This window comes from Candidatus Desulfosporosinus nitrosoreducens (assembly GCF_030954495.1).
GTDB lineage: Bacteria > Bacillota > Desulfitobacteriia > Desulfitobacteriales > Desulfitobacteriaceae > Desulfosporosinus > Desulfosporosinus nitrosoreducens.
Map to the genome: position 1 here is coordinate 1 of NZ_JAVHUW010000035.1, position 115343 is coordinate 115343.

The 115343-nt window shown below is 45.7% G+C and carries 106 protein-coding genes and 1 riboswitch (1 of these 107 running past the window's edge); of the genes, 84 read left to right on the forward strand and 22 right to left on the reverse strand.

Going from position 1 to position 115343, the window contains the following annotated elements; all coding sequences use genetic code 11:
- The first annotated feature begins 366 nt into the window (after positions 1 to 366).
- Entirely contained in the window at positions 367 to 1119 is a 753-nt protein-coding gene (locus tag REC12_RS05740) for an HD domain-containing protein (protein WP_308892860.1), read from the forward strand.
- A gap of 193 nt (positions 1120 to 1312) precedes the next feature.
- On the opposite strand, the gene REC12_RS05745 is transcribed toward REC12_RS05740, so the two are convergent.
- Positions 1313 to 1639 carry a DUF190 domain-containing protein gene (locus tag REC12_RS05745; protein WP_308892861.1) on the reverse strand — a complete coding sequence of 109 codons (327 nt, stop codon included), beginning with the start codon at positions 1637 to 1639 and terminating at the stop codon, positions 1313 to 1315.
- Between the two features lie 87 nt (positions 1640 to 1726).
- Positions 1727 to 2101, reverse strand: coding sequence for a fluoride efflux transporter CrcB (gene crcB, locus REC12_RS05750; RefSeq protein ID WP_308892862.1), 375 nt, complete (start codon positions 2099 to 2101; stop codon positions 1727 to 1729).
- 335 nt (positions 2102 to 2436) lie between these two features.
- Between crcB and REC12_RS05755 the strand changes: the two genes are divergently transcribed.
- The 6 genes from REC12_RS05755 (at position 2437) to mnmL (ending at position 6861) form a co-directional block, all read left to right on the forward strand.
- Positions 2437 to 2580, forward strand: a complete 144-nt coding sequence (locus REC12_RS05755) for a hypothetical protein (RefSeq protein WP_308892863.1) — start codon at positions 2437 to 2439, stop codon at positions 2578 to 2580.
- A gap of 36 nt (positions 2581 to 2616) precedes the next feature.
- Entirely contained in the window at positions 2617 to 3453 is an 837-nt protein-coding gene (locus REC12_RS05760) for an SPL family radical SAM protein (RefSeq protein ID WP_308892864.1), read from the forward strand.
- A gap of 140 nt (positions 3454 to 3593) precedes the next feature.
- Positions 3594 to 3839: a hypothetical protein gene (locus tag REC12_RS05765; RefSeq protein ID WP_308892865.1), complete on the forward strand. Its 246-nt coding sequence runs from the start codon at positions 3594 to 3596 to the stop codon at positions 3837 to 3839.
- Positions 3840 to 4059: 220 nt separating this feature from the next.
- Positions 4060 to 5256: a DVU0298 family protein gene (locus REC12_RS05770; protein WP_308892866.1), complete on the forward strand. Its 1197-nt coding sequence runs from the start codon at positions 4060 to 4062 to the stop codon at positions 5254 to 5256.
- A gap of 73 nt (positions 5257 to 5329) precedes the next feature.
- Positions 5330 to 5710, forward strand: coding sequence for a VOC family protein (locus tag REC12_RS05775; RefSeq protein WP_308892867.1), 381 nt, complete (start codon positions 5330 to 5332; stop codon positions 5708 to 5710).
- A gap of 236 nt (positions 5711 to 5946) precedes the next feature.
- Positions 5947 to 6861, forward strand: a complete 915-nt coding sequence (gene mnmL, locus REC12_RS05780) for a tRNA modification radical SAM protein MnmL/YtqA (protein WP_308892868.1) — start codon at positions 5947 to 5949, stop codon at positions 6859 to 6861.
- Between the two features lie 78 nt (positions 6862 to 6939).
- On the opposite strand, the gene REC12_RS05785 is transcribed toward mnmL, so the two are convergent.
- Both REC12_RS05785 and eam read right to left on the reverse strand, forming a co-directional pair.
- On the reverse strand, positions 6940 to 7125 hold the full coding sequence (locus REC12_RS05785) for a hypothetical protein (RefSeq protein ID WP_308892869.1): 186 nt from the start codon (positions 7123 to 7125) through the stop codon (positions 6940 to 6942).
- A gap of 64 nt (positions 7126 to 7189) precedes the next feature.
- A complete protein-coding gene (gene eam / locus REC12_RS05790; protein WP_308892870.1) occupies positions 7190 to 8440 on the reverse strand; it encodes a glutamate 2,3-aminomutase in 1251 nt (416 codons plus the stop codon).
- A 159-nt stretch (positions 8441 to 8599) separates the two neighbouring features.
- On the opposite strand from eam, the gene REC12_RS05795 reads away from it, so the two are divergent.
- The 17 genes from REC12_RS05795 to REC12_RS05875 all read left to right on the forward strand — a co-directional run bounded on the left by REC12_RS05795 (position 8600) and on the right by REC12_RS05875 (position 28549).
- On the forward strand, positions 8600 to 9202 hold the full coding sequence (locus REC12_RS05795; RefSeq protein WP_308892871.1) for a GntR family transcriptional regulator: 603 nt from the start codon (positions 8600 to 8602) through the stop codon (positions 9200 to 9202).
- Positions 9203 to 9216: 14 nt separating this feature from the next.
- Positions 9217 to 9573: a holo-ACP synthase gene (locus REC12_RS05800; RefSeq protein ID WP_308892872.1), complete on the forward strand. Its 357-nt coding sequence runs from the start codon at positions 9217 to 9219 to the stop codon at positions 9571 to 9573.
- 26 nt (positions 9574 to 9599) lie between these two features.
- Positions 9600 to 11171, forward strand: coding sequence for an NAD(P)H-hydrate dehydratase (locus REC12_RS05805; RefSeq protein WP_308892873.1), 1572 nt, complete (start codon positions 9600 to 9602; stop codon positions 11169 to 11171).
- A 23-nt stretch (positions 11172 to 11194) separates the two neighbouring features.
- Positions 11195 to 12316 carry an alanine racemase gene (alr, locus tag REC12_RS05810; RefSeq protein ID WP_308892874.1) on the forward strand — a complete coding sequence of 374 codons (1122 nt, stop codon included), beginning with the start codon at positions 11195 to 11197 and terminating at the stop codon, positions 12314 to 12316.
- A gap of 41 nt (positions 12317 to 12357) precedes the next feature.
- A complete protein-coding gene (gene clcA / locus REC12_RS05815) occupies positions 12358 to 13947 on the forward strand; it encodes a H(+)/Cl(-) exchange transporter ClcA (RefSeq protein WP_308892875.1) in 1590 nt (529 codons plus the stop codon).
- Between the two features lie 518 nt (positions 13948 to 14465).
- Positions 14466 to 19028, forward strand: coding sequence for a glutamate synthase large subunit (gene gltB, locus REC12_RS05820; RefSeq protein ID WP_308892876.1), 4563 nt, complete (start codon positions 14466 to 14468; stop codon positions 19026 to 19028).
- A gap of 29 nt (positions 19029 to 19057) precedes the next feature.
- Complete coding sequence (locus REC12_RS05825) at positions 19058 to 20539, forward strand: glutamate synthase subunit beta (RefSeq protein ID WP_308892877.1); 1482 nt, start codon at positions 19058 to 19060, stop codon at positions 20537 to 20539.
- 194 nt (positions 20540 to 20733) lie between these two features.
- Complete coding sequence (locus tag REC12_RS05830) at positions 20734 to 21969, forward strand: NAD(P)/FAD-dependent oxidoreductase (RefSeq protein ID WP_308892969.1); 1236 nt, start codon at positions 20734 to 20736, stop codon at positions 21967 to 21969.
- A 102-nt stretch (positions 21970 to 22071) separates the two neighbouring features.
- The gene (locus tag REC12_RS05835; protein WP_308892878.1) at positions 22072 to 22329 is read left to right on the forward strand and encodes a hypothetical protein; all 258 of its coding nucleotides are present in this window, start codon (positions 22072 to 22074) and stop codon (positions 22327 to 22329) included.
- Between the two features lie 270 nt (positions 22330 to 22599).
- On the forward strand, positions 22600 to 23424 hold the full coding sequence (locus REC12_RS05840) for a nitroreductase family protein (RefSeq protein WP_308892879.1): 825 nt from the start codon (positions 22600 to 22602) through the stop codon (positions 23422 to 23424).
- 106 nt (positions 23425 to 23530) lie between these two features.
- A complete protein-coding gene (locus REC12_RS05845) occupies positions 23531 to 24934 on the forward strand; it encodes a MurT ligase domain-containing protein (protein WP_308892880.1) in 1404 nt (467 codons plus the stop codon).
- Entirely contained in the window at positions 24931 to 25710 is a 780-nt protein-coding gene (locus REC12_RS05850; RefSeq protein WP_308892881.1) for a type 1 glutamine amidotransferase, read from the forward strand. The genes REC12_RS05845 and REC12_RS05850 overlap by 4 nt, the downstream gene beginning before the upstream one ends.
- 249 nt (positions 25711 to 25959) lie before the next feature.
- A complete protein-coding gene (locus REC12_RS05855) occupies positions 25960 to 26238 on the forward strand; it encodes a CopG family ribbon-helix-helix protein (RefSeq protein WP_009619218.1) in 279 nt (92 codons plus the stop codon).
- On the forward strand, positions 26235 to 26585 hold the full coding sequence (locus REC12_RS05860) for a type II toxin-antitoxin system PemK/MazF family toxin (RefSeq protein WP_014825820.1): 351 nt from the start codon (positions 26235 to 26237) through the stop codon (positions 26583 to 26585). Before REC12_RS05855 ends, REC12_RS05860 begins: the two co-directional genes overlap by 4 nt.
- 81 nt (positions 26586 to 26666) lie before the next feature.
- Positions 26667 to 27386, forward strand: coding sequence for a gamma-glutamyl-gamma-aminobutyrate hydrolase family protein (locus tag REC12_RS05865; RefSeq protein ID WP_308892882.1), 720 nt, complete (start codon positions 26667 to 26669; stop codon positions 27384 to 27386).
- Positions 27387 to 27979: 593 nt separating this feature from the next.
- Positions 27980 to 28204: an SHOCT domain-containing protein gene (locus REC12_RS05870; protein ID WP_308892883.1), complete on the forward strand. Its 225-nt coding sequence runs from the start codon at positions 27980 to 27982 to the stop codon at positions 28202 to 28204.
- A 69-nt stretch (positions 28205 to 28273) separates the two neighbouring features.
- On the forward strand, positions 28274 to 28549 hold the full coding sequence (locus REC12_RS05875) for an SHOCT domain-containing protein (RefSeq protein WP_308892884.1): 276 nt from the start codon (positions 28274 to 28276) through the stop codon (positions 28547 to 28549).
- 121 nt (positions 28550 to 28670) lie between these two features.
- Here the strand turns inward: REC12_RS05875 and cobK are convergent, their stop codons facing one another.
- Complete coding sequence (cobK, locus tag REC12_RS05880) at positions 28671 to 29414, reverse strand: precorrin-6A reductase (protein ID WP_308892885.1); 744 nt, start codon at positions 29412 to 29414, stop codon at positions 28671 to 28673.
- Positions 29415 to 30181: 767 nt separating this feature from the next.
- On the opposite strand from cobK, the gene REC12_RS05885 reads away from it, so the two are divergent.
- Both REC12_RS05885 and REC12_RS05890 read left to right on the forward strand, forming a co-directional pair.
- Positions 30182 to 30364 (forward strand): hypothetical protein, encoded by a 183-nt coding sequence (locus REC12_RS05885; RefSeq protein ID WP_308892886.1) that lies wholly within the window; start codon positions 30182 to 30184, stop codon positions 30362 to 30364.
- Positions 30365 to 30379: 15 nt separating this feature from the next.
- A complete protein-coding gene (locus tag REC12_RS05890) occupies positions 30380 to 31300 on the forward strand; it encodes a cytochrome c biogenesis protein CcdA (RefSeq protein ID WP_308892887.1) in 921 nt (306 codons plus the stop codon).
- Here REC12_RS05890 and REC12_RS05895 read toward each other — a convergent pair.
- From REC12_RS05895 to REC12_RS05910, 4 genes are all read right to left on the reverse strand, one after another.
- Positions 31257 to 32393 (reverse strand): ABC transporter permease, encoded by a 1137-nt coding sequence (locus tag REC12_RS05895; RefSeq protein WP_308892888.1) that lies wholly within the window; start codon positions 32391 to 32393, stop codon positions 31257 to 31259. The genes REC12_RS05890 and REC12_RS05895 overlap by 44 nt on opposite strands.
- A 20-nt stretch (positions 32394 to 32413) precedes the next feature.
- Complete coding sequence (locus REC12_RS05900; protein ID WP_308892889.1) at positions 32414 to 33577, reverse strand: ABC transporter permease; 1164 nt, start codon at positions 33575 to 33577, stop codon at positions 32414 to 32416.
- Positions 33578 to 33590: 13 nt separating this feature from the next.
- Entirely contained in the window at positions 33591 to 34274 is a 684-nt protein-coding gene (locus REC12_RS05905; RefSeq protein ID WP_308892890.1) for an ABC transporter ATP-binding protein, read from the reverse strand.
- A gap of 100 nt (positions 34275 to 34374) precedes the next feature.
- Complete coding sequence (locus REC12_RS05910; RefSeq protein WP_308892891.1) at positions 34375 to 34956, reverse strand: DUF2318 domain-containing protein; 582 nt, start codon at positions 34954 to 34956, stop codon at positions 34375 to 34377.
- A gap of 505 nt (positions 34957 to 35461) precedes the next feature.
- On the opposite strand from REC12_RS05910, the gene REC12_RS05915 reads away from it, so the two are divergent.
- The 11 genes from REC12_RS05915 to REC12_RS05965 all read left to right on the forward strand — a co-directional run bounded on the left by REC12_RS05915 (position 35462) and on the right by REC12_RS05965 (position 47298).
- Complete coding sequence (locus REC12_RS05915) at positions 35462 to 36820, forward strand: sigma-54-dependent transcriptional regulator (RefSeq protein WP_308892892.1); 1359 nt, start codon at positions 35462 to 35464, stop codon at positions 36818 to 36820.
- 3 nt (positions 36821 to 36823) lie between these two features.
- Positions 36824 to 37951, forward strand: coding sequence for an ATP-binding protein (locus tag REC12_RS05920; protein WP_308892970.1), 1128 nt, complete (start codon positions 36824 to 36826; stop codon positions 37949 to 37951).
- Positions 37952 to 38306: 355 nt separating this feature from the next.
- Positions 38307 to 39308, forward strand: a complete 1002-nt coding sequence (locus REC12_RS05925) for a LacI family DNA-binding transcriptional regulator (RefSeq protein WP_374214181.1) — start codon at positions 38307 to 38309, stop codon at positions 39306 to 39308.
- On the forward strand, positions 39309 to 40232 hold the full coding sequence (gene rbsK / locus REC12_RS05930; RefSeq protein WP_308892894.1) for a ribokinase: 924 nt from the start codon (positions 39309 to 39311) through the stop codon (positions 40230 to 40232).
- Positions 40232 to 40627 carry a D-ribose pyranase gene (gene rbsD / locus REC12_RS05935; RefSeq protein ID WP_308892895.1) on the forward strand — a complete coding sequence of 132 codons (396 nt, stop codon included), beginning with the start codon at positions 40232 to 40234 and terminating at the stop codon, positions 40625 to 40627. Before rbsK ends, rbsD begins: the two co-directional genes overlap by 1 nt.
- Before the next feature lie 21 nt (positions 40628 to 40648).
- Positions 40649 to 42148, forward strand: coding sequence for a sugar ABC transporter ATP-binding protein (locus REC12_RS05940; protein ID WP_308892896.1), 1500 nt, complete (start codon positions 40649 to 40651; stop codon positions 42146 to 42148).
- On the forward strand, positions 42141 to 43079 hold the full coding sequence (locus REC12_RS05945) for an ABC transporter permease subunit (RefSeq protein WP_308892897.1): 939 nt from the start codon (positions 42141 to 42143) through the stop codon (positions 43077 to 43079). The genes REC12_RS05940 and REC12_RS05945 overlap by 8 nt, the downstream gene beginning before the upstream one ends.
- 262 nt (positions 43080 to 43341) lie before the next feature.
- Positions 43342 to 44277, forward strand: coding sequence for a ribose ABC transporter substrate-binding protein RbsB (gene rbsB / locus REC12_RS05950; protein WP_308892898.1), 936 nt, complete (start codon positions 43342 to 43344; stop codon positions 44275 to 44277).
- A 257-nt stretch (positions 44278 to 44534) separates the two neighbouring features.
- The gene (locus tag REC12_RS05955) at positions 44535 to 45446 is read left to right on the forward strand and encodes an efflux RND transporter periplasmic adaptor subunit (protein ID WP_308892899.1); all 912 of its coding nucleotides are present in this window, start codon (positions 44535 to 44537) and stop codon (positions 45444 to 45446) included.
- Positions 45443 to 46132 (forward strand): ABC transporter ATP-binding protein, encoded by a 690-nt coding sequence (locus REC12_RS05960; protein WP_308892900.1) that lies wholly within the window; start codon positions 45443 to 45445, stop codon positions 46130 to 46132. Before REC12_RS05955 ends, REC12_RS05960 begins: the two co-directional genes overlap by 4 nt.
- Positions 46126 to 47298 carry an ABC transporter permease gene (locus REC12_RS05965; protein ID WP_308892901.1) on the forward strand — a complete coding sequence of 391 codons (1173 nt, stop codon included), beginning with the start codon at positions 46126 to 46128 and terminating at the stop codon, positions 47296 to 47298. The genes REC12_RS05960 and REC12_RS05965 overlap by 7 nt, the downstream gene beginning before the upstream one ends.
- 63 nt (positions 47299 to 47361) lie before the next feature.
- Here the strand turns inward: REC12_RS05965 and REC12_RS05970 are convergent, their stop codons facing one another.
- Positions 47362 to 47595 carry a 4Fe-4S dicluster domain-containing protein gene (locus REC12_RS05970; protein ID WP_308892902.1) on the reverse strand — a complete coding sequence of 78 codons (234 nt, stop codon included), beginning with the start codon at positions 47593 to 47595 and terminating at the stop codon, positions 47362 to 47364.
- 422 nt (positions 47596 to 48017) lie between these two features.
- Here REC12_RS05970 and REC12_RS05975 point away from each other — a divergent pair, with 422 nt between their 5' ends.
- Complete coding sequence (locus REC12_RS05975) at positions 48018 to 49175, forward strand: metallophosphoesterase (RefSeq protein ID WP_308892903.1); 1158 nt, start codon at positions 48018 to 48020, stop codon at positions 49173 to 49175.
- A gap of 157 nt (positions 49176 to 49332) precedes the next feature.
- Here the strand turns inward: REC12_RS05975 and REC12_RS05980 are convergent, their stop codons facing one another.
- Together REC12_RS05980 and REC12_RS05985 are read right to left on the reverse strand one after the other, a co-directional pair.
- Positions 49333 to 50529 carry an anaerobic nitric oxide reductase flavorubredoxin gene (locus tag REC12_RS05980; RefSeq protein ID WP_308892904.1) on the reverse strand — a complete coding sequence of 399 codons (1197 nt, stop codon included), beginning with the start codon at positions 50527 to 50529 and terminating at the stop codon, positions 49333 to 49335.
- Positions 50530 to 50596: 67 nt separating this feature from the next.
- Complete coding sequence (locus tag REC12_RS05985) at positions 50597 to 51808, reverse strand: GGDEF domain-containing protein (RefSeq protein WP_308892905.1); 1212 nt, start codon at positions 51806 to 51808, stop codon at positions 50597 to 50599.
- A gap of 278 nt (positions 51809 to 52086) precedes the next feature.
- Here REC12_RS05985 and REC12_RS05990 point away from each other — a divergent pair, with 278 nt between their 5' ends.
- From REC12_RS05990 to mobA, 25 genes are all read left to right on the forward strand, one after another.
- A complete protein-coding gene (locus REC12_RS05990; protein ID WP_308892906.1) occupies positions 52087 to 52773 on the forward strand; it encodes a FadR/GntR family transcriptional regulator in 687 nt (228 codons plus the stop codon).
- Between the two features lie 180 nt (positions 52774 to 52953).
- Positions 52954 to 54612, forward strand: a complete 1659-nt coding sequence (ilvD, locus tag REC12_RS05995; protein ID WP_308892907.1) for a dihydroxy-acid dehydratase — start codon at positions 52954 to 52956, stop codon at positions 54610 to 54612.
- 256 nt (positions 54613 to 54868) lie between these two features.
- Positions 54869 to 56602, forward strand: a complete 1734-nt coding sequence (locus REC12_RS06000; RefSeq protein WP_308892908.1) for a sigma 54-interacting transcriptional regulator — start codon at positions 54869 to 54871, stop codon at positions 56600 to 56602.
- A 387-nt stretch (positions 56603 to 56989) separates the two neighbouring features.
- Positions 56990 to 58570, forward strand: coding sequence for an acyl CoA:acetate/3-ketoacid CoA transferase (locus REC12_RS06005; RefSeq protein WP_308892909.1), 1581 nt, complete (start codon positions 56990 to 56992; stop codon positions 58568 to 58570).
- Entirely contained in the window at positions 58567 to 59313 is a 747-nt protein-coding gene (locus REC12_RS06010; protein WP_308892910.1) for an SDR family NAD(P)-dependent oxidoreductase, read from the forward strand. The genes REC12_RS06005 and REC12_RS06010 overlap by 4 nt, the downstream gene beginning before the upstream one ends.
- 170 nt (positions 59314 to 59483) lie before the next feature.
- A complete protein-coding gene (locus REC12_RS06015; protein WP_308892911.1) occupies positions 59484 to 60878 on the forward strand; it encodes a GntP family permease in 1395 nt (464 codons plus the stop codon).
- Positions 60879 to 61098: 220 nt separating this feature from the next.
- Positions 61099 to 61710, forward strand: coding sequence for a TetR/AcrR family transcriptional regulator (locus REC12_RS06020; protein ID WP_308892912.1), 612 nt, complete (start codon positions 61099 to 61101; stop codon positions 61708 to 61710).
- A 73-nt stretch (positions 61711 to 61783) separates the two neighbouring features.
- Positions 61784 to 62800, forward strand: coding sequence for an HlyD family secretion protein (locus REC12_RS06025; protein WP_308892913.1), 1017 nt, complete (start codon positions 61784 to 61786; stop codon positions 62798 to 62800).
- Between the two features lie 13 nt (positions 62801 to 62813).
- The gene (locus REC12_RS06030; RefSeq protein ID WP_308892914.1) at positions 62814 to 63587 is read left to right on the forward strand and encodes an ABC transporter ATP-binding protein; all 774 of its coding nucleotides are present in this window, start codon (positions 62814 to 62816) and stop codon (positions 63585 to 63587) included.
- Positions 63587 to 64729: an ABC transporter permease gene (locus REC12_RS06035; RefSeq protein WP_308892915.1), complete on the forward strand. Its 1143-nt coding sequence runs from the start codon at positions 63587 to 63589 to the stop codon at positions 64727 to 64729. The genes REC12_RS06030 and REC12_RS06035 overlap by 1 nt, the downstream gene beginning before the upstream one ends.
- A gap of 320 nt (positions 64730 to 65049) precedes the next feature.
- A complete protein-coding gene (locus tag REC12_RS06040) occupies positions 65050 to 65550 on the forward strand; it encodes a peptidylprolyl isomerase (RefSeq protein WP_510167164.1) in 501 nt (166 codons plus the stop codon).
- 200 nt (positions 65551 to 65750) lie between these two features.
- Entirely contained in the window at positions 65751 to 66926 is a 1176-nt protein-coding gene (locus REC12_RS06045; protein WP_308892917.1) for an aminotransferase class I/II-fold pyridoxal phosphate-dependent enzyme, read from the forward strand.
- 118 nt (positions 66927 to 67044) lie between these two features.
- Complete coding sequence (locus REC12_RS06050; RefSeq protein ID WP_308892918.1) at positions 67045 to 69219, forward strand: Tex family protein; 2175 nt, start codon at positions 67045 to 67047, stop codon at positions 69217 to 69219.
- A gap of 68 nt (positions 69220 to 69287) precedes the next feature.
- Positions 69288 to 70229 (forward strand): DMT family transporter, encoded by a 942-nt coding sequence (locus REC12_RS06055; RefSeq protein ID WP_308892919.1) that lies wholly within the window; start codon positions 69288 to 69290, stop codon positions 70227 to 70229.
- Positions 70177 to 71367: an amidohydrolase gene (locus tag REC12_RS06060; protein ID WP_308892920.1), complete on the forward strand. Its 1191-nt coding sequence runs from the start codon at positions 70177 to 70179 to the stop codon at positions 71365 to 71367. The genes REC12_RS06055 and REC12_RS06060 overlap by 53 nt, the downstream gene beginning before the upstream one ends.
- Complete coding sequence (locus tag REC12_RS06065; RefSeq protein ID WP_308892921.1) at positions 71357 to 72292, forward strand: DMT family transporter; 936 nt, start codon at positions 71357 to 71359, stop codon at positions 72290 to 72292. The genes REC12_RS06060 and REC12_RS06065 overlap by 11 nt, the downstream gene beginning before the upstream one ends.
- 165 nt (positions 72293 to 72457) lie before the next feature.
- The gene (gene tsaE, locus REC12_RS06070; protein ID WP_308892922.1) at positions 72458 to 72958 is read left to right on the forward strand and encodes a tRNA (adenosine(37)-N6)-threonylcarbamoyltransferase complex ATPase subunit type 1 TsaE; all 501 of its coding nucleotides are present in this window, start codon (positions 72458 to 72460) and stop codon (positions 72956 to 72958) included.
- Positions 72955 to 73680: a tRNA (adenosine(37)-N6)-threonylcarbamoyltransferase complex dimerization subunit type 1 TsaB gene (gene tsaB, locus REC12_RS06075; RefSeq protein WP_308892923.1), complete on the forward strand. Its 726-nt coding sequence runs from the start codon at positions 72955 to 72957 to the stop codon at positions 73678 to 73680. Before tsaE ends, tsaB begins: the two co-directional genes overlap by 4 nt.
- Positions 73673 to 74128 carry a ribosomal protein S18-alanine N-acetyltransferase gene (gene rimI / locus REC12_RS06080; RefSeq protein WP_308892924.1) on the forward strand — a complete coding sequence of 152 codons (456 nt, stop codon included), beginning with the start codon at positions 73673 to 73675 and terminating at the stop codon, positions 74126 to 74128. Before tsaB ends, rimI begins: the two co-directional genes overlap by 8 nt.
- A 6-nt stretch (positions 74129 to 74134) precedes the next feature.
- Positions 74135 to 75169 carry a tRNA (adenosine(37)-N6)-threonylcarbamoyltransferase complex transferase subunit TsaD gene (gene tsaD / locus REC12_RS06085; protein ID WP_308892925.1) on the forward strand — a complete coding sequence of 345 codons (1035 nt, stop codon included), beginning with the start codon at positions 74135 to 74137 and terminating at the stop codon, positions 75167 to 75169.
- Positions 75170 to 75767: 598 nt separating this feature from the next.
- Positions 75768 to 76349, forward strand: a complete 582-nt coding sequence (locus REC12_RS06090; protein ID WP_308892926.1) for a 5-formyltetrahydrofolate cyclo-ligase — start codon at positions 75768 to 75770, stop codon at positions 76347 to 76349.
- 29 nt (positions 76350 to 76378) lie between these two features.
- Entirely contained in the window at positions 76379 to 76861 is a 483-nt protein-coding gene (nuoE, locus tag REC12_RS06095; protein ID WP_308892927.1) for an NADH-quinone oxidoreductase subunit NuoE, read from the forward strand.
- 12 nt (positions 76862 to 76873) lie between these two features.
- Positions 76874 to 78664 carry an NADH-quinone oxidoreductase subunit NuoF gene (nuoF, locus tag REC12_RS06100; protein ID WP_308892928.1) on the forward strand — a complete coding sequence of 597 codons (1791 nt, stop codon included), beginning with the start codon at positions 76874 to 76876 and terminating at the stop codon, positions 78662 to 78664.
- Positions 78665 to 78717: 53 nt separating this feature from the next.
- Positions 78718 to 81402, forward strand: coding sequence for a formate dehydrogenase subunit alpha (fdhF, locus tag REC12_RS06105; protein ID WP_308892929.1), 2685 nt, complete (start codon positions 78718 to 78720; stop codon positions 81400 to 81402).
- A gap of 216 nt (positions 81403 to 81618) precedes the next feature.
- Complete coding sequence (gene mobA / locus REC12_RS06110) at positions 81619 to 82290, forward strand: molybdenum cofactor guanylyltransferase (protein ID WP_308892930.1); 672 nt, start codon at positions 81619 to 81621, stop codon at positions 82288 to 82290.
- Here the strand turns inward: mobA and fdhD are convergent.
- Positions 82280 to 83065: a formate dehydrogenase accessory sulfurtransferase FdhD gene (gene fdhD, locus REC12_RS06115; protein ID WP_308892931.1), complete on the reverse strand. Its 786-nt coding sequence runs from the start codon at positions 83063 to 83065 to the stop codon at positions 82280 to 82282. The two genes, mobA and fdhD, sit on opposite strands and share 11 nt — an antisense overlap.
- Positions 83066 to 83259: 194 nt before the next feature.
- Positions 83260 to 83389: riboswitch (molybdenum cofactor riboswitch) on the forward strand.
- A 76-nt stretch (positions 83390 to 83465) separates the two neighbouring features.
- Here fdhD and moaA point away from each other — a divergent pair.
- From moaA to REC12_RS06180, 13 genes are all read left to right on the forward strand, one after another.
- Positions 83466 to 84437, forward strand: coding sequence for a GTP 3',8-cyclase MoaA (moaA, locus tag REC12_RS06120; protein WP_308892971.1), 972 nt, complete (start codon positions 83466 to 83468; stop codon positions 84435 to 84437).
- A 3-nt stretch (positions 84438 to 84440) separates the two neighbouring features.
- Complete coding sequence (gene moaC, locus REC12_RS06125; protein ID WP_308892932.1) at positions 84441 to 84911, forward strand: cyclic pyranopterin monophosphate synthase MoaC; 471 nt, start codon at positions 84441 to 84443, stop codon at positions 84909 to 84911.
- Positions 84912 to 85070: 159 nt separating this feature from the next.
- Positions 85071 to 85508: an MOSC domain-containing protein gene (locus REC12_RS06130; protein ID WP_308892933.1), complete on the forward strand. Its 438-nt coding sequence runs from the start codon at positions 85071 to 85073 to the stop codon at positions 85506 to 85508.
- Positions 85505 to 86008 (forward strand): MogA/MoaB family molybdenum cofactor biosynthesis protein, encoded by a 504-nt coding sequence (locus REC12_RS06135; protein ID WP_308892934.1) that lies wholly within the window; start codon positions 85505 to 85507, stop codon positions 86006 to 86008. The genes REC12_RS06130 and REC12_RS06135 overlap by 4 nt, the downstream gene beginning before the upstream one ends.
- Positions 86009 to 86156: 148 nt before the next feature.
- Complete coding sequence (locus REC12_RS06140) at positions 86157 to 86984, forward strand: NYN domain-containing protein (protein WP_308892935.1); 828 nt, start codon at positions 86157 to 86159, stop codon at positions 86982 to 86984.
- Between the two features lie 267 nt (positions 86985 to 87251).
- Positions 87252 to 87536, forward strand: coding sequence for a co-chaperone GroES (gene groES, locus REC12_RS06145; RefSeq protein ID WP_308892936.1), 285 nt, complete (start codon positions 87252 to 87254; stop codon positions 87534 to 87536).
- Positions 87537 to 87600: 64 nt separating this feature from the next.
- Entirely contained in the window at positions 87601 to 89244 is a 1644-nt protein-coding gene (gene groL / locus REC12_RS06150) for a chaperonin GroEL (RefSeq protein ID WP_308892937.1), read from the forward strand.
- 454 nt (positions 89245 to 89698) lie between these two features.
- A complete protein-coding gene (locus tag REC12_RS06155; protein WP_308892938.1) occupies positions 89699 to 90295 on the forward strand; it encodes an Ntn hydrolase family protein in 597 nt (198 codons plus the stop codon).
- Between the two features lie 111 nt (positions 90296 to 90406).
- Entirely contained in the window at positions 90407 to 91417 is a 1011-nt protein-coding gene (locus REC12_RS06160; RefSeq protein ID WP_308892939.1) for a uroporphyrinogen decarboxylase/cobalamine-independent methonine synthase family protein, read from the forward strand.
- Between the two features lie 38 nt (positions 91418 to 91455).
- Positions 91456 to 91758: a hypothetical protein gene (locus tag REC12_RS06165; RefSeq protein WP_308892940.1), complete on the forward strand. Its 303-nt coding sequence runs from the start codon at positions 91456 to 91458 to the stop codon at positions 91756 to 91758.
- 440 nt (positions 91759 to 92198) lie between these two features.
- Positions 92199 to 92744 (forward strand): RNA polymerase sigma factor, encoded by a 546-nt coding sequence (locus REC12_RS06170; protein WP_308892941.1) that lies wholly within the window; start codon positions 92199 to 92201, stop codon positions 92742 to 92744.
- Positions 92741 to 93820, forward strand: coding sequence for a zf-HC2 domain-containing protein (locus REC12_RS06175; RefSeq protein ID WP_308892942.1), 1080 nt, complete (start codon positions 92741 to 92743; stop codon positions 93818 to 93820). The genes REC12_RS06170 and REC12_RS06175 overlap by 4 nt, the downstream gene beginning before the upstream one ends.
- Positions 93817 to 94404 (forward strand): hypothetical protein, encoded by a 588-nt coding sequence (locus REC12_RS06180; RefSeq protein WP_308892943.1) that lies wholly within the window; start codon positions 93817 to 93819, stop codon positions 94402 to 94404. Before REC12_RS06175 ends, REC12_RS06180 begins: the two co-directional genes overlap by 4 nt.
- Before the next feature lie 143 nt (positions 94405 to 94547).
- Here the strand turns inward: REC12_RS06180 and REC12_RS06185 are convergent, their stop codons facing one another.
- Entirely contained in the window at positions 94548 to 95870 is a 1323-nt protein-coding gene (locus REC12_RS06185) for a hypothetical protein (protein ID WP_308892944.1), read from the reverse strand.
- A complete protein-coding gene (locus tag REC12_RS06190; protein WP_308892945.1) occupies positions 95867 to 96430 on the reverse strand; it encodes a sigma-70 family RNA polymerase sigma factor in 564 nt (187 codons plus the stop codon). Before REC12_RS06190 ends, REC12_RS06185 begins: the two co-directional genes overlap by 4 nt.
- Before the next feature lie 280 nt (positions 96431 to 96710).
- Between REC12_RS06190 and REC12_RS06195 the strand changes: the two genes are divergently transcribed.
- The 5 genes from REC12_RS06195 (at position 96711) to REC12_RS06215 (ending at position 105439) form a co-directional block, all read left to right on the forward strand.
- Entirely contained in the window at positions 96711 to 97913 is a 1203-nt protein-coding gene (locus REC12_RS06195; protein ID WP_308892946.1) for a multidrug efflux MFS transporter, read from the forward strand.
- 304 nt (positions 97914 to 98217) lie between these two features.
- Entirely contained in the window at positions 98218 to 99948 is a 1731-nt protein-coding gene (locus REC12_RS06200; protein ID WP_308892947.1) for a cell wall-binding repeat-containing protein, read from the forward strand.
- 1059 nt (positions 99949 to 101007) lie between these two features.
- The gene (locus tag REC12_RS06205) at positions 101008 to 103884 is read left to right on the forward strand and encodes an FAD-binding and (Fe-S)-binding domain-containing protein (protein WP_308892948.1); all 2877 of its coding nucleotides are present in this window, start codon (positions 101008 to 101010) and stop codon (positions 103882 to 103884) included.
- Between the two features lie 264 nt (positions 103885 to 104148).
- Positions 104149 to 104760 (forward strand): NAD(P)H:quinone oxidoreductase, encoded by a 612-nt coding sequence (gene wrbA / locus REC12_RS06210; RefSeq protein WP_308892949.1) that lies wholly within the window; start codon positions 104149 to 104151, stop codon positions 104758 to 104760.
- A 193-nt stretch (positions 104761 to 104953) separates the two neighbouring features.
- Complete coding sequence (locus tag REC12_RS06215; RefSeq protein WP_308892950.1) at positions 104954 to 105439, forward strand: ferritin-like domain-containing protein; 486 nt, start codon at positions 104954 to 104956, stop codon at positions 105437 to 105439.
- Between the two features lie 232 nt (positions 105440 to 105671).
- Here REC12_RS06215 and REC12_RS06220 read toward each other — a convergent pair whose 3' ends face one another.
- Entirely contained in the window at positions 105672 to 107279 is a 1608-nt protein-coding gene (locus REC12_RS06220; protein WP_308892951.1) for an IS1182 family transposase, read from the reverse strand.
- 674 nt (positions 107280 to 107953) lie between these two features.
- On the opposite strand from REC12_RS06220, the gene REC12_RS06225 reads away from it, so the two are divergent.
- The 3 genes from REC12_RS06225 (at position 107954) to REC12_RS06235 (ending at position 109505) form a co-directional block, all read left to right on the forward strand.
- Entirely contained in the window at positions 107954 to 108076 is a 123-nt protein-coding gene (locus tag REC12_RS06225) for a hypothetical protein (RefSeq protein WP_308892952.1), read from the forward strand.
- 29 nt (positions 108077 to 108105) lie between these two features.
- Positions 108106 to 108246: a hypothetical protein gene (locus REC12_RS06230; RefSeq protein WP_308892953.1), complete on the forward strand. Its 141-nt coding sequence runs from the start codon at positions 108106 to 108108 to the stop codon at positions 108244 to 108246.
- 830 nt (positions 108247 to 109076) lie between these two features.
- On the forward strand, positions 109077 to 109505 hold the full coding sequence (locus tag REC12_RS06235) for a nitrite reductase (RefSeq protein ID WP_308892954.1): 429 nt from the start codon (positions 109077 to 109079) through the stop codon (positions 109503 to 109505).
- Between the two features lie 128 nt (positions 109506 to 109633).
- On the opposite strand, the gene REC12_RS06240 is transcribed toward REC12_RS06235, so the two are convergent.
- From REC12_RS06240 to trpC, 6 genes are all read right to left on the reverse strand, one after another.
- Complete coding sequence (locus tag REC12_RS06240) at positions 109634 to 110110, reverse strand: hypothetical protein (protein ID WP_308892955.1); 477 nt, start codon at positions 110108 to 110110, stop codon at positions 109634 to 109636.
- Between the two features lie 294 nt (positions 110111 to 110404).
- Positions 110405 to 111667: a C40 family peptidase gene (locus tag REC12_RS06245; RefSeq protein ID WP_308892956.1), complete on the reverse strand. Its 1263-nt coding sequence runs from the start codon at positions 111665 to 111667 to the stop codon at positions 110405 to 110407.
- Between the two features lie 503 nt (positions 111668 to 112170).
- Positions 112171 to 112950 carry a tryptophan synthase subunit alpha gene (gene trpA / locus REC12_RS06250; RefSeq protein ID WP_308892957.1) on the reverse strand — a complete coding sequence of 260 codons (780 nt, stop codon included), beginning with the start codon at positions 112948 to 112950 and terminating at the stop codon, positions 112171 to 112173.
- Positions 112943 to 114127: a tryptophan synthase subunit beta gene (gene trpB, locus REC12_RS06255; RefSeq protein ID WP_308892958.1), complete on the reverse strand. Its 1185-nt coding sequence runs from the start codon at positions 114125 to 114127 to the stop codon at positions 112943 to 112945. The genes trpA and trpB overlap by 8 nt, the downstream gene beginning before the upstream one ends.
- The gene (locus tag REC12_RS06260) at positions 114120 to 114716 is read right to left on the reverse strand and encodes a phosphoribosylanthranilate isomerase (protein ID WP_308892959.1); all 597 of its coding nucleotides are present in this window, start codon (positions 114714 to 114716) and stop codon (positions 114120 to 114122) included. The genes trpB and REC12_RS06260 overlap by 8 nt, the downstream gene beginning before the upstream one ends.
- Positions 114716 to 115343: the 3' portion of an indole-3-glycerol phosphate synthase TrpC gene (gene trpC / locus REC12_RS06265; protein WP_308892960.1), read on the reverse strand. 158 nt of this gene lie beyond the right edge of the window; 628 of the gene's 786 nt are visible here — the last part of the coding sequence; its start codon lies off the right edge, out of view; it ends in the stop codon at positions 114716 to 114718. Before trpC ends, REC12_RS06260 begins: the two co-directional genes overlap by 1 nt.

A 115343-nucleotide genomic window follows, 5' to 3' on the forward strand; every position in this document is an offset into this window, starting at 1 on the left:
GCCGCTCTTAACTCACCCCTTGCCGAAGCGGGAGTCTTAGAGCGGATTAGTCAGCGGATAAAGAAGACTTGATTCAGGCGGAGTTTTACTCCAACTGAATCCTAGTCGCCCTTATCCAGGGACTTAGCCGCTCTTGACTCACCGCTTGCCAAAGCGGGAGTCTTAGAGCGGATTAGTCATCGGATAAAATTTCGAACCTTTATTTAAGTTATTATGCATAAAACAATCGTTAAATAATCCTCTGGTTTGCCGTTTGTTTGGAGGAAATTAGAAAAAACCGCAGAATAGAATAGGTATTGGTCTAATCGTATGGTTTAATTGTATGGTTTAATGTGCTGCACTGAATATTGTAGGGGAGTGAGGAAAATGAATCAATCCCGGCTTGAGCGCCTTAACTCTTGGTTCGTGCACTACTCAAACGATTTTCTTTCCGGAGATCCCAAAACAGCTGCCAGTATTCAAGCCAAAATAGATCATACCTCTCGGGTTAGGGCCAATGCCCTGAATATTGCTGTTTCCCTCGATTTAAATTCCAATGATACCTGCATGGCAGAAGCTATTGGGCTGCTTCATGATGCGGGCCGGTTTGAACAATTCATGAAATACGGTACTTATAAAGATATTGTTTCGGAGGATCACGCTGAACTAGGACTGCGGGTCTTAGCTGTCAATCAGGTATTAAAAGAATTGACTGAGGAAGAGAAGACCATAGTTGAGACAGCGATAAGATGTCACAATAAATATTTGCTGCCTCGGGTCATCTCTGACAACTGTCTTGTATTTTGCAAGCTAATTCGCGATGCAGACAAACTGGACATATTCCAGCAGTTTGTCCAGGAGACGGCGCAAAATCCTGGGGACAAGGATGGCCATTCGCCGGAAGTAATAAAGTCGATTCTTGAAGGAAACGTAGTATCTTTCAGGATAGCTAAAACTGACGATGATATTAAGCTGATGAGAATGTCTTGGGTTTTGGATATTAATTATGATTTTACCTTAAAGAAGCTTATAGAGCAGCGTTTTTTGGAACGAATGGTTGAAACTATCGAACCTGCAGAGGATATTCAAAGGGTTTATGATTTCCTTAGAATTCATTTAAAAAGCAGGCTTGTCCAATAAAGCAAACTTGATTCAGGTGGAGTTTTTAACTCCATCTGAATCTTAGTCGCACTTATCCAGAGACTTAGCCGCTCTTAACTCACCGCTTGCCTCAATTAAAACAACCACAAGAGTAAAGATTCTTGCGGTTGTTTTAATTGAGTCCGATCTCATTTTAAAGAAGTACTTTAACAAATAAGAAGTTAAAGAGAAGCTATTGCTTGCCGTGTTTATAAACATGAATATCAGCGGTAAAAACTAAACCTTTTGGGGCTATCGCACAAATTTCCGGGATTAGAGGATCGATCTTTTCCGCGAGATCAACAACTTCCAGGATCATCGGCAAATCAGATGACAGCTCTAAGAGCCGGGCTGAATGGAGAACTTTGTCCGCGCCGTATCCTTCGATTCCTCGGCTCACCGTCACGCCGCCAATCCCTTTTTCTTTGAACCAATGGACCAAATGTTGATACAGGGGCTTGTTTTTGTAACGCTCGTTTTCACCCAGATAAACTTTAAGTAGTTTTGCTTTACCTAACATTGTACACGCCTCCTCCCAAATATTTTGGACTTAACCGGTAACCTTAACAATGGTCTTTTCGTTAGGAAACTAATAATTAAAAATGCATTACAGCATGCGGGCCAGACCTACTCCCAGAGCAACCCCGGTGAAGCCGATAACTATACTCAATAAAGTGTATAATCCTGCTGTAAGCAAACTTCCACCCTCAATTAACATGATAACCTCATAGCTAAAGGTCGAAAATGTGGTGTAAGCTCCAAGAAAGCCGATTCCGATACCTAAACGCCATAATGGGCTGATTGTCAGTTTTTCTATAAACAATATATTCAGGAATCCCAGTAAAAAAGCCCCGGTTATATTTATCAAGAAAGTACCTAAAGGGAACCCTTGGTTCCATTTGCTGGATACTAAAAGGCCGAGACCGTAGCGGGACAGTGCGCCTAAAGCACCTCCTAAAGCAATAACCAGTATACTTTGCATTTTTCCCCTCCTCTTTTTTGGAAAATTAAAGGCTCCTACTGAGATAGTTTCAGTAGGAGCCATCAGCATTATGCAAAAGCGAGCCCCATCGCAAGTTGGAAAAGGTTTGAAATTTAAAAGCTAACCAACTCACTTTTTATAATAACGAAAAAAGTATTTGAAAGCAATAGCATGCATGTCATCTTATAGCCAAATTTGAAAGGCTGAAATCGGGATCGGCTACGGCAAACAGGGCTGTTGTTCACACTCCGTAAAGCATAGGAATCTGTGGGAACAAGCAATTTATAGAAATGGAAATAGAATAAACTATGAACGACGAAAAAGGAGTTGCCGCTATGAAAAAGAAATCTAAAATAACCCGCAAACCAAGAACTCAAGTTTATTTCAATACAGGGACTCGCCCTCATAAGTCGCTCAAAGACTACACGCGCAAAAATAAGCATAAGGAAATAATTTCAGAAGATGGAGAACAGTCCTGACTGGCTGAGAGCATCGAGATGAAGGGAGGAAGAAATGTGTCCCTGAAGGCTATTCCCCAAGAAAAACTATGCAAGTCAGCCCTGAACAAAACGGGAATTCCAGGTTTTGCTTATTGTATGAATCCTTATGTAGGCTGCGTTCATGGCTGTGTATATTGCTACGCTTCTTTTATGTGCCGTTTTACGGGGCATCAGGAGAAGTGGGGCGAGTTTCTGGATGTGAAGATTAATTTTCCCGCAGTGTTAGCCAAACAGTTGAGTGGGCGCCGGGTTAAACCCGAAGGTAAGGTTTTGCTGGGCTCGGTAACGGATGCTTATCAGCCGGTTGAAGCCCGTTATGAAATTACCAGATCCAGCTTAAAGATTTTAGCTGATTACCAAATGCTCAAGGTTAACATCTTAACAAAATCAGCGTTAGTAGAGAGAGATATCGCGATTTTAAGACAGATGCCTTGCGAGGTTGGATTTACCATTACTTCTTTGGATTTAAAAACTGCTCAGGTATTCGAGCCAGGCGCTTCTTCGCCGCAACGGAGAGTCGATGCGCTCCGACAATTAATTAGGGCTGGAATTCCGGTGTGGGTTTTTATTGCCCCACTGTTGCCGGGGTTAGCGGATCGCGAGGAAGCCTTGTCTCAGTTGCTGCATACTCTTCACGAAGAAGGTGTGAGCGAAATTCTGGTAGATTTTCTTAATCCCTATCCTGCGGTTGTCCATCGCTTGAAAAGTGCCTATCGGCAGTTTTTCAACCCAAGCATGCCGGACTTAGAAGAATATCTGAGCAATCCGGGAGTTTACCGGGATAAAATCAAAAGCCGATTTCAGCAGATAAGTGAGTTTGTGGGGTGCCATCCTAATTTTATCTCGCTTTAAATTAACCGGTTGCTTGTCCTTGTATAGCAGGCAGCTTAGTATTCTGTTCTTTCAAAATTATTTGTTCGTATCTTGAGAGGAAAAGAGGAATCGGCGTTGAAAGGTTCTTATGATGATAGATGAGATGGGAGTGAGTTTTTATGAGCGATATTCCTTTTGGACCTGGCCCGATGGCCTTTGCCCACGGGGTAGTGGGCGGAATTTTTTCAATGCTGCTCGTATGGATTGTGGCGCTGTTCATACTTGGCGGCGTCCTAATGTGGCTGTGGAACATAACGTTAACGCGCATCTTTAATATCAGAGAAATTACCTACTGGGAAGCCTTCCGCTTGTTAATAATCGCGGCTATTCTGTTTGGCAAGTTAGGGTTTAACATGCAGTTGTAATGCCCCTTCTGAGAAGTCTCTCTTATAGGTGATAATTAAGAAAAACATTATTTTTTGCCTTTATTTTCCTACTAATCCTCTGGATATTCCCCAATGCGGAGGAGAACGTTTTCCAGATATAAAAGTTGTGATAAGATTAATCCAAATAAGGAAGCAAAACAAGGATTCTTACCGGGTATGGACTATTTCGAAAACAAATAAATTTAAGAGAGGGTGTCCAATGCCTACTAAAAGAGATGTAGAACGTACATTGGAAAACCGGGACTGGGAGCAACTTATAACCTGGGCCAAAGAGGACAGGAATGTTGTGAGACAGCTAGTGGCGCGGATTTATGTCAAGGATGGAATCGTTTTTTGGAGAGCCGTTGAAGCTCTGGGTGTTGTAACCCATGCTCTGGAACAGGAAGAAAAAAACATAGCGGTTGAACTTGTGCGCAGATATTTTTGGATGCTTAATGAGGAGTCGGGGGGAACGGCTTGGAATTCTTCGGAAGCTATAAGCAGTATTATTGCCCATTGTCCGGAATCCTGCGGGCATTTTAACTGGATGTTGTCGGATCTGCTGCAAGATGACAGCCTAAGAGAAGGAGCATTGTGGGGGTTCTGCCAAATTGCTCAGAATGCTCCGCATTTAGTAGAACCGCTGGAAGAACGAATAAACCCTTACCTGTCATCAAAAGAGCCCTTGCTCTTGGGGTTGGCAGCTTTAATTTATACTCTGATGCAATCATCGCAAGGAGTTTTCCCTCTTTACCGTGAAACAGGGCCCAAATGGCAAGTTCCCGAAACCATCGCTGCTTCATTGCAAAACGAGCGGAGCGTCATTGAAATTTATCAAGATGGCAGGTTTAAGAAGTATCCTGTCTCAGACCTTTGGAATGCTCCAATCATTTCGTTTTGGACGGAAAAGGTCATGATTAAGGATTTAGAGGTAGAGATGACCGTCGCCTCTTCGGCAAAGGGGCTTTGTTGGCTAAGCCTGGGTCCGGCTGAGGAAACGACGCTCCGGACCTGGACGTCGCGCTGCTTCCCTAAAGCGTTTGTCCTTCGGAAGCGGGAACCTAACAGTCAGGCGCTCCAGCAGGTGCAGGAATACTTAAAGGGTAAGCGTAAGGTGTTCACGATTCCCCTTCACTCTGTGGGGACACCTTTTCAGCGCAAAGTTTGGGCAGAACTCTGCCGTATTCCTTATGGAGAAACAAGAAACTACGGTGAACTGGCTGAGAACGTGGGAAACCCCAAGGCTCAAAGAGCGGTTGGCATGGCTAACCACCGCAATCCCCTGGGGATTGTAGTACCCTGTCATCGAGTAATAGGCAAAGATGGAAGTTTAACAGGGTATGCAGGAGGTCTAAATATTAAGCAAAGGCTTTTGGAGCTGGAGGGCGTTTTGGGATCTGCCGAAAAAAATAGCTGAAATATTTGCTTGCCAAATATTGAATTCCGGGAAAAATTAATTAAACTTGTGCGCTAAAAGGGGGTGTAAATTTATGAAAACGGAATTACCGTTCACTGGGGTAGAACATATCGGGATAAAAGCTTTAAATATGGAGAAAGCCCTTGACTTTTATAGAGAAGTCCTTGGTTTTAAGTTTCTCTATCAAATTAAACCGGGAGATGTAGAACTGGCTTTTTTAGAATTAGGTGGTACTGTCGTGGAATTGGTAGAGGTTATCGATGGGCGCCGGTTTGAGGATGGGGTTATCAATCATTTGGCTCTCCGTGTAACAGATATCTTTAAGGCCATAGACTATTTACAATCCCAGCAAGTAGAGATGCCCTCCTTAGAGCCAATGTCCTTAGGTGAAGGGCGGTATAATTTCTTCTTCCATGGGCCAAGCGGGGAAAAAATTGAGTTGTATCAAGGATAGGGAAAGGCCATGTGTCAGAGACATTTTAGGTCTCTGCCGATTTAATGCCAATATAGCTTCGCTAATTATGCACCGGATGCATCCTTAGCGAAGCTTTTTAGCTTGCGCTGCAAGGAAGTGTAAACTTTGTTGAATACTTTCTTTGAATCAGAAATTGACGTTCCAGGACAGTTTTTGTTATGCTAAGATCTGGTTGGAATTATTAATTTTTTGTAAAAGAGTGAAATTATAAGGTCATGGAGAAAAAACGCTATTATACTTTTAATGAACACTTGCGAGAAAAGTTCGGAGAGAAAGTTTTTAAGGTTTCCTTGGATGCCGGTTTTACGTGTCCGAATCGAGATGGGACATTGGGATGGGGAGGGTGTGCCTATTGCAGTGAGCGGGGATCGGGAGACTTTGCAGGGGAGCATGGGTCCCCTATAGAGGACCAGTTTGCTGTTGTAACGGAACGAATGAAGAGAAAATGGCCGGCGACCAAATACCTGGCGTATTTTCAAGCCTATACAAATACCTACGCTCCTGTGGAACGCCTGCGTGAAGTGTATGAGAAGGCCTTGGCGGAGGAAAATGTGGTTGGAATTTCTATTTCCACAAGACCGGATTGCTTAGCGGAGGATGTCTTGGCTTATTTGGAAGAGCTGAACCGCAGAACTTATTTATGGGTTGAACTGGGATTGCAAAGTATCCATGACCACACGATGGAGCGGATGGGCAGGGGACACAATTATGCGCAGTTTTGCCAGGGTCTTGAGCAACTGCGTTCAAGAGGGATTCGCGTTTGTGCTCATATTATCCTTGGTCTTCCGGGTGAAGTGCGGGAGGACATGATGGAAACTGCCCGGGCGGTGGCTAAGATGCCGTTGCAGGGAATCAAAATCCACTTGCTTCATCTGTTGAGTGGGACGCCTCTGGCGGAGATTTATAAATCTCATCCTTTTGAACTGATGACAAAAGAAGATTACGTTTCTCTTGTAGTCGACATTTTAGAGCTATTGCCTGCCGAAATGATTATCCATCGTTTAACCGGGGATGGTCCGCCCGCTGATTTGATAGGTCCTCTTTGGAGTCGCAAAAAATGGGAGGTGCTCAATGCTCTCGATGCTGAATTAAGGCGCAGGGATACATGGCAAGGGAAATTTTCATTTTAAGGAGGGTGCTCTTGCGACAGCAAAAAAAGTAACCCCGAAGGGTTACCTAGTGAAAGGGAGGAGAAAACGTCAAAATACTTAAGGCCTAAGAGTTGATCTGGAAAATTTGACAGGAAGCAATAAATTTTGATAGGTTTCTTTTAAGGGCTTAGCTTCCCTTAAAATAGGTTTATAACTGGGAGCTAAATCCAAGTAACGCTGCACATCTGAATTTGTTTCAATGATCCGTCGGAAGATTTGTTCATTGTTGAGACGTTCAGTCATGGCCTGATGCTCCTCTCATAAAAATATTTGTTAATTCTCAATACTTAAAGGTTTGAGGTTCCCGCTAAGGGGTTTCATAGGGAACGAGTTTCCCTTCCCACGTTTTTAAAACAGCCTGGTTTTCATCGAGCGATACCAGATATTGGGGTAGGATAGGTGTCTTGCCTCCGCCTTTAGGGGCGTTTATGATATAAGTTGGCACTGCAAGGCCTGAAGTATACCCCCGTAAATATTGCATTACGGCAAGTCCGTCTTGAATTCTCGGTACAAAATGCCGTGTTCCTTTTACGTTTTTGGCATGGAAGATATAGTAGGGACGTACTCTGATTTTAAGAAGTTCTTGGTTGAGCTTTTTCATGACCTCAGGCTGATGATTAACACCTTTGAGCAAAACTGCCTGATTCCCTAAAACCACTCCTGCCGCAATAAGTTTGTCAGCCGCCTTTTGAGCCGTTTCGGTGACTTCTTTAGGGTGGTTGAACTGAGTGTTAATATAGATCGGTGGATATTTAGCTAAGATAGAGCACAACTCGTCAGTAATGCGCATGGGTAAAGTAACAGGTACCCGCGTTCCGATTCGTTTGATTTCAACGTGGGGAATAGAATGCAGTTCACTCAGGAGCCAATCGAGGGTTTGGTCACTTAAGAGCAAAGCGTCTCCTCCGGTTACTAAGACATCTCTGATTTCCGGGTTAGCCCGAACATACTCAAGAGCGGCTTTAAGATCCGCTATTTTGGCATGGGAATCAGTTTCTCCAATATTTCGACGACGCTGGCAGTGGCGGCAGTACATGGCACACATGTTGGTGACGTTAATAATTAAGCGGTCCGGATAACGCCGGGTAATGCAAGGCGCGGGATTAGTAAGCGCTTCTCCCATGGGGTCCTCTTCCCCGAAATCATCGTCGAGCTCGGCCAGGGTCGGCAGTCCCTGAAGACAAATAGGATCAAGGGGGTCCGTAACCTCCATCAAGCTAAGATAATAAGGAGATATAGCCCAACGAAAGGTTTTTCCTATATGTTCAATGTCTGTGCATTGTTGAGGAGATAATTGCGGGAACAGAGTTTTTAAAGCATCGGCATTCGTAATACGGTGTTTCATTTGCCAATGCCAGTCTTCCCAATCTTGAGGGGTTGCATTAAAAAAATTCAAAATATTTTCTTGACGTTTGTGAAAAATATCAGCGTTAGAAAGTCCCGTAGAAATCGTTTTGCATTTCTCAAGATAGGGAGTAATCTTCTGCCTAAGCTCAGCTGCGCGTCGCAATGAAAGCTGGCGACTAGTATCTGGTGTATGATTCAGTTGAACCGCCATCAAGATTCCTCCTTGTAGTTTATTTTAAAGGAAATAAATTGTGTACATCACAACTAACAACCTAATAATATCAATTAAGTTGTTAGTTGTCAAGAGCATGATGCCTCACGAAGTTGGCTATGTTATAATAGATTAAATGGGGTAAGGGGTTGAAAAGAGTTGGAACAAGCTCGTTATCAGGAGATAGCTATTGATATAGCTCATGCGATCATGATGGGAGAATATCATGAAGGCGAAAAAATTCATGGTCGCTCTACGTTAGCGGGACGGTATAACGTATCTCCGGAAACAATACGCAGAGCAATTGCCATTTTGCAAAATGTTGGTGTGGTTATTGTCAGCCAAGGGGTAGGAATCAAGGTAACATCAAAAGCCATGGCGGAGAAATTTGTGAAATCTTTTGATCAAAAGGGTGAAATTCAAATCTTTCTCGAGGATCTTAAGAAACTGATGGATCAAAGGCGGGAAAACGATTTAAAAATAGAGAGTCATCTCAATAAGCTGCAGGGGTATGCGGACCGCATCATGTCTCGTTGGCTGGACGTCGGAGAAATTGAAATCGGCAAGAATTCACCGGCGATTGGCAAAACTTTGAGTGATTTGAGGATTCGTGAACGCACAGGGACAACGATTATCGCCGTAGTGCGCGACGGTGTGGAGCAGTTCTCGCCCGAAGCCGGTTTTGTCCTGCGTGGTGAGGATGTCTTATTAGTAGCGGGTTCGGCGGAAGGACAAATGCGTTTGCAGCAACTAATCTCATGATAATGGAGAAAAACATGTATCCTGGTATTGATATTATAGAAATTGAACGGATGGCAAATGCTTTAGAACGGCACCCCAGACTATTTGAACGGCTTTTCACAATCCGCGAGCGGGAAAACCTGACAGGCAAAGGGATGCAAAGCTATGCGGCACGCTTCGCGGGGAAGGAAGCCGTTCTGAAAACACTGGGAACGGGTTTGTGCGGGTTATCCTGGCATGACATAGAAATTATAGCTGCGCCAAGCGGAGAGCCTCTCGTTTTCCTTAGTTCCAAAGCAATGGCCCAGGCCCAAGCCAGAGGAGGTTCCCTGGTTCGTGTCAGCCTGACTCATGATCGCACACAAGCCGTAGCCTTCGCAATTTTAAGTTAAAGTGAATGGAAAGTGGGGTGGGAAACGTGCGCGTCGTTAATGCAGAGCAAATGCGCAAGATAGAAGAAAGGGCTATTCAGCAATACGGCATCCCAAGTTTGCTTCTTATGGAAAACGCGGCTTGGGCTGTTGCCGAGGAAATTCGCCGGGGTTTTGGCCCTAAAGAGGGGAATTTAAACGGCCTTAAAGCTGTGATCCTGGTGGGCAAAGGGAATAACGGGGGAGACGGGTTAGCAGTTGCCCGTCATTTGGTTTTTCAAGGCATGGATGTTTCGGTTTTATTGTTCGCCGCTGCCGAGGAGCTTAAAGGAGATGCGGCCTTGAATCTGCGCCTGTATCAAGGTACGACAGGCAAATGCTTTGTTATTGAAGGAGAGAAACAACGGCTCCTGGCACGGTTTGCCCTGGCCCAAGCCGATGTCATTGTGGATGCTCTTTATGGAATTGGCATGCGGGGGGCTTTGCCGAGTTTGATCGAAGAATATGTCAATGAAGTAAATAATGCCTCCGCCTGGGTGGTTTCTGTTGACATTCCCAGTGGGGTAGAGGCTAATACAGGGAAGGTATATCGCACCGCGATTCGAGCTCAAACGACAGTTACCTTTGGCCTGCCAAAGTGGGGTCTTTTTCTGGGTGAAGGTCCGAATTATTGCGGGCGAGTTGCAGTAGACCCGATTTCCATTCCGGAAGAGTTTCTTGAAGACGAAAGCATTTCTACATACGTTTTAACCGACGATAGAATTAGAGACACTCTTCCGGTACGCCATTTAAAAGGGCACAAAGGAACTCACGGCAAGGGAATTCTCGTTGCCGGTTCCAAGGGAATGAGCGGTGCGGCCAGTTTAGCCGGCCGGGGAGCTTTGCGCAGCGGTATTGGTTTATTACAAATTATCACCCCTCAAGGAATTGCCCAAGATGTGGATAGGAGCGTGACGGAGGCAACGGTTTGGTCCGCGCCGGGACAAGATTATCTTAATGAAGAGGCCTGGCCGGTGATATTGAGACAAGCGGAGAAGGCCCAAGCTCTGGCGATTGGGCCGGGGCTTGCGCAGAACCCGCAATTTGCCGGTGTGCTTGAGCAAGCTCTGAGGACCTTTAGCTTTCCAATTGTTTTAGATGCGGATGCCCTTAATCTGGTAGGCCAGGAATTAAGCTTACTGGAAGCAAGAAATGGACGGGGACCGTTAATCCTTACCCCTCACCCCGGTGAGATGGCTAGACTTTGTCAATGCAGCGTTGAAGATGTTGAGAGCAATCGGCTTGATTTAGCCTTGACAAAAGCCGTTGAGTGGGAAGCAGTCGTTGTGCTCAAGGGTTCTGTGACGATTGTTGCCTCACCGGATGGCCGGGCCTTTTTTAACCCAACCGGAAATCCGGGACTCGGTACAGGCGGAACAGGTGATGTCCTTACCGGGAGTATTCTCGCCTGGCTGGCTCAGGGAGTACCGCCGCTGGAAGCCGCCTGCCTGGGAGTTTACTTACATGGAAAATCTGCCGATGATCTCGCCAAAGACCATGGCTGGTCTGGGTTCCTGGCTTCTGAGGTAGCGGACCGTCTGCCCCTGGTGCGGCGTTCTTTGGAGCTGAAGCTGGGTTAAAGAAGAAAAGAGGAGGGAGAACTATGGAACGACAAGTTTGGGCCGAGGTGAATTTACAGGCCTTAAAAGAAAATTATTACAAGCTTCAGGCTTACACTCAAAGTGAAATGATGCCTATTGTCAAGGCGGACGCTTATGGGCACGGCATAGTCCCCGTTGTGAAGACACTCCTGGAGTGCGGAGCGAAACGCTTTGGAGTTGCCTTGCTGCAAGAGGCGTTAGAGCTAAAAACTGAGTTTCCTCAAATAAACGTTATGATTATCGGAGCCAGTGAAATTGACCAGTGGGATAGTGTGGTGCGGGAAGATATTGTGCCCTCGATTTTTCAACTGTCTCAGGCTCGTGCCCTCTCGGAAGCAGCTGTAAAATTTGGCCGCACGGCAAGACTACATATAAAAATTGACACTGGCATGGGTAGAATCGGGTTTCGTGATACGGATGTTTCCGAGATTATGAAAATAACAACGCTGCCCAATTTATTTATAGAAGGAATTTTTACTCACTTTGCCACATCTGATCAAAGAGATTTGACCTTTGCCCGTCAACAGCTTAAGCGCTTTCAAGTGCTCTGTGACAAGCTCAAAAAGGCCGGGCTTAAAATCCCGATCCGGCATGCCGCCAATAGCGCTGCGATTATTCAGTTCCCGGAGTCCCACTTTGAGCTTGTTCGTCCGGGCATAGGTTTGTACGGATTGGCGCCATCACCGCAAGTGGGATGCAATATCGGTTTAGAGCCTGTTATGTCTTGGAAAGCTAAGGTTGCTCATGTCAAAAAGATTAAAACAGGAGAAACTGTCAGCTATGGCCGTACCTTTCAGGCAGCCTACCCCACGACTGTTGCCACGATTCCCTTGGGGTATGCCGATGGCTTAAGGCGGGCGCTCTCTAACTATGGTGAGATGCTGGTTCACGGACGGCGCTCCACGATCATCGGACGGATTTGTATGGATCAAACCATGCTTGAGGTGACCAAAATTCCGGGAGTCCATATCGGAGATGTGGTTACGATTCTGGGGAAGGATGGCTACGAGCAAATTACGGCTACGGAAATGGCGGAATGGCTGGGAACTATCAGTTATGAAGTTATTTGTGGGATTTCCAAACGTGTCCCGCGGATTTATCTCGCCTCTGCCAAGGATGAGTAGACAACGGTTTGGGGCTAAGTCAATAATGGGGGAAGCAACAAATGGCAAGTAACAAACATAATACTTATAATACTTTGTTTCATTGGAATAGTTTTCGACTGCAATTAGTCTTTGAAGGAATTGGGATTGGTGTTATCACAGGTTTAGTCGTGGTATTATATCGTTTTATACTTGAAGAAGCAGGACTTTTGCTGACGCGAATCTACAATGCTTTAATGACAAAGCCTGCACTCATTCCTGTCTGGCTGGTAGTACTTGTTGTCTTAGGTTATATCGTGGGCCTGATGGTTAAAAACGAACCGATGATAAGCGGCAGCGGTATTCCCCAAGTGGAAGGAGTTCTTTTAAGAAAACTGTCTATGACTTGGTGGAAGGTTATTATCGGAAAATTTATCGGCGGGGTTTTAGCAATCGGAGCAGGACTGTCGATGGGACGCGAGGGTCCGTCCGTTCAATTGGGGGCAGCCGTCGGACAGGGTTTTAGCAGTGTGCTCAAACGGATTAAAATAGAAGAAAAGTATCTTATTACCAGCGGAGCGAGCGCGGGACTTGCGGCTGCTTTTGGTGCTCCGTTAGCGGGAGTCATGTTTGCCTTAGAAGAGGTTCACAAGAACTTCTCGCCTTTGGTATTGTGTTCGGCTCTGTCCGCCGCCTTGTCGGCAGATTTTGTAACCAATGAATTTTTGGGCATGAAGCCGGTTCTGAGTTTTGCCAATTTGCATGATTTCCCTTTGCGCTATTATTTCTTTATCATTTTATTAGGAATTATCATTGGCTTTTTGGGGGTTGTCTTTAATAAAACGCTTTTAAAAAGCCAGGATTTATACGCTCGGCAGCGCTGGCTGCCCAAAAAGTATTGGGTTATCCTGCCGCTGCTGATTTCTGTCCTCTTAGGTCTTTTCTTGCCTCAAGTTTTAGGCGGTGGCCATGAATTAATCGCTGCGCTCGTGACGGAAAAGAATTTTACCTTAAAGCTGCTCTTGCTGCTCATCTTAGCCAAGTTTTTTTTCACGATGGCCTGTTATGGGTCGGGAGCGCCGGGGGGGATTTTTCTGCCGCTTTTGGCCATAGGAGCCTTAATAGGTAATATCTATGGAATTGTTGTCGTTCATATGTTTCATTTGGACAGTACTTATATCAATAATTTCATAATACTGGCCATGGCCGGTTATTTCACTGCTATTGTCAGAGCTCCCATTACCGGGACGATTCTGATTACGGAGATGACAGGTTCATTTACGCACTTTCTCTCTTTGGCCTTAATCTCAATATCAGCCTATATAGTGGCCGACCTTTTAGGCTCCAAACCTATCTATGAGTCATTGCTGGAAAAAGTTCTCCATAGACAAGGCGAAGAGTCGGCAATTGGCAGTGAGAAGACTAAATCCATCCTGGAATTCGCTGTTTGCATGGGTTCAAAGTTAGATGGCAAACTAATCAAAGAGGTTGAATGGCCTTCTCATTGCCTGCTTGTTTCAGTCAAACGCGGTGAACGAGAAATTATTCCTAAAGGCGATACAATGATTTACCCTGGTGATTATTTGATTGTGCTTACCAATGACGATAGAGTATCTAAAATTAATGATGTTTTGTCAGAAATGGTTGGAAGCTGCGAAATCGGGCTGTCTTAGAATTAAAGAAAGGTTTAAGCAAGTAAAATAAAGCCATACTCAAACCTAACGGCTTACATCATAAGGGTGTGAGCCGTTTTGCTTTTTATCATCCAGAACTGCGCCCAATCAGGGCCGGCTTGAAAAGGCAAGTGAACTTGAGCGGAGATTGAATTTGAGAAACGGCAGCTATTGGCCTGTGGAAACTGAACTTTAGAAAAAATACATAATACATTTAGTTTTTTCGGTATTTCTGACCTCCTGAATATGTTAAAATTTAAATTACACTCCTAAGAGATAGTTATGTTTCCTTGCTTGGTTATGCAAAGATGTTTGTAGGATGGGAGCATTATGGATGAAGAGATAGCATTTTGCCAAGGGAAGCCTATAAAAAAATAGTATAAAGTAAAGAAAGCTGAGGTAGGATGGTGAAAAAGCTTAAAGAATACATTATTTTTTCATAGAATGAGTTATTCATTTCAAAAATTTGTGTTACAATGCCATCATACAAAATTGAAGTCCAACAAAGGGTGGGTATTATGCAAAATTACGGATTGCCGAAAAAACAGGGTCTTTACGATCCGGCATTAGAACATGATGCATGCGGTATGGGATTTGTTGTTAATATTAAGGGAGAGAAATCCCATGCCATAATAGATGAAGCTTTAACAGTTCTAGAAAACTTAAGCCACAGAGGGGCAAGCGGTGCCGATGAAAATACGGGTGACGGTGCCGGAATCACAGTTCAGATTCCTCATGATTTTTTCAAAAGGGAATGTGAGGTACTGGGTTTTGATTTGCCTGCCAAAGGCAGCTACGGCGTAGGTATGGTGTTTGCCCATAAATATGAGGATTTCAGAAAAATTCAAATAGAAACCTTTGAAAAAATCGTTGAGGAAGAGGGTCAGAGAATCTTAGGCTGGCGGGAAGTTCCTATCGATAAGACGACCATCGGTGAGGGAGCTAAGGCCGTAATGCCGAGATTTATTCAGGTTTTTATTGCCAAAGAGGCCGGTATTTCGGATGAAATGGATTTTGAAAGAAAGCTTTACATCATCAGAAAACGAGCGGAAAAGGTTATTGCTCCAATGTGTGAGGACAAGGGTGGCACATTCTATATTTCCAGCCTTTCTGCCAAAACGATCGTCTATAAAGGTATGCTGACGGCGGAACAACTTCGGAATTTCTATCTTGACCTTGCTGACCTTGATTTTGCCTCAGCACTGGCGATGGTTCATTCCAGGTTCAGCACCAATACCTTCCCAAGTTGGGAAAGAGCACATCCTAACCGCTATCTCGTGCACAACGGTGAAATCAATACTATCCGGGGAAATGTCAACTGGATGAAAGCGAGACAGAAATGTGTTGATTCACCGCTTTTTGACGATCTCTCCAAAGTTTTTCCTATTGTTGACGAGACCGGCAGTGATTCGGCCATGTTTGACAATAGCCTGGAGTTCCTTCACCTCACAGGGAGGTCTCTCCCTCATGCTGTCATGATGATGATCCCTGAGCCTTGGGAAAAAAATGAGCTGATGTCTAAAGAGAAAAGGGATTTTTACCGCTTTAATGACTTTTTAATGGAACCTTGGGATGGACCGGCGGCCATGGCTTTCACAGACGGCGTGGTTATCGGTGGAGTGCTGGACAGAAACGGACTCCGGCCCTCCCGTTATTATGTGACAAAAGATGACAAGGTCGTTCTGGCTTCGGAAGTCGGAGTTATTGATATCAAGCCTGAAAATGTAAAATACAAAGGCCGGTTGGAACCGGGCAAAATGCTGCTTATCGATACGGCAGCCAAGAGAATTATTTCCGATGAGGAAATCAAGCAAAGTGTAGCTCGCTTGCACGCCTATGCAGAATGGAACAAGCGGCATATCGTCAATCTCAGCGACTTGCCTGTTGAGAATCTGCAAGAAGAGAATGTCCCTGCAGACCTGGTCAAGCAGCAGAAAGCCTTCGGCTATACCTTTGAGGATATCACCAAAACAATTCAGCCTATGGCCATACAGGGTGTTGACCCGGTTGGAGCCATGGGTATGGATTCGCCTCTGGCCGTTTTATCAGAGAAACCTCAAATGCTTTATCTTTATTTCAAGCAGCTCTTTGCCCAAGTTACTAATCCTCCTATCGACGGCATAAGAGAAGAAATCATCACTTCCGGCAGCATACTTCTCGGGGATACGGGAAATTTGCTCGATCCGGATCAGAGAAACTCTGCCAGTCTGTCTTTGGAGCATCCGATTTTAACGAATGAACAGCTTCATACGATTAAACATCTCAATAATGATAAGTTAAAAGCGGTCACCATATCCATACTCTATAAAGTTTCCGCAGGGCCTAAAGCCATGGAGAAGGCTTTGGACAAAGTATTCCGCAAGGCGGACCAAGCGATCAGCGAAGGCGCCAATGTCATCATCCTCTCCGACCGGGGAGTCAACAAAGAACTGGCAGCTATCCCCGCTCTCTTAGCCTCCTCAGGGCTCCATCATCATATGATTCGCAGAGAAATCAGAACTAATATCGGCATTGTCCTGGAATCAGGAGAACCCAGAGAGGTGCATCATTTCTGTGCTCTTATTGGCTACGGCGTCACGGCAATTAATCCGTATCTGGCCTATGAAACTCTCAAAGATCTTGCTGAAAGAGGATTGCTGGACGGGTTAACTTATGAAGAGGCTAAAAAGAACTTTATTAAAGCTTCCGTGAAAGGTATTCTTAAAGTACTCACTAAGATGGGAATTTCGACCATGCGCAGTTATCACGGATCTCAAATTTTTGAGGCTGTAGGACTCAGGAAAGACCTCATCGAGAAGTATTTCACCATGACGCCTTCCAGAGTGGAAGGGATTGGGCTTGAAGAAATAGCAATAGAAAATCAAATGCGCCATGAAAGTGCTTATCTCGAAAACTCGCCCTATACGGATACACTGGAAGTTGGCGGTTACTTCCAGTGTAAGGATGACGGGGAGATCCACCTCTATAATCCGGAAACCATCTATATGCTGCAGAAGGCCTGCCGGGAAGGGAACTACTCTCTTTATAGGGAGTTTTCCAAAAAGATCAACGAAGAAGCGGTCTATACGTTAAGGAACCTTCTTGATTTTAAAGTCAATGCGGGAGATACAATTCCTGTCGAAGAAGTGGAATCCATTGATTCGATTGTCAAACGGTTTAAAACCGGGGCAATGTCCTACGGTTCCATCAGCAAAGAAGCTCACGAATGCCTGGCTATTGCCATGAATAGGTTGGGCGGCAAGAGCAATACCGGTGAAGGCGGAGAGGACATCGAGCGGTTTACGGTGATGGACAACGGCGACACCAAGAACAGTGCTATCAAACAAGTGGCCTCGGGACGTTTTGGCGTGACCAGCAACTACTTGGTGAATGCCAAAGAAATCCAAATAAAAATGGCTCAAGGTGCAAAACCGGGTGAAGGCGGTCAGCTTCCGGGACGCAAAGTTTATCCGGAAATTGCTAAAGTTAGGCACTCCACGCCGGGTGTTGATCTGATTTCTCCTCCTCCGCATCATGATATTTATTCGATTGAGGATTTGGCGGAGCTGATCCATGATCTGAAGAATGCCAATAAGGATGCCCGGATCAGTGTCAAGCTTGTTTCCGAAGTTGGGGTGGGAACAATTGCCGCCGGTGTAGCCAAAGGAAAAGCGGATGTCATCCTGATCAGCGGTTATGATGGCGGAACCGGGGCGTCCCCAAGGACCAGCATTAAAAATGCCGGCCTTCCCTGGGAACTGGGGCTTGCCGAAACCCATCAAACTTTGGTTCTCAATAAATTAAGGGACAGAGTGATAGTTGAAACCGACGGGAAACTGCTTTCAGGCAGGGATGTTGTAATAGCAGCTATGCTGGGGGCTGAAGAATATGGGTTTGCCACAACTCCTCTTATCGCTATCGGATGTGTCATGATGAGGGTTTGTAACCTTAATACCTGTCCGGTGGGAATAGCGACTCAAGATCAAACTTTGAGGAAAAACTTTAAAGGGAAACCTGAGTACGTTGAAAACTTCATGCGTTTTGTAGCCCAGGAAATGCGGGAGATTATGGCTAAACTGGGATTCAGGACCGTCGACGAAATGGTTGGACGTACAGATAAACTGAAAACCAAAGAGGGGATAAAAAATTGGAAAGCCTCCAATCTTGATCTGTCCCAGATTCTTTATCAGCCCTATGCCGGTGCTGATGTTGGCCGGTTTAACGCTCAAGCACAGAACCATATGCTGGAAAAATCATTGGATATGAAAAAACTGCTCAGGATGTGCAAGCCGGCTCTGGATAACCGGAAGTCTATTCGAGCTAAGCTGAAAATCAATAATGTTGACCGGGTTGTCGGAACTATCGTAGGCAGCGAAATTTCCAAGAGATACGGTGAAAACGGACTCGCGGAAGACACCATTAAACTGACCTTTGTCGGTTCGGCCGGACAGAGTTTTGGGGCTTTTATTCCTAAGGGGATGTCACTTGAGCTTGAGGGAGATGCCAACGATTACTTGGGGAAAGGACTTTCCGGCGGTAAGATTGTCGTCTATCCCCCCAGGACTGCTGATTTTGAGCCTGAGAAAAACATTCTCATTGGAAACGTCGCTTTCTACGGCGCGACGTCGGGAGAAGCTTATATCAATGGAATTGCCGGAGAACGGTTCTGTGTGAGAAACAGCGGGGTTAAAGCGGTTGTAGAGGGCGTGGGTGACCATGGCTGTGAATATATGACAGGCGGCAAAGCGGTTATCTTAGGTAAAACAGGAAGAAATTTTGCGGCGGGAATGTCGGGCGGAGTGGCATATATTTTAGATTTTGACGAAATATACTGCAATAAATCAATGGTACTCCTGGAAAAAATCACATCCGCCGAGGAAATGAATGAAATTAAGGGTATGATTGAAAAACATGTGGAGTATACCGGCAGTCCGCAAGGCCAGAGGATTCTTGACGATTGGGCCGGTTATGCGGTGAGATTCACCAAAGTAATACCTAAAGATTATAAACGTATGCTTGAAAACATTGATAGGGCCCATAAGGCAGGGCTGAGCGGTGGAGAGGCCTTAATGGTCGCCTTTGAAGAACATTTTAAAAATTAAAGGACAATAGGATTAAGGTGGGACTAACAATGGGAAAAGCGACTGGATTTTTAGAGTATGAAAGAGTAAATCCAAAGAAACGATCTCCTGAAGATAGAATCAAAGACTGGGCGGAATTAAAGCTTCCTCAGGAACCTGAGATCATAAAAACTCAGGGCGCCAGATGCATGAACTGCGGAGTTCCCTTTTGTCAGGGCGGGGTTCTCTTAAACGGAATGGCCTCAGGCTGTCCCCTTCATAATCTTATTCCGGAATGGAATGAACTGGTTTATAAAGGACAATGGCAGGAGGCTTATAAGCGGCTGACCCGGACCAGCCCCTTCCCGGAATTCACCTCAAGGGTTTGCCCGGCGCCCTGTGAAGGCGCCTGCACGGAAGGTTATATTATGGAGCCGGTAACGGTCAATAGTCTGGAATATGAAATTATCGAAAAGGCTTTTGCCGAAGGCTGGGTCCTGCCCCAAAAGGCTAAAAAGACAGGGAAAAAGGTAGCCGTTGTCGGTTCCGGTCCTTCGGGTCTGGCGGCAGCTTACTATTTGAACGCGGTTGGGCATGATGTGACCGTGTATGAAAGGAACGACAGAGCCGGCGGATTAATGATGTACGGAATTCCCAATATGAAACTTGACAAACAGGTTGTGGCAAGACGTCTGGAACTGATGAAGGCTTCAGGAGTCCGGTTTGTGTTAAACACTGAAATAGGCAAAGACATGCCTGCCCGGGAATTGGTGGATCAATACGACGCGGTGATATTGTGTGGCGGCGCCACTAAGCCAAGGGGACTTGAGGTTGAGGGAAAGGAACTTAAAGGAGTCTGCTTTGCAGTTGATTTTTTGAAGGCCAATACGAAAAGCCTTCTCGATTCCGGTCTTAAGGATGGCAGCTTTATAAGTGCTAAGGACAAAAATGTTATTATTATCGGCGGCGGGGATACTGGAACGGACTGTGTCGCCACATCCATACGGCATGGCTGCCGGAGCGTTTATCAGCTGGAAATTATGCCTGAACCGCCTGAAAAAAGAAAAGAAGAATCTAACCCCTGGCCGGAATGGCCGGTTAAGCTTAAAGTGGACTACGGTCAGGAAGAGGCCATAAGCCTCTATGGAAAAGACCCCAGAAATTACCTTATCTCTACTAAAAAAATCGTAGGCAATGAAAACGGTGAGGTTAAAGAAGTTCATACCGTAGAAGTTACTTGGGTTAAGAATGCTTCAGGGCGAATGGTTCCTCAGGAGGTGCCGGGAAGCGAAAAAGTTTGGCAAGCAGATCTTGTGCTTCTGGCCATGGGATTTTTGGGGCCTGAGGATACGATCTTGGATGAACTTAAGCTGGAAAGGGATTCCAGAAGTAACGTGAAAGCCGAATATGAAGTTTTCGAGACTAATGTAGAGAAAGTATTTACCGCCGGTGACATGAGAAGAGGGCAAAGTCTTATCGTTTGGGCTATTCAGGAAGGAAAGCTTGCAGCTAGGGAAGTTGATAAATACCTCATGGGCAAAAGTGTAATTTAGTCTTCTTTAGCGAGAGATTTCTCTAAAATGCAATCTCTGTCTAAGCGGCAGTTAAACTATTATCCCTCAGGCGTATAGTTTGGGGGAACTTTTTTTAAATCTAATTGTTCATAAATTCACAGATTTCCAATAGTATTGAGAATTAAGATTTGATACTATATTATAGGAGGTTTTTTTGAGGAGGTAACTATGTGATGAATTATGTTGTTATAGGTAATTCAACAGCGGCGATAGGAACGGTCGAAGGGATTCGCAGCATTGATACTCAAGGAACAATTATGCTGATTTCCGATGAGCCTCACCGCACCTATTCACGGCCTCTAATTTCTTATTATTTGTCTGGAAAAATCCCGGAATCTAAAATGTATTATCGCTCAAAAGATTATTATGAACGTTTAGACATCAGTACGAGACTGGGGGAAAGAGTCAGCGTTTTGCGTCTCGCAGAAAAAGCGGTGGTGCTGGAATCAGGCGAAACTATTCCCTACGATCGTTTAATGTTGGCGACAGGTGCCAAGCCGATAGTTCCTCATATACCTGGCCGGGATTTTAAAGGTGTTCACACCTTTATTAAATGGGATGATGTCTTGAGATTGGAGAAAGTGCTCAGAGCGGGAAGCCGTGCCGTTGTTATTGGGGCGGGCATTAATGGGCTGAAAGCCGTAGAGGCTTTAGTCAAATGCGGAGTTGAAGTTACAGTTGTGGAAATCGCCAATCAGGTATTGAGCGCGATCTTAGACGAGACGGCGGCGGCTTTAGTTCAAAAAACATTAGAAAACCATGGAGTTAAGTTTTATCTGAATACGACGGTGGCGGAAATAGTCGCTGAGAAAGAAGCCGCTTCCGGAGTGCGCTTACAAGACGGAAGAATTCTGGATTGCGAGCAAGTTGTGATTACAATCGGAATAAGCCCCAATATTGATTTGGCCGAAAAAACAGACATTAAAGTAAACCGCGGGATTCTCGTGGATGAACATATGGCAACGAGCGTTCCTGATGTTTACGCGGCGGGAGATGTGGCCGAGGTATACGATTCTCTTTATCGGGAACGCCGTGTCTTGCCGGTTATCCCTAATACTTATAAACAAGGTTTTAATGCCGGGGTGAATATGGCAGGGAAAGTTCAGTCCTATGGAAGCAGTTTCGCCATGGTCTCCATTGGCTTTTTTGAGCTTCCCCTGATTACTTCAGGCATCGTTAAGCCTGAGGGAGAAGGGTTTACCGAATTGGCCGATACGGCATCTCCTCAGGATTACCGCAAAGTGATCTTACGTGAGGGGCGGATTGTGGGCTATGTTGTCTTAAATAGAGTTGATTGTGCCGGGGGTCTGGCAAGTCTGATGGAAAAGGAAGTAGACGTTCGGAGTTTTCAGCAGGATTTGTTCAAAGAAAATTTCAACTACGCCAATTTTCTGCAAAGTCCCAAATAAAAACAATAATAACAGGGTAAAAATAATGTTTTTGGAGAAGAAGAGCAACCTCGGCATAAAACTCTTGGCTGGGTCATAAGTTCTGGCAAAGGAGGGAGTGCCATGGCCTCATGGGATCTGACAGTGTGGATGAGTTACGCTTTTTTCATACTTTGCTTGATACTTGGCTGGGGAGCCGCTGGAGTCCTGGATTATGATGGAGTATTACGTCGCTCGACGTCTCGTTCCGGACGGCTGCTCTTGCGTTTTGGCGTAACTCTGGTGCTCGCTGAGGGATTTCGGCTCTTTCTTAGCTTTGCTATCGGTCCGCTCTTGGATATGTTTGTGAATCAAAGCATCAATGGCTTTAAGGCCTTTTAATTCGCAATTCACAGCAATAACGCTTTTCGAAGGGAAAAATTTTCACCTTAAGCCAATAACTGAGACTTGCCAATCTGAAACTGACCATAAAAAAGTAGAATAAGGACAGAAAAATAGCAGCCGCTCAAGGCTGCTAAATTTATTAAGTATAGCATACGCACCCAATGACCATAACTTCAGTGGCTAAGAAATATATGATAGTTTAAAAAGGATATAGAAAGAAGTTATAGAATTTATTGCTTAGGTCATTTAAGAAAGGATGATGAAAGTATGAGTTTATTTACCGTTGATCAAACAAAATGTCAGCGCGATGGCGTCTGTGCCCGTGAATGTCCGGTAGGAATTATCAAATTCTCGGATAAAAACTCATTTCCCACTCCAGTGGATAAGGCCGAGGAAAGCTGTATTCAATGCGGACACTGTATGGCAGTATGCCCTCATGGTGCCTTAACCCTCGATAAGCAAAAGATTGAAGATCTTCCTTTAATTCACAAGGATTTAATGCCGAGTTCAGAAAGCATCAAGGAATTTTTGACAGCCAGGCGTTCTATTCGCCGCTACAAACAAAATGTTGTGGGGCGCGAAACTTTAGAAGAGCTTATTAATTTAGGTTCCTATGCTCCTACAGGACACAACAAGCAGCAGGTGCACTGGTCTGTCTTTGAAGATCCCGCCAAGGTCAGGAGGCTTGCGTCTTTGGTGGTCGACTGGGCCAACTTAATGGCTCCTAAAATCCCGGATCGGGATATGGCGAAAGGCATGGAAAACTTAGTTTTGGCTTGGAATAAAGGAGAGGACCCTATCCTGCGTGGAGCACCGCATTTGATTATGGTCCATTCCCAGGCTGATTTGCCGACGGCCCATGCCGACTGTGTGATTGCCTTAACTTATCTGGAACTCTATGCCGCTTCTAAAGGCTTGGGAACCTGCTGGGCAGGCTATTTGACGGCGGCTGCTAATATATTTCCGCCGCTGCGCGCAGCTTTGGGCCTGCCGGAAGGACATCGTTGCTTTGGTGCCGTGATGCTTGGCTATCCGCAACATAAGTACTATCGCCGCCCCAAACGCAACGCTCCCTCAGTTACCTGGTGCTGAACAGAATGCGGGAAACTGCCCAAGCTCCGTTTAACTCGGTGCATTTTTGGTTGATAATACAGATGAGCGTGCTAAAATGTAAAAGATAATAATTAAAGGAGTCATTATGAAACGAACATGGCGTTTTTGGGCCGCTTTATGGGTGGGCAAGCTCATCACCCTTGGTTTACAAATCAGCGGGAAAAAAGGGACAACCTTACCGGGAAAAATAGCGCAAGGGGTTGAGCCGGAGATCCTGAAACACTTGGGCATAGCTTACACAGAAGGAATTGTGATAGTCACCGGGACGAATGGCAAGACAACGACCGCGAATCTTCTGGCGAGCATCTTGCGGGAGGCAGGGAAATCCTTCGCCTTTAACCAAGCGGGCGCCAATCTTGTAACAGGCATTTCCGGTGCCTTGATTCAGAACACACGCTGGAGCGGGTCATCCCGGACAAAGTTAGCCTTATTGGAAGTCGATGAAGCTACCGTACCGAAATTTTGTGCACAAGTAACTCCCAGTTTGGCAATTGTGACCAACTTTTTTCGCGATCAGCTGGATCGCTATGGCGAGTTGGACACTACAGTGCGTATGGTCAGAGAATCGCTTTCCTCAGATACGGTACTTATTCTCAACGCTGATGATCCTTTGGTGGCCCAATTTGGTTCAAATCATTCCCGAACCTGTTTTTACGGAGTGGAATCGACGCCTGATAGCCGCAAGGAAAGCCAGGAGACAAGGGAGGCTAAGTTTTGCCCTGTCTGTGGCCGTGAGCTTGGGTATAGTCTTTTTCATTATGGACAATTAGGGGTTTTTTACTGCGAAGGATGTGGATTTAAACGTCCGGAGCCGGAGGTTTTGGCGCAGAACGTGTTTTCCGATGAAGGGCTGCGGTTTCGGGTGGGGACGGCCACTTTTTCAACGGCTCTGCAAGGATATTATAATCTCTACAATGCTTTAGCGGCTCTGACAGCCGCCCGTCAAATCGGAGTGGCTGATCCTTTGATTGAAAAAGGCTTGAGAGAGTTTGTTCCCCAAGCCGGACGCATGGAGCGCTTCTATCTTCCGGAAGGGGAGATTACTCTAACCCTGGTTAAAAATCCAACGGGATTTAATCAAGTGATCCAAACGATGCTTAGTGTCGATAAACCGCTGCGCATTTTGATTGGCATTAATGACTTGGCTGCCGATGGACGGGATATTTCCTGGCTTTGGGATGTCAATTTTGAATGCCTTGAAGCGCAGGCGGAGCGAATTCAACAAGTGGTTTGTTCCGGTCTTCGGGCAGAGGACATGGCCTTAAGGCTTAAATATGCCGGAATTCCGGAAGAAAAACTTACTCTGGAACACACCCTGACAGCAGCGCTCAGCTTAGTGCAGAGAGATCGTCAAGGGAATGAAGCCGCTTTTATCTTGCCAACGTACACGCTGCTTTTCCCGCTGCGTGAGATTTTAGAGGAGCGCATGAAAACGGCGGGCTCGTCAAGCCTCAGGGACAACAAGCGCAGAGAGGAGGCCAGGACATGAAACTGACGATTTGTCATCTTTATCCGGATCTGCTTGACCTCTATGGAGACCGGGGGAATATCCTGACTTTGGCAGCCCGTTGCAGATGGCGGGGGATCGAACCGGTAATCCGGCAGGTGTCTTTAGGGGAAGACCTGGATTTTAAGGGAATGGATATTCTTTTCCTCGGCGGCGGTTCGGACCGTGAACAAGGTATACTTGTGCAAGATTTGATGCGCAGGGAACATGAACTTCGCCTGGCGATTGAAAATGGGCTTGTGGTTCTGGCCATTTGCGGTGGGTATCAGATGTTGGGCAGCTATTATCAAACGGCGAGCGGAGAGAAGATTCCGGGTCTGGGCATTTTAGACCTTTGGACGACTGCCGGGACAAAACGTTTAATTGGCAATGTTGTTATTGAATTGTACGGAAGTACTTTATTTGTTGGCCAGGATAAGGCGCCGTCGAGTCAACCTGAGCAAACTTTGAAAACGCTGGTCGGCTTTGAAAATCATTCGGGCAAAACTCAACTTGGTCAAGGGCTTAAACCCTTGGGTAAAGTCTTAATTGGCCACGGCAACAATGGTGAGGATCAGGCGGAGGGGGTTCGCTACCGCAATGTTTTCGGCACGTACCTGCATGGACCTCTTTTGCCTAAGAATCCACTGCTAACAGACTTGCTGCTGGAGCTGGCCCTTGTAAGGAGAGGTTTAGACAGTCGTCTGACGGAGCTTGACGATCGCTTGGAGAACCTGGCCCATGAGGCCATGGTCGCAAGGCTTTTGAAACAAGCATAAATTTAATTCGATATTCGATATTGCAGAAAAAATCAGTATATCAAGTGTGCTATACTGGCATACTATCTTTAGAATCAATAATTTTCCTTGAAAAATCGAGCAATGTCACAGGTTACCATAATTTACATGCCCAAACTCAGCTATTTTCGAGGGGATTTAGCTTATTTACTCTTCAAGTTCGTTGACACTTTTTTGTATTATTGTCTATAATAGAGTATAGCTTTGGCTAAAAGACTTGGGGGTGCTAATGTGGCAGAGAGTAAGCGGATTATGATCAGTTTGCCGGAAAGTTTGCTTGCAGAAGTGGATGGAATCGTTACCGTGGAAAAGCGCAACCGCAGCGAATTTATCCGAGAAGCACTCAACAGCATTCTTCACGAACGTCGAAAAAAAGGAATTCATGAACAAATGCGTAAAGGGTACCTCGAAATGGCCCAACTCAATTTGTCTATAGCTAGGGAGCTGTTCTCTACGGAGCAGGAAGTATTAGAGTACTACGAAGAAACGATGGTGGAGTGTCGGAGATGATCATAAAACGCGGGGAAATTTATTACGCAGAACTTAACCCCGTTGTCGGCTCAGAACAGGGAGGAACACGCCCGGTCCTCGTGATTCAAAACGACATAGGGAATCAATTCAGTCCGACCACAATCATTGCTGCGATTACATCACAAATTGCCAAGGCAAAGCTGCCAACTCATGTTGAAGTAAGAGCAAGACGCAGCGGTTTAGAGCGGGATTCCGTCATTCTTACTGAGCAAATTCGGACGATTGATAAAAGTCGCCTTAAGGAAAAAGTGACGGTTTTGGATGAAGAGGTCATGCTCAGAGTAGACCAAGCCATTGAAATTAGTCTGGGGTTGGCTGATATTTAAATAATAGATGTTTGAACACGAGGCAGCGTAGCGGCGATGACCGACGCTGTTTTTGTATTGTTGAGGGAGAGGAGCAGAGAGATGAGAAGACCGAGACCGGTGATAGGAATAACGGCAGCCCATTGTACCGAAGAATTAAAGACATTCCCCCGGACCTTTTATGTTGACAGTATCCGCAAAGTCGGGGGGATTCCGATAGTTTTGCCCCCGGTTCAAAGCCGTGATGAAGGAATAGAGGTTTTGGATCTTGTTGACGGCTTGGTACTAACAGGTGGAGGGGATATTTCTCCCGCGTACTTAAATGAAGATCCCTTGCGGGGAATCGGGGGGTGTATTCCGGAAAGGGATTTAAGCGAGCTGTTACTTAGCGAGCTTGCTTTGCAGCGAGACCTGCCCCTTTTGGGAATTTGCCGGGGGATTCAGGTCCTGGCCGTTGCTGTGGGAGGGAAAATTTATCAGGATATCCCCAGCCAGCATTCCGGAGCCTTTCAGCACAGCCAAACCGCACCGCGGCAGCATACCTGGCATAAGGTTGAGATAGTTCAGGAATCTCTGCTCTTTAGGTTGCTCGGAGAGAAGGGAATTGGTGTCAATAGCCTCCATCATCAAGCCGTCCGAGAGGTGCCGTCAGGTTTTCGGCTCAACGCGCTGGCGGCTGACGGCATTATTGAGGGGATTGAAAAATCGGACGCAAAGTTTTGCCTGGGAGTTCAGTGGCACCCGGAAAGCATGATGGAAACAGAGAAGCATAGCGGAGCCTTATTCCACGGATTTGTGGAGGCCTGCCATAAAGCAGACTAAGATTCACCCTGACTCGGATCAGGGATTGATAAGAAAATTGTAATTAGGAGCAATAAAAGAGGGAAAGCAGCGCTTTCCCTCTTTTATTTTTGAAAACAACCTGTCTAACAAGCTTATTACTAAACTTGCCGTCCATAGCAGGTGTTTTCCCATTTTTGGTTGCGTCGACGACGCAATCTCAATGTCAGCTCTTCATTAGTTTAGTCTATGGTGAAGCGCTTGTCAACGAATCGATCAAAAAGATTCTCGGCTGCATGGATCATAAACCAAGCGTTTGCTTCTTTAACCCCTTTTAACTCATTTAATAAACTATTTTCCTCAGTTCATGAGAAATTCATAAGTTATTCATGAGATTATCGTATCCGAGAGATACACTTAGGTCATGAAAAACAGCAACTAATGAAGATTCAGAGGAGGAGAGCATATGAAACAACCGGGTAGTAAACAACGGTGACCGTAAAAGCTGCAAAACTGCTAAACTCAGATCCGTTTGCAAAAGCCTAAATTGGGTAAGATAATCTTGCCTGAAAGAATTAAATTTAAGCATCGGTTCAGTGGAAGCAAAGAAAGAGAGCATATAGGAGGGATTAAAAATGATGCTGGGGTTAATCATTTTAGTTATTGTCATTTACTACGTTTTTAATTCAGCGCATTTTGGAGGAACCTGTTTCAAGGGGCATCCGGCGCACAGGCAGAGCTCTCCCCAGGATATACTGGACGAACGCTACGCGCGCGGCGAGGTTGAGCGGGAGGAATATCTGGAACGGAAACGGGAACTCTCAGGGCGGAAGCAGTCAGTGTCTCTTGAAAAGCAATAAGTTCAGTGATTGTTGAGGCTCAATTCAGAGTTTGCCCAATATTTTAAATTAAAGAAGGGGGAATTTCGCATGATGGGTGGCTGGGGACATATGATCGGCGGCTGGGGGAATGGCTATGGCTATGGGTATGGCATGAGTATGATGGGATTCATTATGCCTCTGATCTTTGGCGTGGGGATTGTCTTACTGGCAATCTACGCGTTTCGCCGCAGCGGTTCCAGGCTTCAGGCAGGAGAATTTAGCCATCGCAATGCTGCCATGGACATTCTGCGTGAACGTTATGCCCGGGGCGAGATAGATACTGCCGAATATCAGAGCCGAAAACAAGATTTAGAGGGCCGCTAAGTTATATCCGGTGGTTAAAAAGAGCAGTTGCTTTAAGGTCAGCAACTGCTCTTTAAATATTTAAGGGATTTTGGGATAGGCGGAGTTCTTAAATGACTTTATGAAGTAGAACGTCAGTCTTTCAAATTTCAGTGATGGAGCTGTCGGGAAGGTTTTGATCGATCCAGCTTAGCAGTTCCTGAATACTGGTTACTGTCAATCCGGTGTTGGCCTTGGATTTTTTTATCAGGATAACTTCCAAACCAAGCTCTAGAGCCGCGGAAATTTTGGTATCTGTTCCGCCGGCCAGACCGCTGTCTCTTGTCAGGAGAATGTCCGCTCCATAAAACTTGAAGAGAGAGCGATTAATTTCTTTGGAAAATGGCCCCTGCATAGCAACGATATCCCGGGAATGAATGCCGATTTCATGACATTTCTGCACTAGGCGGCCTTCCGGTAAAACACGCACAACCAGACGTACAGAAGAGGCAAAGGTGCTCTTCGCAATGCTCTGCAACTGGTGACTGCCGGTGGTAATGAAAAGGGTAATTGGCCGTTCCTTTAGGCCATACAGCACATTGACCCGTTGTTCAATTTGGAGCAGAGCTTCTTCCCAATTGTAAACCGGAAAAATTAAAGGGCTTGACGGCAGTTTAATTTCGGGTCTTTCTAAACGAATGTAAGGGATTCCTTGTTCTTCACAACGTTGTCGCAATGGTGTCAAAGCAAGGCTGGCAGAAGGATGGCTGGCGTCAATCACTAAGGAAAAGTTGGGCATGCCGGCCGCTTCAGTCCAGCTCTGGCTGCGGATTACTTCAAGGTCTCTGGCTTGTAATTGTGTACTGAGTTCACGTGCCGCCGCAGATTCCCCCAAAAGAATAATCATTTATTGTTGACCTCCATGTTGAATCCAGATCTGAAATAATCTACTGAAATGGCGGGCGGGCACTGAGTTTAGCCTTCACCTGACGTTTCTTCAATTTCTTCCCTGAAAGAATCGCTTATTCCCAACTATTTAGTTTATTCCAATAATATCATGAATAAAGCAGATTTGTATAGGTATTGGTGAACAAGCTGGCAAAGTTTCTAGCCTTTGGGAAGCTGAACAATGAACTCCGTTTCCTGTTTAATTTGGCTGTGATGGGGCCCCGAGACTGTCAGAGTTTTCGTTTGCCAATTTGTAAGAGGTGATGAGGACATCCCCCCATTTCCATACTGCCTTGATTGTGCATCATAGCGCTCATGGAGTTGTTTAAAGTAGCCATGAGTTTACCGCTGGAATCTGTTAAGGTGACGCTCGTGCCGACCGGGAGGGATTCTCAGCCCTCCTTCAAAGCGGCAGGGCCCCAGGTGCCTTCGCTTAGATAAAGGGCGCTGAGACGCGAAGGCAGCTGTTCCAAAGCCGTTTCATTCGCTTTAGCGAGATCATCGCTGAATTGTTGGTGAAATACAGATTTACGGAAAGCAGGCTGAAAGTCAAAGTAATAAGTACTATAATCAGAGTAGAGAAAAATAGCTTTTGGCGCATCTCATCCGGACATGTCGGGGGGCATCAAATCTAAAAATTAGCAGGTCGAAAGGGTTTTCTTTGAACATAAAATCCTTCTTGTTGAAGAAAGACTTATTTATTTTGGGGAAAGTTTGAGGTGAACTATGAAGACAAAACTTAAAGTCCTGATTTTAGTCCTGGTCAGTGCCTTGGCCCTCATGGCTTTAGTGATTCCCGGATTTGCGGGAAAGCCTGAATTCCACACCACCAATCAGCCCCAGGTGGCCCTGGCGGCTGCCAAGAAATCCGGAAAGCCTATCTTTTTGGAGTTTTACGCCAAGTGGTGACCTGCCTGCAAGAGCATGGAGCCCGTGGTGCTGGCTCTAGAGAAGGATTATGGGGAAAAAGCCAACGTTATTGTCGTCGATGTTGACAGCCAAGAGGGGCAGATTCTCGCCCAACAATTTAATATTTACTATATCCCCGCCGTTTTCATTTTTGACCAACAGGGACAGATAACCTACAAGGACACCGGACCGCAAAGCAAGGCTGTCTTAGAAAACGCTCTGAATTCAGGGAATAAAAAAGAGAGCCGGTATGCGGCTTTCTTTCAGGAAACGATCCCGGATGCTTTGGCTTCCGGGGGCTTGCCGATTTTAGTTTTCGTCTTTTTAGGAGGAGTTCTTACCAGCCTAAGTCCCTGCATCCTGTCCATGCTGCCGGTTATGTTGGGGTATATCGGCGGACTGGCTAAGCCTACAAAAACCAAGGGCTTTATCGTCTCCGGATTTTTTGTCCTGGGTTTGGCGGTTACCTTCTCCATACTGGGAATTAGCGCGGCGCTCTTAGGCAAGGTTTTTGGTCAGATCGGCCCCGCCTGGCCTTATATCATAGGTCTTTTGGCCATTGTCATGGGGCTGCAGCTAATGGGTGTTCTCAATATCGAGCTGCCCGGTTTAAAAATCATGCCGGAGAAAAGAGGGGGAGTCTTAGGACCGTTTGGAGTGGGCTTGCTGTTTGGCCTGGTTGCTTCCCCCTGCGCCACTCCGGTCTTAGCGGTTTTAATGACTTATGTAGCGGGGCAGGGTGTGCTTTGGTACGGTGCCTTATTGCTCTTCATTTATGGCTTGGGCCACGGTTTGCCTTTGCTGGTTGCAGGCACATTTACAGCTTTACTGAAGAGCCTGCCCCGCTTTATGAGGTGGAGCCGCAATTTCACATATCTGAGCGGGGGAATACTTATCCTTGTGGGGTTATACTTCCTGGCGCGAGCCGGTTGGTAAGTTTTCCGGACAGTACGGAAAGAATGCCTGCTAAGACAGAGAGGCCCAGAGCAGCCAGCGCTGTCAGCGGCTGAACCTGAAAAGCCACGTTTTTATGGAAAATTACCGGACCTAAAAGTGTGGGGAGCAATTCCCCTAAAAGGTAACCGAGAACTCCTCCGCAAAGGCTGATTAAGGTGATTTCCCGCAGGAGAAGGGAGAGAATATGGCGGCGGCGGAAGCCGATCGCCCGCAAGATGCCTATTTCCGCGCTGCGGTCATTGATGTTTCCCGTCGTTGTGACAAACACGATCAAGATACCGGTGATGCCCAGCAGCAATGAAGCGATTAAGGAGAAGTTGGCAAAGCGGTCGACACTTTCCTGAGTACCCTGAACCAATTGGGATAGCTCAGAAACCTTGGCTTGCGGTATAAGCTTACTCAAGCGGGCCGCGGCTTTGTCCGGCTGAGAGGCGTTAAGTTCAATCATGGACCAGGAATCGCTTCCCGTCAGGCTGCGAGCTGTCTTGAAGGTGGTAAATACTCCGTTGTCTTCCGAACCTCCTGTTTCCTGCATGACCCCAACTAGGGGATAGGTTTGGCCGTTAAGGCTTAAAGTGCTTCCGATGCTAAGCTGATCCCGCTGTGCCAGGCCCGCGCCGATAATAATTTCTCCGTCCTTAGGCAGTTGCCCTTGGATATGCCACCAGGGTTTCATGTTTAGTTCCGTGGGGAAATCCACGCCGATGATGAGATAATGATTCTTGAAGCCGGAGGCCGGGCCGATGATGGTGGGGGCAATTCCGGTGATCCCCAGGTCTGTGGCAGCATTGGCCAGTTTCGAGTCAAGATCCTTGTCCAGGTGTTTAAGCTCGTAATTTACCCCGGGCACAGAGAGTCCGCCATAGCTCAGTGTGAAATGTTCGGCCTGAGGAGTGATGACGATGTTGGCGCCATATTGACTTAGACTTTTTTGCAATTCATCGCGCATGGTTTTCGTCAAGGCAGTCAAGGAGACGCTTACGCTGACGATGACTATAAAGGTCAACAATAAAAAGGCAGTTTTGCTTTTGCGCCGCCGCAAATTTTGCAGAGCAATATCCGTTAAAGTCATGGCTCCTCCTATTCTGAAGATTACAGGTAGCGTAATGAGGCGCTTGGGTCAAGGTTTGCCGATCGCCAAGCCGGATAAAGGCTGGCCATAAGGCCGATCAAGAGGGAGCCGCCGAGAGCATAGATAAGCAAATTAAATTGCCAGAGTATCTGAACTTGAGTATTGCTGATCAGTGAGCCGAAATTTACAGCCGCGCCCATCCCCAAAAAGTAACCGCACAGTCCACCCAGAACACTTAGGATACCCGCCTCTGTAAGAGTAGCCTGGAGAAGGTGGCGCTTCCGGAAGCCGATAGCCCGGAAAACTCCGATTTCCCTGGTTCTCTCTTCAACAGAGGATTTCATAGTCATGGTAATGACTAAACCGCTGGCCAGGAAAAGCAGCAAAGACACGGTTCGAGCCAGTAAATTAAATTTATTGACCGTATCGTTGCGGGAGTCAATAGCAGATTTCAGAGCGGTCACTTTAGTAGCGGGCAAAACTGCTGCCAGTTGTTTACTGACTTCATCAATCGGGCAGGAATAGCAAAACGCGGCAGCTTCGATAAGGCTAATGGCGTTGGGTTTAGCCACTAGCTTTTGCAGGACGTTCAAATCAAGAAACACAGCCTGATCATTTTCCGCCGAGCCTGTAGGTTGAATGACTCCCGCCACCCGGAAGTTCTGTCCTTTAAGCACAATTGTCCGGTTAGGACTCAAACCCAGAGAACGAGCAACGTCATTTCCCAGGATAACCTCGTTGGCCGCTGGAGTCTGTTGATTGGCCAGGCCATTTATTTTCCACCATTTCTTTAGATGCAATTCCTCGGGAAACTCAACGCCCAGCAACAAAATAGACTGTCCGTTGATCGTCGTATCGGCTAGAAGTTTGGGGGCAATGGTAGCCAGAGTTTCCTTGTTTTTAATCGTCTTCATTAGAGGGATGAGGGACATGTTCAGTTCCTTGACCTGTGTCGGAGCTTCAACCGTTATGCCTCCAAAAGTCAAAGACTGATCCGTATCCGGGAGAATAAGAAGATTGGAACCAAACTGATCGAGTTTGTTGGCAACGTCTTCTTGCATAGCTTGAGTGGTTGTGTAAAGGAAAATAATCGAAGCCACCCCGATGACGACGCTGAGCACTAATAAAGCGGAGCGCAGTTTACGGCGGAGCAGGTTCTGAATTGCGATAGCGGTTAAACGCATGATTGGCTCCTCCTTAGAACTCCTGAGGCCTTAGATCAAGAACTCCGTCCCGAATATAAACTGCCCGGGTGACCCATTCCAGGTTTTCCTGGTTATGTGTAACCATGATGATGGTTAAACCGTCGCGATTAAGGGTTTGCAATAAGGCCAGCAAATCCTGGGCAGTTTTTGTATCGAGGCTGCCTGTGGGTTCATCCGCGAAAATGATGGGGGGACGATTAACGATGGCCCGGGCGATGGCCACGCGATTTTGTTCCCCGCCGGATAATTGATTGGGGAGGCGGGAAGATTTGGCGCCTAAGCCCACTTTAGCGAGGACTGACTGAGCCATCTCTCGTTGTTTCTTCCCGGAGCGGGAGGTTATAGCCAGGGGGAGCATGACATTTTCTAAGGCAGTGAGATAGGGAATCAACTGATACTGCTGAAAAACAAAGCCCACGTATTCGTGGCGGAAATCGGCTAAGCGTTCGGGTTTTAAAGCATAAACGTCAATATCGTCAATGAGGAGTTTGCCGGAAGTGGGCGGATTTAAGCCGCCGAGAATGCTTAACAAGGTGCTTTTCCCTGAGCCGGACGGTCCCATTAAGGCCAGAAATTCACCCTCCTTAATCTCCAAATCGACGTTTTTCAAAGCCTCGACCTTATTGCCGCCGCTTTTGTAAGCTTTAGAAACGGCGCAAACTTTGATTAAAGGCATGCAGGAATTCCTCCTCTATTCAGTAAGGATTGTTAGATATCGCCTAGTATGAACGCACCCGCCTAAACGAGTGCGTTATAGTTATAGTTGTTCATTTGGCTTATACTCTGGGAGACCAGGTATCCAGTACGCTTTGAGGAATTTCCAGCTTATCACCGTTTAGATTGTAGGTTAATGCTTGAGGCGGATAGGTTTGGCAGCCGCCGCTGATTCCTTGGAGTGTTTGGAGATCCCAGGCGGTGCCGCAGGTATTGCAGATTATCTGATTGCCGGAAATATGAAAGGAATCCCCTTTACAAGGCTCGCAGTAACTTACGGCCACCATCACTTTGCCGTCAGGCTGGATAAAAGCTGTCAAGGGTACTGTTTTGCCGTTAGCGCTGTATTCGGTCTTAATAAACTTCTTTGCTTTCAATTCACTCAGCGTTGTGACCTGTTCTTGAGAATTTTCTATCTTGCTTGCTACTAAGGTCTGCTCTAAATTATCGTTAGGGCTGTAAGTGATTTTCTCTCCGATATCGGCAGCCGGGCTGACAGCGGTACTCGGCTTATTGTTGTTAAAAAGGAAATAAGAACTGATCATTAGCGCGACGGCTACGATGCCAATGAGGCTGTACAGACATGCTCTGCTTTTCTTGGGCTGGGTAAATTTTTGCTTTTTCTCTTCACGATGGTCTTTCATTGAGAAATCCTCCTTATAAAAAATTGTAAACTTAAATTATTGCTTGAAAAAACATCAATAAATTTGCAGGTGTAATCTTCAAATTAAGAGTTTAAGCAAACAAAAGGCAAAGAATAGCCAGATCAGTATGATTTTTTTCTCTGATTTTCCCAGATGAAATTCCTGGTTATAAAGTTCACTAAATTCCTAAGTTGCAAGAATGATGCCAAGTTGCGCTTGGTATGGGATTATGTTCTAATAGAAAGAGGGGAAAAGGCGCTCCGGCCGGGATTGGCTTTTTGTGGATAAATTAATAACCGTGAGATTTCTTTGCTTATCCATGTCTAAATGGGCAGCGAACAGCTTTCCCAAGGGATGGATGGTCTAAGTAGGTGTGTGATAAGCCACAGTACGGTGTGTCTTATCACACACCTATCTTAAGCGGCTATACCTTGGAATTGCCGGGGACTTTTGACGAATTGAACATTTGTAGTTATAAAGAAATAAGCGCAGAGGGAGTGGCGAGGTGCGCCGGATTTTAGTGGCTGATGATGAAGCAAATATGCGTTGGGTCCTGGAGCGAGCTTTAACAAAAGCCGGTTATGACGTGGAAACCGTGGAGGATGGAGAACTTGCCGTTGCTCGTGCCCTGGCGGAGCGGCCGGATATCGTCCTTGTGGACTTGAAAATGCCCAAACTGGACGGCTTAGGTGTCTTGCGAAGGTTAAAAGAGCACTATCCGGATTTGCTGGTGGTCATGATGACCGCCCACGGGAGCACCGCTACGGCTGTCGAGGCCATGAAAGCGGGAGCCCAGGATTACCTGATGAAACCTTTCGACATCGACGAATTGCTGATAACTCTGGCTAAAGCCTTTGAAGTAGAGAGCTTGCGCGAGCAAGTCAATTATTTAAAACAAGAGGTTCGGCATGACGGCTGGCAGTTGGTGGGCAACAGTGCAGCGATGCAAACCGTCAAGCATCTTGTCGAGAGAGTTGCCTTAACGCCGGCGACAGTGCTTATTCTTGGCGAGTCGGGTACGGGGAAGGAACTGGTGGCTCATGCTATACATACCTTAAGCCCGCGCGTTGAAGGCCCTTTTATCCGGGTTAATTGTGCGGCCTTGACGGAAACCCTCTTGGAAAGTGAACTGTTTGGACACGAGAAGGGGGCTTTTACAGGTGCTCTAAACCGCAAAAGCGGACGCTTTGAACTCGCGGATAAAGGGACGATCTTCCTGGATGAGATCGGTGAGCTGTCTCTGAATGTTCAAGCTAAGCTGCTGCGCGTACTTCAAGAGCGGGCCTTCGAACGGGTTGGCGGCGAGAAAACTATTAACGTAGACGTACGGATTATTGCGGCAACCAATCGCGACTTGCTCAAAGAGGCTCAGGAAGGCCGCTTTCGAGAAGATTTATATTATAGACTTAATGTTTTCCCGGTTTCCGTGCCGCCTTTACGGGAACGGCGAGACGATATTGCCTTACTGGCAGAACACTTTTTGGAAAAACTTAAGACTTATGGCGGAAGCAAGACTTTCGCTCCGGAAGTTCTCTCTCGTCTGGCAGCTTATAGCTGGCCGGGAAATGTGCGGGAATTAGAAAATGTCGTGGAGCGGATGGTGATTATTTCTTCCGGGGCAGTGATTGGGATGGAGAGTTTACCTTATTTAGATGATCCCGCGGCTTCGGTCAAAAATTTGGGACTTTTTGAATTGCCGCCGGAGGGAGTCTCCCTTGAAGAGATTGAGAAATCTTTTTTGCAGCAGGCCATGGAACAAACCGGAGGAAACCAGAGTCAGGCGGCCAAACGCCTGGGACTTTCCAGGCACGCTTTTTTATATCGCTTGGAGAAATACGGGATAGATCCTCACTGGGGGATATAAATGATGGGGCAGCGCGAACCTGTTGATCAAAATCGGGGACGGACTATTTTCGACCTGGTCACAATAGGAATTGTCATCTCGGTTTTGACGGCTATTCACTACACAAATTATCATTACGAAATGAATTACCATATTCTTTTGCAATTTGCCTATTATCTTCCGGTGATTTATGCGGCGATGCGTTTTGGCCCGGCAGGGGGAATCTTCTCCGGTCTGGCCATTACTCTGCTCATCCTGCCCTTTATGACCCGTTTCCACGCTATGAATCCATCCGCCGTTTACACTCAATGGGTGGAAATCGGCTTGATTAATATTATCGGCTGGCTGACAGGTTTTTTAACGAGTCAGGAACGGAGAGCCAAACGCAAACATCAACTTGCCTTAACTGTGCAAAAAGAGCTGGTGGAGAAATTGAGACAAGAAGGGTTGGAGCGTGAACGCTTGGAAGAAGAGATTCGCCAAACCGAACGTTTAACGGCCCTGGGGCATATGAGCGCCGGATTGGCCCATGAAATTCGCAACCCTTTAGGGATTATGAAAGTCAGCATTCAACTCCTGGCCCAGGAAAAAGTCGAGGATAGAGTTGTTTCCGAATACTGCCGGGTGCTGCTGGAAGAGTGCGAACGCTTAAACCGTCTGGTTAATGAGTTTTTAAGCTTTGCCCGTCCTAAAGAGCCGGTACGCAAAAGGATGACTTTGAGCAAACTTTTAGAGGAAGGAGTCGCTCTGATCCAGCCCGCTCTGCGTCAGCATCATATCCAGCTGAAACAGCTGACAAACCAGCTGGATGAGCAAGAGGTTGAGGTAGACCAGGACCAGATGAAACAGGTTATCTTAAATATTTTGCTTAACGCCATTGATGCCCAGGGTGAAAGGGGAGTTATTCAGATCGAAGGCATTCGGCAGGAAGGCTTTGCGGGGGTTGCTTTTAATGATGAAGGCCCCGGCATAGCGCTTGAGATTATGCCTTACATCTATGATCCTTTCTTTACGACAAAGGAGAGGGGTACCGGCTTGGGCTTGTCCGTTGTGCACCGTATTCTTGACCAGCATGGCGGCAAAATAACGACGGCGAATCGGAGTGAGGGGGGAGTTCGGGTGGAGATATTGCTCCCTTTGCCCAAAGAATAAAATGGAGTAATGTTAAATTCTATGCGGCTAATAGATTTCAAGCGGCGGGACGGTTCTTTTGTTTTGGAAATAAGAGAGCCTTCCCGCTGTTTTTGCACTTACCTAAAAAATGGGGATTGACAGTGGATTCTGAAAAAGCTAAAATCGTACTAGAATGTAACCGTTTACATTGAAATTTTAAGCGTAAATATTAAGAAAATCGCGATTGTCAAAAAACTGAGATAATTGCTGAAGACTGTATTTTCAGCGAAGTTTACGCTTATTTATAAACAGAAAAGGTTTGCTAAGGAGTTATAGTACACAGGGTCTAAATTGAGAATGTAACCGCTTACATGGAATGAAGAGGGTGGAGTCATTGGCGACAATTCGAGATGTTGCTCGTTTAGCAGGGGTGTCGGTTGCTACGGTCTCCCGAGTAATTAACCAGAAAGATCTTGTGAACCCGGAGACTGCGGAACAAGTGCTTAAAGCGATTGAACAGCTTCAATACGTACCCAACGCGGTTGCCCGAGGTTTAGCCGGCAAGAAGATGGGGATCATAGCACTCATCCTGCCGGATATTCTGAATCCTTTTTTTCCCGCTTTGGCGCGCGGCGTCGAGGATGTGGCCCATAAACAGGGTTTGACGGTTATCTTAGGCAACTCGGATGATCTCGGTATCAAAGAGAGCTCTTATATTAAAGTACTTAAGAAGAAATACGTCGATGGCTTTATTTTTGCCTCAAATACAATTCGTGAAGAAGACGTTATGGCTTTGCGCAGAGAAGGCATTCCGATCGTCTTGCTGGATAGGGGCTTGACGACGACAGCTTGCCCGATCATCCGCTCCAATAATCGAGAGGGAGCTAAGCTGGCCGTACGGCACTTGATAGATCAAGGCTGCCGGAGAATCGCCCATATTTATGGTCCCCAGGAATTCATCACGGCCCGCGAGCGTTTGTTGGGGTATGAAGACATTGTCGGGGAATCAAAGGATTTCTCCCCCAGCTTAATTGTGCCGGGGCATTTTGATATCGAAAGCGGCCGCAGGGGTGCGGAGCAGCTCTTAGCCCGGTATCCCGATATTGACGGAATTTTTGCCGGCAATGATCTGATGGCTGTGGGGGCGCTTAAGGCTCTGCATGAACGGGGAATCCGAGTCCCGGAGGAAGTTAAAGTTTGTGGATTCGATGGTATCGGTTTAACAGAAATTACGGAACCGGAATTAACGACGGTGGCTCAACCTATCTATGAGATGGGAGGGCTGGCCACTCGAGTTTTGTTGGATGAGATTGAAAGCGGAATCAGTGAAAATACCATTATTGAACTTGATGTTACCTTAGTTACCAGAAAATCCACTCGGAGGGGGCAGAACTAAATGCAGCAAGAGCCTAAAATTGTCGTTATCGGAAGTTTAAATATGGATTTGGTGGTTAAAGCCCCGCGCGCCCCTAAACGTGGAGAAACCATTCTGGGAGAAGAAATTCACTTTATTCCCGGCGGTAAAGGCGCAAACCAAGCCATAGGGCTGGCGCGTCTGGGTGCGGAGACTACAATGATTGGGGCCGTTGGCTCGGATGCCTTTGGAGCAGAGCTCCAAGAAGCTTTGCAGAGAGACGGTGTAAACACTTCAAGCATTAAGGTTCTTGCTGCGCAGCCCACGGGGGTGGCCTCTATCCTTCTGGCCGAAGGAGATAACAGTATTGTAGTGGTTCCCGGGGCTAATGCTCAATGTTTGCCGGAAGATTTAAAACGGTTTGAAGCAAAAATTGCCGAGGCGGATCTTGTTTTGCTGCAGCTGGAAATTCCCTTGGAGACGGTTGAGTATGCGGCTGAACTGGCCCGCAGATATGGGAAGATCGTGCTGCTCAATCCGGCCCCGGCTCAAACCCTCTCGCGGGATCTGCTCAGCAACGTGGATTATTTAACGCCGAATCGTTCAGAACTGGCCCTGATAGCGGGAGTAGCTGAGGATACCCCTCTTGACCAGGGGATTGAGCGGGTTTTGGAGCTCGGAGTTTCTACTTGCATCACGACCCTGGGCGCCGAGGGAGCCGCTTACAGGGAACGAGGGGGCAGGCTGCTTCGGGTTCCGGGGCATAAAGTCCCGGTGGTGGATACTACGGGAGCAGGGGATGCCTTTAATGCCGGACTGGCCTATGCTCTTGCCCGGAGCCAAGATATCCGGGAAGCCGTTGCCTTTGCCGGTCGGGTTTCAGCCTTGGCGGTCACGAAATTCGGAGCCCAAGGCGGGATGCCCCGCTTAAACGAAGTAGCAGAGTATTTTCGGGAGGAAAGATAATGAAAAAGATTGGCATCCTAAATAGTGAAATATCCCGGGTGATCAGTGAGTTGGGGCATATGGATACTCTCGTGATTGCCGACGCGGGCTTGCCCATCCCGCCTCATGTACGAAGAATCGATCTGGCCTTAAAAGAAGGGGTGCCATCCTTTATAGAAACGGTCACAACCGTTCTCCAGGAAATGTGTGTGGAGAAGGTTTTCGTGGCTCAGGAGATGGCAGTGTCCAGTCCCGCTAAACGGGAGGAATTGATGACAGTGCTGCCCGGGGTTCCGGTTAAGGTTATCACGCATGATGAACTAAAAGCGCTTACCCAGCGGGCCAAAGCAGTAATCCGCACAGGCGAGTTTACTCCTTATGCTAATGTCATTCTTGAGGCAGGCGTAATCTTCTAATCTGCAAGGAGGATTCAAGTTATGTCAGAACTCCTGGTTATGGAGGGAATCAGTAAAAGTTTTAGCGGAGTTACGGTTTTGGATAATGTCCAGTTTTCGCTCCGGCAAGGGGAAGTTCATGCCTTGATGGGAGAGAATGGAGCGGGCAAATCGACCTTGATGAAAATCCTGGCCGGGATATACAGCAAGGATGCGGGGTCCGTTCGGATCGCAGGAAGCGAATCTGCGGCCACTTCTCCGAAAATTGCTCAACAGTTGGGGGTAGCGATTATTCATCAGGAGCTTAACATGATCCCCGACCTGTCCGTCCGCGAAAATATGTTTTTGGGCAGGGAGCTTAAATGGGGGCATACCGGCTTCTTGAATCGGACTCAGATGCGTGCCGAAGCCGAGAACTATCTGAAGCAGCTGGGAATGGATTTAAACCCGGAGGGCCTGGTGGGAGAGCTGTCCGTCGGGCAGCAGCAAATGGTGGAGATTGCCAAGGCCCTTTCCATGAACGCCAGGATTTTAGTGCTGGACGAGCCAACGGCCGCTTTAACCAAGCGTGAAATTGAAAAACTTTTTCAGATTATTGAAGCTTTGAAAGCCCAGGGAGTGGGGATGATTTATATTTCCCACCGTATGGAGGAAATCTTCCAAATCAGCGACCGGATCACTGTGCTGCGGGACGGGCGTTACATTGGTACCCGGGAGGCCAAGGATACCACGCTGGATGAGTTGGTCCAGATGATGGTTGGCCGGGAGATTAAAGAACGTTTCCCGCAGGTAGAAAGGGAGATTGGGGAAGAGCTTCTGCGCGTGGAAGGGCTTGTGCAGGAAGGAAAGCTTTATGATATCAATTTAAGTGTCAAAGCCGGAGAAATCCTGGGCATTGCCGGTTTGATGGGAGCGGGGCGTTCAGAGCTGGCCAAGGCGCTCTTTGGCGTTGAGAAGTATCAGCAAGGGAAGATTTTTATAAAAGGCCAGGACGTTAACCTGAGAAACCCAAAAGAGGCCATCAAGGCAGGTCTGGCCCTGATTACGGAGGATCGGAAAGGTGAGGGGCTCGTTCCCGATCTCTCGGTGCGGGAAAATTTGACGCTGCCCAACCTGCGTGCACTTTCCAGCTTCGGTTTTATCAGCCACCGGCTGGAAGGGGATTTTGTCAAGGAAAGTATTGCCAAGCTTAAGGTCAAAGTCCATAGCTCTGAACAAGAAGTGCGGTCCTTAAGTGGTGGAAACCAACAAAAGGTTGTTATCGGCAAATGGCTGGCAACCCGGCCTAAGGTTTTAATTCTTGATGAGCCGACCCGGGGCGTGGATATCGGGGCCAAACGGGAGATTTACGATTTGATGAATCAGCTCGTACAAACAGGGGCCGCTATCATTATGATCTCCTCGGAACTTCCGGAGGTTCTCGGCATGAGCGATCGAATCCTGGTTATGCATGAAGGAAGAATTACCGGAGAATTTTCACGGGAAAACGCTACCCAGGAAAGGATTATGGTTGCAGCTACAGGAGGGAAAAATCATGGCTAAGACTCAAGGGAAACGGGGAATTTTGCAGCGCATGGGCCCCCTGGTGGGACTGATGCTAATCGTCATAATCTTATCGATTACCAGTTCGGACTTCTTGACCGTCAGCAATGTATTCAATGTGCTTCGTCAAGTTTCTATTAATGCCTTGATTGCTTTTGGCATGACCTTTGTCATCCTGACGGGAGGGATCGACCTCTCTGTCGGTTCGATCATTGCCCTTTCCAGCGCTTTTGCGGCGGGAATGATGGCCTCCGGAACGAATTCCTGGCTGGCCATAGGTGTAGGCGTGGTGGCGGGAACGCTGATGGGAACTGTCAATGGGGTCGTCATTGCCCGCGGGAAAGTTGCTCCCTTTATCGCTACCCTGGCGACGATGACCATATTTCGGGGTTTAACCATGGTTTACACCCAAGGAAGGCCGATAACCGGGCTGCCCGATGATTTTGGCCTGATTGGACGCGGCTATCTCTTGCAGATCCCTATGCCGGTGATTTGGATGTTGGTAGCCTTTGGAGTGCTTTATGTCTTGTTGAAATTCACCTCCTTTGGCCGTCATGTTTTTGCCCTGGGGGGGAATGAAGAAGCAACCCGGCTTTCCGGGATTAATACCAATCGGGTTAAAGTGCTTGTCTATAGTATCAGTGGTTTGTTAGCTTCCGTGAGTGGAATTATTTTGACTTCGCGCCTTAACTCCGCTCAACCGACGGCGGGGACATCCTATGAACTTGATGCCATTGCCGCTGTTGTTTTGGGAGGGACGAGCCTTTCCGGTGGGAAAGGCTGGATTGCCGGAACCTTGATTGGAGCCATGATCATAGGTGTTCTGGATAATGGCTTGAATCTGATGAACGTATCGTCCTTTTACCAACAAGTTGTCAAAGGTGCTGTCATCCTGATAGCGGTCTTATTGGATCGTTCCAAAGGAAAATAATTCATTCAAGCCATTCACCGGAAGGCTTTACAGCTGAAGCCTTGAAATTCCGGCTAAGCCGCAGGAGATTCCTTGAGGTTCTTGGACTTATGAGGCTGCCGCCGCTTAAGTCTTGAACATAGATGCTCTAAGAGGGGAGGATGCGATGGCTCAGTGACGAGGTCAATTCGTTATAGCTTACTGGTGCTCATCTGATTAATCCGGTGACTTAGATCAGACTCAACAAAAAACAAGAAACAAGAAATAGGAAGGAAGAGGAAACATGAAAAGAAAACATGGCCTGTGGATGATGATGCTCGTAATAGTTATGGCAGTCAGTCTTATTGGTTGCGGAACAACTCAATCTAGTTTAGAAAACAAGGATGCGGCTAAACCTGCCGAGAAAGTAACTATTGGTTTTTCCGTCTCTACTTTAAATAATCCATTCTTTGTGACCCTCAAGGACGGTGCCGACAAAGCGGCGAAAGCGGCAGGCGCTGATTTAGTCGTTGTGGATGCCGGAGATAACACGGCGAAACAAATCAGTGATATTGAGGACTTGATTCAGAAAAAAGTAAATGTACTTTTGATAAACCCAACGGACAGTGCGGCCGTTGTCTCTGCCGTTGAATCTGCCAATAAAGCCAACATCCCCGTCATTACTGTTGACCGGGCTTCTAATGGCGGCAAAGTGGTCTCCCATATTGCCTCGGATAACGTCAAAGGCGGCAGCATGGCTGCGGATTATATCCTGAAGGCACTCAACAACAAAGGAAATATTGTGGAATTGCAAGGAACAGCCGGAACATCGGCAGCAAGCGATCGCGGCAAGGGCTTCCACAGCGTTGTCGACGGTAAAGACGGTGTGAAGGTTGTCGCTTCCCAACCTGCTGATTTCGATCGCGCCAAAGGCTTAAGCGTTATGGAAAATATCCTCCAAGGAAATAAAGACATCCAGGCCGTTTTTGCCCAAAACGACGAAATGGCTTTAGGAGCTCTCAGTGCCATTCAAGCCGCGGGTAAGAACAATATCTTAGTCGTGGGCTTTGATGCCACAGATGATGCCGTTAAAGCTGTTAAAGACGGAAAAATGGCAGCCACTATTGCCCAAAAACCGGATTTAATCGGCAAAACCGCTGTCGAAACAGCTATGAAAGTAGCTAAAGGGGAAAAAGTAGACGCCAGTATTCCCGTAGCTTTGGAACTTATTACGAAGTAATCGGGAACAGGGGGGTGCCGAACTTGTTTATGTTGTTCCCACTCCCTCTGTGTTAATTCGATCGCAAGAAAACACAAGCATCCTCTTCACTTTGGGATAGTGAAAAGAGGATGCTTGTGTTTTGTTATCACTATTTATAATCTTAAAGGTTTGAGTTTTAGAGTTCTATCTTGCAGTATTTCGCCAACAGTTTTGCAGGTATATTACCTCAAGGATTCAGGCAAACTGCTAAAAACAATGTAGATGAGGTAGAGCTAATGAAAAACAAAAAGACCGGCAAGAAAAAGGCAATTATTTGGTCGATTATAGGAGTTTTGGTTGTAGCCTTGGGGATCGCTTTTTATGCCCTGCCTAAAAAGACAAACTATACGGAAGTTAAGGCCACGACCGGGAATTTGGCAACCAATTACACCTTTTCCGGGAGCATAGAGGCTAAAAACAGGCAAACGGTTTATGCGGACAAGACGATGCAGATTAAGGACATCAAAGTTCAAACAGGACAGCAAGTATCCACGGATACTGTTTTAATGACAACGACCATGGGTGAAGAAATAAAACCTGAGCTTGCCGGGGAAGTCTCCAATATTTACGCCGATGAAAATGCCCAGATTATGCCCGGGGCTAAATTGATAGATATTGTCGATTATTCCGATTTGCAATTGAAAGTACAGGTTGACGAATATGATCTGGCGGCTGTTTCCACGGGTAAGAATGCGACCGTTACCATTCATGCCTTAAATAAAGATGTGCAGGGAAAAATCACAGATGTGTCCAAAGAGGGCGACTATACGAACGGCGTAACTACATTTACGGCAGATATTTCTCTGCCCAAAGACAGCAGCCTGCGGGTAGGTATGTCGGCAGAGGCTAAGGTTCTAAACCAGAGCGTTTCTAACGTTGTTCTTTTGCCGATGTCGGCAATACAATTTGACGCCAACAACAATCCTTATGTCTTGCTGAAAGACAGCAATAATGTGCCGAAAACGGTTAGTTTAACTTTAGGCATTAATGACGGTGTACAAGTGGAGGTTAAAAGCGGGGTAAAAGCTAATGACATCATCCTGGTTCCGCCGCTGGCGAAATCCACCGGCTTAGGCGCGGGCACACAGATGAAGCAAGGTTCCGGTGAAGCTTCTCAAGGAAGCTCCGGAGGTGACAATGGACAATGAGTGAAATCTTAACGATGCAAGACATTGTCAAAACCTACTCCTTAGATGCCGAAGAACTTGTAGTGCTGAAAAATATTAACTTAAAAATTAAAGAGGGAGAGTTTGTATCGATCTTAGGCCCCTCCGGTTCCGGCAAGTCGACTTTGATGAATATCATTGGCTGCCTCGATGTTCCAACCAGCGGCAAATATATTTTGGCGAATAACGATGTTGAAGATCTCGACGAAAAGGAACTGGCACGTATACGCAATCGTGAAATAGGTTTCGTGTTCCAAAGCTTTCAGCTCTTGCAAAGATTAAATGCTTTGGAAAATGTGGAGCTGCCGATGATTTATGCCGGAGTATCGCCGGAACAACGCCGGAAAAGGGCTGCTTCCATATTGGAACGTGTAGGCTTAGCTGAAAAAATGTACAATTACCCGAACCAGCTTTCAGGTGGGCAGCAGCAGCGTGTCGCCATAGCCCGTTCTGTGGTGACTGAACCGACAATACTGCTGGCCGATGAGCCGACCGGTGCCCTTGATCAAAAGACCGGGCAACAGATCATGCATCTTTTTACAGAACTGAATGCTGAAGGAAGGACGATTGTCATGATCACCCATGATGCAACTATTGCCAATTATTCGCATAGGATTGTGAACATTCTTGATGGGCATTTAAGTGAGGGGGCTGGGAAGGAATGCTGAAAGAATCAATCAAAATGGCCTGGAGCAATATTATTCACAATAAAATGCGCTCCTTTCTGACAGTTCTTGGCGTCTTGATCGGGGTGTCCTCAATCATTGCGCTGATTACTATAGTTCAGGGTGCGACAGGAAGCATTACCAGCCAAATATCGTCGCTTGGCGCCGACAAGATTACGATTCAGGCCATGGGCACCCGTCTCAAGCAGGGCTTGAGCGAAAACGACCTGGCGGAGCTTTCGCAGGTCAAAGACGTCGGCGGAGTTTCACCGACGGTTTCCGGCAAGACTTCAATTGCCTATGATCGTCTCGTTAAAACCGACGTCTCTGTGCAAGGCAAAAACGAGGTCTACTTTAAAAAGGAACAAGGTCTTTTAGCGGAGGGCAGAGGGGTTAATATTCTTGACGTCAAAGATAAAAATCAAATTGCCGTCTTAGGCAGTGACCTCGTCAAGGAGCTGTTCTTCGGCCAGGACCCCCTTGGCCAGCACCTCTTGATTAACGGCAATACGGTCACAATTGTCGGTGTGTTAAAAGCAACGAGCAATTCCATCACAGGTTCAACAAACGATGTTATCATTATGCCTTACACTTCGGCGATGAAAACGCTGGGAGTAAGCACCATTACCAGCGTTGATGTCTATATGAGCGATTCGAGCAAGTCCGAGAGCATTATCAATGACGTAACGGCCATTTTGAATTCTGCCTTTAACTATCAGGAAAACGCTTTCAGCGTGCTTAATATGCAGAATATCATTGATGTTATCGGTAACATCACAGGAATGCTTACACTTTTGCTGGCGGGAATTGCTTCGATATCTTTGCTTGTGGGCGGAATCGGAATTATGAATATGATGCTGGTCTCCGTTACGGAGCGTACCACGGAAATAGGATTGCGGAAAGCCTTGGGGGCTGAACCTGGTCAAATTCAATTACAGTTCCTCATTGAGTCTATTTTTATTTCCCTATTTGGCGGGTTATTAGGATTGATCATAGGGATCTTAATTGCTGTCGCGGCGGCAATTCTCATGGGATTTTCCTTTATCATGACGGCCTGGACAATTCTGCTGGCGGTTGGCTTTTCAGCAGCGGTGGGGATTATTTTCGGCTTAGCTCCTGCCAGAAAAGCGAGCAGGTTAAATCCTATAGACGCTCTGAGGCATATCTAGGGCAATGAACTCATAGGGTAGAGGATAAAAAGCGGTAATTGTTTCTTTGCGATAAAACTTACGTTAGTCAATGGCGCTGTGAGGACAGACCTTTTTACAAGCCAGACAGCCGTTACAATTCTCGGGATGTACAGGGTGAACGTGGCGGCGTGAAAAGAAATTGACTTTTCCCAGCACATCCTGAGGGCAGGCTGAGATACATTCCCAACAGGCGGTACATTTTCCGGTATTAATAGAAATATATTTTGTTTTTAGTACTCTCTTTTTGGAAAAGAGCGGGCTGGCAGAAACCATCATCACTGCCCGCTTTCAGGGAAAGGCTTCTTTCCCCATGTCGTTTTAATAAAAGGCCTGATGGAGCATTTTTCTTTCACTGGAATAACCTCCTTTTCTCTGAGGTTATTTTAAGCAACGAAAATAAACGGGGCATAATCTGCTTCTAAAAGTTTTATAAAAGGTTGTTAAAATTTAGTATTCTGATTCTCAATAGTAGGGGTGAAACTATTTCCCGCCATGTGAAAAGATGTATAAAGGCAGGTTATCCGGGATTTTCCCTGCCGCCTTGTGGTTTATGCTGCGGCGGAATCATACGGGTTTCGAGATATTTTGAGAAAAGGGCAAATGAATAGAGGATTATTCCAGCCTCCAGGCGAACTCTGAACAAAACACCGAACCTGGGCAAGGATTCATATTAAAACCGGAGGTGAAACTTTATCAGGATGTTTAATCCTTTTTATATTTTAGTGGGCGGCGTTATTTTCCTGATTTACGGAGGATTTAACTTTTATATTGGGTCACGTGGGTGGCAGTCTTTGTTCAGTTATGTTCCTTTCCTAAATCCCCAAGTGTATTGGCTGCTTTTTTGGCTGATAGCCCTCTCCTATTTAATAAGCCGATTTAGCCCCAAATTACTGCCGGCAGCATTATTCGAAGGAGTAACTCTGGTTGGGGCCTATTGGCTGGCCTTTATGTGGTATTTTCTCTTAACCATCACAATGCTTGATTTATTAAGATTGATTGACCGCTTTTTTCATATTGTTCCTGTGGAAGTAAAGCAGAACCTGAATCCTGCTTTGGGGTTGATTGTTTCTGCTTTAGTCCTCGGTGTTGTTGCTTATGGGGCCTGGAATGCCCGCCATCCCCGGGTGAATCATTATGATCTTTCAATCTCTAAACAAGCCGGAGCTCTCAAGCAGCTGCATGTTGTCATGGTTTCAGATATCCATTTAGGGACGATTATTCATAATGCTTATCTTACAAAAATGGTCAACACTGTAAATCAGCTAAAGCCTGATCTGGTCTTGTTTGCCGGGGATGTGTTCGATGAAAATATTGAGTCAACGAATAAGGAGGAAGTGTCCGGAAGTTTTCGGAAATTAAGCGCTCCCTACGGCGTTTATGCGGTCTTGGGCAACCATGAATACATTGGCGGAAATGCCGAGGAAGCCGTTAAATATTTAGATGAAGCGGGGGTAAGGGTACTGCGTGATAACTCTCAGGAGATTGCCGGAAGTTTCTATTTGATAGGACGGGACGATCTGTCCGGCGAGCGCATTAATAAGGTCAAGAGAAAAAGCTTAGCGGTTTTAATGCAAGGCGTAGATCGTTCGCTGCCCGTCATTCTAATGGATCATCAGCCGGCGCATCTGGAGGAGCCTGTTGAACAAGGCGTGGATTTGCAGCTGTCCGGACATACTCACGCCGGCCAGTTATTTCCGATTCGCCTGATTACAAGCCGTATTTTCGAAGACGACTGGGGCTATTTGCGCCAGGGGAATTTCCAGCTTATTGTTTCCTCAGGTTATGGAACCTGGGGGCCGCCGGTCCGGGTAGGCAACACTCCGGAGGTTGTCGATATCACAATTTCCTTTAATTGACCAAAAGCCATGCATAAATAGTGGTAAAATCCACGTATATGCATGGCTTTAATCTGAAAATTTATAAATATTTGTTTGGCAACAGTTTCTTAAAGATACTGTCAAATATAGTCAATTTCAAATACTCTTCTGCAGTACAGAGGCAATGCAACGCCCTTTATTTGAGGGCTTCCGCGATGGCCTTGCCGAATTCTTGGCATTTAACGAGGCCTTCGTCATCTGGGTTCCAAGTAATTTTAAGCCCGTCGTTCAGCAGCTCAAAACCGCCGTGTTCTAATTCGGTTGAAATAAGTTTGGTGCCTTCGCCGCTCCAACCATAACTGCCAAAAGCGGCGGCTTTCTTGTTTTTAAAAGCTAATCCCTTAATCATTTCCAGAATTCCGGCCATGGCAAAGGATATGCCTTTATTAATGGTTGGTGAACCGACAAGGATTGCTTTAGATTTAAAAACTTCGGTAAGGATATCGTTTTTATCCGTGTGAGTGGAATTGGAATTAAATAATTTCACGGTAACCTGAGGATCACTCATTTTGATCCCCGCGGCAATAGCTTCAGCCATTTGACGGGTACTGTTCCACATCGTATCATAAATAATTGAGATTTGATTTTCCTGGTAACCCTTTGCCCACTCCATGTATTTATGGACCATTTGCAAAGGGTTGTCTCTCCAGATAAGGCCATGACTTGGGCAAATCATGTCAACAGGCAGATTTAAGCTTAGAATTTCGGTAATTTTCTTCTCCACAAAATTACTGAAAGGGGTTAAGATATTCGCGTAATACTTGAGGGCTTCGTGATATAATTCAGTTTGATCAACTAAGTCGTTAAACATATGCTCTGAAGCCAAGTGCTGGCCAAAACCGTCGTTGCTGAAGAGGATATTATCACCCGTCAAGTAAGTAAACATCGTGTCCGGCCAGTGGAGCATTCTGGCTTCAACAAAAATAAACTCTTTGGACCCGAGGCTTAACTTGTCGCCTGTTTTGACAGGAACGAAGTTCCATTCTTGATGATATTGGCCCTTTAAGGATTTGATAGCATTGGCAGTACAATAAATAGGAGTGTCGGGGATCTCCTTCATTAATTCAGGCAAAGCCCCGCTATGATCAGGTTCGCCATGATTCATAATAATGTAATCGATGGTTTTCAAATCAATCTCTTTTTTTAAATTGGCCACAAATTCCTTGGCGAAAGGAGTCCAAACGCAGTCGATCAGAGCTGTCTTTTCGTCGCGGACTAAGTAAGAGTTATAACTCGAACCACGATGAGTAGAAAGCTCATCCCCGTGAAATTTTTTCAGCTCCCAATCAATTTTTCCTACGTGTTTTACACTTTGGTTAATTTCAAAACTCATAAATTTATCCCTCCAATTTGTTTTAATGACTATCGAAATTTTAAGTGCCGCTGGGTATAAGGCTGGACTATGTTTGAGGTATTGCCAGGCCGTTGGCCAAGACTATGCGATTGCGGCCCGTTTGCTTTGCCTGATAAAGGGCTTGGTCGGCTGCTTCAATCAAATGTTCCGGTGAAGAAGTAGATGAGGCATACAGGCAGGCTACACCGGCACTAACCGTTATCCTGGGTGATACGGAAGAAAAGAGATGGGGTATTTCTAAGCCTTCGATATCGGCTCGTAAAACTTCGGCGACTTTTGCCGCACCATCTATGTCTGTATTTGGCAAGATAACGACAAATTCCTCTCCGCCGTATCGAGCAAGTAAATCCCCTTGTCGCTTTAACGATTCCTTCAGGCCGGACGCTACCTTCTTGAGGCATTCATCTCCTTGAAGATGTCCATAATGATCATTATAAGCTTTAAAGAAGTCAATGTCACATATTATCAAAGCTATAGGCTCTGTTTTGCGGCTGGCTAAGGACCAGAGCTGGGCTAGAGATTGATCGAATTGGCGGCGGTTGGCAATACCAGTCAGGCCGTCCATGGAGGAAAGCAAACTTAATTCTTGATTGGTTTTCTCTAATTGAATTTTCTCAGCCACCAAAGTATTTGTCAAAGGACGAAAGATATAAACTCCCAGAAAAGTGATGGTAAGAAGGATAATTGCTCCACTTGCGGAGTTAAGCAGCTGAAGACGCTGGATTTTAGCCTCGCTCTCTGTCTGATATTGATTGACGATGGAAACGAAGTTTTCTAATAAAGTTTCATTATTTTGAAGAACATAGGTAAAATGAGGATTATTGGGCGTAAGTGATAGAGAAGGCTCTTTGGCCAGCGCAAGGGCTTCTGAAGTAAACCGCTGCAAATGGGTTTCTGAATTGAGGGGTGAGTTAAAATATAAGCTCTTCATCATGGGGGATAAATGCTGTGGTTTATCCGGAGTTCCTTTGAGCAATAGTTGATTGTTGCTCTGGATTTGGTCAACAATTTGTAGCAAGTTATGTCTCAGAAGGTTCTGTTCGGCCGGATTTTTACTGTAGACGAGTTCGATGCTCAGAAGGGACGCCTTTTGGGACAACCAGCGTTGGCTTCCGCTTAGATTAATGAGATAAGCGCTGTCTCGTTGAGTCAGGATAACCTGGTGCATAGTTATAAAAATCGCGAGAGTGAGGAGGGCAATCAAACTAAGAGCCAAAAAATAAGTGTTTGTTAGTTTAAGCAGGGAACGAATTTTCATTCAGTAAGTCCTCCACCTTGCGCTTTATGCCTAAAATTTAAGAAGTTAATTAGTGGTGGCATTATTCTTTCTATGCAAACCTAAGATAATCCTGCAAGGAACAAAGATTATATTAAGCGTTTAGGTGGTTAGCAAATAGGGAAAGACTGCCCTGAGGGGAATGCAGGGATTGTGGCCCTGTTCCTGATTATGTGGAGAACTATATTTTTTGGCTCTAAGACATCTTGTTTAAAAAGGTTGTCCAATGTCTAGGCAAGAATTTAAGGAGAGAAAGAAGCATGACAAGAGTGGGAAGAAGTCTGGCTGAAAATGTCGCGGAGGATATCCTGGCCATGATTACTATAGACAAAAAATTTGCTATGGGAGATAAACTCCCCAATGAAAACGAACTTTCCGTCGATTTACAAGTTAGCCGCACTACGTTGCGGGAAGCAATCCGCATTTTAGTTGCACATAACGTCTTGGAAATTCAACGTGGAAAAGGTACTTATGTGAAAAATAACCGCGAGTTGGATGAAAAGCTTGGTTTGAAAGAGCTTTCAACCTTTAAGCTGAACGTTAAGGATTTATATGAGATGCGTCTGATTTTTGAGCCTCAATCGGCTTATTACGCTGCCAAACGTGCTTCGGATAAAGAGCTGGAGCGCATTTTGTATTATGGCCGGCGGGAAGAAGAGCAGATTATTAAAAAGGAAGATCGAACGGAGGTTGAGCAGGCTTTTCATCAAGCTATTGCCAAAGCAACACATAATGAGTTTATGAATCAATTGATGCCTATCCTTTACCAAGCTATTGACAAAGGAGTTCCCTTGTCGGACGCGAATGAAGAGATGATCCAGAATACTTTAAGAGATCATCGGATGATCATGGAGTTTTTAGCCCAACGCGATGCCGAGGGAGCCCAGACCGCAATGAAATTGCATATTCTCCATGCCATGAGGGGCTTTGGATTTACGGAAGAATAGTTGGTTCAACTGACCGCTTCCGCTCTCGCCGTCCGACAAGTGTGAAAAACGTGCCTGACGGCACAAAATTAATTTGCTTTAAAAAACTTTTTTAAAGAGTGGTATTACTTCTCTTATAGACATTAGACATCATGCAATATATAATGAACTTATACAATATTAAGAGAGGTGTTTGGCTTAATGAATAGTGATGCCGTAACTAAGACTGTACCACATCGAGCCTTGTTACATGCTCTGGGTTTAACAAATGAAGAGATCGAAAGGCCACTGATCGGCATAGTCAGTTCCCAAAACGATATCGTTCCGGGCCATATGAACTTAGATAAAATTGTGGAAGCAGTAAAGCTAGGGGTAGCCATGGCCGGAGGAACTCCCCTCGTCTTTCCGGCGATTGCTGTCTGTGACGGACTTGCCATGGGACATCAAGGGATGAAGTATTCGTTGGTGACGCGGGAGCTCATTGCCGATTCTACGGAAGCTATGGCTTTGGCCCATGCTTTTGACGCTCTGGTTATGGTCCCGAACTGCGATAAAAACATTCCGGGGTTGTTAATGGCTGCAGCGCGCCTGAATATTCCAGCCATTTTTGTCAGCGGCGGACCGATGCTGGCAGGTATTGTGGATGGGCAGAAGACGAGCTTTTCCAGTGTATCGGAGGCTGTGAGCGAATTCCAGGCGGGGAAAATTACCAAGGAAAAATTGCTGGAATATGAAAACAAAGCCTGTCCTACCTGCGGTTCCTGTTCAGGGATGTACACGGCTAACAGTATGAACTGCCTGACGGAAGTTTTGGGAATGGGGCTGCGGGGCAATGGCACCGTTCCGGCCGTCTATTCCGAAAGAATTCAACTCGCCAAATATGCCGGTATGCAAATTATGGAACTGCTGAAAAAAAATATCCGGCCGCGGGATATTATGACTGAAGATGCCTTTAAAAACGCTCTGACTTTAGACATGGCTTTAGGCTGCAGTACCAACAGCATGCTCCATCTCCCGGCGATCGCCCATGAATGCGGCATTGAATTAGATCTGGATATTGCCAATGAAATCAGCGACAAAACGCCGAACCTCTGTCACCTGGCTCCTGTGGGACATACCTATATTGAAGAGCTTAATGAGGCCGGCGGCATTTACGCAGTGATGAATGAAATCAATAAATTAGGCTTAATCAACACTGATTTGCTGACCTGTACCGGCAAGACTGTAGCAGAAAATATTGCCGGCTGTGTCAACAAAAATACGGAGGTTATCAGGCCGGCGGAGAACCCTTACAGTAAAACAGGAGGAATTGCTGTCTTAAAAGGGAACCTGGCTCCGGATTCCTGCGTCGTTAAGCGTTCGGCTGTTGCCCCTGAAATGCTCCAACACGAAGGCCCCGCGAAAGTATTCGATTGTGAGGAGGATGCTATGCGGGCCATTACCTCCGGCCAAATTGTAGCGGGGGATGTGATAGTGATCCGCTATGAAGGCCCTAAAGGAGGACCGGGCATGAGAGAAATGCTGAATCCCACCTCAGCTATCATGGGAAGCGGGCTTGGCGAAAGTGTCGCCCTGATTACCGATGGGCGCTTCAGTGGTGCGACGAGAGGGGCCTCCATCGGTCATGTTTCTCCCGAAGCGGCTGTAGGAGGCAATATTGCCTTAATTGAGGATGGAGACATCATTCAAATTGACATTATGGCCAACCAAATAAATGTCGCCCTTAGTGAGGATGAACTTGAGAAACGCCGAGCGAAATGGCAGCCCAGAAAGCCCAAGATTACCACTGGGTTTCTCGCCCGATATGCGGCTATGGTTACCTCGGGAAACAGGGGCGCTGTTTTAGAAGTTAAGGAATAACACTGCCAACAACCAACAGATGTCAGATTTGTTGGTTGTTTTTTAGTTCAATCTCTATTAAGCGGTTGGCTTAACCGGCGGTTATAGTTATCCCGTAATTGCCGGTTGGCTATAAGCTCGGTGTATCTTTTGCAGTGAATTTTTTATTGTCAGGGTGTTGAAGAATAACTTGATCTTAATTGATTCTTAGTTTAAAACTATGTACGATAGGATATATTCAGGGCAAGGCCCGTTATGTTATATAGGGGGTATGCTAATGGAGACTGACCAAAAGATCAAGTTGGAACAAGTTTTTCAGGCGCTCAACATAGGCGTCCTGGTTATCGACAACCGGGATGTCATTAATTTTTGCAATCCTTTAGCCGAGAGTTTAATAGGACTAAAAATGAAAGATCTACTTGGCCGTAAGTCTGAGGAGATTATCCCTGGTTTGCAGTTGCACAAGATTGTTCAGGGAGAGAGTGTGAACTCCGATCACTTGCTGATCGGAGAACGGATGGTTACAGCAAATCGCTCTCCGATCATTCAAGGAGGTAAAGTAATTGGGGCAGTTGTGGTTTTTCAGGATGAGAGCGAACTGCAGCAATTAGCAGCTCATTTGGCTGAAACTAAAATCAGTTTAACGGGTCTCGAAAATATTTTCGAACAAGCTTATGACGGAGTTATGGTGGTGGACAGTCAGGGAGCCATTACCCGGATAACTAAAACCTACTGCCGCTTTTTGAATGTAGAACAGGAAGAGGCAATCGGCCGCCACTGTACGGAGATTCTGCCTACAAGCCGGATGCATATTGTTGCCCAAACGGGACAGGCCGAAATTGGCGAGGTTATGGACATCAATGGCAAAGAGGCTATGGTGATGCGCCTTCCCCTGAGAGAAAACGGAATGCTGATCGGCGCCGTGGGTAAAGTTATGTTCCGAGATGTTCAGGATTTGCGTACCTTGGCGGAAAAACTGGACTTGTTGGAGAATAAACTTAAGTTCTACGAGAAAGAGTTGAAACACTATCAGAAGTTTCGCTATACCTTTAGCAGCATTATCGGCGATAGCCCGGCAATTTTAAAAGCTAAAGCCCTAGCGGAAAAGGCTGCTTTGGGCAAATCAACGGTTCTTTTGCGCGGCGAAAGCGGGACTGGAAAAGAGCTTTTCGCCCATGCGATTCATGCGGCAGGGTTACGTCATGGTCAGCCCTTTGTACGGGTAAATTGCGGCGCCATCCCGACTGAACTATTGGAAGCTGAACTTTTCGGCTATGAAGAAGGTGCGTTTACAGGGGCCAAAAAAGGAGGGAAACCCGGAAAATTCGAGTTGGCCAACAGAGGGACCATTTTTTTGGATGAGATAGGGGATTTGCCTCTCGGTATGCAAGCAAAAGTGCTGCGGGTTTTACAGGAAAAAGAGGTAGAGCGCGTAGGCAGCAATCGGCTGCAACAACTGGATATCAGGGTTATCGCCGCTACTCATCGGGATCTGGAAAAAATGATGGGGGCGGGAGAATTTCGCCGCGATCTTTACTACCGTTTAAATGTTTTTACGGTGACGATTCCCCCTCTGAGAGAACGCGAAAAAGATGTTTTGCTTTTAAGTGAACATCTTTTGGCAAAATTCCAAAGGGAGCTGGGGTCCACCTTAAAAGGGCTGGATCGTGGGGTGGTGGAATTGTTTCAACTCTATGCCTGGCCGGGAAACGTGCGGGAACTTCAAAACGCGATAGAAAGAGCCATCAACGTAGCTGAAGATGAGGTAATTCACCTGGAAGACCTTCCACTCTATCTTCAAGACCTTGAAAGCAGGCGGGTCGATACGTCCCTCCGGCCTTTGGCCCTGGAGCTTGCCGGAGCGGAGAGAAGGGCCATACTCAAGGCGCTGAAAACTGCCAATGGGAATAAATCAAAGGCAGCGGAGTATTTAGGAATTCACCGCACGAATCTCTATCGCAAAATGGAGAAGTTCGGTTTGGTTGGAGCTAATGACGCCGGATTAGTGTAGTCTAATCTGGATGCCGGTATAGAAATTTGTATACTGAGAAAGGACTTAAGCCACAGAGGCTTAGGTCCTTTCTCTCTTTATTACCGGATTACAGGAAGGCGCTACTCTTTGTGCGAGCGGCGCTTTGTTTATGTGTAGCGCTATTGCTACGTGTAGCGGTAACGCTACACATAAACAAAAAAGCAAGAAAATTAAGAGTTATCTTTCTAAATGCCTGGTATAGTGTTGCGATTTAGCTACAATAAGGCGGCGGGTTTTCCTAAAAGATTTATGGTGCACAGTAGAGAGCGCAAGGCCTTTAGGCTGTCTCAAATGCTTGGCATAGGAATTGCTTATATCTGATCTTGTGCGTGCACAGTACTTAAAAATTCTGGAGGAGGGTAAGAGATGAGAAAGGCGATCTTAACGGCAGATGAAGCGGTGGCATTAATTAACGATGAAAGTATGGTCGCCATTGATGGTTTTGTCAGCATTGGGCATCCGGAAGAATTGACTACAGCATTAGAAAAGAGATTTTTAGCAACAGGTCATCCGCGCAATCTTTCCCTGGTGTACGCTGCAGGGCAAGGAGATTCTCAAGATCGGGGAATGAATCATTTGGGGCATGAGGGCCTAGTGAAGCGGGTCATTGGCGGACACTGGAACCTGGCCCCTAAGCTGGGCAAAATGGCTGTAGAAAATAAAATCGAAGCCTATAATTTCCCCCAGGGAGTAATAACTCATCTTTTTCGGGATATTGCAGCGGGCAAGCCCGGAACACTAACCCACATTGGCTTGGAGACCTTTGTCGATCCCCGCCTGGGGGGTGGAAAGCTTAATCAGATTACGCAAGGAGATTTAGTAGAGCTCACTCATGTCAAGGGGAGAGAATACCTGCTCTATCATGCCTTTCCAATTAATGTGGCACTCTTGCGGGGAACGTCTGCAGATGAGGAAGGAAATATCTCCCTGGAACGGGAGGCCTTGACCTTGGAAGGCTTATCGATAGCTCAAGCGGTAAAAAACAGCGGTGGGATTGTCATCGTTCAAGTTGAACGCCTGGTTCAGGTCGGAAATATTAGGGCGCGGGATGTCAAGATTCCGGGGATTTTAGTGGATGCGCTAGTGGTAGCGAGTCGGCCCGAATATCACAAGCAGTCCTTTGGTGAGGACTATAACCCTTCCTACAGCGGGGAAATCCGCTCTCCTTTAACGGAACTCAAAGCTATTCCTTTCGATGAACGGAAAATAATAGCCAGACGGGCTCTTACAGAGGTACAGCCGGGGGCGATTGTGAATTTGGGAATTGGAGTTCCGGAAGGGGTGGCGTCAGTCGCGGCGGAAGAAGGAGTGCTGGATCAATTCGTTTTAACACTGGAATCCGGTCCCATCGGGGGAGTGCCCGCCGGCGGGGCCAGCTTTGGGGCAAGTTTTAATCCCGATTGCATCGTGGATCAGCCCTATCAGTTTGATTTTTACGATGGCGGCGGGCTGGATGTTGCGGTTTTGGGAATGGCCCAACTGGATGTGGCTGGGAATGTCAATGTCAGCCGCTTTGGTCCGCGTATTGCCGGGGCCGGAGGTTTTATTAATATTTCCCAGACAGCTAAAAAAATAGTTTTTTGTGGGACGTTTACAGCTAACGGTTTGCAGGTAGGGCTTGAGGAAGGGCTTCTGAAAATCAGCCGGGAGGGGAAAATTCACAAGCTGGTTCAAGCAGTTGAGCATATCACCTTTAGCGGGAATTATGCACGTAAAAAAGGGCAGAAGGTCTGGTTTATTACGGAGAGGGCTGTTTTCAAATTAGGAGAAAGGGGTCTGGTGCTCGAAGAAATAGCTCCGGGCGTGGATTTGGAAAGGGACATTCTGGCCCGGATGGATTTCAGACCGGAAATTTCCGAAAACTTGAAAGTTATGAATCCGGGCCTGTTCGGCCCTGGTCTTATGCACATAGGTCAGAAAATGAAAGAAGGGTGTGCGGCAAAATGAAAATCAAAGACAGAGTGGCTTTAATTACGGGAAGCGGTCAGGGGATTGGCAAGGCTATAGCCCTTGCTTTCGCTGAAGAAGGGGCAATGATTGCGGTTAATGACGTTTCGTTTAATGCCGCTAAGGCTGAGGAAACAGTCGAGGAACTTCGCCGGCTGGGAGCTAAGGCCGAACTCTTTTTGGCGGATGTCAGTCAGGAAGCTGAAGTGAATTCCATGATAAAGAGAGTGATTGAGCAGTTTGACAGAGTAGATATTCTGGTCAACAATGCGGGGATTAATCGCGATGGGCTTTTACACAAAGGAAACTCAGAGAATTGGAATGCTGTTATGGCGGTTAATTTGACAGGACCTTTTCTCTGTACCAAAGCGGTTCTTCCCTCAATGCGCGAACAGGGATATGGCCGAATTGTCAATCTCTCCTCGCTGACAGCACGGATGGGGATTTTCGGAACAGGGTATTACGCCGCCTCGAAGGCGGGGTTGATCGGGCTGACAAAAGTTACTGCGGCTGAGAATGCCGCTAAAGGAATCACTTGTAACGCTTTGGCCCCGGGGTATATCAATACGGATATGATGAACAAATATCCCGAAGCTCAACTCAACGCTCTGATCGCTAAAATTCCCGTGGGTCGGTTTGCGGAACCGAAAGAGGTTGCGGACGCCGCCCTGTTTTTGGCTGCGGATGCTTCTTCCTATATTACGGGGGCAGTGCTGGACATCAACGGCGGATTTCTGATTTAGAAAGGAGGGGGGAGGTCCTGCTTGTCAAGCGTCATTAAGGTTGGCAGCGGCGGTTTCGCAGCCTTTTGACGCTTTTGAGCAAAAGAAATAAAAAGAAGAGCGACAAATGAGTCAGGTTGAAATTCAGAAGAAATAAGTGAGGAAAAGCATAAATTCGCGGGGGTGTTGTTATGGCAGTTTTAGGCATTATTTTAAGCTTGGGGCTCTTGATGTTTATGGCTTATCGTGGTTTTTCAGTCATTTTTTTCGCTCCGATATTTGCTATTCTTGCGGCAATTTTTTCCGGTATGGCGATCATGCCCACGTACACGGAAATATTCCTGCCGAATCTGGCAAACTATTTAAAGGTTTATTTCCCATTTTTCCTCTTGGGCGCAGTATTTGGCAAGGTAATGGAAGAATCGGGCGCCGCCAAAGCCATTGCCAAAGCCATTGTCCAAACCTTAGGCAAAAAGCAAGCTATTCTTTCAGTAGTCTTGTCAGCGGCGATTCTCACTTACGGCGGAGTTAGCCTTTTCGTAGTGGCCTTTGCTGTCTACCCTTTCGCAGCTTCAATATTTAAGGAGGCGGATATTCCCAAACGCCTGGTACCCGCCACCATTGCCTTAGGGGCTTTCACCTTTACCATGGATGCCCTTCCGGGGACGCCCCAGATTCAAAACTCAATTCCAATGAAATTTTTTAACACAGACCTCTATGCCGCTCCGGTCTTCGGAACCTTGGGTGCAATTATTGTTTTGGCCGTAGGCATAGCTTATTTAGAGTGGAGAAAACGAGTGGCGCAAGCTGCGGGAGAAGGGTATGGAACGAATCATAAGAATGAGCCGGAATTGGTTGAGGACAGTAACTTACCCAACCCGTGGCTATCTGCCTTGCCCTTAATTTCCGTCCTCGCAGTGACTTTGATTTTACAGAAGCTGATTTTTCCTCAGTGGAATATAGCCTCTTGGGTAACCAAGGCTCCCTACAGTATTGATAAGGCAGGGGTCGTTGGTACGATGAACAACTGGGCTTTGATGATTGCGCTGGCAGTGGGAATTGTTTTGGCTTTTGTTATTAACCCGCGCAGGATTAAAGGCAATGTGGCTAAGGCTATCAATATGGGGGCCATCGGTTCTTTGCTGGCGGTGATGAATACTTCGTCTGAGGTTGGCTTTGGCAATGTAATAAAATCTCTCCCGGGCTTTCAAACAATAGCCCACGCCTTGACTGGGATTAATGCCGGAGGCAGCCCCTTGCTGTCCGAGGCAGTGACTGTGAATACATTGGCAGGAGTAACCGGTTCGGCGTCCGGGGGATTGAGCATCGCTTTGGATACCTTTGGCAAACGTTATTTGGAGTGGGCCGGCAAAACGAATGTCAGCCCGGAATTGCTCCACCGCGTTTCTGCCATGGCTTCCGGGGGGATGGATACTTTGCCCCATAATGGCGCGGTTATCACCTTGCTGGGTATTGCCGGCTTAACGCATAAACAATCTTATAAGGATATCTTTGTGATGACTTTAATTAAAACGGGCACTGTGTTTTTGCTCATCATGCTGCAAAGTGTTTTCCATTTTGTCTGATTTCTATAGTTTCATACGTCAATGGAACGAGAGTGGAACCGGAGCTGACCTTGGTTGGTTCCGGTTCCACTCCTATTTTTTGCTCAACTTAGGGCTGGGATTGCATAGTTTTGGATTGACAGAAAAACACTTTATGATAAGATATAAGAAAAAAGGAGTGAGTAATCACTCATTTAAGATAAAAGCTTGCAATTGGGAAAGGAGCTAAGATTGGGACGAAATGAGTAAACACCAAAAAGTCCGAACGAAAAAAACCGTAGAAGAAAGACGCCGGGATATTTTAGGGGCTGCTCTCAGCGTTTTTTCGGAAAACGGCTACAAAGGCGCTACCACTGCCGAGATTGCACGGCGGGCCGGGGTGGCCGAGGGGACAATCTTCCGGCACTTTGCCACCAAGAAGGAATTGCTCACGGCGGTTTTAGAACCGAAAGTCATAGAAGGTCTGATCGTGTTGGATCAAGAGCACAGGGAGGGCAATCCTAAGGATTTTTTTCGTTGTTTTCTCAAGGATCGTTTGGAGCTGATACAAGAAAACGTTGGGCTTTTCCGCCTGATGTTTGCCGAGGCTCAGTATCATTCTGAAGTGAGAGAGGCTTTATTTAAAGGGATTCTCGGCCCGGGAATGAGTGTTATAAAACCCTGGTTTGACAAAGGAGTCACTCAAGGGATTTTTAAGCCCTTACCCTTTATACCAACGATGCGGAGTTTTATAGGCATGATTATGTTTTATGGTGTGTTTAATTATGTCTTTCCCGGCTTATCTCCTGAGAAAACTCTTGAAGAGGCTGTGGATCATATCTCGGAGCTTTTTCTGCACGGGTTGGTTCGCTAGCTAAGCCAAATAGGTCCTGCAGTTGCTTGAGCTCATGGAAGAAGAATGAAACTTAGAAGCAGGGGGAGAAACGATGAAGAAAAGAATACCGGTTGTCGTTGTTGTCTTGGCTCTTATTGCTCTTTTAGTTTGGGGAAATCAATATTTTAATCGTCCGCAAGATCTAAATACCTTTTCGGGAACTATTGAAGGGACCGAAGTTCCGGTACAGCCTGAACTCGCGGGAAAGATTGTCGATCTGAAGGTGCAGGAAGGTCAAACAGTTAAGACGGGAGACGTTATTGCCACGCTTGATGATAGTCAGGCTCAGATTTCCTTGGCTACGGCGAAAAGTGAACAAACTCAGGCCCAGGCCAAACTCAATGATCTGCTGGGAGGATCACGGGCGGAAGAGCTGCGCAGACTTGAAGCCGTCGTGGATCAAGCAAATGCCAGTGTCGAGGCTTTGGCGCCGAGTCTGCAGTTAGAAGAAAGTAATCTGGCGAACGATCAAAAGCTTTATGCCAGCGGCAGCATAAGCAAACAGGCTCTGGATACCCAGCAAAACAAGTACGATACGATCAAAGCTCAGTATGAAGGTGCTCAGGCGAGCGTGAATGCGGCTCAGGCCAGTTTAGACCAAGCCCAGGCGGGCTATACCCAACCAACGATTCAGGCCCAGAAGGCAGCCGTGGATATGGCGGCTCAATCTGTTAAGGCGGCAGAGCTGAATTTAAGCAAGCTGACGATTAAAAGTCCCTTGAGCGGCCAGGTGCTTTATAAACAGGTAGAAGTCGGGCAAGTGGTCAATTCCGGCACCACCTTGGTGACGATTCTTGATCCTGATGATTTGTCGATAAAAATTTATGTGCCGGAAGCCCAGTTAAATAAAGCCAAAGTGGGTGGAGTGGCCCACATTTCAGTCGATTCCTACCCTTCTAAAACCTTCAAGGGGCAAATTGCTTATGTCAGTACTCAGGCGGAGTTTACTCCGAAGAATGTCGAGACTAAAGAAGAACGGACAACGACGGTTTTTGAGGTAAAAATTAATATCACAGAAGGTAAAGACCAGCTGAAAGCAGGTATGCCGGCAGATGTGACCTTGGATTAGAGGAGTGAGGATAATGAATCTGGCGATAGATTGCCAAGGTCTTGTTAAACGGTTCGGGGCTTATACCGCCGTACAGGGTGCCACGTTTCAAATTCCGCCCGGGGCGATCATGGGTTTTGTAGGGCCCAATGGGGCCGGTAAGACAACGATTATTCGCATGGTATGCGGAGTCTTGGTTCCTACGGAGGGGCGGGCAACGGTTCTCGGGTTCGATGTCAAAACTCAGCCTGAGGAAATTAAGCAGCGAATCGGCTATATGTCTCAAAAATTCAGTCTTTACGATGATTTAACGGTTGCCGAGAATCTTGATTTTTATGCTGGAGTGTACAACCTGCGGGGGAAACAGGCCCGGAGTCAGAAGGAACGGGTTATTGAGCGGATCGGCTTGTTTGAGCGAACTCACCAAATAGTTTCTTCTCTCTCCGGTGGCTGGAAGCAGCGTGTGGCTCTGGCCTGTGCTCTGCTGCATAATCCTCAGCTCCTTGTTTTAGATGAACCGACTGCCGGGGTAGACCCGGTATCCCGTAGAATTTTCTGGGACATTATTCGTAAATTGGCTGAAGAGGGAATGACAATTTTAGTCAGCACTCACTACATGGACGAAGCGGCTTCCTGTGATTATCTGGGTTTTGTTTTTTATGGCCGCTTAATTGCCTTTGGCTCACCTGAGGAGATGAAACACCGGGAAGCCAAGGAGTCTCTGGACGATCTCTTTATTTATTATGTGGAGCATGAAGCCTCTGATGATCCCCGCAACTTTGCGGTAAGAAAAGGAGGTGCAGGCTAATGCTGCGATTTTCCTGGGTCCGCTTTCTGGCGGTCTTAAAAAAAGAATTTATTCATATCCGCCGGGACCGGGCCAGTTTAATTATGGCGATTGCTATGCCTATCGGGATGCTCCTTTTGTTTGGCTATGCAGTAAACACTGATGTGGAGCATCTTCCTACGGTGGTTTGGGACCAATGCCAAACTGCGGATAGCAGGGATTTTATCACGTCTGTCCGCAACACCCAATATTTAGATCCGGATGATTTTGTTTCCGGGTATCAACAAATTGAGGATTATTTGGATAGCGGAAAAGCGCGGGCCGCGGTAATTATCCCGCCGGATTTTGGCAAGCATCTGCAGGGCCAAGAACAGGCAACAGTTCAGGTGCTGGTTGACGGCTCCGATCCGACAGTGGCCCGGGCGGTCATGTCGGCAGTTCAGATGTTGGGGTTGAATAAATCCTTGGCTTTGCAAAGCAAACGTTTGCAAGCCATGGGTATCTCCGGCGGCCTGGATTTGCCTCTCAACCTTGAGACGAGAGTTTGGTACAATCCGGATATGAAATCCAGAGATTTTAATATCCCGGCTTTAATTGGCCTTATTTTGCAAAATGTCATTGCCATGCTGACCTCTTTTTCTATTGTGCGCGAGAAGGAACGCGGAACAATGGAGCAATTGGTCGTAACCCCCATACGCTCCCTGGAATTGCTTTTAGGTAAACTTCTGCCCTTTGTGGCGATCGGATTTGTTTCGTTATCTCTGATTTTAGCGACAGGGATCTTCTGGTTTGGAGTTATCCCCCTGGGAAGCATTCCACTGCTCATTCTTTTGTCGACGATTTTCCTTTTTACGATCTTAGCTATCGGGCTGCTGATCTCCAGCATTGCCAGAACTCAGCTTCAGGCCATGCAAATGACTTTCATCTTAATTCTGCCGTCTATTCTTTTGTCCGGTTTCGTTTTTCCCAGGGAGACGATGCCCAGGCTGTTGCAATTAATGGGTGACTTGCTGCCCTTGACCTATTTTTTGGAGATTGTCAGGGGAATTTTTCTCAAAGGGGTGGGATTGGACTTTCTCTGGCAGGATACTCTCGCTTTGTGTTTGTTCGCCGTGATTTTGTTAGCGGTGGCCGCCAAGAAATTCAAAAAGAATTTGGACTAGCTTGTTTGGTATTTTGGACAGGATATGCTAGGATTAAGTTTGGTAAACGGTCAGTGACTTTAATAATTGCTTAAAAAGTGGTAATGCTGGTCCTATAAAATTTCTTGGAGGTACGACTCGCTATGAAAAAGGTTCGCAAAGTAACGACACTGCTGTTAGTACTAATGACAATTTTGGTGACTCTGGGCTGTGGGGCTCAGACAAATAATTCGGCTTCACAGGGATCGAACAGTTCGAACAATACCGGCCAAAGTACAAACTCTACTTCTGCCGCTCCACAGACGTCCGGGACGAATAAGAATCCTGTTGTGACAATTACCATGGCGAACGGAGATGAAATCAAAGCGGAACTCTATCCGACGGTTGCCCCTAATACCGTGAAAAGCTTTATTTCCCTGGTCAAGAAAGGTTTTTACAATGGTTTAACCTTCCATAGGGTTATTCCGGGGTTCATGATCCAGGGAGGAGACCCGCAAGGTAATGGGAGCGGCGGCCCGGGGTACAGTATTAAAGGGGAATTTACCAACAACGGCTTTAAAAATGATTTGAAGCATGAACGGGGAGTCCTTTCCATGGCCAGGACTCAAGATAATCCCAATTCCGCCGGTTCCCAATTTTTTATCATGGTGGCTTCGGTACCTAGTTTAGATGGGGACTACGCGGCGTTTGGCAAGGTGACGAGCGGAATGGATGCCGTGGATAAAATCGTCAATACCCCAAGGGATCAGAACGATAAACCATTGCAAGCTCAAGTCATGAAAAGCGTCACCGTAGATACCTTTGGCGTTGATTACGGAGATCCGGAAGTTATCAAACAATAGCCTTGTTAGGTTCAGAGCCTCTGCAGCTTTAAAAGTTGCAGGGGCCTTTTACTATCTGAGTTTCCGCTAGGCTCCAACGGAAAAGAAAACTCCTTGTTCCCATACTCCTTAAAAGTTGGGAATTCTCGCCGTGGAATGATAAACATGGTAAAATGTTTGAGAATAACAAAGATCATATGGAGAGAGAACGGAGTGATGATATGCCCGCAAAACGCTTGGAAGGGTTGGGGGCCTCAGTTTTTACTGAAATGGACAATTTAAAGAAAAGTTTGGAACGAGAGGGAAAAACTTTAATCAACTTAAGTATAGGAAGCCCGGATCGGGCTCCCGCCGAAGAACTTCGCCAAGTTCTCAGCCGGGCGGCTCTGGAGGACAATCAATATGGGTACACTTTGACTCGCGGCACGGGAGACTTTCGGCAAGCCTGTGCCCGGTGGTATCAAGAGCGGTTTAATGTTTTTTTAGATCCGGAGACTGAGGTACTCCCTTTGATGGGCTCTCAGGACGGATTGGCTCATATTTTTCTGGCTTATATTGATCCCGGAGATTCAGCCCTTATTCCCGATCCCGGCTATCCCATCTACACGGCGGGGTTATTGCTGGCGGGCGGAGAGAAAATTGCGGTTCCTCTGCTGGAAGAGAACAGCTACCTGCCGGATTTGAAAAAAATCGATCCTGCTTTGGCCCGCAAAGCGAAGCTTATGTTTTTAAACTATCCCAATAACCCGACAGCCGCCGTAGCACCAATCTCCTTTTTTGAAGAGGTTGTGGAATTCGCTAAAGAATATGAGCTGCTTATCTGTCATGATGCGGCCTATTCGGAGTTAGCCTTTGAAGGATATCGACCTGTAAGTTTTCTGCAAGCCCGTGGCGCCAAAGAGGTGGGCATTGAGTTTCACTCCGTATCTAAGACCTATAATCTTGCCGGAGTGCGATTAGGCTTTGCGGTAGGCAACGCGGAAGTTATTGGGACACTCGCCCAGCTTAAATCAAATATTGACTATGGCGTTTTTGGTCCCGTTCTAACGACGGGGGTTTTCGCTCTGGCCTCCGGACAGGATTCTATTGAAGAAAATCGGCAAGCTTATCAGAGACGAAGAGATCTCCTGGTGGAAGGGTGTGCCCGGGCCGGCTGGAAGATGCCGCCGCCTCAGGGTTCCATGTTCATCTGGGCTCCTGTGCCGACCAAGCAGGATTCCATGTCCTTTGCCGTGGAGTTAGCGCGTGAAGCGGGTGTGATCGTAGTTCCGGGAGTGGCTTTTGGCGGCTATGGCGAAGGATATGTGCGTATAGCTATGGTTCAAGAGGAGAGTGTTCTGCGGGAGGCTGTTCGGCGCATAGGATTGTTTTTGCAAGATAGGCTCACTGAGGGTTGACGGCTGAAGCATTGTCTGGCAGGAATGGACAAAACGGGCAATTTTCCTCAGCTGGCGGAAAATGGTATAATTAGCAAGGTCAAAACTATGAGGTATGGATTTAGGGAGGAATTACATTTTGGATTTTACTCAAGTTATTGCTCAAGAGCTTGGGTTAGGACAGGCTCAAGTGAAAGAAGCAGTCAACTTATTAGATGACGGAAACACAATTCCGTTTATTGCCCGCTACCGCAAGGAAGTTACCGGAGAACTTGACGAAAATGCGCTGCGCAGTATCGTGGAGCGCTTGGATTATTTGCGTCGTCTGGAACAGCGGAAGACGGAGGTCCTGAGGCTCATCGATGAGCAAGGAAAGCTTACCGAGGAGCTGTCGGCGCAAATTGCGGCGGCAGCCGTACTTCAGGATGTTGAAGATCTTTACCGGCCTTACAAGCAAAAACGCCGTACCCGGGCAACCGTTGCCAAGGAGAAAGGCTTGGAGCCGCTGGCCTCATGGGTATTGGTTCAATACCCCGGAGTTCGGGTTGATCCTCAAGCCGAGGCCGAGAAGTATTTAAATCCTGAGCTGGAGGTTAATACGGCTGAAGATGCTTTAGCCGGAGCAATGGACATTATTGCCGAGACTATCGCAGATGACGCCTTTCTGCGCAAACGGATACGGGAAGAAACCTGGCGTTCCGCCGATGTTGTGGCGGCAGCGTCAGCTAAGAAAGGGCAGGAGCGCTCTCCTTACGAAATGTATTATGAATACCGGGAACCGGTGCGCAAAATCCCGCCTCATAGAATTCTGGCCCTGAATCGTGGAGAGATTGAGGAGTTTTTAACCGTGAAAATCGAAGCCCCGCCGGATGCTGTGTCAAGACTGGTAGAGGCCCGTTATGTCAAGACAGGACCTTGTGCTCCGCTTGTTCAGAAAGCGGCGCTGGATGCCTACAAGCGTTTGCTTGAGCCTTCGATTGAACGGGAAATACGCAGCGAACTATCCGCTCAGGCCGAGGAACAAGCCATAAAAGTTTTTGCCGCCAATCTGCGGCAGCTTCTGCTTCAGCCTCCGGTTCGGGGCAAGATGGTTTTAGGACTTGATCCCGGGTTTAGAACAGGATGCAAATGGGCGGTTGTGGATGAGACCGGGAAACTCCTGAAAGTGGGAGTGATCTATCCGCATTCGGGGAAGAACCAACGTCAAGAGGCTAAAAATTCTCTGAGAAAGGCAATCACAGAATTTGCCGTAAATATTATTGCCATCGGAAACGGTACGGCCTCCAGAGAAACGGAGGAAGTGGTTGCGGAGGTAATCCAGGAGGATGGTTTAGCGACGGAGTTTATTTTAGTAAGCGAGGCGGGAGCTTCCGTCTATTCCGCCTCGAAGCTGGCCGGTGAGGAATTTCCGGATTTTGACCTTTCCCTGCGGAGTGCCGTGTCCATCGCCCGGCGGCTGCAGGACCCTTTGGCCGAGCTGGTCAAAATTGAACCGAAAGCGGTTGGGGTGGGACAGTATCAGCACGATGTTCAGCCTAAAAAGCTGGAGGAATCGCTGCATGGGGTTGTTGAAACCTGCGTCAACGCCGTTGGGGTTGACCTGAATACGGCTTCGGCATCTCTGCTCCAATACGTAGCGGGTTTGAAGCCGGCCGTGGCTAAAAATATTGTAACCTGGCGTGAGGAACACGGTAAATTCAGGCAGCGTGACCAATTGAAAAAAATCCCGCGCCTTGGAGCTCAAACATACATCCAATGTGCCGGATTTATTCGGCTTCCCGACGGGGATAATCCTTTGGAAAATACACCGGTCCATCCGGAATCCTATCAGCTTGCCGAAAGTATTTTGGCAAAGATTGGTCATAAAACGCAAGATTTAAAGGATCAGCTTGCTGAAATCCGCCAAAAGCTTACAGTGCTGACAGCAGAGGAATTGGCGGCTGAATTCGGCGCCGGAGTTCCTACGGTGCGTGATATTTTAGATGCTTTGCAAAGACCGGGCAGAGATCCCCGGGAGGATTTACCCCGGCCGCTGCTGCGCAGGGATGTGACGCATCTGGAGGATCTTCAGGAAGGCATGATATTAGAAGGAACGGTGCGCAATGTCGTGGATTTCGGTGCTTTTGTCGATATTGGGGTTAAGCACGATGGCCTCGTCCATATTTCTCAGTTAAGTGATAAATACGTCAAACATCCGATGGAAGCGGTAGCTGTAGGCGATATCGTTAAAGTGCGGGTGATTGGAATTGACAAGGGAAGAGAGCGTGTCAGCCTTTCCATGCGAGAGCTTTCCGTCAATAGCGCTTTAGCCTAATGCGGTGGGTAAGCATTATCATAAAGGATGTTATCGGGCGGCTTTGTCAGAAAGGAGGGGAGGCTTAGGTGCAAAAAGCTCAAATAAGGCGTTGGCAGGGAGTGGGCGCTGTCCTGACTGCCGGTACCGGTTATGCCTGTATGTCCGTTTTGGTTAAGGGGGCTTATGAGCTTGGGCTTGGGCCGACTCAGGTAATCGCCTTACAATCCTGGATCGCCTCTCTTCTCCTCTTCGGCTATGTTGTTTGCTTTAAACGGGGAATTTTTAAAATTTCCCTGCGGATGCTCGTTCTGCTCGTTCTGCAAGGGGTCGTGGGAGCCATGGGAACAAGCTTGTTATACGCTTATGCCTTAATATTTCTGCCTGTTTCCGTGGCCATACTGCTGCTCTATCTCTATCCGGCTCTGGTCTTAGCGGCAGGAGTCCTTCTTTGGCACAAAAAAGTTGGCCGGAAAGAGCTGTTTGCTTTTATTTTGACCTTAGGGGGAACAACGCTGGCCAGCGGAATTCTCTCAGGAGTGAGTGGGGTGGCTTGGGCAGGAATTTTCCTGGCTTTGGCTTCGGCGATCGCTTATGCAACGTTTAATCTTATGGGAGAAGTTGTTTTGGCCCAAGTATCTCCTTTGCTTGTCATGTGTTATACGCAGTGGGCCTGTGCCGTTTCTTTAGTGGTTGTTTTAAAGGGGGATGTCATGAGCATTCCCTGGCAGAATCTCCAGACCTGGGAGATCGGCTTTCTCCTGGCTACTGTGGCCTCAATTATTCCTTTCTATATGATTCTCATAGGGATTGAGCGGCTTGGCGCTGATCAGGCTGCTATTCTAAGCACTTTTGAATTGCCCATGACCTTTATTTTAGCCGCAATTTTTTTGCACGAATTTCCTACGCCGGTTCAATGGATTGGCGGAAGTTTGGTTCTGGCGGGGATTCTATTATTAAATTGGAGGAACAAAAAGAATGAGGAAACTTCTAATAAAGAACGGTCAAATTCATACGATGGCAGGGCGTGAGTTTTTGGGAGATCTCCTAATTGAGGGATCAAAAATCGCAGCTCTCGGGGAAGCCTTGGAGGTTCCTCAGGATACGCAAGTGCTTGATGCTTCGGGTTGCCTTGTCCTGCCCGGATTGATTGACGCTCATTGCCATGTCGGCATCGGAGAGGAAATCTATCGCTGGGAAGGGGAAGACTTTAACGAAATGACAGATCCTGTGACCCCGGATATGCGGGCCATTGATGGGATCAATCCGGAGGATGAGGGTTTTCGCGATGCCCGCTTAGGCGGTGTAACCGCCGTGTTTACCGGACCGGGAAGCGGAAATGTTGTCGGTGGAACCGGGGTAGTTATGAAGACGGCAGGCAAGATTGTCGATAAGATGGTGATACGAGATCCTGCAGGGTTAAAAATTGCTTTCGGAGAAAATCCCAAAATGGTCTACAGTGAACAGAAGAAAATGCCTATGACCCGGATGGGGACGGCGGCCCTTTTGCGTCAGGCTTTAGTAGATGCTGAGGTATATAGAGATAAGCTGGAAGAGGGAAAAAGCGATCCGGATAAAATTCCGGAACGGGATCTGGGCTTAGAAGCGCTTATGAAGGTGATTCAAAAAGAGATCCCGCTGCGCGCCCATGCCCATCGCGCCGATGATATCATGACCGCGATCCGCATTGCCCGGGAATTTAACGTCGATTTAGTCATTGAGCATTGCACAGAAGGCCACAAGATTGCCGAGGAACTGGCCGAGTTAGGCTATCCGGCAGTGGTGGGCCCTTTATTGACGAATCGCTCCAAGGTGGAGTTAAAGGATAAATCCTTTAAAACTCCGGGAGTTTTAGCGAAAGCCGGAGTTAAAGTAGCGATCATGACGGATCATTCCGTAACTCCGATCGAACAGTTGCCCCTTTGTGCTGCTTTAGCCTACAAGGCGGGGATGGAAAAGGAAGAGGCCCTTCGAGCCATTACGATCAATGCTGCGGAAATTCTGGGCGTTGCCGATCGCCTTGGTTCCCTGGAAATTGGCAAAGACGCCGATCTGGTTATCTGGAGTGAGCATCCCTTCCAGCTGACCGCTCGTCCGCTCTATGTTATTATTGACGGCAACATTGTCAGTCCGGAATCCAGGAAAGATGGAATACCTCATGCGTTCTAAAGAGTCGCCGGCTCTTCCTATGCTGGCTGGAGTGGGGATGGCGGTAATTTGGGGGTTTTCCTTTTTATTTACGAAAGAGTCGCTGGATTACACCTTTCCCCTTCAGCTGCTCGGCTTCCGTTTTGGGGTTGCTGCTCTTCTTTTAACCGGCCTAAAGTTGACTCGGGTTATTCACATCAATCTGAGGGGGAAAGCGATCCCGCCTTTATTTCTCCTGGCCCTCTTTCAACCCGGACTGTATTTTCTCGGAGAGACGTGGGGGGTTAAATGGACATCCGCTTCAGAAGCGGGCATGGTGATTGCCTTGGTTCCTGTAGCTATTGCGACAATGGCGGCCGTTTTTTTAAAGGAAAAACTTAATTCCAAGCAGGTGCTCTCCATCGGAGCGTCTGTGCTCGGTGTCATAATTATTGTTGCTGCCCAAGGTTCGCTTCAGTTTGGCAAGCATCTTTGGGGAATTACTGCTCTTCTCATGGCAGTCCTGGCGGCGGGGGCCTACAGCATTCTGGCCAGACATTCTTCACAGAAGTTCACTCCATTGGAAATTACTTATGTTATGATGTGGGCAGGAACTGTGATTTTTAATGTTCTTGGGATAGGGCAAAGTGTTTGGCAAGGGTCCTTTTTCAATTATCTTGCACCTCTGCAAAAGACAAGTGTCCTATGGGCGGTTTTTTATCTTGGCGTCTTGTCTTCGGTTCTGGCGTTTTTTCTTTCTAATTATATGTATGCCAAGCTCCCGGCGTCTCAAACGGCGCCTATATTAAACCTTATAACCGTAGTGTCGGTTTTTTCCGGCGTGGCTTTTCGGGGAGAACTGTTCGGCTGGCAGCAGGCGGCAGGAATAATTTTAATCATCCTGGGAGTATGGGGAACGAATGTCTTTGGCAGACCGGCTGCTTCTCCCTTGGCGGAGAGTGCTTGACTTTATATTTCCCCGGCAAACAGGTTAAACTTAATATCAAGTGGCTATTAAACCTTTGTGTTGCCATTTGAGGTCCGCTGAATAAGAACGCAACTTGGAGCAGGGAATTAGATTTACAGGAAAGGAAAGGATTAGGTTTGTCCAAGTTTTCCTAATCGGACAGATATGGATTATAGAATAACAAGTATGTCGGCAGAGGAAACTCGGGAGTGGGGAAAACAACTGGGAAGGCATCTGCGCAAGGGTGATGTCGTGGCTTTAATTGGAGATTTAGGAGCGGGAAAAACTTCTCTGGCCCAGGGAATTGGGGAAGGCTTAGGAGTAACGGGGCCTATGCCCAGCCCGACCTTCACCTTGATCCAGGAATACGGCGGGCAAAATCAAGGAGCTAAAGTACGTTTGGTGCATATGGATTTATATCGTTTACAACATCCACAAGAAGTGGAAGTGATTGGAGTCGAAGAATTTTTTGCTGAGGATACGGTCTGTTTAATTGAATGGCCGGAAATTGCTGAAGATTATTTGCCTGAAAATCGTTTAGTTGTAGAAATCCTGGGCAGCGGGGAGCAGCCGCGGAAAATTGTTTTTCATACTTATGATGAAACTTGGGATGTTCGGATTAAAGACATTATTCACTTTAGAGAGAGACTCGGAGGGCCTCAATGAAATACCTAACGATTGATACGACGACAAAAGTCAGCGGAGTGGCTTTAGCTGAAGATGGGCGCCTTGTGGCCGAGGGCTTCCTGCACACTTCGAAGACGCACTCAGAGCGGATTATTCCGATGCTGGATCAGTTATTCACGGCTGCCGCCTGGACGCTCCAAGAATTAGACTTAATTGGGGTTGTGAGAGGACCGGGCTCCTTTACCGGCATTAGAATTGGCATTGCCACAGCTCAGGGCTTGTCGCAGGTTTTAAACATTCCCCTTTTAGGTGTGGTCTCTCTTGAGGCTCTTGCCTGGTCGTGCTGGGGGAGAGAAGAAGATATCGTGCCTATCCTGGATGCCAGAAAGAATGAATGGTATACGGCGCGGTATCGCTGGGCGGCAGGAAAGGAGAAAGCGGAATGTCTTTCCGCTCCTCAAGCTTTGTCCATTAGCGAATGCTTAGAGCAATTAAAGATGCTGAACCGGCCGGTTTGTTTTGTAGGGGATGCAGCCTGGAAAGAAAAACAGCAAATAAAAACTGTCCTTGGGGAGCAGGCTGTCGTTTTACCCGATTATCAAAGCTTGCCAAGGGGAGCCTATGCCGCCCGGGCGGTCTGGGAACGCTGGCTGGAAATTGGCGCGGGAGAGCAGGTTGAGCCTTACTACATTCGCTGCTCAGAGGCTGAGGTCAATTGGGCCAAAAAAGAGCGGGCTCGCAGGGGAGAAGAGCATGAATAAGGGGTTAGTGCGCCCGATGCGGATAGATGACCTTGAAGCGATCATGGAAATTGAGCATGCTTCTTTTTCGACTCCCTGGTCTGTCCAATCGTTTGTGGCGGAGCTGAAAGACAACGAATATGCCCAATATCGCTGTTTGGAGTTGGATGGCCGAATCATTGGGTATATGGGATTGTGGTTTATTCTTGACGAAGGACATATCACTAATGTTGCTATCTCTCCTGATTATCGCGGACAGCATTGGGGAGAATTTTTGATGCGTTCCGTGATGCTGGAGATGGTTGAGCAAGGCATGGAAAGGATGACTCTCGAAGTTCGTGTTTCTAACAGCCCTGCTCAGGATTTATATAAGCGCATGGGCTTTACCGTGGCAGGGGTCCGCAAAGGGTATTATGCGGATTCAGGAGAAGACGCTTTAATTATGTGGGCGGAACTGGGAAGGAAGTGAAGGAACGTGACAGAGAGTCAGGACAAGAAGGTTGTTATTTTAGGCATTGAAACAAGCTGTGACGAAACCTCCGCGGCCGTTCTGGTTGACGGAACGGATTTGCGCAGTCATATTATTTCGTCTCAAATTGCGACTCATCAGAAGTATGGAGGGGTTGTGCCGGAAATTGCCTCCCGTGAACATAGCCTTCACATTCAGCCCGTTGTCCAACAAGCTTTATCTGAGGCAAAGGTTGGGTTTGACGATCTTTCAGCTATTGCGGTCACCTATGGTCCAGGGCTTGTGGGATCTCTTTTAGTTGGGGTTTCCGGCGCCAAAGCTATGGCTTATGCGGCTGGGATTCCCCTGATTGGGATAAATCATCTGGAAGGACATATTTATGCCAATTTTTTAGAGCACCAGGATTTAGAGTTTCCTTTGTTGGCCCTCTTGGTCTCCGGAGGACATACTCATCTTATTTTATTTACGGCTCATGGAAAGTATCAGGTTTTAGGATATACACGGGATGACGCGGCAGGTGAGGCTCTCGACAAAGTTGCCAGGGCTTTGGGCTTGGGTTATCCGGGAGGCCCGCAGATTCAAAAAGCCTCTCAGAGCGGCAATAAGGAAGCTTTTAAGTTCCCAAGGGCTATGTTGGAGCCTGGCAGTTTGGATTTTAGTTTTAGCGGCATGAAATCCGCAGTCTTAAACACTTTAAATTCTGCGCGAATGAGAGGCGAAACTCTCAATGTGCCTGATTTAGCGGCCTCATTTCAGCAAGCTGTTGTGGATGTTTTAGTGCATAAGGCTTTAATGGCCATAGAACGGACTAAAGTTCGAACTCTGCTTCTGGCGGGCGGAGTTGCGGCAAATCAGTTGCTGCGAGCAACCCTGGCGAACGAATTGACTCAGCGCGGCGTACGCTTGATTTATCCCCAATCTATTCTGTGCACGGATAACGGGGCGATGATTGCCGCCGCGGGGTATTATCATTATCGGGCGGGAAACTTTGCTCCCTGGACATTGAATGCAGTTCCGGGGCTAAATTTAAAGTCAATATAGCCATTATTATGGTTTAAATAAACAATGAATTTGACGAAACAAAGCGAGGAATTAGATTTTCTCGCTTTGTTTCGTATTCTTTTGAAAAAGGATTTACTAAAGCATAAAAGAACTGTGGATAAGGTTGCTGTGTGGATAATGTGGATAAGTTTGTAGATAACTATGGAGAGCGGCTTAGAGGATTTGCAGGTTGCTCGGAGAATTTGGATAAAGTTACCCACAGGTCCTGTGGATAGTGTTGATAACTTTTTCAATAAGGCGGGAAAACTGGATGTTAGGTTGTGGATAAGCATGGGTACTTGTAAAAGTTAAGAGTTTGGAAAACCTTGTCCAAAATTATTGAGTTTGTAAGAAACCGTTCGAAAAAGTTTAATTTAATTTGAACTTTGAGGGTGCAAACAATAGCTATAAGATAATTGGGAATATTCAATACATTTGACCTCAACTCTTTGCTTTGGTGCATATTTAGTTATTATAGTATGTATAGTTGAAAAATTCGAATTATACCTTATAAAATTAAAATTTTAGGAAGGACTTTGCCTTTATTAATCGAATAATTCTAATAAGCACGTGATTTTACCGAAAGGGCAGTACCGACATGAGTGAGGAAAAATCGTTACTAAAGGCTGAAGTGCGCAAATCGTGCCTAGGTTTGCGGGCGGACTTGAAAGAGGAAGAGAGAAAAAACAAAAGCCGGAAAATCCAGGAAGCTGTTTTGAATTTGCCGGAGTTTAAGCAAGCGCAGACCGTAATGTCATTTCTTAATTTCCGCGATGAAGTGGAAACAACGGCTTTAGCGGAAGCTGTTATTGCCGGTGAGAAAAGACTGATCCTGCCTCGTTGTGCGCCCCGGGGAATACTTCTTCCAATTGAGACCCGCGATCTAGGAGTGGATATTGAACCAGGTCTTTGGGGAATCCGGGAACCAAAACTAAATCTTGGAGAGGCTGACCCCTTCGAAATCGATTTAATCCTTGTGCCAGGTGCCGGCTTTGATCTCCAGGGAAATCGTTTAGGGTATGGAGGGGGTTATTATGACCGCTTTTTCATGCGTATTAGGCAGACGGTACCTAGAGTGGCTATTGGCTTTGAATGCCAAATTATTGAGCGAGTCCCCGTAGATCAGCATGATGCCAAGATGACCATGTTGGTTACAGAAAACAAAGTTTACCGTTTTTAGAATTTAGGAATTCAATAGGGGGTATTTATTTGAGCAGCGCGTGTGAGGATCTCGTTGATCCTAAACAAATTGAATTGAATGAAATCATTGCCAAGTATCGTCAGGAGAAAGGGCCCCTTATCCCGATTTTGCAAGGAGCTCAAGAAATCTATGGATATTTGCCGGCTCACGTTCTGAAACACATCAGTAAGGAAACACGCATCCCTTTGTCCAGGATTTATGGCGTAGTTACTTTCTATGCCCAATTCCGACTGACTCCAGTCGGACGCAATCTCATTAATGTCTGTATGGGGACGGCCTGCCATGTTCGCGGAGGAGCCAAGGTCTTAGAAACTCTGGAAAAAGAATTAAAGATTAAAGATGGCGCAACAACGGAAGACGGACGTTTCACGTTGGAAATTGTGGCTTGCATAGGCGCATGCGGACTTGCACCGGTAATATCCATTAATAATGAAGTTCACGGACGATTGCTGCCTGAGAAAATCGCCGGGATATTGGCCAAATACGAGTAGGGGGATAAAGGGATGGCTGAGAATCAAAAGGTTCTGGTTTGTGCAGGAACGGGTTGTGCTTCTTCGGGAGCCCTTCCGATCATCGATATTTTAAAAGAAGAAATAAAGCGTCAAGGACTTGAAGATACTGTAACTATCATAGGCACCGGATGTCAAGGATTTTGCGAAAAGGGACCAACTCTCGTCATTGAGCCTCAACATGTCCTTTATACCCGTGTTACAAGGGAAGATATTGCCGAAATCGTTGCTACGGATATTATGAAGGGCGAGAGAGTGGAACGCCTCCTACTTTTAGATACGGAGACTCAAGAACCTATCACAAAAATGTCCGATATTCGTTTTTTTGCGAAACAACACAGAATTGTCCTGAAAAACTGCGGTATCATCGACCCTCAGCGCATCGAAGATTACACGGCCAGGGAGGGTTACCAAGCTTTCACCAAAGTGCTTAAAGAGATGAAACCCAATGATGTTATTGAAGAAGTTAAAAAGTCAGGATTGCGCGGGCGGGGTGGGGCTGGCTTTCCGACGGGTTTGAAATGGAGCTTTTGCCAGCAAACACCTAGTGACAAAAAATATATTATTTGTAATGCTGATGAAGGAGACCCGGGAGCTTTCATGGATAGGAGCGTTCTCGAAGGTGATCCGCACTCGGTTATTGAAGGAATGCTGATTGGAGCTTATGCCATGGGGGTTGACGAGGGGTACGTTTACTGCCGCGCCGAGTACCCGTTAGCTATCAAACACCTTGAAATAGCGATTAAGCAAGCAGAAAAAGCCGGTTTTCTCGGAGACAACATCCTTAACTCCGGTTTTAATTTCCACCTAAGAGTATTTGCCGGAGCCGGAGCTTTCGTTTGCGGTGAGGAAACTGCTCTCATGGCCTCGATTGAAGGTAAGCGCGGCATGCCCCGTGTGCGCCCGCCCTTCCCGGCAGTCAGCGGATTGTGGGGAAAACCGACAAATATTAACAACGTGGAGACTTGGTCGAATATTCCGCATATCATCCGCCATGGGGCGGAATGGTATGCTCAATTTGGAACGGAAAAAAGCAAAGGAACTAAAATCTTCGCTTTAACCGGAAAAGTGAATAATACAGGCTTAGTTGAGGTCCCCATGGGAACGACCTTACGGGAGATTATCTTTGATATTGGGGGCGGGATTCAGAACGGCAAGGCTTTCAAAGCCGTGCAGATCGGAGGCCCTTCAGGAGGATGTTTGCCTGAAAATATGCTCGATCTCTCCGTAGATTATGAGACCTTGACGAATGCCGGTGCCATGGTCGGTTCCGGTGGACTTGTCATCATGGATGAGACAACCTGTATGGTGGATATTGCCCGCTTCTTTGTGAACTTTTCGCAGAAAGAATCCTGTGGAAAATGTACACCTTGCCGTGAAGGAAATAAGCGGATGTACGACATTCTGGATAGAATCACCAAGGGCGAAGGGAAAATCGAAGATCTGGACACGCTGGAAAATCTGGCTTTGACAATTAAAGAAACTTCTTTGTGCGGGTTAGGTCAAAATGCTCCCAATCCAGTCTTGGCAACGCTTAAATATTTCCGGCATGAGTTTGAGGCCCATATTTTAGAGCATAAATGTCCGGCCCATGTTTGTTCCGCTCTTCTCAGTTATGCAATCGATCCGGAAAAATGCAAGAAATGCGGCCTTTGTGCCAAAAATTGTCCGGCTAACTGCATTAAGGGAGACAAGAATACCCCTTATGTCATTAATCAAGACGAGTGCATTAAATGCGGGACATGTCTGGATAAATGCAAATTTGGCGCAGTCAGCCGTTCCTAACCAAGATTTCAGCTTATGATTAATACTAGACAACTGGAGAGGAGTGAAATACTTTGGAGTGGCTTACAATAACAATTGACGGTCGAGAAGTCAGCGTTCCTAAAGGAACGACTGTGCTTGAAGCTTGTCGTATGAATAATATCAAGATCCCGACCTTGTGCCATGATCCCGAACTTACCCCTGCCGGAGCTTGCCGTTTATGCATTGTCCAGATCGAAGGAATGAGAAATCTGCCCCCCTCATGCGTTACCCAAGCAACCCAAGGAATGAAAATTGAGACCCAAAATCCCAAAGTTCGCGCGGCACGCAAAATGATTCTGGAACTTTTGATCGCCAATCATCCTTTGGATTGTATGACTTGTGAGAAGATGGGGAACTGTTCTTTAGCCGAATATGCTTATGAATACGACGTCAAAGGAGAAGTCTTTGCAGGGGAAAAACGCGATCTTCCTCTGGATGAGGGAAATCCTTTCATCTTGCGCGATCCCAATAAGTGTGTCTTGTGCGGAAAATGCATTAAGGCTTGTGCGGAAATTCAAGGAAAAAGCATTTTGGATTTTTCCTTCCGTGGCTTTGACACCCAAGTAGGTCCGGCCTTTAATGTGCCTTATAACGAGTCGGACTGCGACTTTTGCGGTTCTTGTGTTTCAGTTTGTCCGGTCGGAGCTCTGACTGAAAAACAAATGGTTGGAAAGGGACGTCCCTGGGAAATCTCCAAAGTACAAACCACTTGTCCGTTCTGCGGGGTGGGGTGTAACTTCGATTTGAATGTTAAAGACGGCAAGGTCATCGGTGTAACCTCAAACCCCAACGCTCCCGTAAATGGCAAGGCTCTTTGTGTCAAAGGCCGCTTTGGCATGGACATGATCTATAGCTCCAAACGCTTGACGACGCCCTTGATCAGAAAAGATGGGGTCCTAGTTCCGGCGGAATGGGACGAAGCTTTAGATTTGGTGGCTACCAAGTTTCAGGAGATTAAGGATGCTTACGGACCGAATGCTCTGGCATCCTTAAGTTCGGCCCATTGTACCAATGAAGAGAATTATTTGATGCAGAAATTTATGCGCGCGGTGATCGGGACTAATAATGTCGATCACTGCGCCAGGACCTGACACGCTCCCACTGTGGCCGGTCTGGCCACTTCATTCGGTTCAGGTGCTATGACTAACTCAATTAATGAAATCCCCAATGCCAAAGCTATGTTTGTCATTGGCTCAAATGCAACGGAAGCTCATCCTGTCATCGGAACTAAGATGAAGCAGGCATTAGCTAAAGGCGCAAAACTTATCGTCGCAGATCCCCGCCGCATTGATCTTGCAGAACGGGCGGACGTCTGGCTGAGGCTTCGTCCGGGAACGGACATCGCTCTTGTCAACGGGATTATTAACATTATCCTGGCCAAGGGCTGGGAAAATCGTTCCTTTATCGAAGAGCGGACTGAGGGATTCGATAAACTTAAAGAAGCAGTGCAAAAATATACTCCCGATATGGTCAGCAGGATCACTGGCGTTCCCGCTGAACAACTCGAAGAAGCCGCCAGAATTTATGCGACAACCGAACGGGCACAGATATTCTATACCCTGGGAATCACAGAGCACACCTATGGCACGGATAACGTCATGAGTTTAGCCAATCTGGCTATGGTGACAGGGAATATTGGTAAAGAAAGCTCAGGGGTTAACCCGCTGCGGGGACAAAACAACGTTCAGGGCGCTTGCGATATGGGAGCCTTGCCTAACGTTTACCCTGGGTATCAGCAGGTGGCTAATCCTGAGGTTCGGGCCAAATTTGAAGCGGCTTGGGGTGTTCCTCTTGATCCGAATCCGGGCTTTATGATTCCAGACATGTTTGAAGCCGCTGTGAAAAAGAATCTGCGTGCTTTGTATGTCATGGGCGAGGACCCTGTGTTGACCGACGCGGATGCCAATCATGTGCGCAAAGGCTTAAAGTCTCTGGACTTTCTTGTAGTGCAGGAAATCTTTTTGTCGGAAACGGCGCTGCTGGCGGACGTCGTTCTGCCGGGCGCAAGTTACGCCGAAAAGACAGGTACTTTCACGAATACGGAGCGGAGGGTGCAAATGGTTAATCAAGCCATTAAACCCTTGGGAAATGCCAGGACGGATGGCGAGATCCTATGTGAACTGGCCAACCGGATGGGATATCCATTCCCGTATTCTTCCTCTGCAGAGGTGATGCAGGAGATTGCGAGACTGGCACCTCAATTCGCCGGAATCACCCATGCCCGCCTGGGAACACAAGGTCTGCAATGGCCCGTGCCCAGTGCGGAACATCCGGGGACCAAGTTCTTGCACGAAGGGAAATTTAGCAGGGGCAAGGGGCTTTTCGTACCGATCGAAAATCAGTTGCCGGGAGAAGAGCCTGATGCGGAATATCCCTTCTTGCTTAATACCGGTCGAAAACTTTCCCATTACAATGTCTTTACCCAAAGCTCAAAGGGTCTTGTGGAACACTCTCCGGATGAACTGGCCGAGATCAATCCCAATGATGCCAAACGGCTGGCGATTTACGATGGAGAAGTTGTCAAAGTGTCGTCCCGCCGCGGAGAGCTGGAAACGAAAGTTAAATTGACGCAGCGAGTGCCTGAGGGTATGCTCTTTATGACTTTCCACTATATGAAGTCGCCGGCGAACGTTTTGACGAACGGGGTTTACGACAAAGTGACTAAAACCTATGAGTACAAGGTTTGTGGCGTAAAGATCTCGAAACTTAATAAATAAACACTTAAAGAGGCTTCGGGTTAACGAAGCCTCTTTTATAAACGTCGGTTCAAGGCTGCTGCTGTGCTAAGAAGCCCGGCTGGCGCCGAGCTTGCAGGCGGCTGTCCCCGCACTGGGCAGAAAGTATACTTTCATCGGTCTTAAGGTTAAGGAAAAGAGACAGAAAGGAATTTTTCCTGGCATTGCCATCTCTCAAGGTGACAGCAGGCCTTTGATGTGGTACATTGGAGGCAGGATTCTATCCCCGTAATATTAAGGAGGGCCTCAAAAATCACTGATTCAGCAAGTCTCCAAAAACAACTTCCTAAGCTAAAAGCGACTGGTGTTTTGCTGGCCGGGGGGAAAAGCTCTCGGATGGGAAAAAATAAGGCTTTTCTGGAATTAGAAGGTCAGCCTCTTGCGGAACGAAGCGTGCAGGTTCTGAAAGAGGTATTTTCGGAAGTGTTGATTAGCAGCAATACGCCGGAACTTTATACGGATTTTAATGTGCCTGTTATCCAGGATAGAATTCCGGATCGCGGCCCTTTGGAAGGTCTTTGCCAGGGGCTGGCAGCGGCAAGTTTCGCAACCGTTTTTTTTGTGGCCTGTGATATGCCCTTTTTACAAAAAGAATTGATCCGTTTTCAATTTTCCTGGACTCCGCGCTATGATATTGTAGTCCCCAGACTTAGAACAGGTCTGCATCCTCTGCATGCCTTTTATAATCGGCGCTGTCTTCCGCATATTAAAGATAATCTTGAAGCCGGACGTCTTAAGATTGTCGATTTATACTCGGTGTGCAGTGTGGGGTATGTGGACGATTCAGACCTGGCGGGTTTTTCTGATTTAGAAGATGTCTTTTGCAATGTCAATACCCCGGAGGATTGGTCCGGAATCTTTAAACGTTAATTCGTTCGGGACAAGTATAAATATTCAGGCGTTGCTCCCGGGCAAAGCCAACAATCGTGATGTTTAAGGCGGAGGCCTGGGACAGTGCCATATCGGTTGGAGCACCCCGGGCGATTAAAATGGGAACCTTCATTTTGGCGACTTTGAGCAGGATTTCCGAAGATACCCGCCCGCTAAAAAAAATCACGCGGTTTTCAAGTTCCGAACCGGAACGAAAGGCGCTGCCGCTTAGTTTGTCAAAAACGTTGTGGCGGCCGATGTCATAGCTGGTTAGGATGGCCTGACCCTGATAACCCACTCCTCCGCTGTGTATTCCCCCGGTTGCTTGAAAAAGCGGAAGGTGGGACTGCAAAAAAGCGGCGTACTCGTAAGCCTCTTTAAGTGGGATGCTATGGCTTGAGGTGAGCGGTTTGACCATAAGCGCATCGTTGGCAAAACAAAATGAAGCACGGCTTTTACCGCAGCAAGCCGACACAAATCGTTTGCTCATCAGCTCTTTTTGTAAAAGGCATGGTTTGCCTTCAACCCAAACCAGATGATCTGCCGGGTCTTGACGAAGTTCATAGACATCTTCCGGAACCCGGATAAAACCTTCGTTGAGTAAAAATCCTAAAGCAAGTTCTTCGGTCTGAGAAGGGGAGCATAACAGAGTGGCAATCTCTTCACGGTTGTAGTGGACGGTCAATGGTATTTCCCGAACAACGTTATCGTCAACTTCTTTGAGTTGTGGTCCATTGGCTTTGAGAATAGTGTGAGTAACTGTTTCGTTTGTCATGAATACCTCCTTGGACCTGATTTAACTTTAGTTTATAATATTTTTCGAAAAAGCTGAATCTTTTTTTATAGCGTAAGGATTGATCTGATGTTTAAAAAGGTAGACAGGAAATGGCATGAATGAGAGAAGGAATATGGAGATTTTTGACGAATAATCATAGATAATGTATTATTAAAGTAGCTAAAAGATTATCCAAATATTCAATGCTCTGAAGCTGGAGCACCTAAAGCAAAGCTATGGTGACCAGACTAGTGTCTCATGGCACTCGGGTATTACAGGAAACTGCAATATCTCCTAACGGAAAGGAGTCTGTCAACAGGAAGAAAAATCCTCGGCTGTTTACAGACCGTGGATTTTTCTTCCTTATAATATAATAAGCAGGAAAAGAAAGGTGTATGTTATGCAGGATCAATTTCGAAGGCAAATTGACTACTTACGTATTTCCATAACGGATCGCTGCAATCTTCGATGCATCTACTGCATGCCCAGTTCAGGAGTACCTTGGATACCGCATGAGGATATTCTTTCTTTTGAAGAGATTCTGCGCTTGATGAGGATCAGCACTCAGCTTGGATTTCGCCGTTTTCGTATTACAGGGGGAGAGCCGCTTGTCCGCAAAGGAATTCTGGACTTTGCCCGGGAAAGCGCCCGGCTGCCCGGAGTTGATGATCTGATGATAACAACGAACGGGTTGTTGCTGCCGGAGATGGCTTTTGACTTAAAGGCAGCGGGCGTTCACCGTGTCAATATTAGTTTAGATACGATGGATTCGGAACGATTTCGAGAAATTACACGCGGCGGGGATGTTTCCAAGGTGATTCAAGGTATTTTCCGTTCGCTTGAAGCCGGGCTGAATCCGGTTAAAATTAATGTCGTTGTTGTACGCAATGTTAATACTCAGGAGTTACCCTCTTTTCTAACTTTAGCTAAGCAATATCCGCTCCATATTCGTTTTATTGAACTTATGCCTATTGGCTTGAGTTCTGAGCGCAGAGCTGATTTTGTCCCTATAGAGGAAATGAAAGAGATATTAGAACTCAAGCAGGATGTTCCTAAAGAGGATATTCTGGGCGGCGGACCTGCAGAGTACTTTCAACCGCCTGGCTATAAAGGCAGTGTAGGGTTTATCAGTGCCCTGAGCCGGCATTTTTGCACGACTTGCAATCGAATTCGTCTGACAGCAGACGGCAAATTGAGACCCTGTCTGCATAGCAAACATGAAATTGATATGCGGGAAGGGCTGCGCAATGGAAGCACGGATCAAGAATTGCTGGATTTATTTGCCCGGGCAGTTTGGCATAAACCTGCGGAGCACCACATGAATGAAGAAGCTCTGCAGGGTCAACGCCTTATGTCCCAGATCGGAGGGTAGGGGATGGAAGAACTAACACATTTTGACGAACAGGGCCGTGCCCGGATGGTTGATGTCAGTGATAAAGCAGAAACTTCCCGTATTGCGGTTGCTCACGGCAAGGTGCAAATGCAAACTGATACTTTGGAACGCATTCGCTCAGGTCTTATTGCCAAAGGGGATGTCCTGGCAGTCGCCCAGGTTGCCGGAATTATGGCAGCCAAGCGGACTTCCCAGTTGATCCCTATGTGTCATCCACTTGGGATTACGGGAGCGAAGCTTAGTTTTAAATTGATCGATCCCGGTGAGGTAGAGATTGAAGCAGTTGTGAAAGTTCAAGGGAAAACAGGAGTGGAAATGGAAGCCCTCACCGCAGTCAGTGTGGCGGCCTTAACCATTTACGATATGTGCAAAGCGATTGATAAATCCATGACTATTGGAGAAATATATTTGGTTGAAAAACAGGGCGGAAAAAGCGGTCACTATGTGCGCTGAGCAAAGTGTCAGATTCAAGGACCGGAGAGCAAACCGACTTGGTGCCAGCGGAACTCGTTGTTAAGATGACTTGACAAGTTTAATTATCCTTTGTAATTGCTATTATAGCAAGCGGCTAAACCATGGGGATTAAAAATTCGATGAAGAGGGGCGTTTAGGTTGGGCAGAATAGTTGCCGTCTGTACAAGTGAACGAAAAGGCATGCGCAAAAAGAATGTGGGTGAGGGAATTTTAAAGGTGGATTTTGGCCTTGAGGGAGATGCCCATGGCGGAAACTGGCATCGCATGGTCAGTTTATTGGCAATGGAAAGCATAAAAACCATGCAAGACAAAGGGCTGAAGGTTGGTCCGGGGGATTTCGCGGAGAACCTAACGACAGAGGGGTTGGAGTTATATTCTCTGCCAATCGGAACAAAATTAAAAATAGGCGCTACAAGTATTGGTGAAGTGACGCAAATTGGCAAGGAATGCCATTCAAAATGTGCCATTTTTTATCAAGCGGGAGATTGTGTGATGCCGAGGGAAGGAATTTTCATCCGCTTGCTGGAAGGCGGAGCGGTCCGTGTGGGAGATACCATTGAGGTGATTGAACAATGATGCGGATTGGAATTATTACGGCCAGTGATAAGGGGGCGCGCAGTGAAAGGGAAGATCTCTCAGGCCCTGCTCTAAAGGAACTAGTCGAAGAAATGGCTTGGGAAGTTGTCGAATATGTTATTCTTCCCGATGACCAAGCGCTGCTTGAAAAAACTATGCGCCGCTGGGTAGATGAACTCGGCTTGGACTTGATCTTCACGACGGGAGGTACGGGATTTTCTCTCCGGGACGTCACTCCGGAAGCAACCTTGGCTGTTGCCGACCGTTTTGTACCCGGCATAGCGGAAGTGATGCGTCAGGAAAGCCTGAAGGTGACGCCCAAAGCTATGCTTAGCAGAGCAGTGGCGGTTTTAAGGAAACAAACGTTAATTATCAATATGCCTGGAAGCCTTAAAGCTGTTCGCGAGTGTTTTGCTGCTATTTCCCCCGCTTTACCTCATGGTTTGCAAATTCTTAAAGGGGAAGCAAGTGAATGCGGGTCCCCTCCTAAGTCAAATTAAGTTAGACGATAGATAAAGGCTTTCCCAACGCAGTGTTGTGCAAGCCTTTATTGTTGTCTGAAAGTATAACCTTCGGCTGTAGTCTGTCACCCTTGTCCAGTGTTTAGCGTATGATATTGTAGACATGGCTTGAAAGGTGATGATAATAATGAAAGCCATTGCGTTTGTTGATTACGAAAACATCTGGACGAGTTTGCATGAACATGGTTATGAATTGACGCCGGAACAATTGGTACTATATTTACAGCATTATGCTAAACGTAATACTATGGATTTACAGGCGGTTTATTTGTACGCTAATTTTGACCGCGAGGAATTTTGGCGGACACAAACCACCTTTGAGAAAACAAATGTTTTTACAAGGCATGTATTTAGCAAGAATAATTTTGCCAGTACAGGGCTTCGCCGCAATGCGGCTGATTTAGAACTGATGCTGGAAGCTCAAGAGATCTTGCTCACGCGAGCATCCACCTTTGACCTTTTTTTGTTAATTACAGGTGATGGCGATTTTCTGTCCCTTTTAAGAAAAATCAGAGCATGGGGAAAAGAAGTCAAAGTAATAGGGGTGGGTGGCAGTGTTCATCACACTTTGCAGCCATATTGCGAAGGAGATGATCTCTTGGAATGGGTGCTTCACGAGAACCCGGAAGCAGAATATCAGCCGGAACAGGATCTCATTCAAGGGATACAAATTATCGGAACTCTTCAAATCCGGCTGCCCTATGTTGCTTCAACAAAGGCGAGAGCAGCTCTGGCTGAACTTTTGGGACGATCGATTCCTCAAGTCAAAGAGTTCATTCGCTATATGCTGCGAGAAAATATGCTTACCGAAAAAGAACATTCGGATCGGAATTTAAAAATCGGAAAAACGAAAATATACCTCCTTAATCTTCAGCAAAAAAAAGTGGTGGAAGCACTGGGGCCGATGCTTGAAGAGGTGACACAACGTCAATCGAAGTTGATTTTGGACACCTAACCAATGCATAAAATGGCAATAATATGGAAACTATAGTGGTTAGTGATTACAAGGGACTGGGGAGGCCTAGAGCTAAATCTAATATAATGGCTTTTATAGAAAATAGGAGTAATTTAAACCTATTTGATGTACAAGGCTAATTTTGAGGATTTGGTGGGGTTGCTTTCCCGGGTTTCCTTGCATATTATTATAGATATATTGTTAGCACTCAATAAAGCCGAGTGCTAACAAGTAATAAATAACAACATTAAGGAGGGTCTTTTCTTCATGAACATTAAACCTCTCGCAGATCGGGTAATCATTAAAGCACTCCCGATGGAAGAAAAAACTAAGAGCGGAATTATTATGCCAGATACCGCTAAAGAGAAGCCACAAGAAGGTGAAGTTGTTGCAGTAGGACCTGGCAAAATGGAAAAAGGGACTCGCGTTGCGCTTGATGTTAAAACTGGCGACAGAGTCATTTACTCCAAATACGCCGGTACCGAAGTGAAGTATGATGGTGAAGAATACCTGATTTTAAAAGAAGCAGATATTTTGGCTGTTATCGGCTAATTTAAGTCACTAAATACCTATTCTAAATGCTGATGATTGATACTATTATTAAGGAGTGAATAACGTGGCAAAGCAAATTATTTTTAATCAAGATGCCCGGCAGGCTTTAGAGCGCGGTGTCAATGCTCTCGCAGAAGCAGTTCGTGTTACTCTCGGACCTAAAGGACGTAATGTGGTATTAGATAAGAAATTCGGTTCTCCCCTCATCACGAATGACGGTGTTACCATCGCTCGTGATATCGAACTTGAAGATCCATTTGAAAATATGGGTGCTCAGCTTGTCAAAGAAGTGGCCACTAAAACAAATGATGTCGCCGGAGACGGTACAACAACTGCTACAGTATTGGCGCAAGCTATTATCAGAGAAGGTCTTAAGAACGTAGCTGCCGGAGCAAACCCCATGGGAATTAAACGTGGGATAGAGCAAGCCGTTGACCTCGTTGTTGCAGACATCAAAGCTAACGCCAAACTTGTGGAAACAAGTGAAGCCATTGCCCAAGTTGCCTCGATTTCAGCCAGCGACAAAACCATCGGCAACCTGATTGCGGAAGCTATGGAAAAAGTAGGTAAAGACGGAGTTATCACCGTTGAAGAGGCCAAAGGCATGACTACTGAGCTTCAAGTGGTTGAAGGAATGCAATTTGACCGCGGCTATATTTCAGCTTATATGGTTACCGATACGGAGAAAATGGAAGCTGTACTTAATGACCCTTACATCCTGATCACGGATAAGAAAATCAGCTCCATTCAAGATATGCTGCCCGTCTTGGAAAAAGTAGTACAAGCCGGCAGACAACTTTTAATTATTGCCGAAGACATTGACGGAGAAGCTTTAGCTACTCTTATTGTCAATAAACTTAAAGGAACCTTCGTCTGCGTTGGCGTTAAAGCACCTGGCTTTGGTGATCGCCGTAAAGCCATGCTGGAAGATATCGCCGTCCTGACGGGTGGAACCGTTATTACCGAAGATCTCGGTCTGAAACTGGAAAACACCACAATTGATATGCTTGGCCGTACCCGTCAAGTTCGCATCACCAAAGAGGAAACCACGGTTGTTGAAGGTTCCGGCAATGTTGAGGACATTAAGAAACGTGTCGAAGCTATCAAGAGACAAATCGAAGAAACCACTTCCGACTTTGACCGTGAAAAACTCCAAGAGCGCTTAGCTAAACTTTCCGGCGGTGTTGCAGTTATTCAAGTAGGCGCGGCAACCGAAACCGAAATGAAAGAAAAGAAACTTCGCATCGAAGATGCTTTAGCCGCTACCCGTGCAGCCGTTGAAGAAGGGATTGTTGCCGGAGGCGGAACAACTTTAATTGATGCTGTTCCCGCTTTGGATCAACTGCAACTGAGCGGGGACGAAGGAACCGGAGTTATGATCATTCGTCGTGCTTTGGAAGAGCCCCTGCGTCAAATCGCCAACAATGCCGGTCACGAAGGCTCAGTCGTGGTTGAGAAAGTGCGTTCCTCCAACCGTGGAACAGGTTTCAATGCTATCACTGAAGTATACGAAGATATGATCTCAGCCGGTATCGTTGACCCGGCCAAAGTTACCCGTTCAGCTCTGCAAAATGCCGGTTCCATCGCAGCTATGCTCCTGACCACCGAGTGCTTAGTCTCTGACCTTCCTGCCAAAGATGGCGGCGCCGGTGCTATGGCTGGCATGGGCGGAATGGGTGGCATGGGTGGCATGGGCGGTATGATGTAAGCCAAAGCTTACAGCCCGTTTATACCATAATTTGATTCATAAAGATCCTTATTGTACGCCAAAAGTAACGTAAGAGTAACGCAATCAAATAAAATATGTTCCATACCCTGTGGTGGTATGGATGAATTTAGAGACTTTTCATGAGTTCTGCTGAACTTTTGAGAAGTCTCTTTTTATGGCAAGCTCAGACTTATAGGGGGCACTATTTGCCGCGTACAGAGATGTTATCATATTTTCTTTCAGCCGCTATGATGGCTTCCAGGAAATCCGGCGTACCGTAAATCGGTTTTGCCTTCCTGAGTTGTCAAGGGAGATAAGAAAGATTAGCCATCGGGTAGATACGGATGTTGTGCAAATTTTGGTTTCGTATGTGGTATCATAATATGTAGAGTAAGGTTATGGTGGCTATGTTTTTAATTCAAGATAAAATATGAGCTGTTTGAGGTGCTATAGGATGAGTTTTGTATCTATAGTAATATCTAATTCTTTTGTCAGCGCGATGGCCGACAGCCGTACAATCGAACTGTATGCTAATGGAACCATTCACAGAATCAAAAGCGAAAATCACCAGAAAATTTTTTTATTATCCGACCAAGTTTTTATGGCTATTGCCGGATTGGTGGAAGATGCGCAGAAATTTATTGATAGCTCGAATTTAGAGCAAGCCATCCTAGAAAGTGGGTTATTGGAGAGTAAAGACGTAATAGCGAAATGGCTTGAAAGTGTTCGCCATTATGTAATAACGAATTATAATTTTAAAGTATTTTTTGGAGGAATGACTATAGCCAATGAATTGAAGGTTTACATTATAGATAGCACGATAAGGGAATTGGAAGAATTGGAATATAGTGAAAAGGAAATAGGATATTATCTGTCACCCAGCCAATATATAGATAAGACTTGGGTTGAAAATCTATTTAAAGAACTTTATCGTCTTTATGATGGAACTCCGGAAACAATGAAAGTTATCCAGGAAATGCTGAATGATATCATCGCTAATAATGATATGTCCGTAAATAAAAATAAAAGATGGTTTTGTCTTAGGCGATGAAAGAAATTTTCCCTGCTAGACAAATTAAACTGTGATTGGACTCACTATGGGAAGAAAAAACACTTGTTATAATATTTTGTGAATTATCAAAATATTTAAGAGGTGGAAAATATGTTATCAGGCAAGGCTTTGACTACTGCTATGGGCATTTTACCGCATAAAGAGTTACAAGATGCTCAGAAGCTGGCGCTTAGTTTGGATATTCCGTTTTGGCCTCAATTGCCTCATTTCCGATTCCGGGAAGATATGTATGCCCAATTTGCCGAACATTTTCCAGGTATAATTATTGATGAAATAAAAAGGAGTGTTGTTTTTTCTCATCAGCGATTTGCCGAGGAAATTGATAACTATCTGGAGAATAGTGCCCTTCCGGAATATTTTGCCTTGGCTCAAGAATCTTCCGCGGCGTTTAATGGCTTTTTGCAGGAGGATCTTTCCGCTTATGCAATGATTCATGGACAAAGTGTTGGACCTATTAGTTTTGGGCTTAAAATCTGTGATGAAGAACGCAAGCCTATGATTTATAATGATTTTGTGCGGGAGATTTTATATGATTTTCTTCAGCACAAGGTAACATGGCAATATAACCAATTAAAACGAGTTCATGCCAATCCTTTTGTCTGGCTGGATGAGCCTGGACTGGAAATGATTTTTAACTCTCTAAGTGCTTACACGTATGAAGCAGCCTTTGGTGAGTATAGTGCTTTTTTGTCCAAACTCCCGGGTCCTAAAGGGGTTCACTTATGCGGCAATCCGGATTGGGCGTTTCTTTTGAATGCCAAGCTGGATATTCTGTCAGTGGATGCTTTCAGTTGGGGACATATCTTAGTGCGCTATGTCGATGAGGTTAAGGAGTTTTTGAAGCGGGGAGGAATTATATCCTGGGGGATCGTCCCTACCTTAACAGGTGAGCTGAATCTGGAGACGACCGAAACGCTTACAAACCGGCTGCTCCAGTTATGGAAATTTCTTAACCAGCATGGATTGGATGACGACTTATTGTATGAACGATCCTGGCTGGCTCCTTCGCGTTGCTGCTTGATTAATAACGATGGAACTTTGAGCGTACAAAACTCTTTCGCCTTATTAAGAGAGATCTCCAAAAGTCTTCGGAGTCGTTAACTTTGGATTTGTGAACTGAATGAGGTGAGTCAGGTCAGGTGAGCAAGAGAGGTCTTAATTTACTTTTTTTACTGATTATTATTATTTCTATAATTTTCAACATAGCTGGGTGTGGTGACGATGTTTTACTTCCGGCAGATAAAGTATCTGAGCTTCTTCAACATAAGGGCTATAGCATTGAACGTATGGAAATAAGTTTAAGACACCCCTATGCTCAAAGGCCTTGGATATGTTTGGCAAAGAGAAGCCAGGAAGAGTTTTTTATTGTAATTTGGCCTTCGGAAAAGATGGATATAACTCAACTTGGAGTAGGTGGAAAGCTTACCTGGGATCGGGCTTAGTTTCTCCATCTCTTGCCAAAGTTCCTCTGCTTATTGCTACACAAAACCGGAAGCTGGAATCTAAACTTAATGTCTTTAGCGATTCATCGGCAGAGAATAATCTAAAGCTTGATTCGCTTTATAGGCTTTGTGTCGGGCTTCTGGTAGTGTTTCGGAAGATTGCTTCTAAACATGTTTGAATTTATTAAGTTATGAATACACAAAAATAGCCTGTACTTTTTGATGTACGGGCCATTTTTGTTGTGAAACCTCAAGGAAACCTTATCGACTGATTGGAATCAACACAATTGAAATTTGAGTACAGAAAGATAATTTTTTATGGAAAGCCTCTAAAAATTAATAAATCAGTGTAACGTTTTTGCGCTTTTAGTTACTATAATAAGTGATAAGCCGAGTTTAAATACAGTAAGATAGCAGGCTGGCGGGAAAGGAAAGAAACGGTGAGTACGGGCAATTCTCCGCTTGAAGTAACGTTTAAAACAATTGCCGATTTATATCGGCATTTTGAGTTACCCATCTACCGGTACTTATTGAGGCTCTGCGGCTCGGGCGTTGTTGCCCAAGAGCTCACTCAGGAAACTTTTCTGCAGGTACTGACCTCCTGGCAGCGTTACAAAGGAACGGCAAACGTAAAAACCTGGCTTTATAAAATAGCCCGCAATGTTTATCTGCATCAAAACAGAGAGGCTACCAGATCAACACGGCTATTCAATAAATTAGTTAATGAGCAAATGACCCGGCAACCGTCTCACAACAGTCCGGAAGCTATATTGGAACGACGATGTTTGAGCGATACAGTCAACGAGGTACTTCAGGCTTTGCCGGAGCAATACCGCACGGTTATTTTGCTTAAAGAGACGGAGAACCTGAGTCATCGGGAAATTGCCGACATACTGAATAAGACGGAGGCGTCGGCAAAGGTTATGTTTTTCAGAGCCAAACAAAAATTCATTGAGGAATACGAGCGGTTAGGAGGATCGCCATGAACGAATGTAAGCTTGTGCACGATCTTTGGCCTTTATATCTGGACAATGAGCTCAGCGCAGAAAGTGCGCAATTTGTTTCAGAACATCTGCGTTCGTGTCCCGATTGCCATAGGCTGCCGGAAGAATCGCCTAAAAAGACCTTGAATTGGGAAGCCGTGGAACCTCCGGCCAATTCCCTTGAAAGCTTTATGAAGCGCTGGCAGCGCCGCCGGATATGTACTGTTTCGGTTGCAATAGTTATGGTCTTGTTAATTGCCTGGGGGGCCTTGTATTACGGCCAATGGTCCGGCCAAAAAGCCTCTCAAAAACAACTGCAGGAGCAAAAAGAACTATTCAACAAACAAATGAGTGCCTTGCAAAGCGTGTCACCACCGGCGGAACAATTGCTTAAACGCTGGGGTATTACCTTCAGCATTGATCATACGGCTGAAAATGCCGGAAGAATCTCTGTAAACTATTCACTGCGCTGGAATATTGACAGCCCGGTAGAGCGGATTGAGGGGGAGGATAGTCGCTATTGGTTTGATCAGAATTCACTGATTGACGCTGCTACCGGGGCTTCTCTCCCGCTCAGCTCCAACGGCTGGAGCTCCGGTCCGGATAGCCGGACAACCGGCCAGCTGATCACTCAGCCGCTGACTCAGCCCGTATCGGAATTAGTCTTCAAAACTTACACTCTTTATGCCTGGCTGAAAGGACCGGAAACAGGATTTAATTTTGATTATAGCGGCGGGCAGCAGACAATAGCCCTTAACCGGCCGTTCAGCTTCCAGGGCATAGATTTTATGATTGACAGTTTGCAGTTAAATGACTCGACTTTTAGCGTCAGCTACCATCAACTGACCCCGGCAACCCAAGTGGGCGTCTTCCAACTCAACTTCACCTTCGACGACCGCTTGGGCAATGTTTGGAACGTTAACTCTGAGCCTGAGCAGACTATCAGCGACCCCAAGAAATTCAGTATCTCTGCGCCTCATTCTCCGTCCAAACACTGGTCCCTAAAAATAAATCATATCATTCAGGTGATACCGGGGATTAAAACCAATCTTAACTTGAACGGAGGGCAGCCGGAATGATCAATAAGCTCCAAAGTAAAGGGTTAAAAAAACCAGTTGTGCTTATTCTCTTAACAGTATCTGTACTGGCGAACCTGATCTTAATCAACGCTTATGTCGGCAGGTCGAGAGAGTTGAACACCGCATGGCGTAATGGCACTCAAGAAGTTGTTCAGGTTGGAATCCGGCTGCTGTCTGCTTACCAAGGAAACCAAAGTCCTGATGCGGATAGTCTGACAACAGTCAATGCTTATACTGAAATGTTGTCTCAGCAGCTTAATTCAGCCGTTGCCTTACCTTACGGCCAAAAAATTATTCCGTTTAGTACGGTACAAACCGTTGAATCGTTTATTAACTATGAAACCAGTGTCAGCAAATTAATGCAGGAAGAATTGAAAAACAACGGCCATATTTCAACTGAAAATTTGAAACGCTGGAAAATCATAAACGACGGCTGGCATTCAATGTTCAGTTTAATGCAGGATGAACTTAATAAGTGCGAGCCATTCTCTCCCGTTTTCAAAGAACAAACTTGGCGAAAAATCTACGTTGATGCTACGATTGCCTTGAATCAGGTCGAGCCTTCACCTCTGCCTGAGAAATGAGGTCAAACTCATTAGATAAAGAAGACTGCTTGGGGGGAAAACAGAGAATAGAAAAACACTGCCTCTCTTTAAATCGCTGAACTCAGTCCCGTCCGAAAAGAGGCAGTTTATTTTGCTCTTCAGGAGCAAGTTTGACCCGGAAATCAGTTAAACTCTTGTTTAACCGGTACCTTCAGCTTCCATGGTCCTTTGACAAGGACATCAATTTTTCCTATAGTCAGTTTTATGCTTGTTTCCCCGGCCGGATAGGGTATTTGCAACCATTTAATGCCCCCAGTTGACGGATCAAACTCACCCATACAATTCTCCGCTTTTCCATTGACGCTTAGGTTATTGAGCATACCGTTAACGATGGCCCCGTTAACTAAGTCGGGAGTGATATAAATCCGCAGCCAATCTTGATTGTCTTGGTTTAGAGCTTCTGCTTTTGTCAATGTTAGACTGCAGGTACCTAGGTTAAGAGAATTATTTAACATTGCCGTAGAATTCTTTCCAGGTACCGGGAGCGTTATATCGGCATGAACATCCTGAAGCAGGCTGACCGATGGTATCGTCACGTCAAGCCTGTCGCCGAGATTAGGGCTTGTCGAGAAATATATTAAACCGCTTCCGACATATCCGGCCTGACTTTTCAGCAGATAGGATTTAGAGCCATTCGCATTTTCAACGGTTGCGCCTTCTATAGCTTCAGGCACCCCGCCTCTTAAGCTCTGGACCAGGAGGGTAACCTTTGTTTCATCGGGGAAGCTTGAGCTTTGAGCGGCTACCGTCACATTATTGACGGTAACTGCCGGGCCGAAATTCTCAGCCGTATCCGAATCTTTTCCGGCTGTGAGAGGAATGTTTATCGTCCAGTCTGACAGACTGGGAACTACTAAAGCTACCTGCTTGAGATCAGCAGGCAACGCCTTATACCATGCCCAATTGGTTTGAACACGCGTGTTCCCGCTTCCTGTCACAACCATGTTCCCGCTTTGATAAGGATAACGTACACCTGCCGAGTCAAGCAAATAGGAGCTGTTCAGGTCCACAGTCCCACCTTCGGCATAAGCCATAAGTGAGGTTCCTTTGCTGTCCGCCAACACGCCGTTAATATCTATTTTTATCCCGTCTTTCTCTGCCCGAACGGGATTCGGTGCAAAAAGGTTGACATTTTGAGATGAACTGATGCCAAACCCCGGGATAAAAACGAGCAGTCTGTTCACGGCGCCAGCAATACTGTTTGGGCCTATTCCCGCAAAAAGCAAGATAATCGCTGCAGCTGCCGCCATAACCTGCCATAGTTTGAAACGGCAGCGTCGAGAGACGTTCGGTTCACTTTGCACCATTCTCAGCGTGCGATGTTCTATTCTCGCAAGCGCCTCTTGGTTGGGGCTCTGAGAATACGACTCAATGAACTCTGTGATATCATCAGGAATAATTAATCGTTCCAATGCTTCTTTACTGTCTGTAAAATTATCAGTCATAGTTCTTCCACCCCCTGCCGCTCCTTTTTACCCAAAAGATTTTTCAGGAGCTTTCTGGCCCGCCAAAGTTTATTATCAACCGCCTGGCGTGTCAAACCATAGGCGCTGGCCAGATCGTTAATGCTTTCATCAAGAAAATATCGTCTGTAGATCAGCTCGCGCTCTTGCCTGGCCAAGGATTTAAGAGCCGTTTGTAATTCCTGGCGTTCTTCGACAGTCTCAAAGCTGGTTGTCAAAATCTTTGCCGGAATTGCCTCTTCAGCTAAAGGGAGCTGGCTGATTTTAGTTTTAAGGTTTCTCCGTCGGTCAAGAGCAACAAATTTACAGATCATTAAAACCCAGGTCCTTAGGCCTGCCCTGTCCGGAGAATACTTGTCTATGGATTTCCAGGCGGTGAAGAAAACATCGCTGCTGCATTCTTCAATGTCCTCCGCCGAGCCAACTCCGCCGATGATCGCGGAACTTAAGGAATACACGTCAGTAATATAGGCGTTCATTAAAGATTTCAACGCCGCTTGGTCGTGGTTCAATAAGCCGGCTAACATCTCTTTCTCTTCCACATGCTCACCTCGTCTTCAACAATTACTACGTTAAAAATCTTGCAAATCTCCCGCACAGGAGCACTTATTAGAATCATAAAAATAAAAAATAGCCATATTCGTTTCCGTTAACATTTCTGCTAGTATTCCGGCGTACTATCTCTTTTAGGTAAAAAATTAAACTCTGAAAGGCCATTTTGTCCAAATGTTAGTCTTTACGTGAAGTTTATCATTTGTATCTTTGTGCAAACGGGGATAAAATGGTTAAGTGCTAAATTTCGAGAACTGAAAGGAAATAGTGATGCCAATCTGGAAACGCAACCTAATTATCTGCTGGTTCGGCTCATTTGCTACCATGGCCGGAATGAACCTGGTAATTCCCTTTTTGCCTACTTACATCCAGGAACTGGGAGTGCACAACATTGCCAGTGTTGAACAGTGGTCCGGAGTTGCCTTCGGCGCTACTGCTCTCTCTGCCGCTATAGTCTCGCCGTTTTGGGGGAAACTGGCCGATATCCATGGCCGCAAGCTCATGTTAATCCGAGCCAGTTTGGGCATGGCCGTGATTATGGTTTTAATCGGCTTTGTGCAGAATGTTTATGAACTGGCTGGCCTGCGCCTTTTGATGGGCGCAATCTCCGGCTATATACCAGCCTCGATTACTCTGGTTTCTTCACAAACTCCTCAGCAACATTCCGGTTGGGCTCTGGGAACTCTCATGGCCGGTTCCGTCGGAGGTTCACTGATCGGTCCTCTGGTCGGCGGCGGCTTGGCCGAAGTTATTGGCATGCGCCATGTTTTTTATATTACCGGGGGCTTTCTTTTTTTGGCTTTTCTGATCTCGGTTGCCTTTATCCGCGAGGATTTTGTTCCCAACAACTCGGCTAAGTTGTCCAACCGCGAATTATGGAAGGCCATTGATAAGCCGAAGATACTGGTCGCCATGTTTATTACATCCTTTATGCTTCAGCTCGCCAATATGTCGATTGAGCCTATTGTTACCATCTATGTCAAGCTGTTGATGAAAAACGCCAGTCATATCGCCATTATTTCCGGTGCTGTGGTCTCCGCCGTCGGCTTAGCTAATGTCCTGATTGCTCCCTTTCTCGGCAAGCTCTCCGACAAGGTAGGACCTTATTTGATCCTGTTTGTCTGTCTCATGGTAACTGCGGCAATTATGATTCCGCAAGCTTACGTTCAAAATTCCTGGCAATTGATTGTCCTGCGCTTCCTGATGGGAATAGCAACTGCAGGTTTTTTGCCTTCCATTAATTCGATTCTTAAAAACAACATCCCGAATTCAATTTCAGGCCGGGTCTTCGGATACAATAACGCGGCTCAAAACCTGGGAAACGTAGCGGGACCTATAATGGGGGGCCAGATGGCCGCCTATTGGGGTTTCCATTATGTATTCTTTTCCACTAGTGTCCTGCTTTTCGCCAATGCTCTTTGGGTTTATCTTACGAACAGAGGTCGTTTGACAGTACCGAGTTTAAAGGCCTAGAGGCATCAATTTCTCATACTAGAAACGACACCCCCCGGTTTTAAAAATTCGGTTGTTGCTGTCACTACCCGACCAGGCAAGGTTTCTTTAGTTGGTACCCTAAATATTAAGTTTTTATTAAGGACAAAATACTACTTTTTGTGACAAAAAAATAAGTAACGAAGATGCTATACTTTATTTAACTAAATAACCACCAACTAGAAGTCGGTGGTTTAAATTCCGATCTGCGGTCGGCTGAAAGACCTGATTGCGTTTAAAGCGCATGGTTTTAAGCGAGCCGCCCAACGTAGGATTAAAGCAATCCTTGGAAAATAAAGAGGAAAGAAGTGAATTTTTAATGTCTCTAAGGAAAAGAAGCTCAAAGCTATGTTTAATCCTTAGCCTAATTACTCTTATTAGTTTGGCTATTCCTACAGTAACTTTAGCAAATTCATCGCCAACCATTACTCGATTGGCAGGTATTGATCGTTATGAAACGGCATCTCAGATCGCCAGGTCGGGCTGGTCTCAATCTGATTATGCTATTTTAGCTTTCGGTGGAGATTATCCTGATGCACTGTCCGCTGCTCCTTTAGCCAAGAAATTTAATGCTCCCATCTTATTAACGGATACTGGAAGTTTACCAAGTACTACAAAACAGACCTTGTTAGATTTGCAAGTGAAAAAAGTAGTTATTATTGGTGGAACAGCGGTGATATCTCAGGCGGTTGAGTCTGAACTTCAAACGATGGGGCTGGAGACAACACGAGTTTACGGGAATGATCGGTACGCCACTGCGGTTCAAGTTGCTCAACAAGTCAATTCCAAGCCATCAACGTTGTTTGTGGTCACTGGTGAAGATTATCCCGACGCTTTATCGGTTGCATCCATTGCTTCTATGAAGCAAATCCCAATTATTCTTGTACCTTATGATGTTATGCCTGATACTGTTAAGAGTTACCTTTCGACTCTCAATGTCAGTAAAACCTATGTTGTGGGAGATTCGGATATTATTAGCGATCAAGTGGCTCAACAGTTCCCCAATACCGTACGGATCTTAGGGGCCGATAAATATGCCAGAAATATCCTTATAAATCAAACGTTCGTTACGGATTTTAATTCAGACAGTATCTGCTTAGCGACAGGTGAAGGTTTTGCTGATGCCTTGGCAGGCACTGCCTATTGTGCTAAGCTATCAGAACCTATAACCCTTATTAATAATGATTCTCCGGCAAATACGAGAAGTTACTATCAGCAAAGAGTTGCCAATGCAAGCCATGTCTATGTATTTGGCGGAACGGGGATTATTCCCGATTCTGTAATAACTGATCTGAATCCGTCCAATGCAACGAATGGAGATAGCCTAACTAAAGCGTTTAAGACTCTTAGGTTAAGCAATCTCACCAAAGTTGGGGCAACTACTGCAACCTTTAAGTATCAAGTACTTGATGGAACGGGGAAAGACATTACCTCAAGCGTCCCGGCTACCCAGTTATCGGCCGTTGCCTCAGTAAAGTCATCAGTTACCCTAGATCCGAGCAAAGGCATAGGCACGATAACTTATAATTCTTCTTCAGATATTGATAAACCGGTTATTATTACGCTTGTTGACTTAACCACCGGCATAGTTATAAGTCTTGACTCTTCTTCCGGCTCAGACTCTTCCAGTTATACTTTCCCCGTTACTGACCCGGCGTCTCAAGTTCCAACTCCTAGTCAAACTTCAGATCAAAAGGTCAGTAAAATTACGATAACTTCAACTAAACTGGCGATAATCTCTTCGGATGGAACTGACAAGATAGGTTATGCAACATATATTGTGAATGATCAATACGGCGCTGATATTACAGAGTCACCTCTTGCAAATGATATTCAATTCAAAACAAATGTAGGTACAATTACAGCGCAGCATGGTTTAATCAAATTGGAATTTTACCCGAATATTAATCCTGAATCACTGACTGAAGTTACTATAACCGGTGTTTACTTAAATAGCGGAGTTACAACAAATTCGGCTTTAGATATTGTACCTATGTTCGGTGAAATTACTAATTAAAGATAGATCTTGTATCAGTGGGGTTCACTCGGCCTCTACAGTTCTTCTTTCTTTTAATGAAACCAGGCTTTGCTTAGAAGACACTCTTCTTAAAGCTATTCTGAAGCATGGAGTTAGTCAATATAAACTATTATTTTAAATTCTAAGCTTCTCCTCCATTTAATATTATAAAGGGGGGTGGTTAAAATCATTAAAAGAATTAGAACTTATGAGAATGGACTCGGCGAAGTGTATGTTGTGAAAGAATATTGGAATGGTGAACTAATAATTCACCAAGAGGGAACTAATAAACATTTAGATGCGCATTCTAACGACTACCTAGCTATAAAAATACTACATTCATTGAGCGGTTAATATGGTTTGACCCCTGGCCACGGTTTTTTCCATTATAAGGTTTAACAGATTAATCACATAATGTTCATCAAATCATAACAAATATAGTTTATTATCATAAGTAACAACTTGCTCGCAAGCTTAGCGTTTTTCATAAGACCTGTTCCTTCTTCTCTTCCCCCTCTTCAGGAGGGGATTTTTTTTCCTCTCTAAAGGACGTATTTGCTTGGTATAAAAGCAGAGTACGTCCTTTTTTGAGATTTTTAATGCATTATATTTTTTATGCGGTTTTGATCGGGTTAAAAAAAACAATGTCTTTCCATCCGGAGCTTACATCTTTTCCCGATTTGCATCTCTCTATGAGTTAACCAGTTCTTCTTGCAATTTAAGGTAGAGTACGGGTTTCAGCTAAAAAAATAAAATGTAATCATTATAAATAGAAAATAATTTCTATATGAAAGAGGATTTAACAGTCTTGACGTAGAAGTATGGGAAGTATAGATAGTAAAACCTCAAGGCATTCAGAGGAAACGTCGTTGTATCTGTTACGGCTCTTATTTTGAGAGAGTGTGACTGTCAGAGAACCTCGGTCAGCAGATTTAGCATGTAGAATCTATGAGGTTACTATACGTCACTAAAAGAGAACGACTATCCGCTGGATGAACATGTGGTGGACCTAATACGCTTCGTGGTGGCCTTATTCTAAGAATAGAGAGGAAGATTGTGATGAGCCAAGTTCTTTTAGAAGACATAGCGAGATTGCCAAAACCTTTTCAAGACTTTTGGGAAAGAGTCAGTCACTGCATTCCGGTTAATCGCCGCTTTTGTGATCCCTTATATACCTTGGCTTATGGGATCGATGCCAGCTTTTATCGCCTGATTCCTAAAATTGTTTTAAAAGCTCGAACTCCCGAGGAGATAACCAAGATTTTGCGAGCTTCTCAAGAATATAAAGTTCCGGTTACCTTTCGAACCGCTGGGACAAGCCTTTCAGGCCAAGCTGTGACAGACTCTGTTCTTGTCGTTTTGCAAGGGGCGTGGAGAGGCCATTCTATTTTGGATGAAGGGGAAAAGATAGTTTTAGAACCAGGAATTGTTGGGGCTGAAGCTAATCGCTTTTTGACACAGTATGCTCGAAAGATCGGGCCTGATCCGGCATCTATCGATCACGCCATGATCGGGGGAATGGCGGCTAACAATGCAAGCGGCATGTGTTGCGGGACTGCCGATAACAGTTACAAGACTGTTGCCGAGATGAAAATCATCTTTGGCGATGGAACCATGCTGGATACAGGGAATCTGAAATCCTGCTCGGATTTTCTTAACTCTAAAGCGGAGTGGGTTAGCAAAATTAGTGAAATCAGAGATGAGATTATGTCCGATCCTCAATTGGTGGAGTTAATACACCGTAAATATAAAATCAAGAATACTACGGGTTACAGCCTCAATGCTTTTGTGGATTTCACAGATCCTATCGAGATTATTAAGCATCTCATGATCGGATCGGAGGGAACCTTAGGTTTTATTTCAGAGATTACTTATAATACGGTGATTGAACATGCGCATAAAGCTTCGGCGTTGATCATCTATGCGGATATGGAACAAGCTTGCTTGGCGGTTCAAAAATTAGATAGGGAAACAGTTTCTGCTGCTGAATTAATGGATAGAATCTCGTTGAAAACTATGGAAGACAAGCCCGGTATGCCGGAATATCTGAAGGCTCTTTCTCCTACTGCCACTGCCTTGCTTATTGAGGTTCGAGGGGCAGATCATGAATTCTTGGAGCAAAAAATTAAACAAGTGGCAGACCTTCTTAAAGAAATACCTACCGTATTTCCTATAAGTTTTACGGCTGTAAAAGCTGAGTATGAAAATCTCTGGAACATTCGCAAAGGTATTTTCCCGGCAGTAGGAGCGATTAGAGAGTTGGGGACGGGAGTAATCATAGAAGATGTAGCTTTCCCCAAAGAAAACTTAGCTGAAGCGACCTTAGCCTTAAGAGAAATTCTCGATAAATATGCTTATCCTGATGCCATCATCTATGGGCATGCCCTGGATGGGAATCTTCATTTCGTATTTACTCAAGACTTTGGTCATTCCGAGGATTTACCGCGTTATGAAGGTTTGATGCGGGACGTCAGCGATTTGGTAGTGTCACGCTTCGGCGGGTCTTTAAAAGCGGAGCATGGAACGGGCCGAAATATGGCTCCTTTTGTTGAACAAGAATGGGGAAAAAAAGCTTATATTCTAATGAAACGACTTAAGGCCGCCTTCGATCCGGAAAACCTCTTAAACCCGGGTGTCATCATTAATGACGATCCACACAGTTATTTAGAAAACTTAAAAAATATGCCCCAAGCCCATAAAATTATTGATACTTGTACAAATTGCGGCTTTTGCCAAAATATATGTACATCTAAAAACCTCACTTTGACACCGCGACAACGTATTGTAATTCAGCGAGAAATTCAGGAATTGAAGCGAACGGGTCAAGAACCCGAACGTTTATCCCGTTTGGAAAAGGATTTTGATTATCCTGGCAATAAAACCTGTGCAGTGGATGGATTATGCGCTACTACCTGTCCCTTGGGGATAAACACCGGGGACTATGTTAAATTCTTGCGTTCGCAGTCAGTCACGCCCACTACCCGCTGGGTTGCGGAAAGCTTAGCCAATCATATGGGCGGAGTAACAAGTGTTATGCGTTTGGGGCTTGGAGTGGTTAATGGAGCACATGGCCTTTTGGGAACGAAGCTGATGGAGAGCCTAACGCAGGGTGCCAGAAAAATTTCCGGAAATGCTATCCCTCTCTGGAACCCGTGGATGCCGAAGGGGGGCAAGGTTCCATTTCTAAAGGAGCATAAAGCCAAAACACTCCACACAAACGGCAGCTCATCACCGTTAAAAGTCGTGTATTTTCCAAGTTGTATTAGTCGCTCTATGGGAACGGCCAAAAATGATCGAGATCAAAGGGCTCTAAGTGAGGCGATGCTCTCTGTTTTGACAAAAGCGGGTTGTGAAGTTATTTCCTTGCCAAAAATGAATGGGCTTTGCTGTGGTATGCCTTGGGAAAGTAAAGGCTTTTTTGAGACGGCCGATAGAAAAAGCAAGGAGCTTGAGGAGGCTCTGTTCGCTGCCAGTGGAGAAGGTAGCTATCCGGTTTTGTGCGATACAAGCCCGTGTTTGTATCGAATGAAGCGGGTGATGCATTCGTTGAAGCTCTATGAGCCGGTTGAATTTATCTATGACTTTTTGCTTGATCGGCTGGCGTTTACTCAGTCAAAAGAAACAATTGCTCTTCATGTAACCTGCAGTTCGATAAAGATGAACTTAAAAGAAAAATTTTACACAGTGGCCCATGCCTGTGCCGAGGAAGTCATTATGCCTGAGGATGTCCACTGCTGCGGTTTTGCGGGGGACCGCGGATTTACTTTTCCGGAGTTGAACCGCTCGGCTTTAGCAGCGCTTAAAGAGACGTTGCCCGACAACTGTCGAGCAGGATATTCCAATAGTCGAACCTGTGAAATCGGTTTGTCTCTTCACAGCGGTATCAGCTATCAATCAATTGTTTACCTGGTGGACAAGTGTACAAAATCAATTTAGCTCTGGCTTTTTGAATCCGGGAAGTAATTTTTAACTTTTTAAGGAAGGAAAGTAGGCCAGAGAACTCGCAGAAACAAGCGATTCAGTCACATTAAGTAAAAAAAGATTTTAAAGCAACAATATAAATTAATTATAAAATAGAAGTTTTTTAAAAATAAAAAAGGATTTAATTGAATGAATGTGGAAAGTACTATAAGCAACCATATCAAACCCTTGTGGAAGTTAGGGAAATTTTAAGTGGCAAATTGAATGAGGAGGATGTATATGGAGAGCGTAAAACTTGCAGTTATTTATTACAGCATGACGGGAATAAATTATCAGTTAGCTCAGTGGGCGGCAGAAGCTGCAAAAGAAGCGGGTGCGGAGGTGCGTCTGCTCAAGGTACATGAACTGGCTCCGGAATCAGTTATTAACAACAATCCTCAATGGAAAGCAAATGTGGAAGCTACAAAGAATATCCAGGAAGCGGGTTCCGCTGATCTCGATTGGGCGGATGCCATTATTTTTAGTGTGCCTACGCGTTTTGGGAATATAGCATCTCAAATGAAACAGTTTATTGACCTTCAAGGAGGAGTATGGGCTCAAGGAAAGCTGACGAATAAAGTTGTTAGCGCTATGTCTTCCGCACAGAATTCCCATGGCGGTCAGGAAGGTACCGTTAGGAGCTTATATACTTCAATGATGCATTGGGGTGCAATTATTGTGCCGCCCGGATATACGGATGCCTCGATTTATAAAGCGGGTGGTAATCCCTATGGAACGACAGTTACCCAGGGACAGGATGGCAAAATGGTAGAAGACGTAAAAGACGCCGTATTTCATCAAGCAAAAAGAACGGTTGAAGTTGCCAGCTGGTTAAAGAAGGGGAAAGAATAGGCAAGCTTAAATTGTTGAACTAAAAAGCATGGTGATTCTATTTAAATGGCAAATTTCAAATGAATTTTAGAATCCTTTCCAACCTAAGCATGAAACTATAAAATAATTAGATCATATGCCAAAAATATAATGATAAGTCTAATGAAAATCTTTGTAGTGTTCAAGAAAAAACTTTGGTTTTGGAGGAAACGTTATGAATATTTTAGAATTTGCAATAAATATGGAACTTGAAGGAGAAAAATATTACATTGAGCAGGCTGAAATCAATAAAGAAAATAGCCTGGAAACAGTCTTTCTCCTATTGGCTAAAGATGAGAGCAGGCATGCAAAAGTTCTGCAAAAGAAAGCTGACGGGTTAAGTTATGATTTAGGGCAGGATGAAATGCATACAAAGGCCGTAAGCATATTTCATGAACTTGGGGCAATCAATATTGAAACTAAACAAACTCCTGACCAATTAGATGCCTATAGATTGGCTTTGAAAAATGAAAAAGAAAGTATAATTCTTTATCAAAAGTTTTTATCTGAAGCAGCGGATGACGAATCAAAAAAGTTATTTGCATACTTGATAGAGCAAGAAGAAAATCATTACGCAATAATTAATCAGTTGATCGTACTTATTAGTCACTCACAGGAATGGGTAGAAGCCGCCGAATTTGGCTTAAGAGAAGATTATTAAGTTTGGAAAATGCTTTAAAAAGAATACAAGGACCGGCGTGATTCTACTGACAGAGGTACGAAAAGGGGAGTGTCGCAAAACTACTTTAAAAAGTAGTCTGCGATACTCCTTTTTTGCTTTTTGGCTATTAAAATCGATTAGTAAATCTTCAAACATTTTGAATCTCTCTGATGCACTTAAATTTGGGCACAGAAAAATAAGCCTCTGGTTTTTTGGTCTTTTGTAACCGTTCCTAGGCCGTTTTTAATGGATGAAGAGGTTTCCCTATTCGTTCATTTTGTATTTTCGCATGCAGTTTATTCACGTTATAGCCAAAACTCAGGAGCATAAATTCTGTTTTGACACTGGTTTTACCCCGGGTTAAAAATCGGTTGAAGTTGTAATCATTTTTGAGAACGCCAAAGGCTCCTTCTACCTGGATTGAGCGGTTAACTCTTAGCAAGGTTCCTTCTTGAGTCGTGATGTTTTTATAGGATATCTGACGTTTTTCTACGAACAGTTTGGACACCTGCATTCTCCGATTGCCTTTTGCTTTCGTACAGCGAGATTTATGGGGGCAGTCACTGCAGTCTTCCGATTCATAGACCGTTATTTCAGATCGATACCCCGTTGCCGATGTCCGATGAGTGATTCCTACTGGCTTGAGTTGCTTCATATTATGACAGGTATATTCATCGGTCTCCGGATTGTAAACCATAGTTTCGCGTTTACTGATGTCCTTTTTGAATCGTCTCTTTTTCCATTGTTCATAGGTTTGTGGTTTTATGAAATAGGTCTGCTCTTTCTTTTCAAGATAACGATAGTTTTCTTCACTTTCATAGCCTGAATCTGCAATAATATTTAGATAGCGAGTCTTTAATTTGGCCTCTATATCGTTTAAGAATGGGATCAGTGTTGCAATGTCATTCCGATCCTGAAAGATCCCAATCCCTGTTACATACTCACTCTCCACACCGATCTGGACATTGTAAGCAGGCTTCAACTGGGCATTCCGCATATGATCATCTTTCATATGCATGAACGTCGCATCGGAATCCGTCTTGGAATAACTGTTTCTCTTCTCAAATAATTGGTTGTGTGCATCGTATTTTTCCTGCCGGTTATAGAATTCCTGCAATTGTTCGGTCCACTTCTGCAGCTTTGACTTCCGTTTCCCAATACCATGAACGAACTCTATATTCTCTTGATGTCGTTTCTCTTCCAAGTACGTCATCGCGGCTTTAAGGTCATCCAAAACGGTCTCTTTGGCTACTTTGAAGTTGGACCTATAAGTTAGGTTAATCTCCTCTAGGCAGGCCTGAACTTTTTCGAACATCTTTGCTTCATTTTTTTGAACGACCTTTTTCCAGACAAAGGTATAACGGTTGGCATTGGCCTCGATTTTTGTCCCATCGACAAAGAGATTTTTAAAGGTTACTTCTCCAAGAGTATGTAGATACTGAACCAATTGATAGAAAAGATCGTCGATAGTTTCCTTGAGATGGTCCTTCCGGAACCGGGCAATGGTACTGTGATCTGGGGCTTTTCTACTACCTTCCAAGAGCCACATGAAGTTTATGTCTCGTTTACATGCACTTTCAATCTTTCGGCTCGAGTAAATGTTGTTCGTGTAGGCATAAGTTAATACTTTAAATAGGATTTTGGGTTCAACTGCGGGTTTTCTTCCAGTGGAAGAGTAGGCCTTGTATAATTTCTCGTAATTTAATCCCTCCAAAATGTGGCTTAGCAGTCGAACTGAGTCATCCTTTGGTATTAACACATTAAAATTAAATGGTAAAACTAATTGATAGTGTCCATTTAATTCGGTATAATTTTTACTGTGTAATTTGGTTGTTTGCATAACTCAATTATACGCCAACTGCGGGTTCTTTTGGACCCGCAGTTATATTTTTTAGAAATCAACGAGGGGCTGATGCTTTACGAACTCTGTTCGTTTTGCAACAGCCCCTTAAGAGCATACAATGATCTACCTCGCACTCATTATAGATAGCTTATTACCTGACAGTAGTCTTGCGACCAAAATCAAGCAGGTCACAACCTATAAAAATGGTTTGTTCGACTAAACAAGATACCTACCCAACCCTATACAACCTCACGGCTGCATAGAATCAGTCAATTCATAAATACGCAAGTCGCCTTGTGTGTTTATGAAAAAATCAATACCCGGAATAATCTTAGCCCGACCCTTTATAATAAGTTGGAACCTCACTGCAATCAATAAATTCGACCACAATAAAGCCTTTTCCCACTATAAAAGATCTTCCCTCTGACAAAATACAAGCGTTTTATCACCTGTAGATTATCGTTGGCCGACCTATACATACCCGGTTAAGAGCAGATATAAATCTTGGCTCAACCATTGTATACCCTGATCTTATAATGCCTCCGAATGATCTTTTTATACATTAATTTTAAGAAATTCTTATTTAAAAAATTCTGTTTTACAATAAGACAAATTTCATAAATCCATTTTTTTCATATTATGGAATATAAAAGGTTAAGGAGGAAGGTCAAATGGCATTTGGTAACGTTGATGGAGCAGCTTGCGGCTGCAGCCAAGGAACAGGTTTAGGGGCAGGCATCGCTGCGGTTGTTGTAATAATTCTTCTGCTTATCGCTTTAGGTATCGTATTCTAAATTTGCAAAGTAAGAAAGGTGGAATTTTGATGTACGGAATGGGTGGAGCATGCTGTCAACCTATCACTCCAGTTGCCACATGTGGTTGTGGATCTGCCGGAGTTGGGATAGGAGTAGGGATCATTGCTATTGCTATCTTAATTCTTATCGCTTTAGGAGTAATATTCTAATTAGCCCACTGTAAAAAAACTTGGCTGCTGCTAAAGCTCCGGCACAGGTAACTTCCAGATGCTTCTTATGCACCGGCCAGGGATAGCGAAAAAGGGACCTGCAAAAAGTATTAACAACGTTATACTCTCTGACAATATTAACAAGGTTACCGCTTCCGAGTGCAGTGGTAACCTTGTTAGCCTAATTACGCTGCGATCGAGTTACCCACCACCAACAACCAAATATAGCTGTAAAACAGAGACAAATAATTAATGCATCATAATTCACGTTAATCCCCGCCCGTTAAAAATTGTCCTGCAAGTATGAACCATAAATTTGGCTTTAACAGCCATTTTGAAGAATATCTTCTGTTTTAAAAGCAATAATAAGGTAGCATAACAATTTTTTAATCACTTTTCTAATAAGATGCTCTACAAAATAATCATAAAAGCTTAACCTCTTTTTTAGCAAACTCTTTAGGCTCAAGATATCTTTAAATTCCCGAACCTTGTTCAGCTTTATTATAGGCCTAAATTGCATAAAAATAGTCTAAATAAAAAACCATAAAGCATAAATAAAGTATAAATATGGACAATCTTAGGGCCAATCGTTTTGGGGCCTTGTACTACTATTTAAATTTTCAATATTTTCTTTAGCCGTAACTTAAGCTGAAAATTACAAAAGTGACAGCAAATATGGTCATAGGGTCAACGCAGTCGGATTAGCCTGGAACCTTCTGCGCATAAATTTCCTTCCTATTGGCAACTTTCACAATAAACCATTAACTTCATTTTCGCACAAGGGGGATGTATACTAAAAGCCTAAGTTGAATTTTTAGAGGTGTTAATAAATGTCCGTTGAAAGCGAAAATTATGAAAAGATGATAAAAACCTGTCAAGAAATCTTAAATGCTTGCGAAAAACCCTTTGTTTGGGAGGAAGAAGGTATATATGAATATGGCAACTTTAAAAAGCCTTTTAACCTTTTTCTGCCGCATCCGCAGATAGATAGGGAGTTACAGGACCTGTTCGAAAAATTTTCAGGCTCTAGTTATTTATACGATCAAGTTAAAGCAATTTGCACACTTGATGAAGAATGGATTGAGTATGGGACTTATGGCTTAGATCGGGATTTTAACTGCACTTTCAGCAAATACACTCTAAAACCCGAATATGCCGAGCAAATCAAAACCTATTTCAATCAACGCCTACATGAATTACTACAATCAACTCCAGAAGAGACAATCAATGTTTTGGCTACTGAACATGGGAACAAATAAGGCTGCATAAAGGAAATCCGTACAATTTTAAAAGATTGTACGGATTTCTTAGTTCTTGCCTCATCAATGATGTTTCTCCTTCGATTTACTTTTTACCCGGCCTATTGCATCAATACAATCCCTGCATTTTAGGCAAAGCTTAAATTTTTCTCCTTCCAGGCAGTATCTTCAGAGTGTTTTAGCATAGGCTCCTTGGTGTACCTGAAGCCAGCATTTTTGGCCATTGTGATAAAAAAGTCCTTGTCACAGTCAACTTTGACCTTAAAATACGACAGTTCTTTAAAATGAGTATCTGTACATTCTTTAATCTCAACTTGCCATTGAATTCCCTGGCCTCTGGCAAAAGTCAGGATTTTAACCAGGTATTCTAAACATACATTGGTCAGCCCCAGCGGCGTCACATTCTCATCGTCCTTAGTGATGATTTTGTTGATAACTTGGATATCCATACCTTCCGGAATCTCTGAACCTGTATCTAAAAGTTTAGTAATCAGGTCATCGTAGATTAATTGGTACTGCTCAAGCTCATTTCCTAGCAGTTCCCTTATACCGCTATCCTGCCCCTTTAGAGTAAATCTATAAAATAGCTCATCACACTTTCTCATAATATTACCTCCTTATCTTGAAATAGTGGTTACATTCACAAGCTCGAATCTAAAATGGGGGAGCTTTTGGGATTACTATCTTTAGCTAAAGCGTACATTACCCTCGGCTTTTTGTCTATAGGATATCGCTATGTTATCCATAAATAATACTTATCTTTCCTGTCTCCTGCCAAACATTTCGTTCCCCTTGTAGATTAACCACAGTTCTCAGGATAAAGAAAGAAGCGAATGTCCTGTTACAGACCCTCGCTCCTTACATACTGTAATTCCACTCTGATTCCTCGGAAACGGATTTTAAGGATTGTTGTTTTCAAAAAGAACGATACGTCGTGCTCCCAGATAACGCGCAGCCCAGTAGGAATTGGTTATATTGTCAAAACTTACGCCATAGGCCTCAGAATCAATCATGATGTTGTTGCCAATATAAATTCCGACATGGGAAGCACCGGCTTCATAAGTGCTAAAAAAGACAAGATCTCCCGGTTTAAGGTCCGATTCCGGAATCCCTACTCCTTCCGTATATTGATCTTCGGACACCCGAGCTAAATTTATCCCAAAGTGTCCATAGACATATTGAACAAATCCTGAGCAATCAAAACCTGGACTGGGGGAAGTTCCCCCCCAAACATAAGGAGTTCCTAAATATTGTTCGGCATACGTTAAAATGGCGGAAAAACTCCCGGAAAAGGGTTGCAACTGCTTGATAATTGAACCTGGAGAAGCAAGGTTTAGATCACTGGGATTTATACCGGCTTTACGCCCGGCCGCAACCAAAGATGTTTCTAGACCTTGTTCCTGCATCAACTGTTCTACAATGTCGATATTTGATTGCGAACTTAACGCTGAAAGTATGGTTGTTTTCTCTTGAGAGTTTATCTGCGCCAGAAGATTTTGCTGTGTCGCTAATAATTGTTGCTGGGACTGCTGCAATTGCTCCTTTTCCTGGAGGGATGTTTGGATAGAAGCCATTTGTTCATTAATCAAGGACTGTTGTTGGCTGATACTGGCATTGGAACTGGATATTTTCTGGTTCAACTGCTCAAAATCATTGATGATATAGGAAACATATTCCCACCGGTCCAAGAAATCAGACATACTGCTCGATTCAAACAAGACTTCTGCAAAAGGCAGAAAGCCTTCGTCTTCATTGCCGTTTTGATAAAAGGTACTCAGCAAATTTCCTAATTTGTCACTATCCTCTTGCCGTTGCGTTTTAAGTTGATTTTGTTTAGTTTGTAGATCCTGAAGTTGTTTTTGCTGGGTTTGCAAAGTATTTTGATCCTGCGCTATTCCTTCATTAATAGTTTGCAGAGATTGCTGTAAGGATAAGATTTTAACGTCTAAAGCAAGCTCTTGCTGGGTTTGGTCGCTTAGCTGACTGTTTAAAGATTGCTCCTGCTGTACATATTGTTGCAGCTCTTCTTCCAAATTATTGTTTTGATTTTCGCCGCTTGTATTGGTTTGAGTCTGAGGGCTAGTTTGAGCTTGAGCTTGTAAAGGTAAACTTAAAAAGCAAATCAAACAAACAATTAAACATAATTTTCTTTTATTTAGCATTTATACTCCTCTTTGTTTAAAGCAGTGTAGTATTTAACACTAAATTGTTCGCTAAAATTTTTTAAGAACCTTTAGGATTTTTGTGAACTTCTTTTTAAACATTTTTCCTGATTTACCATAAAGAATTGAGAAAAATTCTATCGACAGATTAAAGCTGTAGATAAATTAACATTAAACACTTGTTGAAATTCTTAACATACTGCTATTGACTAGCGCTGTATCGCAGTTATAAGGAACATAAGCTCAATCTTAAACGTGGTTGCACCTTAAAATACTCCCTTCAAATTTGTTAGCCCAGTGAAAGCGGATGGCTCAACCATACTGATCAAAACGTGAGGGAGGCAAGCACGGGTTAGCATAGCGGAGAAGCCTCTGGCGCAGGCGGCTGCCTAGTTGCACTATGCTTTCTTGTAGTACAAAAAAAACAGCCCTTTCGGGACTGTTTTTCATACCATAGTTAAGATTTAAGCATTAATCCTCAAAAGATAGTATTAAGATAGACCTCAATCCCGTTCTTTTACAGCGTCTTTCATACTTCGAACATAGTCATAAATACAAGTCCCGGCCTTGCCGCCATGCTTCTCGATGATTTTGACGATTGCGCTGCCAACGATTACACCATCGGCAATTTTAGCGATTTCCCCGGCCTGTTGGGGAGTATTTATCCCGAAGCCTACGGCGGTGGGAAGGGAACTCGCGCTCCTGACAACCTCCAGGATGGAGACTAAGTCCGTTTTGATCTCACTCCGCACCCCCGTAACACCCAGGGAAGAGACCACATAAATAAAGCCGGTGGCCTCCTGAGCGATCTGTTTGATACGCTGCTCCGATGTAGGCGCAATCAGGGAAATAAGGTCGACTCCAAAAGCGGCAGCCACTTCGGCCAGCTCCCCCTTTTCCTCGTAAGGCAAATCGGGAATTATGATACCGTCAACTCCCAAATCCGCACAACGTTGAAAAAACCGACTGAAGCCATAATTAAAGACCGGATTTAAATAGGTCAGGAAAACCAGCGGCACCTCCGTTTTTTTCCGCACAGAAGCCACCAGGTCAAAAATCTTGTCCACCGTCGCTCCAGCCGCCAGAGCGCGGATATTAGCCTCTTGAATGACAACTCCCTCAGCTATGGGATCTGAGAAGGGGATGCCGATCTCTACTAAATCCGCACCGCCCCGGATCATTGCCAAAATGAACTCTTCACTTTTTTCCAGCGAAGGGTCTCCACCTGTGACAAAGCCGATAAAAGCCTTGCCATTTTTAAAAGCCCCGGCAATCTTACTCATGAATATTAACCCCCTTATAGCGCGCGATAGCGGCGACATCTTTATCTCCGCGTCCGGAAAGACAGACAATAATAATTTGGTCCTTGCTCATAGCCCCGGCAATTTTCTGCACATGGGCGATAGCGTGGGCACTTTCAATGGCACAAATAATCCCCTCTGTCCGCGCCAGATATTCAAAGGCTGCCACAGCTTCATCATCACTGACAGGCACATAGTCGGCCCTGCCCGTATCATGCAGATTGGCATGTTCCGGTCCTATCCCCGGATAATCAAGACCTGCCGAGATGGAATACACGGGAGCGATTTGCCCATAGTCGTCCTGGCAGAAATAAGACTTCATGCCGTGAAAGACTCCCAGCTTGCCTTTGGCAATGGTAGCGGCATGTTTTTCCGTATCAAGGCCGTGTCCCGCCGCCTCACAGCCGATTAACCTGACCTTTTCATCGGCGATGAAATGATAAAACATCCCCATGGCGTTGCTGCCGCCGCCAACGCAGGCAACCACGGCATCCGGGAGTTTGCCCTCAAGTCGGAGAATTTCCTCCCTTGCTTCCCGGCTTATGACGCTTTGAAAATCGCGGACGATCATAGGAAAGGGATGGGGCCCCATGACAGAACCCAGAACATAATGAGTATCATGAATACGTGCCGTCCATTCCCGCATCGTTTCGTTGACTGCGTCTTTTAAGGTCATGGTTCCGCTGGTAACGGGGTGAACTTTAGCGCCTAAAAGTTCCATCCGGTAGACGTTAAGGACCTGTCTGTCCGTATCTTCTTTACCCATAAAAATCTCACATTCCAGGCCGAGAAGGGCCGCCGCCGTGGCAGTGGCAACACCGTGCTGACCGGCGCCTGTTTCGGCGATAACCCGCGTTTTTCCCATTTTCTTAGCCATTAGAACCTGTCCCAAGACGTTATTGATCTTATGTGAGCCGGTATGGTTCAGGTCCTCACGTTTCAAATAAATTTTCGCGCCCCCCAGGTCTTCGGTCATTTTGGCCGCATAGTAGAGCAGAGACGGCCTGCCCGCATAGTCTCTCAATAAGTTGTTGAGCTCCTCGTTAAACTCAGGATCGCTCTTGAAGTGCTGATAGGCTTTTTCCAGGTTAATGATTTCATTCATCAAAGTCTCCGGAATGTATTGCCCTCCGTGAATGCCGTATCTGCCTTTAGCCATTGCGCATTCTCCTAACTATTTCTAAAATTTTACTTCTGTCTTTATTCCCGTCTGTTTCCACCCCGCTGCTTAAATCCACAGCATAGGGCCTTGTGGCTTTAATGGCCTGTTCAATATTCCCGGCCTTTAACCCGCCGGCCAAGAAAAAAGGCTTCTTGACCGAACCGACCTGATTCCAGTCAAAGCTCTCACCAGTTCCCCCCGTCCCGCTGTCTAACAGCAGGAAGTCGGCAAGAGACTGCCCAGCGTCTTCAATATCCTGATGGGAGGTAACGCGGACCGCCTTAATAATAGGCTTACCGGTCAGTGCTTTTAACTGGCGCAGATAATCTTCATTTTCATCTCCGTGCAGTTGAGCCATATCAATGATATTATCCTGCAAAAGTCTGGCCACATTCCTTAAAGGCTCATTGACGAAGACGCCCACCGCTATAATTCCCGGCTTAAGCCTGGTACGCATCGCTTCCGCCCATTCAGCGGTCACCTGCCGGCGGCTTTTAGCAAAAACAAAACCAATATAATCAGGCCCGGCCTCGTTGACATAGTCAATATCACAGGCCCGAAACAATCCGCAAATTTTAAGTTTCATTAAGCGCGTTCCCCTCGCAAGACTGCCAGCTGCTCTTTTTTATTAGCGCTGCGCATTAAGCTTTCACCGATCAGAACAGCATCCGTTTTATTCGACCTTAGGACAGCCACATCCTCAGGAGACTTAATCCCGCTTTCTGAGACAAAGAGAATGTCCTCCGGCACTAAGCTGCGCAGCCTGACGCTCGTGGTAATGTCTACCTCAAAAGTCTTTAAATCACGGTTATTAACTCCGATCACTCTGGCCCCCGCGGTCAGAGCACTGCGGACCTCTTCTTCCCTATGCGCTTCCACCAGGGCAGACAAGCCCAAGCTATGAGCGATTTCCAGGTACTCTTTCAGAGTGTTGTTATCCAGCAAAGCACAAATGAGCAGGATTGCCGCGGCGCCAATAATCTTGGCCTCATAAATTTGATAGGAGTCGATAATAAAATCCTTGCGCAGAAGGGGAAGACTCACTTCTTTGCTGATCTCGCGCAGGTAACGGTCTTGGCCAAGGAACCAGTATGGCTCCGTGAGAACCGAAATGGCCGCGGCGCCCGCCGCTTCATACTCCCGGGCAATCTGGAGATAAGGGAAATCCGGAGCAATAATTCCTTTCGAAGGCGACGCTCTTTTTATTTCGCAG

Coding starts and splice junctions, on each gene's coding strand:
- REC12_RS06225 (WP_308892952.1), top strand. CDS start 107,954: ATGGCATTTGGTAACGTTGATGGAGCAGCTTGCGGCTGCAGCCAAGGA.
- REC12_RS06035 (WP_308892915.1), top strand. CDS start 63,587: ATGCTGCGATTTTCCTGGGTCCGCTTTCTGGCGGTCTTAAAAAAAGAA.
- wrbA (WP_308892949.1), top strand. CDS start 104,149: ATGGAGAGCGTAAAACTTGCAGTTATTTATTACAGCATGACGGGAATA.
- REC12_RS06000 (WP_308892908.1), top strand. CDS start 54,869: ATGGAGACTGACCAAAAGATCAAGTTGGAACAAGTTTTTCAGGCGCTC.
- rbsD (WP_308892895.1), top strand. CDS start 40,232: ATGAAAAAGATTGGCATCCTAAATAGTGAAATATCCCGGGTGATCAGT.
- REC12_RS06160 (WP_308892939.1), top strand. CDS start 90,407: ATGTTATCAGGCAAGGCTTTGACTACTGCTATGGGCATTTTACCGCAT.
- rimI (WP_308892924.1), top strand. CDS start 73,673: ATGAATAAGGGGTTAGTGCGCCCGATGCGGATAGATGACCTTGAAGCG.
- REC12_RS05945 (WP_308892897.1), top strand. CDS start 42,141: ATGGCTAAGACTCAAGGGAAACGGGGAATTTTGCAGCGCATGGGCCCC.
- gltB (WP_308892876.1), top strand. CDS start 14,466: ATGCAAAATTACGGATTGCCGAAAAAACAGGGTCTTTACGATCCGGCA.
- REC12_RS06245 (WP_308892956.1), bottom strand. CDS start 111,667: ATGCTAAATAAAAGAAAATTATGTTTAATTGTTTGTTTGATTTGCTTT.
- REC12_RS06005 (WP_308892909.1), top strand. CDS start 56,990: ATGAGAAAGGCGATCTTAACGGCAGATGAAGCGGTGGCATTAATTAAC.
- REC12_RS05800 (WP_308892872.1), top strand. CDS start 9,217: ATGTATCCTGGTATTGATATTATAGAAATTGAACGGATGGCAAATGCT.
- REC12_RS05825 (WP_308892877.1), top strand. CDS start 19,058: ATGGGAAAAGCGACTGGATTTTTAGAGTATGAAAGAGTAAATCCAAAG.
- REC12_RS06030 (WP_308892914.1), top strand. CDS start 62,814: ATGAATCTGGCGATAGATTGCCAAGGTCTTGTTAAACGGTTCGGGGCT.
- REC12_RS06010 (WP_308892910.1), top strand. CDS start 58,567: ATGAAAATCAAAGACAGAGTGGCTTTAATTACGGGAAGCGGTCAGGGG.
- REC12_RS05900 (WP_308892889.1), bottom strand. CDS start 33,577: ATGCGTTTAACCGCTATCGCAATTCAGAACCTGCTCCGCCGTAAACTG.
- REC12_RS05835 (WP_308892878.1), top strand. CDS start 22,072: ATGGCCTCATGGGATCTGACAGTGTGGATGAGTTACGCTTTTTTCATA.
- REC12_RS05775 (WP_308892867.1), top strand. CDS start 5,330: ATGAAAACGGAATTACCGTTCACTGGGGTAGAACATATCGGGATAAAA.
- REC12_RS06185 (WP_308892944.1), bottom strand. CDS start 95,870: ATGACTGATAATTTTACAGACAGTAAAGAAGCATTGGAACGATTAATT.
- tsaB (WP_308892923.1), top strand. CDS start 72,955: ATGAAATACCTAACGATTGATACGACGACAAAAGTCAGCGGAGTGGCT.
- clcA (WP_308892875.1), top strand. CDS start 12,358: ATGGCAAGTAACAAACATAATACTTATAATACTTTGTTTCATTGGAAT.
- REC12_RS06140 (WP_308892935.1), top strand. CDS start 86,157: ATGAAAGCCATTGCGTTTGTTGATTACGAAAACATCTGGACGAGTTTG.
- REC12_RS05960 (WP_308892900.1), top strand. CDS start 45,443: ATGAGTGAAATCTTAACGATGCAAGACATTGTCAAAACCTACTCCTTA.
- rbsB (WP_308892898.1), top strand. CDS start 43,342: ATGAAAAGAAAACATGGCCTGTGGATGATGATGCTCGTAATAGTTATG.
- tsaE (WP_308892922.1), top strand. CDS start 72,458: ATGGATTATAGAATAACAAGTATGTCGGCAGAGGAAACTCGGGAGTGG.
- REC12_RS05965 (WP_308892901.1), top strand. CDS start 46,126: ATGCTGAAAGAATCAATCAAAATGGCCTGGAGCAATATTATTCACAAT.
- REC12_RS05840 (WP_308892879.1), top strand. CDS start 22,600: ATGAGTTTATTTACCGTTGATCAAACAAAATGTCAGCGCGATGGCGTC.
- REC12_RS05890 (WP_308892887.1), top strand. CDS start 30,380: ATGGAGCCCGTGGTGCTGGCTCTAGAGAAGGATTATGGGGAAAAAGCC.
- cobK (WP_308892885.1), bottom strand. CDS start 29,414: ATGATTATTCTTTTGGGGGAATCTGCGGCGGCACGTGAACTCAGTACA.
- REC12_RS06230 (WP_308892953.1), top strand. CDS start 108,106: ATGTACGGAATGGGTGGAGCATGCTGTCAACCTATCACTCCAGTTGCC.
- trpB (WP_308892958.1), bottom strand. CDS start 114,127: ATGGCTAAAGGCAGATACGGCATTCACGGAGGGCAATACATTCCGGAG.
- REC12_RS06065 (WP_308892921.1), top strand. CDS start 71,357: ATGCGTTCTAAAGAGTCGCCGGCTCTTCCTATGCTGGCTGGAGTGGGG.
- REC12_RS06180 (WP_308892943.1), top strand. CDS start 93,817: ATGATCAATAAGCTCCAAAGTAAAGGGTTAAAAAAACCAGTTGTGCTT.
- REC12_RS06235 (WP_308892954.1), top strand. CDS start 109,077: ATGTCCGTTGAAAGCGAAAATTATGAAAAGATGATAAAAACCTGTCAA.
- REC12_RS06040 (WP_510167164.1), top strand. CDS start 65,050: ATGGCGAACGGAGATGAAATCAAAGCGGAACTCTATCCGACGGTTGCC.
- REC12_RS06205 (WP_308892948.1), top strand. CDS start 101,008: ATGAGCCAAGTTCTTTTAGAAGACATAGCGAGATTGCCAAAACCTTTT.
- REC12_RS05865 (WP_308892882.1), top strand. CDS start 26,667: ATGAGAAGACCGAGACCGGTGATAGGAATAACGGCAGCCCATTGTACC.
- REC12_RS05955 (WP_308892899.1), top strand. CDS start 44,535: ATGAAAAACAAAAAGACCGGCAAGAAAAAGGCAATTATTTGGTCGATT.
- REC12_RS06215 (WP_308892950.1), top strand. CDS start 104,954: ATGAATATTTTAGAATTTGCAATAAATATGGAACTTGAAGGAGAAAAA.
- eam (WP_308892870.1), bottom strand. CDS start 8,440: ATGGCGGTTCAACTGAATCATACACCAGATACTAGTCGCCAGCTTTCA.
- REC12_RS05920 (WP_308892970.1), top strand. CDS start 36,824: ATGGGGCAGCGCGAACCTGTTGATCAAAATCGGGGACGGACTATTTTC.
- alr (WP_308892874.1), top strand. CDS start 11,195: ATGGAACGACAAGTTTGGGCCGAGGTGAATTTACAGGCCTTAAAAGAA.
- REC12_RS05740 (WP_308892860.1), top strand. CDS start 367: ATGAATCAATCCCGGCTTGAGCGCCTTAACTCTTGGTTCGTGCACTAC.
- REC12_RS05785 (WP_308892869.1), bottom strand. CDS start 7,125: ATGACTGAACGTCTCAACAATGAACAAATCTTCCGACGGATCATTGAA.
- REC12_RS05755 (WP_308892863.1), top strand. CDS start 2,437: ATGAAAAAGAAATCTAAAATAACCCGCAAACCAAGAACTCAAGTTTAT.
- REC12_RS05910 (WP_308892891.1), bottom strand. CDS start 34,956: ATGAAAGACCATCGTGAAGAGAAAAAGCAAAAATTTACCCAGCCCAAG.
- REC12_RS05885 (WP_308892886.1), top strand. CDS start 30,182: ATGAAGACAAAACTTAAAGTCCTGATTTTAGTCCTGGTCAGTGCCTTG.
- REC12_RS06020 (WP_308892912.1), top strand. CDS start 61,099: ATGAGTAAACACCAAAAAGTCCGAACGAAAAAAACCGTAGAAGAAAGA.
- fdhD (WP_308892931.1), bottom strand. CDS start 83,065: ATGACAAACGAAACAGTTACTCACACTATTCTCAAAGCCAATGGACCA.
- REC12_RS06135 (WP_308892934.1), top strand. CDS start 85,505: ATGATGCGGATTGGAATTATTACGGCCAGTGATAAGGGGGCGCGCAGT.
- REC12_RS05870 (WP_308892883.1), top strand. CDS start 27,980: ATGATGCTGGGGTTAATCATTTTAGTTATTGTCATTTACTACGTTTTT.
- REC12_RS06015 (WP_308892911.1), top strand. CDS start 59,484: ATGGCAGTTTTAGGCATTATTTTAAGCTTGGGGCTCTTGATGTTTATG.
- groES (WP_308892936.1), top strand. CDS start 87,252: ATGAACATTAAACCTCTCGCAGATCGGGTAATCATTAAAGCACTCCCG.
- REC12_RS05975 (WP_308892903.1), top strand. CDS start 48,018: ATGTTTAATCCTTTTTATATTTTAGTGGGCGGCGTTATTTTCCTGATT.
- REC12_RS06155 (WP_308892938.1), top strand. CDS start 89,699: ATGAGTTTTGTATCTATAGTAATATCTAATTCTTTTGTCAGCGCGATG.
- REC12_RS05845 (WP_308892880.1), top strand. CDS start 23,531: ATGAAACGAACATGGCGTTTTTGGGCCGCTTTATGGGTGGGCAAGCTC.
- REC12_RS06045 (WP_308892917.1), top strand. CDS start 65,751: ATGCCCGCAAAACGCTTGGAAGGGTTGGGGGCCTCAGTTTTTACTGAA.
- REC12_RS05765 (WP_308892865.1), top strand. CDS start 3,594: ATGAGCGATATTCCTTTTGGACCTGGCCCGATGGCCTTTGCCCACGGG.
- nuoF (WP_308892928.1), top strand. CDS start 76,874: ATGGCTGAGAATCAAAAGGTTCTGGTTTGTGCAGGAACGGGTTGTGCT.
- rbsK (WP_308892894.1), top strand. CDS start 39,309: ATGCAGCAAGAGCCTAAAATTGTCGTTATCGGAAGTTTAAATATGGAT.
- moaC (WP_308892932.1), top strand. CDS start 84,441: ATGGAAGAACTAACACATTTTGACGAACAGGGCCGTGCCCGGATGGTT.
- REC12_RS06090 (WP_308892926.1), top strand. CDS start 75,768: ATGAGTGAGGAAAAATCGTTACTAAAGGCTGAAGTGCGCAAATCGTGC.
- REC12_RS06060 (WP_308892920.1), top strand. CDS start 70,177: ATGAGGAAACTTCTAATAAAGAACGGTCAAATTCATACGATGGCAGGG.
- crcB (WP_308892862.1), bottom strand. CDS start 2,101: ATGCAAAGTATACTGGTTATTGCTTTAGGAGGTGCTTTAGGCGCACTG.
- REC12_RS06175 (WP_308892942.1), top strand. CDS start 92,741: ATGAACGAATGTAAGCTTGTGCACGATCTTTGGCCTTTATATCTGGAC.
- REC12_RS05770 (WP_308892866.1), top strand. CDS start 4,060: ATGCCTACTAAAAGAGATGTAGAACGTACATTGGAAAACCGGGACTGG.
- REC12_RS05850 (WP_308892881.1), top strand. CDS start 24,931: ATGAAACTGACGATTTGTCATCTTTATCCGGATCTGCTTGACCTCTAT.
- REC12_RS05830 (WP_308892969.1), top strand. CDS start 20,734: ATGAATTATGTTGTTATAGGTAATTCAACAGCGGCGATAGGAACGGTC.
- REC12_RS05970 (WP_308892902.1), bottom strand. CDS start 47,595: ATGATGGTTTCTGCCAGCCCGCTCTTTTCCAAAAAGAGAGTACTAAAA.
- REC12_RS06025 (WP_308892913.1), top strand. CDS start 61,784: ATGAAGAAAAGAATACCGGTTGTCGTTGTTGTCTTGGCTCTTATTGCT.
- REC12_RS05990 (WP_308892906.1), top strand. CDS start 52,087: ATGACAAGAGTGGGAAGAAGTCTGGCTGAAAATGTCGCGGAGGATATC.
- REC12_RS05980 (WP_308892904.1), bottom strand. CDS start 50,529: ATGAGTTTTGAAATTAACCAAAGTGTAAAACACGTAGGAAAAATTGAT.
- REC12_RS05860 (WP_014825820.1), top strand. CDS start 26,235: ATGATCATAAAACGCGGGGAAATTTATTACGCAGAACTTAACCCCGTT.
- REC12_RS05875 (WP_308892884.1), top strand. CDS start 28,274: ATGATGGGTGGCTGGGGACATATGATCGGCGGCTGGGGGAATGGCTAT.
- REC12_RS05895 (WP_308892888.1), bottom strand. CDS start 32,393: ATGACTTTAACGGATATTGCTCTGCAAAATTTGCGGCGGCGCAAAAGC.
- REC12_RS06220 (WP_308892951.1), bottom strand. CDS start 107,279: ATGCAAACAACCAAATTACACAGTAAAAATTATACCGAATTAAATGGA.
- REC12_RS05905 (WP_308892890.1), bottom strand. CDS start 34,274: ATGCCTTTAATCAAAGTTTGCGCCGTTTCTAAAGCTTACAAAAGCGGC.
- REC12_RS05745 (WP_308892861.1), bottom strand. CDS start 1,639: ATGTTAGGTAAAGCAAAACTACTTAAAGTTTATCTGGGTGAAAACGAG.
- REC12_RS05985 (WP_308892905.1), bottom strand. CDS start 51,808: ATGAAAATTCGTTCCCTGCTTAAACTAACAAACACTTATTTTTTGGCT.
- ilvD (WP_308892907.1), top strand. CDS start 52,954: ATGAATAGTGATGCCGTAACTAAGACTGTACCACATCGAGCCTTGTTA.
- REC12_RS05940 (WP_308892896.1), top strand. CDS start 40,649: ATGTCAGAACTCCTGGTTATGGAGGGAATCAGTAAAAGTTTTAGCGGA.
- REC12_RS06195 (WP_308892946.1), top strand. CDS start 96,711: ATGCCAATCTGGAAACGCAACCTAATTATCTGCTGGTTCGGCTCATTT.
- REC12_RS06260 (WP_308892959.1), bottom strand. CDS start 114,716: ATGAAACTTAAAATTTGCGGATTGTTTCGGGCCTGTGATATTGACTAT.
- mnmL (WP_308892868.1), top strand. CDS start 5,947: ATGGAGAAAAAACGCTATTATACTTTTAATGAACACTTGCGAGAAAAG.
- trpA (WP_308892957.1), bottom strand. CDS start 112,950: ATGAGTAAGATTGCCGGGGCTTTTAAAAATGGCAAGGCTTTTATCGGC.
- moaA (WP_308892971.1), top strand. CDS start 83,466: ATGCAGGATCAATTTCGAAGGCAAATTGACTACTTACGTATTTCCATA.
- REC12_RS06240 (WP_308892955.1), bottom strand. CDS start 110,110: ATGAGAAAGTGTGATGAGCTATTTTATAGATTTACTCTAAAGGGGCAG.